Origin of the sequence: Gloeothece verrucosa PCC 7822 (genome assembly GCF_000147335.1) — a bacterium.
GTDB classification, from domain to species: Bacteria; Cyanobacteriota; Cyanobacteriia; order Cyanobacteriales; family Microcystaceae; genus Gloeothece; species Gloeothece verrucosa.
Map to the genome: position 1 here is coordinate 171,283 of NC_014534.1, position 115,343 is coordinate 286,625.

At 38.3% G+C, this 115,343-nt stretch carries 101 protein-coding genes, 2 pseudogenes and 2 CRISPR repeat arrays (1 of these 105 running past the window's edge); of the genes and pseudogenes, 54 read left to right on the forward strand and 49 right to left on the reverse strand.

What is annotated here, in order from left to right; all coding sequences use genetic code 11:
- Positions 1 to 33: 33 nt before the first annotated feature.
- The 10 genes from CYAN7822_RS38225 to CYAN7822_RS31115 form a co-directional block, all read right to left on the reverse strand.
- Positions 34 to 180, reverse strand: a complete 147-nt coding sequence (locus tag CYAN7822_RS38225; protein WP_157872030.1) for a hypothetical protein — start codon at positions 178 to 180, stop codon at positions 34 to 36.
- Between the two features lie 43 nt (positions 181 to 223).
- Positions 224 to 4,366, reverse strand: a complete 4,143-nt coding sequence (locus CYAN7822_RS35060; RefSeq protein WP_013334894.1) for a beta strand repeat-containing protein — start codon at positions 4,364 to 4,366, stop codon at positions 224 to 226.
- Positions 4,367 to 4,451: 85 nt separating this feature from the next.
- A complete protein-coding gene (locus tag CYAN7822_RS31080) occupies positions 4,452 to 4,751 on the reverse strand; it encodes a hypothetical protein (protein ID WP_013334895.1) in 300 nt (99 codons plus the stop codon).
- Positions 4,752 to 5,056: 305 nt separating this feature from the next.
- Positions 5,057 to 8,797: a WD40 repeat domain-containing protein gene (locus tag CYAN7822_RS31085; RefSeq protein WP_013334896.1), complete on the reverse strand. Its 3,741-nt coding sequence runs from the start codon at positions 8,795 to 8,797 to the stop codon at positions 5,057 to 5,059.
- 104 nt (positions 8,798 to 8,901) lie between these two features.
- Positions 8,902 to 9,447, reverse strand: coding sequence for a Mov34/MPN/PAD-1 family protein (locus tag CYAN7822_RS31090; protein ID WP_013334897.1), 546 nt, complete (start codon positions 9,445 to 9,447; stop codon positions 8,902 to 8,904).
- Between the two features lie 337 nt (positions 9,448 to 9,784).
- Positions 9,785 to 10,633 carry a hypothetical protein gene (locus tag CYAN7822_RS31095; RefSeq protein ID WP_013334898.1) on the reverse strand — a complete coding sequence of 283 codons (849 nt, stop codon included), beginning with the start codon at positions 10,631 to 10,633 and terminating at the stop codon, positions 9,785 to 9,787.
- 5 nt (positions 10,634 to 10,638) lie between these two features.
- Positions 10,639 to 11,307, reverse strand: a complete 669-nt coding sequence (locus CYAN7822_RS31100) for a hypothetical protein (protein ID WP_013334899.1) — start codon at positions 11,305 to 11,307, stop codon at positions 10,639 to 10,641.
- A 98-nt stretch (positions 11,308 to 11,405) separates the two neighbouring features.
- Entirely contained in the window at positions 11,406 to 11,636 is a 231-nt protein-coding gene (locus tag CYAN7822_RS31105; protein ID WP_013334900.1) for a hypothetical protein, read from the reverse strand.
- Between the two features lie 34 nt (positions 11,637 to 11,670).
- Positions 11,671 to 13,713: a type IV secretory system conjugative DNA transfer family protein gene (locus CYAN7822_RS31110; RefSeq protein WP_013334901.1), complete on the reverse strand. Its 2,043-nt coding sequence runs from the start codon at positions 13,711 to 13,713 to the stop codon at positions 11,671 to 11,673.
- A gap of 576 nt (positions 13,714 to 14,289) precedes the next feature.
- Positions 14,290 to 15,369: a hypothetical protein gene (locus CYAN7822_RS31115; RefSeq protein WP_013334902.1), complete on the reverse strand. Its 1,080-nt coding sequence runs from the start codon at positions 15,367 to 15,369 to the stop codon at positions 14,290 to 14,292.
- A gap of 297 nt (positions 15,370 to 15,666) precedes the next feature.
- Here CYAN7822_RS31115 and CYAN7822_RS31120 point away from each other — a divergent pair, with 297 nt between their 5' ends.
- The 20 genes from CYAN7822_RS31120 (at position 15,667) to CYAN7822_RS31215 (ending at position 40,814) form a co-directional block, all read left to right on the forward strand.
- Positions 15,667 to 17,169, forward strand: coding sequence for an ATP-binding protein (locus CYAN7822_RS31120; RefSeq protein WP_013334903.1), 1,503 nt, complete (start codon positions 15,667 to 15,669; stop codon positions 17,167 to 17,169).
- Positions 17,170 to 17,360: 191 nt separating this feature from the next.
- Complete coding sequence (locus tag CYAN7822_RS31125; protein ID WP_013334904.1) at positions 17,361 to 18,683, forward strand: tetratricopeptide repeat protein; 1,323 nt, start codon at positions 17,361 to 17,363, stop codon at positions 18,681 to 18,683.
- A 425-nt stretch (positions 18,684 to 19,108) separates the two neighbouring features.
- Entirely contained in the window at positions 19,109 to 19,876 is a 768-nt protein-coding gene (locus tag CYAN7822_RS31130) for a P-loop NTPase family protein (protein WP_013334905.1), read from the forward strand.
- A gap of 15 nt (positions 19,877 to 19,891) precedes the next feature.
- Positions 19,892 to 20,725, forward strand: coding sequence for a hypothetical protein (locus CYAN7822_RS31135; protein WP_013334906.1), 834 nt, complete (start codon positions 19,892 to 19,894; stop codon positions 20,723 to 20,725).
- Complete coding sequence (locus CYAN7822_RS31140) at positions 20,722 to 21,648, forward strand: hypothetical protein (RefSeq protein WP_013334907.1); 927 nt, start codon at positions 20,722 to 20,724, stop codon at positions 21,646 to 21,648. The genes CYAN7822_RS31135 and CYAN7822_RS31140 overlap by 4 nt, the downstream gene beginning before the upstream one ends.
- 4 nt (positions 21,649 to 21,652) lie before the next feature.
- A complete protein-coding gene (locus tag CYAN7822_RS31145; protein WP_013334908.1) occupies positions 21,653 to 23,899 on the forward strand; it encodes a hypothetical protein in 2,247 nt (748 codons plus the stop codon).
- Positions 23,900 to 23,926: 27 nt separating this feature from the next.
- A complete protein-coding gene (locus CYAN7822_RS31150) occupies positions 23,927 to 25,027 on the forward strand; it encodes a hypothetical protein (protein ID WP_013334909.1) in 1,101 nt (366 codons plus the stop codon).
- Positions 24,969 to 26,249: a vWA domain-containing protein gene (locus CYAN7822_RS31155; RefSeq protein ID WP_013334910.1), complete on the forward strand. Its 1,281-nt coding sequence runs from the start codon at positions 24,969 to 24,971 to the stop codon at positions 26,247 to 26,249. Before CYAN7822_RS31150 ends, CYAN7822_RS31155 begins: the two co-directional genes overlap by 59 nt.
- A 100-nt stretch (positions 26,250 to 26,349) precedes the next feature.
- The gene (locus tag CYAN7822_RS35065) at positions 26,350 to 27,222 is read left to right on the forward strand and encodes a hypothetical protein (RefSeq protein ID WP_013334911.1); all 873 of its coding nucleotides are present in this window, start codon (positions 26,350 to 26,352) and stop codon (positions 27,220 to 27,222) included.
- 118 nt (positions 27,223 to 27,340) lie between these two features.
- Positions 27,341 to 28,306 carry an ARC6/PARC6 family protein gene (locus tag CYAN7822_RS31165; RefSeq protein ID WP_013334912.1) on the forward strand — a complete coding sequence of 322 codons (966 nt, stop codon included), beginning with the start codon at positions 27,341 to 27,343 and terminating at the stop codon, positions 28,304 to 28,306.
- Positions 28,307 to 28,311: 5 nt separating this feature from the next.
- The gene (locus tag CYAN7822_RS35070; protein WP_013334913.1) at positions 28,312 to 29,835 is read left to right on the forward strand and encodes a serine hydrolase; all 1,524 of its coding nucleotides are present in this window, start codon (positions 28,312 to 28,314) and stop codon (positions 29,833 to 29,835) included.
- A 73-nt stretch (positions 29,836 to 29,908) separates the two neighbouring features.
- A complete protein-coding gene (locus tag CYAN7822_RS31175; RefSeq protein ID WP_245602838.1) occupies positions 29,909 to 31,363 on the forward strand; it encodes a vWA domain-containing protein in 1,455 nt (484 codons plus the stop codon).
- A 10-nt stretch (positions 31,364 to 31,373) separates the two neighbouring features.
- On the forward strand, positions 31,374 to 32,279 hold the full coding sequence (locus tag CYAN7822_RS31180; protein ID WP_013334915.1) for a hypothetical protein: 906 nt from the start codon (positions 31,374 to 31,376) through the stop codon (positions 32,277 to 32,279).
- 6 nt (positions 32,280 to 32,285) lie between these two features.
- Positions 32,286 to 32,678 carry a hypothetical protein gene (locus CYAN7822_RS31185; RefSeq protein WP_013334916.1) on the forward strand — a complete coding sequence of 131 codons (393 nt, stop codon included), beginning with the start codon at positions 32,286 to 32,288 and terminating at the stop codon, positions 32,676 to 32,678.
- A 50-nt stretch (positions 32,679 to 32,728) separates the two neighbouring features.
- Positions 32,729 to 34,054 carry a vWA domain-containing protein gene (locus tag CYAN7822_RS31190; protein WP_013334917.1) on the forward strand — a complete coding sequence of 442 codons (1,326 nt, stop codon included), beginning with the start codon at positions 32,729 to 32,731 and terminating at the stop codon, positions 34,052 to 34,054.
- 43 nt (positions 34,055 to 34,097) lie between these two features.
- The gene (locus CYAN7822_RS31195; RefSeq protein ID WP_013334918.1) at positions 34,098 to 34,631 is read left to right on the forward strand and encodes an FHA domain-containing protein; all 534 of its coding nucleotides are present in this window, start codon (positions 34,098 to 34,100) and stop codon (positions 34,629 to 34,631) included.
- A 75-nt stretch (positions 34,632 to 34,706) separates the two neighbouring features.
- On the forward strand, positions 34,707 to 36,452 hold the full coding sequence (locus CYAN7822_RS31200) for a PP2C family protein-serine/threonine phosphatase (protein ID WP_013334919.1): 1,746 nt from the start codon (positions 34,707 to 34,709) through the stop codon (positions 36,450 to 36,452).
- Between the two features lie 18 nt (positions 36,453 to 36,470).
- Positions 36,471 to 37,673: an FHA domain-containing serine/threonine-protein kinase gene (locus CYAN7822_RS31205; RefSeq protein WP_013334920.1), complete on the forward strand. Its 1,203-nt coding sequence runs from the start codon at positions 36,471 to 36,473 to the stop codon at positions 37,671 to 37,673.
- A 28-nt stretch (positions 37,674 to 37,701) separates the two neighbouring features.
- Entirely contained in the window at positions 37,702 to 38,631 is a 930-nt protein-coding gene (locus CYAN7822_RS31210) for a hypothetical protein (RefSeq protein ID WP_157872031.1), read from the forward strand.
- An 83-nt stretch (positions 38,632 to 38,714) separates the two neighbouring features.
- A complete protein-coding gene (locus tag CYAN7822_RS31215; RefSeq protein ID WP_013334922.1) occupies positions 38,715 to 40,814 on the forward strand; it encodes a serine/threonine-protein kinase in 2,100 nt (699 codons plus the stop codon).
- Between the two features lie 479 nt (positions 40,815 to 41,293).
- On the opposite strand, the gene CYAN7822_RS31220 is transcribed toward CYAN7822_RS31215, so the two are convergent.
- The 5 genes and pseudogenes from CYAN7822_RS31220 to CYAN7822_RS31240 form a co-directional block, all read right to left on the reverse strand.
- Positions 41,294 to 41,755, reverse strand: coding sequence for a hypothetical protein (locus tag CYAN7822_RS31220; RefSeq protein WP_041934322.1), 462 nt, complete (start codon positions 41,753 to 41,755; stop codon positions 41,294 to 41,296).
- Positions 41,756 to 42,971: 1,216 nt separating this feature from the next.
- Positions 42,972 to 44,078 carry an IS630 family transposase gene (locus CYAN7822_RS31225; RefSeq protein ID WP_013334924.1) on the reverse strand — a complete coding sequence of 369 codons (1,107 nt, stop codon included), beginning with the start codon at positions 44,076 to 44,078 and terminating at the stop codon, positions 42,972 to 42,974.
- Between the two features lie 65 nt (positions 44,079 to 44,143).
- On the reverse strand, positions 44,144 to 44,368 hold the full coding sequence (locus tag CYAN7822_RS31230) for a hypothetical protein (RefSeq protein WP_013334925.1): 225 nt from the start codon (positions 44,366 to 44,368) through the stop codon (positions 44,144 to 44,146).
- Between the two features lie 323 nt (positions 44,369 to 44,691).
- Positions 44,692 to 44,842, reverse strand: a pseudogene (locus CYAN7822_RS40280) (NF041680 family putative transposase); the annotation flags it as partial.
- A gap of 1,016 nt (positions 44,843 to 45,858) precedes the next feature.
- A complete protein-coding gene (locus CYAN7822_RS31240) occupies positions 45,859 to 46,260 on the reverse strand; it encodes a hypothetical protein (RefSeq protein ID WP_013334926.1) in 402 nt (133 codons plus the stop codon).
- Between the two features lie 65 nt (positions 46,261 to 46,325).
- Here CYAN7822_RS31240 and CYAN7822_RS39855 point away from each other — a divergent pair, with 65 nt between their 5' ends.
- The 8 genes and pseudogenes from CYAN7822_RS39855 to CYAN7822_RS31280 all read left to right on the forward strand — a co-directional run bounded on the left by CYAN7822_RS39855 (position 46,326) and on the right by CYAN7822_RS31280 (position 50,644).
- A complete protein-coding gene (locus CYAN7822_RS39855) occupies positions 46,326 to 46,601 on the forward strand; it encodes a hypothetical protein (RefSeq protein WP_063820761.1) in 276 nt (91 codons plus the stop codon).
- A gap of 3 nt (positions 46,602 to 46,604) precedes the next feature.
- Positions 46,605 to 46,979 (forward strand): hypothetical protein, encoded by a 375-nt coding sequence (locus tag CYAN7822_RS39860; RefSeq protein WP_041934254.1) that lies wholly within the window; start codon positions 46,605 to 46,607, stop codon positions 46,977 to 46,979.
- Between the two features lie 84 nt (positions 46,980 to 47,063).
- Positions 47,064 to 47,441 (forward strand): annotated as a pseudogene (locus tag CYAN7822_RS39865) (transposase); the annotation flags it as partial.
- Between the two features lie 51 nt (positions 47,442 to 47,492).
- Positions 47,493 to 47,936, forward strand: coding sequence for a hypothetical protein (locus tag CYAN7822_RS31260; protein ID WP_013334927.1), 444 nt, complete (start codon positions 47,493 to 47,495; stop codon positions 47,934 to 47,936).
- 167 nt (positions 47,937 to 48,103) lie between these two features.
- On the forward strand, positions 48,104 to 48,304 hold the full coding sequence (locus CYAN7822_RS31265; protein WP_013334928.1) for a hypothetical protein: 201 nt from the start codon (positions 48,104 to 48,106) through the stop codon (positions 48,302 to 48,304).
- Positions 48,305 to 48,855: 551 nt separating this feature from the next.
- Positions 48,856 to 49,197: a DUF6883 domain-containing protein gene (locus tag CYAN7822_RS31270; protein WP_013334929.1), complete on the forward strand. Its 342-nt coding sequence runs from the start codon at positions 48,856 to 48,858 to the stop codon at positions 49,195 to 49,197.
- Positions 49,198 to 49,211: 14 nt separating this feature from the next.
- Positions 49,212 to 49,454, forward strand: coding sequence for a DUF4926 domain-containing protein (locus tag CYAN7822_RS31275; protein WP_013334930.1), 243 nt, complete (start codon positions 49,212 to 49,214; stop codon positions 49,452 to 49,454).
- Between the two features lie 155 nt (positions 49,455 to 49,609).
- Positions 49,610 to 50,644 (forward strand): IS701 family transposase, encoded by a 1,035-nt coding sequence (locus CYAN7822_RS31280; RefSeq protein ID WP_013334931.1) that lies wholly within the window; start codon positions 49,610 to 49,612, stop codon positions 50,642 to 50,644.
- Between the two features lie 13 nt (positions 50,645 to 50,657).
- On the opposite strand, the gene CYAN7822_RS31285 is transcribed toward CYAN7822_RS31280, so the two are convergent.
- Positions 50,658 to 50,864, reverse strand: coding sequence for a hypothetical protein (locus CYAN7822_RS31285; protein WP_013334932.1), 207 nt, complete (start codon positions 50,862 to 50,864; stop codon positions 50,658 to 50,660).
- 35 nt (positions 50,865 to 50,899) lie between these two features.
- Here CYAN7822_RS31285 and CYAN7822_RS31290 point away from each other — a divergent pair, with 35 nt between their 5' ends.
- Together CYAN7822_RS31290 and CYAN7822_RS31295 are read left to right on the forward strand one after the other, a co-directional pair.
- Complete coding sequence (locus CYAN7822_RS31290) at positions 50,900 to 51,478, forward strand: hypothetical protein (RefSeq protein WP_013334933.1); 579 nt, start codon at positions 50,900 to 50,902, stop codon at positions 51,476 to 51,478.
- On the forward strand, positions 51,447 to 53,489 hold the full coding sequence (locus CYAN7822_RS31295; RefSeq protein WP_013334934.1) for a CHASE2 domain-containing protein: 2,043 nt from the start codon (positions 51,447 to 51,449) through the stop codon (positions 53,487 to 53,489). The genes CYAN7822_RS31290 and CYAN7822_RS31295 overlap by 32 nt, the downstream gene beginning before the upstream one ends.
- A gap of 325 nt (positions 53,490 to 53,814) precedes the next feature.
- Here CYAN7822_RS31295 and CYAN7822_RS37095 read toward each other — a convergent pair whose 3' ends face one another.
- Together CYAN7822_RS37095 and CYAN7822_RS31310 are read right to left on the reverse strand one after the other, a co-directional pair.
- Positions 53,815 to 54,585, reverse strand: coding sequence for a hypothetical protein (locus CYAN7822_RS37095; RefSeq protein WP_013334935.1), 771 nt, complete (start codon positions 54,583 to 54,585; stop codon positions 53,815 to 53,817).
- 436 nt (positions 54,586 to 55,021) lie between these two features.
- Entirely contained in the window at positions 55,022 to 55,255 is a 234-nt protein-coding gene (locus CYAN7822_RS31310) for a helix-turn-helix domain-containing protein (RefSeq protein ID WP_157871992.1), read from the reverse strand.
- 196 nt (positions 55,256 to 55,451) lie between these two features.
- Here CYAN7822_RS31310 and CYAN7822_RS31315 point away from each other — a divergent pair, with 196 nt between their 5' ends.
- Positions 55,452 to 55,694: a hypothetical protein gene (locus CYAN7822_RS31315; RefSeq protein WP_013334755.1), complete on the forward strand. Its 243-nt coding sequence runs from the start codon at positions 55,452 to 55,454 to the stop codon at positions 55,692 to 55,694.
- On the forward strand, positions 55,691 to 56,014 hold the full coding sequence (locus CYAN7822_RS31320; RefSeq protein WP_013334936.1) for a hypothetical protein: 324 nt from the start codon (positions 55,691 to 55,693) through the stop codon (positions 56,012 to 56,014). The genes CYAN7822_RS31315 and CYAN7822_RS31320 overlap by 4 nt, the downstream gene beginning before the upstream one ends.
- An 811-nt stretch (positions 56,015 to 56,825) precedes the next feature.
- On the opposite strand, the gene CYAN7822_RS31325 is transcribed toward CYAN7822_RS31320, so the two are convergent.
- Entirely contained in the window at positions 56,826 to 57,101 is a 276-nt protein-coding gene (locus CYAN7822_RS31325; RefSeq protein ID WP_013334937.1) for a hypothetical protein, read from the reverse strand.
- A gap of 29 nt (positions 57,102 to 57,130) precedes the next feature.
- Here CYAN7822_RS31325 and CYAN7822_RS39255 point away from each other — a divergent pair, with 29 nt between their 5' ends.
- From CYAN7822_RS39255 to CYAN7822_RS31365, 8 genes are all read left to right on the forward strand, one after another.
- The gene (locus CYAN7822_RS39255) at positions 57,131 to 61,957 is read left to right on the forward strand and encodes a hypothetical protein (RefSeq protein ID WP_013334938.1); all 4,827 of its coding nucleotides are present in this window, start codon (positions 57,131 to 57,133) and stop codon (positions 61,955 to 61,957) included.
- Between the two features lie 175 nt (positions 61,958 to 62,132).
- On the forward strand, positions 62,133 to 63,620 hold the full coding sequence (locus CYAN7822_RS31335; RefSeq protein ID WP_013334939.1) for a P-loop NTPase family protein: 1,488 nt from the start codon (positions 62,133 to 62,135) through the stop codon (positions 63,618 to 63,620).
- 88 nt (positions 63,621 to 63,708) lie between these two features.
- Complete coding sequence (locus CYAN7822_RS31340; protein WP_013334940.1) at positions 63,709 to 65,217, forward strand: tetratricopeptide repeat protein; 1,509 nt, start codon at positions 63,709 to 63,711, stop codon at positions 65,215 to 65,217.
- Positions 65,218 to 65,480: 263 nt separating this feature from the next.
- Positions 65,481 to 65,807: a CRISPR direct-repeat array (repeat unit 35 nt; unit sequence CTTTTCTCTTAGGAGAAAACTAACAGAATGGAAAC).
- 224 nt (positions 65,808 to 66,031) lie between these two features.
- Positions 66,032 to 68,047 (forward strand): CRISPR-associated endonuclease Cas1, encoded by a 2,016-nt coding sequence (gene cas1 / locus CYAN7822_RS31345; RefSeq protein ID WP_013334941.1) that lies wholly within the window; start codon positions 66,032 to 66,034, stop codon positions 68,045 to 68,047.
- A gap of 25 nt (positions 68,048 to 68,072) precedes the next feature.
- Complete coding sequence (cas2, locus tag CYAN7822_RS31350) at positions 68,073 to 68,363, forward strand: CRISPR-associated endonuclease Cas2 (protein ID WP_013334942.1); 291 nt, start codon at positions 68,073 to 68,075, stop codon at positions 68,361 to 68,363.
- A gap of 27 nt (positions 68,364 to 68,390) precedes the next feature.
- Positions 68,391 to 68,699 (forward strand): hypothetical protein, encoded by a 309-nt coding sequence (locus tag CYAN7822_RS31355; protein WP_013334943.1) that lies wholly within the window; start codon positions 68,391 to 68,393, stop codon positions 68,697 to 68,699.
- A 93-nt stretch (positions 68,700 to 68,792) separates the two neighbouring features.
- Positions 68,793 to 69,335 (forward strand): hypothetical protein, encoded by a 543-nt coding sequence (locus CYAN7822_RS31360; RefSeq protein WP_013334944.1) that lies wholly within the window; start codon positions 68,793 to 68,795, stop codon positions 69,333 to 69,335.
- The gene (locus tag CYAN7822_RS31365; RefSeq protein ID WP_013334945.1) at positions 69,328 to 69,624 is read left to right on the forward strand and encodes a hypothetical protein; all 297 of its coding nucleotides are present in this window, start codon (positions 69,328 to 69,330) and stop codon (positions 69,622 to 69,624) included. The genes CYAN7822_RS31360 and CYAN7822_RS31365 overlap by 8 nt, the downstream gene beginning before the upstream one ends.
- A 176-nt stretch (positions 69,625 to 69,800) precedes the next feature.
- On the opposite strand, the gene CYAN7822_RS31370 is transcribed toward CYAN7822_RS31365, so the two are convergent.
- Positions 69,801 to 70,310, reverse strand: a complete 510-nt coding sequence (locus CYAN7822_RS31370; protein ID WP_013334946.1) for a hypothetical protein — start codon at positions 70,308 to 70,310, stop codon at positions 69,801 to 69,803.
- Positions 70,311 to 70,586: 276 nt separating this feature from the next.
- Positions 70,587 to 71,067: a CRISPR direct-repeat array (repeat unit 36 nt; unit sequence CTTTTCCTCTTAGGAGGAAGCTAATAGAATGGAAAC).
- Positions 71,068 to 71,301: 234 nt separating this feature from the next.
- Between CYAN7822_RS31370 and CYAN7822_RS35085 the strand changes: the two genes are divergently transcribed.
- The 6 genes from CYAN7822_RS35085 to cmr6 all read left to right on the forward strand — a co-directional run bounded on the left by CYAN7822_RS35085 (position 71,302) and on the right by cmr6 (position 79,912).
- Complete coding sequence (locus CYAN7822_RS35085) at positions 71,302 to 72,144, forward strand: toll/interleukin-1 receptor domain-containing protein (protein ID WP_013334947.1); 843 nt, start codon at positions 71,302 to 71,304, stop codon at positions 72,142 to 72,144.
- 98 nt (positions 72,145 to 72,242) lie between these two features.
- Entirely contained in the window at positions 72,243 to 75,143 is a 2,901-nt protein-coding gene (gene cas10 / locus CYAN7822_RS31380) for a type III-B CRISPR-associated protein Cas10/Cmr2 (protein WP_013334948.1), read from the forward strand.
- Positions 75,136 to 76,299 (forward strand): type III-B CRISPR module-associated Cmr3 family protein, encoded by a 1,164-nt coding sequence (locus CYAN7822_RS31385; protein ID WP_013334949.1) that lies wholly within the window; start codon positions 75,136 to 75,138, stop codon positions 76,297 to 76,299. Before cas10 ends, CYAN7822_RS31385 begins: the two co-directional genes overlap by 8 nt.
- An 11-nt stretch (positions 76,300 to 76,310) precedes the next feature.
- A complete protein-coding gene (cmr4, locus tag CYAN7822_RS31390) occupies positions 76,311 to 77,336 on the forward strand; it encodes a type III-B CRISPR module RAMP protein Cmr4 (RefSeq protein WP_013334950.1) in 1,026 nt (341 codons plus the stop codon).
- Between the two features lie 6 nt (positions 77,337 to 77,342).
- Entirely contained in the window at positions 77,343 to 77,822 is a 480-nt protein-coding gene (locus tag CYAN7822_RS31395; RefSeq protein ID WP_013334951.1) for a hypothetical protein, read from the forward strand.
- Positions 77,823 to 77,824: 2 nt separating this feature from the next.
- Complete coding sequence (gene cmr6, locus CYAN7822_RS31400) at positions 77,825 to 79,912, forward strand: type III-B CRISPR module RAMP protein Cmr6 (RefSeq protein ID WP_013334952.1); 2,088 nt, start codon at positions 77,825 to 77,827, stop codon at positions 79,910 to 79,912.
- A 115-nt stretch (positions 79,913 to 80,027) separates the two neighbouring features.
- Here the strand turns inward: cmr6 and CYAN7822_RS31405 are convergent, their stop codons facing one another.
- Positions 80,028 to 80,699, reverse strand: a complete 672-nt coding sequence (locus CYAN7822_RS31405; RefSeq protein ID WP_013334953.1) for a nitrogen regulation protein NR(II) — start codon at positions 80,697 to 80,699, stop codon at positions 80,028 to 80,030.
- Between the two features lie 107 nt (positions 80,700 to 80,806).
- On the opposite strand from CYAN7822_RS31405, the gene CYAN7822_RS31410 reads away from it, so the two are divergent.
- The 3 genes from CYAN7822_RS31410 (at position 80,807) to CYAN7822_RS31425 (ending at position 83,084) form a co-directional block, all read left to right on the forward strand.
- On the forward strand, positions 80,807 to 81,430 hold the full coding sequence (locus tag CYAN7822_RS31410) for a response regulator (protein WP_013334954.1): 624 nt from the start codon (positions 80,807 to 80,809) through the stop codon (positions 81,428 to 81,430).
- Positions 81,431 to 82,093: 663 nt separating this feature from the next.
- Positions 82,094 to 82,522 carry a helix-turn-helix domain-containing protein gene (locus CYAN7822_RS31420; RefSeq protein ID WP_013334955.1) on the forward strand — a complete coding sequence of 143 codons (429 nt, stop codon included), beginning with the start codon at positions 82,094 to 82,096 and terminating at the stop codon, positions 82,520 to 82,522.
- Between the two features lie 286 nt (positions 82,523 to 82,808).
- Positions 82,809 to 83,084 (forward strand): UPF0175 family protein, encoded by a 276-nt coding sequence (locus CYAN7822_RS31425; RefSeq protein WP_013334956.1) that lies wholly within the window; start codon positions 82,809 to 82,811, stop codon positions 83,082 to 83,084.
- On the opposite strand, the gene CYAN7822_RS31430 is transcribed toward CYAN7822_RS31425, so the two are convergent.
- The 13 genes from CYAN7822_RS31430 to mobF all read right to left on the reverse strand — a co-directional run bounded on the left by CYAN7822_RS31430 (position 83,056) and on the right by mobF (position 98,612).
- Positions 83,056 to 84,162: a hypothetical protein gene (locus CYAN7822_RS31430; protein ID WP_013334957.1), complete on the reverse strand. Its 1,107-nt coding sequence runs from the start codon at positions 84,160 to 84,162 to the stop codon at positions 83,056 to 83,058. The two genes, CYAN7822_RS31425 and CYAN7822_RS31430, sit on opposite strands and share 29 nt — an antisense overlap.
- A gap of 28 nt (positions 84,163 to 84,190) precedes the next feature.
- Positions 84,191 to 84,556, reverse strand: a complete 366-nt coding sequence (locus tag CYAN7822_RS31435; RefSeq protein WP_013334958.1) for a hypothetical protein — start codon at positions 84,554 to 84,556, stop codon at positions 84,191 to 84,193.
- 17 nt (positions 84,557 to 84,573) lie between these two features.
- Positions 84,574 to 86,364, reverse strand: a complete 1,791-nt coding sequence (locus tag CYAN7822_RS31440) for a type IV secretory system conjugative DNA transfer family protein (RefSeq protein ID WP_013334959.1) — start codon at positions 86,362 to 86,364, stop codon at positions 84,574 to 84,576.
- Positions 86,365 to 86,381: 17 nt separating this feature from the next.
- Positions 86,382 to 87,575, reverse strand: a complete 1,194-nt coding sequence (locus CYAN7822_RS31445) for a hypothetical protein (protein WP_013334960.1) — start codon at positions 87,573 to 87,575, stop codon at positions 86,382 to 86,384.
- Positions 87,576 to 87,595: 20 nt separating this feature from the next.
- On the reverse strand, positions 87,596 to 88,114 hold the full coding sequence (locus tag CYAN7822_RS31450; RefSeq protein WP_013334961.1) for a hypothetical protein: 519 nt from the start codon (positions 88,112 to 88,114) through the stop codon (positions 87,596 to 87,598).
- A gap of 2 nt (positions 88,115 to 88,116) precedes the next feature.
- On the reverse strand, positions 88,117 to 89,694 hold the full coding sequence (locus CYAN7822_RS31455; protein WP_013334962.1) for a TrbI/VirB10 family protein: 1,578 nt from the start codon (positions 89,692 to 89,694) through the stop codon (positions 88,117 to 88,119).
- 8 nt (positions 89,695 to 89,702) lie between these two features.
- Positions 89,703 to 90,431 carry a hypothetical protein gene (locus tag CYAN7822_RS31460; protein ID WP_013334963.1) on the reverse strand — a complete coding sequence of 243 codons (729 nt, stop codon included), beginning with the start codon at positions 90,429 to 90,431 and terminating at the stop codon, positions 89,703 to 89,705.
- 21 nt (positions 90,432 to 90,452) lie between these two features.
- A complete protein-coding gene (locus CYAN7822_RS31465) occupies positions 90,453 to 91,550 on the reverse strand; it encodes a hypothetical protein (protein WP_013334964.1) in 1,098 nt (365 codons plus the stop codon).
- Entirely contained in the window at positions 91,550 to 92,329 is a 780-nt protein-coding gene (locus CYAN7822_RS31470; RefSeq protein ID WP_013334965.1) for a hypothetical protein, read from the reverse strand. The genes CYAN7822_RS31465 and CYAN7822_RS31470 overlap by 1 nt, the downstream gene beginning before the upstream one ends.
- A gap of 17 nt (positions 92,330 to 92,346) precedes the next feature.
- Positions 92,347 to 95,442 carry a VirB4 family type IV secretion/conjugal transfer ATPase gene (locus CYAN7822_RS31475; RefSeq protein WP_013334966.1) on the reverse strand — a complete coding sequence of 1,032 codons (3,096 nt, stop codon included), beginning with the start codon at positions 95,440 to 95,442 and terminating at the stop codon, positions 92,347 to 92,349.
- Between the two features lie 43 nt (positions 95,443 to 95,485).
- A complete protein-coding gene (locus CYAN7822_RS31480; RefSeq protein ID WP_013334967.1) occupies positions 95,486 to 95,932 on the reverse strand; it encodes a hypothetical protein in 447 nt (148 codons plus the stop codon).
- Between the two features lie 263 nt (positions 95,933 to 96,195).
- On the reverse strand, positions 96,196 to 97,113 hold the full coding sequence (locus CYAN7822_RS31485) for a hypothetical protein (RefSeq protein ID WP_013334968.1): 918 nt from the start codon (positions 97,111 to 97,113) through the stop codon (positions 96,196 to 96,198).
- Positions 97,114 to 97,316: 203 nt separating this feature from the next.
- Positions 97,317 to 98,612, reverse strand: coding sequence for a MobF family relaxase (gene mobF / locus CYAN7822_RS31490; RefSeq protein WP_013334969.1), 1,296 nt, complete (start codon positions 98,610 to 98,612; stop codon positions 97,317 to 97,319).
- 341 nt (positions 98,613 to 98,953) lie between these two features.
- Here mobF and CYAN7822_RS31495 point away from each other — a divergent pair, with 341 nt between their 5' ends.
- From CYAN7822_RS31495 to CYAN7822_RS31510, 4 genes are all read left to right on the forward strand, one after another.
- Positions 98,954 to 100,078, forward strand: a complete 1,125-nt coding sequence (locus CYAN7822_RS31495; protein WP_157872032.1) for a ParM/StbA family protein — start codon at positions 98,954 to 98,956, stop codon at positions 100,076 to 100,078.
- Between the two features lie 10 nt (positions 100,079 to 100,088).
- Entirely contained in the window at positions 100,089 to 100,499 is a 411-nt protein-coding gene (locus CYAN7822_RS31500; protein ID WP_157872033.1) for a hypothetical protein, read from the forward strand.
- A gap of 14 nt (positions 100,500 to 100,513) precedes the next feature.
- A complete protein-coding gene (locus tag CYAN7822_RS31505) occupies positions 100,514 to 101,332 on the forward strand; it encodes a hypothetical protein (RefSeq protein WP_013334972.1) in 819 nt (272 codons plus the stop codon).
- A 218-nt stretch (positions 101,333 to 101,550) separates the two neighbouring features.
- Positions 101,551 to 101,739, forward strand: coding sequence for a hypothetical protein (locus CYAN7822_RS31510; RefSeq protein ID WP_157872034.1), 189 nt, complete (start codon positions 101,551 to 101,553; stop codon positions 101,737 to 101,739).
- A gap of 12 nt (positions 101,740 to 101,751) precedes the next feature.
- Here the strand turns inward: CYAN7822_RS31510 and CYAN7822_RS38235 are convergent, their stop codons facing one another.
- The 3 genes from CYAN7822_RS38235 to CYAN7822_RS31520 form a co-directional block, all read right to left on the reverse strand.
- Complete coding sequence (locus CYAN7822_RS38235; protein ID WP_157872035.1) at positions 101,752 to 101,892, reverse strand: hypothetical protein; 141 nt, start codon at positions 101,890 to 101,892, stop codon at positions 101,752 to 101,754.
- Positions 101,893 to 101,960: 68 nt separating this feature from the next.
- Positions 101,961 to 103,589: a group II intron reverse transcriptase/maturase gene (gene ltrA, locus CYAN7822_RS31515; RefSeq protein ID WP_013334973.1), complete on the reverse strand. Its 1,629-nt coding sequence runs from the start codon at positions 103,587 to 103,589 to the stop codon at positions 101,961 to 101,963.
- Between the two features lie 562 nt (positions 103,590 to 104,151).
- On the reverse strand, positions 104,152 to 105,378 hold the full coding sequence (locus tag CYAN7822_RS31520; protein WP_049802805.1) for an RNA-guided endonuclease InsQ/TnpB family protein: 1,227 nt from the start codon (positions 105,376 to 105,378) through the stop codon (positions 104,152 to 104,154).
- Between the two features lie 238 nt (positions 105,379 to 105,616).
- Here CYAN7822_RS31520 and CYAN7822_RS31525 point away from each other — a divergent pair, with 238 nt between their 5' ends.
- A complete protein-coding gene (locus CYAN7822_RS31525) occupies positions 105,617 to 106,843 on the forward strand; it encodes a serine/threonine protein kinase (protein WP_013334974.1) in 1,227 nt (408 codons plus the stop codon).
- Positions 106,844 to 107,871: 1,028 nt separating this feature from the next.
- Here the strand turns inward: CYAN7822_RS31525 and CYAN7822_RS31530 are convergent.
- The 12 genes from CYAN7822_RS31530 to CYAN7822_RS31585 all read right to left on the reverse strand — a co-directional run.
- Positions 107,872 to 108,288 carry a hypothetical protein gene (locus tag CYAN7822_RS31530; protein WP_041934263.1) on the reverse strand — a complete coding sequence of 139 codons (417 nt, stop codon included), beginning with the start codon at positions 108,286 to 108,288 and terminating at the stop codon, positions 107,872 to 107,874.
- A gap of 229 nt (positions 108,289 to 108,517) precedes the next feature.
- Complete coding sequence (locus tag CYAN7822_RS31535; RefSeq protein ID WP_013334976.1) at positions 108,518 to 108,763, reverse strand: hypothetical protein; 246 nt, start codon at positions 108,761 to 108,763, stop codon at positions 108,518 to 108,520.
- A 108-nt stretch (positions 108,764 to 108,871) separates the two neighbouring features.
- Positions 108,872 to 109,411 (reverse strand): hypothetical protein, encoded by a 540-nt coding sequence (locus CYAN7822_RS35090; protein ID WP_013334977.1) that lies wholly within the window; start codon positions 109,409 to 109,411, stop codon positions 108,872 to 108,874.
- A gap of 124 nt (positions 109,412 to 109,535) precedes the next feature.
- Complete coding sequence (locus tag CYAN7822_RS31545) at positions 109,536 to 109,748, reverse strand: hypothetical protein (RefSeq protein WP_013334978.1); 213 nt, start codon at positions 109,746 to 109,748, stop codon at positions 109,536 to 109,538.
- A gap of 65 nt (positions 109,749 to 109,813) precedes the next feature.
- Entirely contained in the window at positions 109,814 to 110,278 is a 465-nt protein-coding gene (locus CYAN7822_RS31550; RefSeq protein WP_013334979.1) for a KTSC domain-containing protein, read from the reverse strand.
- A 459-nt stretch (positions 110,279 to 110,737) separates the two neighbouring features.
- Positions 110,738 to 111,136: a hypothetical protein gene (locus CYAN7822_RS31555; RefSeq protein ID WP_013334980.1), complete on the reverse strand. Its 399-nt coding sequence runs from the start codon at positions 111,134 to 111,136 to the stop codon at positions 110,738 to 110,740.
- A gap of 93 nt (positions 111,137 to 111,229) precedes the next feature.
- A complete protein-coding gene (locus CYAN7822_RS31560; RefSeq protein WP_013334981.1) occupies positions 111,230 to 111,418 on the reverse strand; it encodes a hypothetical protein in 189 nt (62 codons plus the stop codon).
- Positions 111,419 to 111,534: 116 nt separating this feature from the next.
- Complete coding sequence (locus CYAN7822_RS31565) at positions 111,535 to 112,056, reverse strand: single-stranded DNA-binding protein (protein ID WP_245602839.1); 522 nt, start codon at positions 112,054 to 112,056, stop codon at positions 111,535 to 111,537.
- A 78-nt stretch (positions 112,057 to 112,134) separates the two neighbouring features.
- Positions 112,135 to 112,617, reverse strand: a complete 483-nt coding sequence (locus tag CYAN7822_RS31570) for a DUF6876 family protein (protein ID WP_013334983.1) — start codon at positions 112,615 to 112,617, stop codon at positions 112,135 to 112,137.
- A gap of 75 nt (positions 112,618 to 112,692) precedes the next feature.
- The gene (locus CYAN7822_RS35095) at positions 112,693 to 114,540 is read right to left on the reverse strand and encodes a hypothetical protein (protein ID WP_013334984.1); all 1,848 of its coding nucleotides are present in this window, start codon (positions 114,538 to 114,540) and stop codon (positions 112,693 to 112,695) included.
- 53 nt (positions 114,541 to 114,593) lie between these two features.
- On the reverse strand, positions 114,594 to 115,076 hold the full coding sequence (locus CYAN7822_RS31580) for a hypothetical protein (RefSeq protein WP_013334985.1): 483 nt from the start codon (positions 115,074 to 115,076) through the stop codon (positions 114,594 to 114,596).
- Positions 115,077 to 115,166: 90 nt separating this feature from the next.
- On the reverse strand, positions 115,167 to 115,343 hold the 3' portion of the coding sequence (locus CYAN7822_RS31585) for a hypothetical protein (RefSeq protein ID WP_013334986.1). It continues 42 nt past the right edge of the window; the window shows 177 of its 219 coding nt (coding positions 43–219); its start codon lies off the right edge, out of view; it ends in the stop codon at positions 115,167 to 115,169.

Sequence of the window (115,343 nt, forward strand, 5' to 3'; positions counted from 1 at the left end):
TTCCTCTCATGTAACAAAACAAAAGTTTGACCTTTAAAAAACCAAGTAGATGTCATTCTTCAAATTAATGGCGACTGTTAAAAATGGAGTAATCAAAGTATTTTCTGAGTATTTAGAGGCTGTAAAGCCAGTAAAAACAGTACAAATAACGATTATTTCTCCATCTTCAACTGTTGCCACATCAATTATTACGTTACTGGTTACAAAAAACAGATTATTGAACTTAAACAACTAATCCAAATTCAGCATTTAAAGAAACTAATTCAGCTAAATTAATACGTCCATCTCCAGTAATATCAGCAGTAGGGTCATAGTTATTTTGTCCACTACTACTACCAAATAAACCAGGACGTTGTAAGGTATTTAAGTCCGTTAAATTGACTTTACCGTCGTAGGAAATATCGCTGTTAAAGGTAGATTTTCCGGCTAGTTGAATATTGAACGCTGGACTGTTTTGAGCATTACTATTGATGACTAATCCATTAAGTAAGTTAAAGTCTTCTCGCGCCGCTTTGGGGGCATAATTTAAAGCAATTCGGCGAGTTTCTCCAGGATTTAGTAAAAGATCACCATTGCTAAAGTTAGCATTAGTCGTAACATTTTGAGCATTGATAGTAATACTAGAAATAGCCAGAATATCATTGGTTCCTACGGCGGTATTAGTAATTTCAATGAATTGGGTTTTATCGGCAAAATTGGGACGAACAAAAAGGCTATCTGTTGCACCTTGTCGGTATTGAGAGAGGCGAGTCCCAAAAGTAATGGCAGTTTTATCGACAGAGATTCCTGCTTCATTAACGTTGGTAATATTGACGCTAAATAGGCGTTCTGTAGAAAGTTTAAATCCGTCGGTTGCTTTCACTCCTAATTGATAGGATGTAACTCCACTTTCGTAGTCAATGGTATTAAAACCGGCTTGAGTGAGAGTAATTTCTCCAGTGGTAGCATTGATAGCAAAAAGGCCATTTCCTGACGCATCTTTGGGGGAGGTACTGAGGCTAAATGTTACTGCTTGGCCGGTTAAATTATCATCGGTTGCTTCTACTAAGTTATCCGCTACTACAACGGTTCCGGCGGCACTTCTTTCTGCTAGGTTAACGTTGTTAATCTGGTTAACAATAGGAGCATCATTGATGATAATATTACGAGTTAGGGTAAGTGTGTCGTTGGGGTCGGCGAAGGTTCCATCGGCGAAACCAATTTGACTGGCATCAAAGGTAAGGGTTAGGTTTGAATTATCCCTGGTTCCGACGACATCAAATTGCAGTAAACCAAAGCGAGAGAGTTGATTAATACCAATAGCAGAACCTTGATTTCCTTGAGGAAGTGAACCGCCACTCAGGTTAGTAATTGTCCCATTAGTATTGTCTAATGTTCCCCCTCGGAATAGAGGAAAATTAGAGGTAACTAAGGGATTATTGACATTACTAATGTCTGAGAAGTTATTGAGGTTTTGGGCGACATCAGGAGCAAAATTAAAGTTAAGCGCATTGATGACTAATCCTGCCGCATTGGTACGAGTATCTCCCACTAAAATTTCGGCAAAGAATTTATTGCCTTTGATGGCAGTATTGCCGGTAATTTCACTGCCTACTGCGCCGTTATTGTCTTCATAGAGTTTCAGTTGGAAGGAAAGGGGGTTAACATTATTGAGGTTAATGGTAGCTATTCCGGTATCGGTTAAGTTGCCGTCACTTCCCTGAACGGTAAGATTAAAGGGGTTAGTTTGGGCTAGAATATCATCTTTGTCAGTAACAGTAATTACCCCCGTATTACTAATAGCAAATGCCTTGATATTATCCCCATCTGTGTCTGGATTACCCGCAATAATACTGTAGGTTAAGGGGTTATTATCGGGGTCTGTGGCGTTAATTGTGCCGACTACTGTACCGTTAGCAGTGTTTTTTGAAATGCTGAAAACACCATCATTAACGACTGGCGCACGGTTGACAGGACTGGTTAAATTAACGGTAATAGCGGCAGTATCGGTTAAGTTCCCATCGCTAACCGTAACTGTTAGGTTAAAGGGGTTTGTTTGACTGCTAATATCGTCAGGGTCAGTAATAGTAATTACCCCCGCATTACTAATACTAAATGCTTTGATATTATCCCCATCGCTGTCTAAATTTCCGGCGGTGATACTGTAGGTTAAGGGGTTATTATCGGGGTCAGTTGCGGTAACTGTACCGACTGCGGTATTAATGGGACTGGTTTTAACGAGGGTAAAAGTAGCATCGTTAGCGACGGGGGGACGGTTGGGGGTTTCGATGACATCGGTGAGGTTAACGGTAATGGTTGCGGTGTCGGTTAAGCTACCATCGCTGACGGTGACGGTTAAGGGGTTATTGGGGTTGCGTTCAAAGTCGATGTCATCGGGGTCAGCAACGCGAATTTGTCCGTTATTATTGATGGTAAAGGCGGGGGTTGCGTCACCATCAAGGTTGGGATTCCCTGCGGTGATACTGTAGGTTAAAGGGTTATTATCGGCATCGGTGGCGGTAATTGTGCCTACAAGGGTGTTTAAGGGACTATTTTCGGGGACGGTGAGGGTAGTATCGTTGAGGACGGGTGCGCTATTTGAGCTAACATAGCTAAAGTAAGGGTTTGTTAGACTCAATCCTGTTTGATTTTGAATAATCGCAATTAATTCATCGGGTTCGGTTCCAGGTTTGTTGATGTAGAGGTTAGTATTACTACCAGAAACCGTCAACAAATAATTATTACTTGAACCGTTAAGCTGAATAATATCCTCGGTGGGGTTAAAGTCATTGATTTGGGCGTAGTCGTTACTGCCTGCAAGGGTGCTATTACCATCATCATAAAAGATTTTTGTCGTATCTCCAAGGATAAAGCGATCGCTTTCTGTTCCTCCTTCTAGGGGATCTCGTTCACCGACACCGTTATTTGTTCCTTGTAGGGTATCATTTCCATTACCACCAGATAGATAGTCATTTCCAGCATCCCCATTGAGGATATCATTACCTATACCTCCAAAAAGAGCGTCACCATCATTGCCACCATTGAGGACATCATTTCCATCTTCCCCATAAATTTCGTCACCCCCAGCATTACCTGAAATGGTGTCGTTTCCACTCCCTCCGTTGATACGGAAGTCGTTAGCAGAACCACCAAAAATGACATCATTAAAGTTAGTTCCCTGGAAGTAATTAAATAGTTCAATGGAAGTAAAGGTATCAGTTTCACTACCTACAACAATAGTACCATTTCCAGTAGCACTGTCGTAAGTCATGATTAATCCACTGCTGGCATTACTGTAGTCTGCATTGTAATTATCTGTCCCACTGCCACCATTAATAGTATCATTTCCAGCATCACTGAAAAGACCATCATTTCCAGCATCTCCATTGAGAATATCATTACCTATACCTCCACGAAGAGCGTCACCATCATTGCCACCATTGAGGACATCATCTCCATCATCTCCATAAATTTCGTCACCCCCAGCATTACCCGAAATGGTGTCGTTTCCACTCCCTCCGTTGATACGGAAGTCGTTAGCAGAACCACCAAAAATGACATCATTAAAGTTAGTTCCCTGGAAGTAATTAAATAGTTCAATGGAAGTAAAGGTATCAGTTTCACTACCTACAACAATAGTACCATTTCCAGTAGCACTGTCGTAAGTCATGATTAATCCACTGCTGGCATTACTGTAGTCTGCATTGTAATTATCTGTCCCACTGCCACCATTAATAGTATCATTTCCAGCATCACTGAAAAGACCATCATTTCCAGCATCTCCATTGAGAATATCATTACCTATACCTCCACGAAGAGCGTCACCATCATTGCCACCATTGAGGACATCATCTCCATCATCTCCATAAATTTCGTCACCCCCAGCATTACCTGAAATGGTGTCGTTTCCACTCCCTCCGTTGATACGGAAGTCGTTAGCAGAACCACCAAAAATGACATCATTAAAGTTAGTTCCCTGGAAGTAATTAAATAGTTCAATGGAAGTAAAGGTATCAATTTCACTACCTACAACAATAGTACCATTTCCAGTAGCACTGTCGTAAGTCATGATTAATCCACTGCTGGCATTACTGTAGTCTGCATTGTAATTATCTGTCCCACTGCCACCATTAATAGTATCATTTCCAGCATCACTGAAAAGATTATCATTTCCAGCATCTCCATTGAGAATATCATTACCTATACCTCCAAGAAGAGCGTCACCATCATTGCCACCATTGAGGACATCATCTCCATCTTCCCCATAAATTTCGTCACCCCCAGCATTACCCGAAATGGTGTCGTTTCCACTCCCTCCGTTGATATTGTCCCCACTATCGGTTCCAGCTAAATTATCATTCCCTGTGGTACCAGTAATAGTCGCCATAATTGTAAAAACCTCGTAAATGAATGTTGTCTCCTATTGGGGTTTGTGCAAAATCACTGGGATTTTATACAAACTTTCCCATTTGTTACAATTTGTTAATTCCCGCCGCGCCAATTTCACCACTTAAAATCGTAACATTATTAGTAATATTACGCTGATTTCGGGCAGTTTCTGTGTCGGTGAATCCTCCATAAATAGCTACATTATTTTTCAGAGTAAAGCTTGCAGTTCTATCCGTTCCCGTAGTGGGTTTATAAATACCTGCCGCTACCCAAATCTCATCCCCTGATTGTGTGGCAGTGATAGCACTTGTTAAATTGCCATAGGCATTATTCCATACAGAACCATTTCCTGTGGAACCGGTTTTAACGTAAATAGTTGCCATGATTTTTTCCTTAGTTTAAATGAACTGTAATGAGAAACTATTAAATTTAGGAGTCACCTATTGACAAAAAAATAGGCTTATGAAAGTAGCATTTTTACTTCTTGCAAACAGGCTCACGTACTGACGCAGCGCGTTCGCTTAATAATGTGTCCCCATCATAAATTGGCTACTTTGCCCAAAGCATTAACAACTTTTTGAAGTGGAAAACCCTTGTCAGCTAAGGACTTTGAAGCATTAAGGCTTTATTAACTTTGGGAAACCTCACATCTTGCACCCCGTGAAAAATGAACAATAAACGAATCTTGTTAATCGACAATAAACGCTCCTAAAATTTTCATTGTGTTGATCGTTTCACAATTCAACCCTTCTACTCCCGTAATATTTGTTTGTTCATAAAGTCTAGGATAATATAAAGTATTTTGACATTCTCCTGTTTTTACATTCCAAAGTTTAATGGTCTCGTCTTCACTTGCGCTGGCCAATGTTTGACCGTTGGGACTAAAACACACTGACCTCACACTTTTAGTATGTTCACACGGGAGTTGACGACGTTGACCTGTCTCAACATCCCAAATTAGGATTGTTGCGTCATCACCCCCGCTTGCTAGTAACTTTCCCTCGGGACTAAAATCCACTGACCATACCCAAGATTTATGACCTTCAAAACTATTAATTAATGTACCATCTTCGACTTTCCAAAGTTTGACCGTTTGATCATCACTTGAACTGGCTAATAGCTGACCGTCAGGGCTAAAGGCAACAGACCAGATTCTTCCTTGATGACCTTTAAAAGTCTGCAAAGATTGAGTCAGATCATCTTCAATAGACCAGAGTTTAATAGTTCGATCTTCACTACCAGTTGCTATTAATGTTCCGTCAGGACTAAAAGCTACTGATAATACCCAAGCCTGATGTTCCTGAAAAGTTTTGAGACAAAATCTTCTCGGAACTGACCAAAGCTTAACAGAATTGTCTCCACTACCACTCACCAGCATTTGACTATTGGGACTAAAAGCAAGTGCCCACACTCGCTTTTGATGTTCTGGGGCAAAAGTGTACTTTTCACCTGTCTTGAGATCCCAGAGTTTGATGGTGTTATCGTGACTGGTACTAGCAATCAATTGAGCATTCGGACTAACCGCGACTTGATATAATAAAACCCAATCATCTTTTTCTTGTAAAATTTTAATCACTTCGCCACTTTCAACTGACCATAATCTAATCGTTTGATCTCCACTCCCACTTACCAATGTTTTTCCATCGGGGCTAAAAGCTACTGAACAGATCCAGTCAGTATGACCATTAATCTGTCGAAGACATTTATGGTTTTTAATAGACCATAATCTGATAGAACGATCTATAGAACCACTCAAGATATATTGACTATCGGGGCTGAAAGCAATTGATGATAATCGATTGCCATATCCCCTAAAACACTGAAGACATTCTCTGGTTTTAACTGACCATAATCGCAGTGTAAAATCTTCACTACCACTGGCTATATATTGACCATCTGGGCTAAAAGCAATTGACCAGATCCAGTTTTCATGTCCTTTTAAAGTATCAATATTTTGGTATTTTTCTTCTATAATAGACCATATTTTGATGGTTTTATCTCCACTGCCACTTGCTAGAAGTTGACCATCTGAACTAAAGGCAACTTGCCAAACCCAATCTTGGTGTCCTTTAAGAGTATGGAGACATTTTCCAGTTTCAACTAACCATATTTTGATAGTTTTATCAGCACTCCCACTTGCTAAAAGTTGACCATTTGGACTAAAGGTAACACCACCTACTCGTTCTTGATGCCCTTCAAGGGTGTGGAGACATTCTCCTGTGTCAACTGACCATATTTTGATAGTTTTGTCCTCACTTCCTGTCGCTAGAAACTTACTATCAGGACTAAAAGTAACTGATCTAATAGGAGCATGATGTTTTTGAGAAGGATGGGGCAAAGAATGACAATTTAGAGATGGATCTGTTGTAATAGACCAAATTTTTAAAATTCCGTCTTGTCCTCCACTTGCTAGTAACTGTCCCTCAGCATTTAGGGCTACTGACCACACCCAGCTTCCATGGGCAGGAAAACTTTTGCTTAATTCTAATTTTCCGTCTTGTTTGACTTTCCAGAGGTAAATCATTCCATGACTGTCACCAGTTGCTAAAAGATATTCTCTTTGAAGAGAGCGATTGAACTGACTACAAGAAATTGATAAAATACTGCCACAAGTTTGAGGAAAAATACAGTCAAAAAACTGCGAATATGAAAAATCTACTTGGTTGAGTTTAATGTTTGAGAAATCGACTTGTCGAATAGGGATATGGGAAAAATCATAGTGTCTTAAATGACCTTTTTTCAGTATATTAAGTAAGTTTATAATATTGCCAGCAATGCCACCAATTTGTCCAGAAGGCTTATGTTTTAATGTATTTAAACACTCAATTAGTTTGCTTTCTACATTATTTTCTTGAAAATTATGAATTAAATTCTTAATTATTGGGTGTAAAATAACATTAACTTGAATCTTCTTTATATAATCCGAAACAGTAGCTTTAGTCAAGGCGTTACTTCTTAATAATTGGAAATTTTTAGTTTTAATTTCTTCTGTTGCTATTGTAATGATTTTTTGAGTGAAATATTCAATCATTAGAGGATGTGTTGTAAAGTAGTCATCTTTTTTATCTAACAGAATTTTTGTAGATAATGATCTAATCCCTTCTTCTATACTTTTGCTGTCAGGTTCAATTATAATATTCTGTTTTAATTCTGACAAACAAACTGGATTTCGATTAATCGCTAACTCAAAAATAATCGCTTTTTCTAAATCAGATAGTTGCTCAAAGTAAGAATTTAAAATAGACTCTATTTTTTCTATAAGAAGATTACCTTTCAAAAGAAAATCCGAGAGGTTATTATGATGAAGTCGTTGAATATGATGAGCGATAGATTTGATGAATAAAGGATTGCCATGACAGACTTGTTGAATTAAAAATCGCCATTCATCGTCTGAGCCATGAAAGGTGTCAATATCTCTAAAAATTTGCTGTCCAGTTTGATAGTCAAGTCCTTGTAACTCTAGGAAATAGGTTGAAGTCTTATTTCCTGCTAACGATTCAAGTTCTTGAGGAATTTTTCGACTGGTTATAATTAAACAGCTTTTGTGCTTTGACTGACCAATTGCTTGTAAAATTTCGCTATATTCTCGATAGTTTTCATCCTCAATAATTGCATCAATATTATCTAAAAATAATAAACAACGAGATTTTGCTAGTATCTTGATAAATTTTATCAGTTTTATTTTAAATTTATCTTCTGCATTGAAACTGATATGTTGTGAAATAATATTACTTGTATTTTCAAGAAATTCTAGGGGTAAAGGGGGATTCAAAAAAGACCAATAAATAACATGGCGAAATTCTTCGTGAATTTGTTCAATAAGTTTACAGATAAGGGATGTTTTTCCGATTCCTGCTATTCCTAAAATTCCGATAATTTTACAGGGAGTAGTATTTTGAAAAAACTTTTCTTTTAATAATGCTAGTTCTTTCTCTCTACCATAAATCTGAGAAATATCAGGAATCAATCCGAAATTATCATAATTTATTTCTGTTTGATTAGCTAAGTTTGGGCTGCCACCAGATTTACGCTTATCCCACTCTTCCTCAAATTTTCTCAAATTTTCTTCTGTCGATGAATGCCAAAGATTTAGAGTAAAGTGCAATTTTGCTGTGCCTTGAGTTTTGACTCTATTATCTATTAGTATTTCCCATTCTTGTAAAACCTTAAGGTCATTTCTCATCTGTTCCACAGTAATGGTAGCCTTTAACTTTTGCTTAGTAATTCCGTGACAAAAATCTGTTAATATTTTTAAAGTTGTATTGACAATCAGCTTAGGATGTGATTCACTATCTTTCAGCCACTGATAGGATAGTTGATTCGACCAAAAACCTTTATCTGGTGATTCGTTATTAACATGAGTTAATAGTCTTTCTAAGAAGAGCAAAATTCGTTTTTTGACGGTAGGACTGGTATTGAGATTGGGCATAGTCTGAAAGTTTACTTTTGAAAATTATAGCCTGATAATTCACTCATCGTCAATTAAGTTAAGGGACAAAAAAGCTAATAGTTATGGAATTAAATTGAATAAGATTAATCATTAAATATTGATAAATAATCGGATAAAGATTTGATAATTAGTAATTTTTTGGGAATTAATTGATCTCCAATTTGTATAGAAAGCTTAGTATATTGGGGTCGTAACTGAGGTTGAGAAGGGAGGGAAACATGATACATAGTTAATCGAAAAAATGGGTCAAAATTAACTAAGGCAGAAATAGCTCCCTCAGAATGTTGAGAAGCATATTTTTTATTAATTCTATCATCAGTTAAGGAAAAGTAATCAAAACTGCCCGGATGTCTATGCCATAGCCCAAGAACTTCTATAGGTTCTCGGTAAAATCTGGCAATTTTGTTAGACAGGTGGTTAATATAAGCATTATCATACTCAAAATAGCCGGGGCGAAAGATAGGATTTAGACCCGGATCTAAGGTTTCTAAAATATACCATTTATTGGGGGTTCTAATTCCTAAAAAAATGCCGCCTGTTTCTGTTTTATAGCTTTCATAAGTTTCAGCCGCAATGGCTAAAAATGATTTCTGAGAAAAAATAGTTTTGATACTCTGGTCACTTGACATTGTTTTTATTCTCTTAGTTATTCATCTTTTTTCTTATCTAAGATAGATATTGATTGGACATTTATTTTAATAAAATTTCGTAATATAAATATATGTTTAGTTATAACTGCGATTAGCTTGTTAAATTAATCTGTGAATATTAGGTGATTCTGCCTGAGTTAAGCCATAATATTCGATGGTTCCTTCTGTCAAAAATATTATTTACTCTGTTGACTTACCTGCGGAATGTGGGTTGTTAATAAGAACCTACCCAAAACCGATAAAAGAGCGTTAGCTTTTTCTATTGTCAATCTATGTCAAGGCTTCCAGACACAGCCACTTGTGTCTGACACTCAGGTTAACGACTACGTTTTGGTGATTGCTGAGGCGGAGGTGTTTGAGAGCGCGTTTCCGTCTTTGGTTTTGTGCTTGGCGATGGGGTCTTGGTCAGAGATTGGCTTGAAGAAGGATTAGTGGAACTATTGCCGATACTTCTGGATGTTTTCGGTTGCTGAGATTGAGCAACAGGAGTGCGAGCATTGTTAGTCAGTTTTGCTGACCGATCATTTGAAAGAACAGGAGATTTATTTTTCCCAAATTCACTTCTGTATAAATTTTGTCTATTCTTGACATCTGCAAGCAGCTTTTTATCTCCTGTTTTTTGAGCTAAACGACGATCCTGACGTAATTCACTTAAACAAGCCATACGATAAGCTTTTTTCCCACTAGGGTCTTGCTTAAACGCTTTTTCAAAATGCTTTCGATCAACACCGTTTATTGATGTAACTTTTTTATTTCTAATCAGGGTTGGCAATTCTATTTTACGAAAAACTGAATCCGACCTTGCTCCACATACAAAAGTTTTTACATCGCCAGAAGCACTCTTTGCAAAACGCCAAGATGAAACTCTGCCTAACCGATCTGCAAAATTATTATCTTTGAGTGGATCACCTGGTCGTGGCGGCTTATATTCGGAGGGTTTAGGATGACGTGTAAAAACATTATTTGTCTGCTTATTTAGTGGTTTGAGAGTAAACAAAGCACGACCAGTATCAGTTCGTTCAAGGGTTGCTGCTTTACCTTTACTGGAATTGGCATAATAATAGGCTCTGTAATAATTAGCTCCTCCCGAATAAAATACAGCTTGTCCATTGGAATTTACTGAATATTGACTTGCTGCACGAAAGTCTTCTTGCCGAGTGTTCATAAAAATTACTCCACCACTATTTCAACATTTTCTAATAAGGATTGACTAACAAAATAATTCTTCAAATCATCAGCATCGGATGAAGTAAGAAGAAAATTGTCATCTTGATAAGTAGCCTGTGAAACAACAAACACACTTATTACGTGATGTTTATCATTAATAAGTGTTTCTTTTGGCAAATAGATTATCTTTTTATTTCGTTCTAAAAGGACGTAAAATTGATCAAGATGAATCCATTTAAATTGTGCCTCAAGATTAGTTGTTAGTTCGGAATTAAATTTAGTTTTTGTATCTATTTGTAAATAATTAATACGACGTTCTTCTGACTGCTTTTCTTGAACAACACCTTTAAAAGCCCGTGCTTTTTGAGCAATACTTTTTGCATACAATTGACGTTGTTGTTCAGTAGGTTTTACAGCCATTGGACTATAATTTTCAATGACTTCTTTGATTTCTCTTAGATCATAGCCCGCCGCTTTTAGTTTACCCGCAATACGCTGATCCGTAGAGACATTAGCCGCCTTATTCCCATCCTTTTGGAGAATGCGAGCTAACTCCTTTTGATACTCTCTTTCAGCAGTACCCTTATAGTCATCAGGATCAGGCGATTTTAGAGAAGCTATTGCGCTCTGAAACCGCTCCTTAATTTCCTGATCAAGTTTATGAATTGACATAATTTCTATGATCCTCGTGAATTAAGTAGAATATCTCAAAAAAATCAAGAAAGACAGTCGCCTAATGAAACTAGACCGGCTTACTTTTAAAAAGTGATTTAGTCCCTAAAATTTTGATTTTTTGGACGGGATGTGGCAGCACTGACAATACTCCAAACCCACATAGCTAGAACTAGGGGAATACCAATGAAGGAGAATATTACAGTCGCACATAAAATCATTCCTATAATAACCAAAATAAATTGAGCTACTCCTTCTCCAATTTTGCCAACAATTAAAGTACCAATTCCAGGGAAAAAGATGTTGATAATAATAGCCAATGCTTTCATTGTAAACCTCTGAAATAGTTGATAAATGATTAGATTAATAGTCCTCATCCGAACTGTCGTCCAAATCCCCAGGAAGGGAAAGAGCATTATGAGGAGCAGGCAACTCAATCCAATCCTCCACAGGTAAATTCTTGAGTTGCTCGCTATCAAGTTCAGCGAGAACCTGATGAATCCCTAAACGGTAAACATCCTCCTCATCCCATAACCTCAAATCCTCAGCAAGTTGGGGAACTTCAATTAACCGTCGGACTCCCTTTGATTCAGACATCAGATATTGACTTAAAAAGGATGAAGTAATTTCATGGTGATAAACATGGTTATCAACTCGATACCATCCATTAATTCCCTGTCTTGTGTCTTTATCAGGTTTAGGCATATTCATAAAGTCATCTGGACGGGCTACTGGGTTAGAATCTCTTTGCTCTCCCCAACCTTCGGTTTGGCTGCCACTGAAGAGCATTTGGCCTTGAGTATGACTTTGGTTTACACCCTTCCAGACCACTTTCATATCTCCTATTTGCTCAGAAGCCCATTTAGCAGTTGGTTGGTCTTTTGTTCTTAAATAGGCAGATTTATCAAACTGAGCAATTAGAGCATTAGCGACTTTATCTCCATAAACCTGTTCTAGCTGGCTATAAGTTTGAAAGGCAATTGTGAGAGAAACCCCAAAAGAACGCCCCATCTCAGCTATTTGATCAAGTTTGTTGATTTTCCCCAATGTTTTTAGCTCATCAAGAATGATGTAGGATGTTCCCCAAGATTGCTCTGCTCCCTTGCGACTGAGCAACATTTGAGATGCACGGGTAAATAACAGTTGGTTAAGGGGTTGTAAGGTCGATTCTGATTCAGGATCGGCTCCCAAAATTAGAATTGAACTTCCTTCTAACCACTCAGAAAGGGTAAAAGTTCGACCCTCACGAATATGGTAGTCACAGTGCGCTGCTACCGTTTCCAGTCCATCCCCAATGCGAGCCGCTACTGTACTCATTACATTGCCGATAGTATCGCCAGATCCAAGTACCAGTAAACTACGTTTAAGTTTTTTATCCTGACTTAAAAGCAGAGTGATCAGTTCAAGGTGTTGGGCGGCTAGAACTAAATCCCGTAACGTCCAAGCGCCAGGGGCTGAACGCATAAAAAAACGGGTAATACTAGAGAGAATTCTTCGGGATGCTTGGTCAAAGAAATCAGAATTTCCCTGGCTGTTAGGTTTTTCTGGTATGAGAATATTGGCTAACTCATTAGCATCTCGATCACGGGTTAAATCCTTAGCTAAATCCCAAGCATAAGCCCTATCATCAAACGGGTTGAGGATTCTCACTATATTCTGCGATACCCCCATTCCCACAATAACAGGCAGAAATTCACTTTTCGGATCGTAAATTAAAGCTCTGTTGTGACTACCAGGCTGTATTTGAGGGAGAAACGATTGCATAAAGAGTCTTAGGAGATTCGTCTTACCACTTCCTGCCGCACCAGTAATGCGAAAGTGAGTGTGAGCTTCGCTAGAAGGGATAGTCAGACCACCAAAGAATATCCCTCGATCCCTAGAGGACAACTTCCGGCGATAATCACTTTCTAACCATCGAAATAGCATTGGACGGCTACCAGCAAAGTATTCTTGACGTAATGGCCCTGTCAGTTTTTTCATGGCGATACCTCCCACAATCAAAGAGGCAATCGTACCAAACCAGACAGAAAAGTACAGGAATAAGAGACCAGTCAAACCAAACAGGAACCAACGCCAGTAATCCCTCAACCACTCTGTAAAAACAACTAATCTGGTTGTTTTTGACAAAACATAGCCAAAAATGTGGCGTATAACATAAAAACCCCAGCCAAAATGATACAGTGCGACTAAAAAGATCATGCCAATTGCGCTTCCTGAACCACCCAATACAGCGACAATACTGGCAAGCACAAACCATGCCCCTGCGCTCGCCCCAGTCAACTGAATATTCAGGGTTTTATCGCGCTCCAGACGTTCCCAAAGCTCTTGAAAACCCTTTGGATTGTTCGCTAGCTCTGTTACAAAATTTAATGGCTGCTTAACCGAGTTACTCTGATTTACTTCCATTTTTAAAAAATGCCCTTGAAAAAGAAGCAGTAATTTTGACTCTGTTTATTGAACCCACATTCTGCAACCATCACCTATAGCAGCACACTACATATGAATGCGCTCCTTAAAAGTATAGTTGCTCTGTACTTTGCACGATTACTCGTTTAGTAGAATGGAATTACTCTGGCATTGGCGACAGTCTGCGGAATGTCGGCTCAAGGATTTCCCAAAAGTTGAATTTGTTGTTGATACATAACACACCAAAACTATACAATTGATTCAGGTAAAGTGCGAATTCTACCCTATCGGTTACTCGACAAAAGCCAGTCATCCCCTTATTTCTAACTTTCGGCTGAACAGACCGCACCTAGTATGCCAGTATAGCTTGGGAATAATTTGGGAATTTCCCCAAACATGGTATCTATTTAAAATAGCCTCAAACCCTTATAGAGCAAGGAATATGACATCTAAAGCTGAGATTGACTTCGGGACACTTAAGGATATATCTAATTTTCAAGATAATTTACCTTAAGTTCCCAAAATCTAATATTTATATGAAACCTATTAAGCTAGACTTCACACTGCAAACGCCTCCTATAGTTTCTGAAAAATCTGGTCAGGATTGTGGTACTGATGCTTAATCATCGGCTGCTCCAGTTCAATGAGATACCATTGACCAGCAAATGTTCCATATTTTAAGCAAACCTTTTCATTATCCTGAAGAGTATGCTTAAATCCAAAACGTTCTTTATACAGTGCTTCAATCGTTTCGTCCCCTTTCGGATAAGTCGTGTATGAAATTTCAGTGTGGGCAATATCATGTTTGTAAGTCAAGATAGCCCGAATCAATTGCTGATAAACAAGATAACTTGTTCCTATTTTGCCAGTTCCCTGTTTATCATATAGAGCGAGACTTTCTCCGATACTTGTTACATTTTCGGGTAATATTAGTTGCTTTCCTGTGTGTTTTCCTTCACAAAGTGTTGCCAGTTGACAAGGCAAATAGTATCCATATTCAGCAATAGAATAGGTATAACGTGCAACACCGATTACCTGAGACGGATTTTGTTCAGGATAGGCTAAAAAAATAACCGATTGGTGAGTAAATAAATCGTCGATTTCTCGGCGATAATTTTGCGATTGAGGATAGCGTTTCTTGAGAAATAAGAAATAAGATTCCATTTCTGCCTGTGTTTCTGCTTCCTTGACCAGATAACCTTTGACCTTGGGCACATCAAAACAAAGTAACGCTCTTTTGCGAAGAATCCAACAGTTGCCAATGTTACTTAACAAACTAAATCCAGTACAAGAAAACAGAATCTTCACACATTGCTCAATATTAGGGGTTTGGGATATATCATAGACAAAGAGAAGACCGTTATCCTGTAACATTCTTCGTACAGTCCTTAAAGTGAATAGGGGATCTTTTTGTGTGTAATTTTTGGTCTCTAGTGTTTCAAAGGTTTGTACCGTTGAATCGTTTTCCTCATTTGGTTTTAAATCAAGCCAACAAGAAAGTTGCTCATAGTGATGCTCTCGTATTTGACCACTAAATGAGTGATTGACATCGACTCCATCCGACGACAGTACCCGGACAGATGTAGACGATAATACAGATGATAATGAGGTAAACTGTTTATCATTGGTTTGGTTGATTATGTGAGAAATAGCCATTTTGCTACCCTTATGAAGAGGACAACGAGCAATGAGGCACTCTTCATCAGGAGCGAAGGCATAGAAACCCTTCGTTTTTCTTGAGCTAAGAAATCAAAACCATTGAGCAGTCAAAAGCTCAAAAAGGCTTGTACTAGCGAGTTTTAGGAGGATTTAAAAATTTCCTAAATAAATTATCAGAGAAACAATTAGTTTCTGATTAGTCAGTTCAAAAGCGTTATTTTCAAAAAATGGAAATTTAATAGCTAAAGTGATCAATAGTAGAAACTGAAGTTTTTGTAGATTCAATAAAGAGCAATGAAGGTAAAACTCTCTGAAACGGGACATGAGCAAATCAAAACACGATGGACGCAAAAGCAAAAAGAAGGCTGGACTAGAGAGCATCTATGTACAGAAGCTAGTCAATTTGCTGAACCTGATACTCCCTGGAAAGAATTTTTTAATGTCCGAAGATACGCTTTGAACTGCACACCAGAGACTTTAGATCGGTTTTTAAGAGGCGAAGTCATTCAATGGCAAGGTTTTCTCGCATTTTGCCAAGCTTTGAATATCGAGCCTTCAAGAGTCGCTGAACTTGATAATCTCTTAGAAAAACTGACGCAAAACATTGCCCCCATCTGGGTTGGACGAGAGTCTGTTCAAAGTGAATTACTCAACAAGCTAAAAGGGGACTGTCGCATTATGGTAATTACGGGAATAACAGGTATTGGAAAAACAGCCCTAGCTTACAAATTAGCGGAAGTTTTATGCCAAGACGGTTTTCCTCCTGAAGTCCCCATCGATTTTGATGGATTTAATCAACCCGATAATCAACAATCCCAACCCACAGCACAAAACTTTACCAGTGTGGCTATTGAGTTGTTACATCGCGTCGATGAACCTGTGACGGGAACACAAGCAAAGAACCCACAACAATTATTAAATAAATTGGTTGATAATCTTGTAGCCCATCGTCGGTTGATTTGGCTTGATTCAGTAGAAAATCTCTTAGAAGGAAAAACTGAAGATGGCAGTAATCGATTTAAAGATCCTCTCTGGCGACACTTTTTTCAAAAGATAGTAGAAGCCGAAGCTTTTCCGAGTAGAATTGTGATTACTTCTCAAGACAAACCGGCAGATTTTAAAACATTTGGTCAGACAAATTATTGGCATATTGAGGCAATAACTGGATTAAATGCAGAGGAAAGAATTCAACTATTTCAACGCTTGTTTGAACAAGCAGAAGTCGATTTGATTCTCGATGGAACTAACCGCGCTCATCTTAAATACATTGGAGAAATTTATGAAGGACATCCTCTTGCTTTACGCTTAATTGCCGGTGATATTATTAATAGATTAAATGGAAATATAGTGAGATATTGGGAGGAAAATAAAGATCGATTTAGACGAGTAAAAAGAATGATTGATGAAGCTGAACAGGCAGACATCAATGATTATTATAAAACCAATATATTAAGTAATAAATCGGAGAAAGAAAACTTAATCAAAAAAATTTTAGAAGAGGAGATTCAAGGGACAATAGATAGACTTGAATCTTTTTTTGAAACGGCTTATTTGTTGCTAATTTATGGCTCAGTTTATCCCTATTTTGAATTAAAACAAGCCTGGTTTTTTCAACTTCAGTTATATTTAGAATATGAAGAAGAAGCTTTAGAACTAGCTCTTCTTACTTTGTTCAACCGTTATTTAGTAGAAATTCAACAACACCCAGGAAATGAAATACATATCAAACAGCATAATTTAATTCGCAATGTTGCTTTTAAGAATTTAAAAACACCCAAAAATAAGCGTGATAAATAAGGTAAGTATTTTTCCAAATATTTCCTGATATATAACGCTTCTTACTCTAATGATGCAGACCAAATTTATCCTCTATTACCTGTTGCCTAAAACCAACAAACTTTGTACCTCACCATTATGGGAACTGCTATATAACAGGTTATATTGATTCAGTTCATTACTTTTAGAAGACTACCAACAAGGATAAGAAAATGATAAATAATTTTGACTTTGCTGAATTACGAGTTAAAGAAAAACTGAAAAATGTCAATTTTACTGCTTTTGGAGAACTCGTTCAAGTTAAACAAAAAGGAGAAAATTTAGCCGCCACGGGAAGTCATTTTGAAAAAGCTCATTTTGGAGCATTTATTTGGCATTTAATCGGTTATGAACGCTATATAAAAGACAAGACAGGACAAGATTTATCTGTTCAAGAACGGGCGAAACGTTATGTAGATGCCTTCCTCTGCTTATGTCAATTAGATTGGTATAAAGAGGCAAAACATTTGTTTGATTTGCCCTTAAAAATAGATGAGCAAACTTCTTTTCCCCTATATAAACAATTACGTATCTGGGGACGTTACGAAGATGAAATAAAATTGTGTAAAGGATTATTAGGGCATCTTGATGATGCAACGAATTTTATCTGTTTAAATGAACTAGGTTATATTTATCGAGAACTGGGACAATTTCCTAAAGCACTCAAGTACGCTGAGCAACTCTTGTCCTTAGCTGAGGAATTAAATAATTCTTTTTGGAAAGCAAGAGGAGAAGGAAACATAGCAACAATCTATGGGATACTAGGTGAGTATGAAAAAGCCAAAAAGAGTCTTGAGCAAACTTTGAATTTAGCTCAACTTCTTCCCGAATCTCCAGAAAAAAACGAGATTGTGAATGTTGCTTATTTAAACCTTGGGAATTTTTATGGCTATCAGGGACAAATTGATCAAGCTATCTCTTGTTTTAATCAGCATTTAAAATGGACTGAAGACACTCAAAATTATATTGATCAAGCAACTGCATTCAGGAATTTAGGAGAGGCTTTTCACCGCATTAATGATTTAAAAAACGCTTTTAGTTATACTCAGAAAAGTCTCGAATTATCCCAGGAATTTCATGATGAAGCAGGAATAATTTTTTCCTTGGGAAACTTGGGAGCAATTTATGGTCAACAGGGTAATTTCGCTCAAGCTCAAAAATGTTTTGAGGAAGAAAAGAAAAAAGCTTCAGATATTTCAGATCTAGCTAGTCTTGCCCATGCTTGCATTGGGTTAGGAGAAATTTATAGTATCACTCAAAAAGATGATTTAGCTTATCAACATCTTCAGCAAGGTTTAGACATAGCTCAAAAGATTGGAGAGCAATATCTAGAATTAGAAACTCTGATTAGATTAGCAGAATTTGAAGAAAAAACCCATGATATAGAGTCGGGTATTAATTACTGGAAACAAGCCTTAATACTAGCTCAAGAATTGAATAATCTTTCCCTCAACGAAAAATGTGAACAAAATTTGAAAAGGTTGTTAGATACATAGGACTCGCGCAGAAATAATTAGTTCTGCATTATTTAAGAGTCCGTTCGGAACAAGTTCCGACCATAGCAAGAGCGACAGTGCCGAACGAGTTCCGCACCCCAATCCGCGTCCTCAAGTTTTGAGCCGCGCTCCCTTCCCACCAGAGAGAATTTTGAATCTATATGAAAATTTTTCCCCACAATGCCGAAAGAACCTGTTTTCCGATTTCACCGTTAACGTGATTTCCGTCTCCTGACTCATTTTCAGTTGCTCTTTAACTCTCCCTTAACTATTATGAAGGTTTTACAGGATGTAAAATTTAATTTTTCTTACAAAAAACTTAAATTTTATGTAAAATCATAGAAATAAGCGGCAGAATAAAATATAACGCTCAAAAAAAGCTATAGTCTAATCCAATGAAGCGTTACCCATAGGAGGTGAAGCGTTTGGGGGTGATTTATATTGGAGATCGTGCCACAGGCAAAACCCATTTATTGATGGAGTTGGCTAACCCGAAGAATAATTATGTACAAGTGACTCATCCTGATTATCAGTTTTTAACTAGCTTTTTTTATGATCAAGAACGAATGGACATGAAACCAACTGGTTCCCTCACGACGGAAGCAATTTATGATAAAAATATCGAAATTGAGGTAGAGCTTCCCGCCGGAAAAAAAAAGATTTCTTTGGATTGGGTAGACACCCCTGGAGAAATTTGGAGGGAAAGTTGGCAAAAAAACAAACAAACCGAATGGAAAGCATTTTTAGATACTATTAGAGGAGCAGAAGGAATTCTTTTAATTATCCCACCCCATAGAGATCTGATCATTCCCACCCTAGCTAACCCCGATAATTTTATTACTAAAAAACAATGGTGTAATCGCTTTGAACGTTGGGTTCAATTTTTTCGCCAAGATTGTCCTAAAGTTCGCCATCTTTTGCTATGTTTAAATAAAGCAGATTTATTTGCTTCTGATCTCCAAGTAGAGGCTCAGAAATTGGCTTATAAGCCTTACCGTTCTCCCCTAACTTGGCAACAAAGAGATCAATATGTTTTACAGCGTTATTTTCGCCCCCTCTATCCTCAAATTAATGAACTCAATCGTCATATTCAAGGGCTATCAGTTCGTTGTTTTATGACAACTATTAAAAATAGAGACTTACTAGAGTTACCTTGGATTTATCTAGGTAGTTTCTTACAAAAATCAACATGATATTAAGAAATAATAATGGGAAATATTTGTATTATCGGTCCCAGGAGTTCAGGAAAAACAACTTATTTAGCCGCTTTAGCTTATTGGCAAAATGAGGGTATACAAGGAGTAAAAGGAGAAAGAATTAAAATAAAACCACAAAACCCTGAATCTAGAGAATTAGCTGAACAAGCAGAAAACATTTTGCTTCAAGGAGCAGATTTTGAGCCGACAGGACAGAGTGTTACTACTGTCGATGAGCTATCTTATTATTCTTTTGGAATTGAAGTTAAAAAAAATTTACTCAGTCAACCTGAAATCATTTATTTAACAGCTAAAGATTATCCCGGAGAAGTATTTGAAAATATTGTCAATGGGAGTAGTTCTGACCCAATTCATGAAGAATTTATGAATGATTGTTTTACTGATGTTAATGGTTGTTTAATTCTCTTAACGGGATGGGAGCCAGAAACAGATCATTTTTACAACCGAGTGATGAGTCGCTTTATTGATCTTATGGATACCTATGGCCGTTCTCAAAATTTAAAATTAGCTGTGGCGATGAGTAAATGTGAACGTGGAGAAATTTGGTCAGGAAGAATTGATCCGGAAACAGATTTATTTGGAGTGCATCTTCGCCGAACTAGGCAAACCTTAAGAGACAGAATTATTCAGAAAAATCTTAAATTTTTTGCTATTTCTACCTTTGGAGTTTTAGGTAGAAACGATCCCAGACCTAATCGAGAAGACCGAATAGTAAAAGGAGAACCAGCTTCTGTCTTGAGAAATCCCTCTAAATGGCAACCTTATAACCTGATTCAACCCTTGTACTGGTTAAGTCAAAAACCTAAAACGAAAAAATCATCATGATTATGCTTAATTGGCTAAAAAAGAAACAATTGACAGGTTCAACGAATTCTGAAACCTTTGAATCCGGTGCAAATCTTCGTCTTATTGGCGATCGCAGTGCTGGCAAAACCGCTTACATGGCATCTCTGGCTTACTGGCCTAATGCTAATTCTAACAGCCCTGTGCAATCTGTTACACCTTTTGGGGATGCAGGAGCCTCTTTAATAACCATGTCCCAAGAGATTCTCGAACAAGGGTTAGAACTGCCGCCAACAGATTTAAGTGCCAATATTGATGATGTCAAAGACTATGGCATCAGCATTATGCTTAAAAAAGAATTCTCTCTTGCAAATCCCCAAAAAGGAATTAGTTCTAAGCTATTGCGGTTGAATATTAACTGCAAAGACTATGCGGGTGAATTTTTGGCCGACCTCATTCATAAAGCAGGAGATACCAAATTAAAAGATTATTTAGAAGATTGTGTAGCCGCTACCGGAATTCTGCTGCTGATAGATGGCACAACTGAACGCAAAGATAAGCAATATGCCAATGGACTTGACAAATTTTTAGCCGCATTGGATCAAAACGATCTAGCCGGACAATCTCGTCGTATTGCCTTTGTCATGAGTAAATGCGAACAACCCCATCTATGGGTAAATCGCCACCAACCGAAACAGTTAGCCCAAAATCGTTTTCCACAAGTTTTCCAACGTCTGGAAACATGGTCATTAACTGGAGGGGGAAAGGTGGATTATTTTAATACTTCCGCTTTCGGGATGCTGGGAAGCCGCTTTCCCGAACCCAATGCTGTCAAATTAAAGCGAGATCGGGATGGAACAACCTCAGTGATCAAAGATACCAAACATTGGCGGCCCTTCGGGTTAGTCGCCCCTATCTATTGGTTATGTACTGGTCAACGTCATAAGGAGCTAGACAAGGATTAAAACAATGGCTAATTTATACATCCATGAGTTCAGTACCGGAATCCAAGTGGACGGCGATGGCAGAGATTGGGTGTCCCGAGGGTTTACTGGAGATTATATGAACAAAACCCTTAATCCTATACCTACAGCCATTCATAGCGCTATTACAAACCGAGAATTTGCCGTTGCGGAGGGCGCATCAAGAGAAGATCCTGCCATAATCGGGCGGGAAATTGAAGGAACGACAGAACGATGGTCAGTAGTGGCGGTAGTAACAAGAGGCAGAGATGATCGAGGTCGCAGTGTTTCTTTATACCGCTACTTTTTAGCTGAAGGGTTAGGGCATTTGACCGATATTCTCTGCTGGCTACGAACTCAGGGAGGGTTGCTGATCTTTGATCCATTTGATATCCAGACCATTAGACAACCTCATCAATATGACACAGTTCAAACCTCAAATGTTCCTATAAAATCTGAACTGCAAAATTTACTCCATAACGAAGCACCGATTATTATTCCTTATAATCAACCCTGTACTCCTTTAATTATTGATGCGATGGCAAAGGAGAAAAGCAGAGGTATTGAGGCGATCGCATGGGCTTACAAAGTAGAAGCTTTAGAAACTCCTACCCGCTTTCAAGTTATTCAAGCCGTTAGCGAAAAAGCAGAACAACTTCTGCAAAAAGCTAAAACAACTACCCCAAAACTTTCAACGGTTGTAGCCGAAGAAGGACAAATTAAGACAGCGATAAAGGGTTTAATGAGTCGAGAAAAACCTAAGTTAGATCAACTAAAAATTTTTGACAGTGCCCTAAAAAATTCTAAAATTGATGATAACTACTGGAAGATTATTTTTGATAGTCAAGGGGCAAAGGATGCTTTATCTCAGGGAATTTATAGCGCCTCAATGGTGCGGCTGATGACTTTACAAGCGATCGCACGTCCTACTCATTTATTTCTGTTTCTGGGGTGGATGCAAAAACGGGAAAACCAAAGCGCTCATTATGAAGTATCTGAAAGGTTTCAGCAAGAAGTTTTAAATACAGTAAGGGGGCAATGCTCAGAAATTGACAATCGAATAACAGAGGGGGTTAGATGGCTAATTGCCAATTTAATTAATTATCCGGATCAGGTAGAACCTGCTGTCTGGTTATTCAAGTTAAATACAGGACTGTGGGGGAATGCTTATCAAACTCAACTTAAACAAAAACTTAAGGATGATTTTAATTTCAAAAAAGCTTATCCTAGAGAATATTTCAGTTCATTAGCTACCAATAATCATCTCAAATTTTTTAATAATAAAGCCTGGGAACCAATTCTTGATGATTTAGATAAAGCTTGGAATTCCAATAATATTATTTTTAATAAAGAGTATTTACCGATCGCTCAGTTGTTTGAAAATTTAGAAGACTATAGCATTTCAATCTTTTTTTACTATCTAGCTCAAGAACTTGTCCCAAAAGAGGTATTTGATAAAGCAGAAATATCATCTTTTCGCGTTTATATTTATGGAATTCATATTTCTAGGGAAGTAACCGACTGGGAAGAAGCTTTAATTTTTATTCAAAAAATAGGAGGTCAAATCGTGCCTGTTTATTTTGTTTTAACTCTGCTAATTCTATTTACTGGTTTAGGCTTTGGAGGTGGCTATTTAATTGGAAATAAGACTGCTCAAAATGCTTCTAACTTTCATAATGATAATATTGGTCAAATTCCCGAAAAAATCCCAAATGCTCAAGCATCAAACAGTTCTCCAAAACCTACTTCATCAGCAAACCCTAGTCAACAAACTTTTCCATCACCAAAAGTTACTCAAAAACCTTCTTCATCAAAAACAACTGCCTCAAATCAATCACCGCAACCTGTTCAAAATGAATTAACAGTTAAAATAAAAACAGCCGTTAATCAATTTGAAAGTAAAGATAAGACAAAAGAGTCTTTAGAAGGTTTAGCAAAGGAATTTATAACTGTCCATAATATAAAAAAAGAAGATGTTGAAAATGCCATTGCACAAGCTCTTGCAAAGAATCTAAATTTTCAAAAAAAGAATACAAACCCAGAAAAAGAAGAATGGGTTAAAGCAATTATTAATTATCAAGCCTACTTTATGCAAGCAAAAGAAGAACACAGAGATGGGATTATTCAAAAAAACGGTAATACTTACAATACTTTAAAATGTGATATAGCTCAAAATTATTTAAAAATAAAACTTTTAAGTAAACCTGATATATGTACAAAAAATACTCGCTTAAATCCACCAAAAACTATTTAATTTTAAAGTATTAAAATTGAAAAGAATATGAGGATATATCTCTATCTACTCGCCGGCATAACTTCAGCATTAATCGGCTGGAATATAGGACAATTTTTTTTAACAGACTTTGGACTTTTAAAAGAGTTTCCCGAAGTAATCCTTTTTCCCTGTATTGCCATATCTCTAGCAATCGGTATGGTTATGAACGAAATTTTCATTAGTAATCCTACGCGGCTAAAACTTAACATTCGTATTGCCAAAATTCCTTTAGTCATTGCGATTTTACTAGGCATTTTATCCGGGTTAGCTTCTGGCGGAATCTCGCAAATTTTATTCTTACCTCAAATTCGAGTTCCTACCCCTATTGTAAGAATGTTAGGATGGTTATTAATTGGCGCATCCGTCGGGTTAGCCGAAGGCTTAACATGGCAATTTTATAGTTTAGAAGCCGGAGATAAAAAACGCTTTCAAGAACGATTTTTAAAGAGTTTAATCTTTGCTAGTGCCGCTAGTTTAATTGCAGCAGGATTATTTGAATTAATCCGTATGGGATTACAAACTATGCCTCCAGAATTTAGAAATATAGAAGATCCTATAGGCTTTAGTCTGTTAGGATTGCTTTTAGGATTAGCTTTTAGTATAACCAGTTCTCCTAGTTATATTGCCGCCTTAAGAGCCGGAAAAGGATTTGAATATACAGGTCCCATTTATGAAGATATTGACCCCCATAAAACCGTTGAAAGTTCTCTTTACCCTTCTATTCAAAAAACTCTCAAATTTGTGAGTAAATCTTTTAGTAATGAAGAAGAAGTAGAAGACACTAGAATTGAAGAAGGATTATCTATTCAATTACCTCCAACAGGAAAAATTAAAATAGGTTCCGCCGAAAAGGCTGATATTTGTATTCCATCACTCCCTTTACATTCGGCTGATATCGAAATCAAAATTCGTGAAGCTATTCTTTATCCTAATGCTAAATTTTATCACACCATTGCCATTAATGGTGATCGCTTAGGAACTCGTGATCCAGTTCCCTTAAAACATAATTATCTTTTAGCCTTTTATCCGAAAGAACAAGATAACCCCTATGATGAAAAAGTTTATCGTTTTGTCTACTATAATCGATTCCTCGATCCCCAAGCTTAGTCTATCTTTATTAATGTTAGGAACTCTGAGTCTGCCGAGTTGGGGACAAGTCAAAACGGTTGAGGTTGTACGTGACCCCATTGTAGAAAAAGAAGAAGTAACCCTTCGCGTCAAAGTCACAGATACGGCAGATAAACCGATGATACAACTACAAGATACAGACTTCAATCTTGAAGTAGTCGATATAGAAAATAACAAAACTTATAATGACGTAACATTTAATTGGAAATCCCCAGAAGAAACCATACCGCCTCCAGCTTGGATTATTGTTTTATTAGATATGAGCGGCAGTATGGCAAAAGAAGACAGTCGAGGAACCACTAAAATTGAAGGAGCAATTAAAGCCATTCGAGAATTTACAGAAATAGCTAAAGACCGAGGAGGCAATACTCAAGTTTCTATTGTACCTTTCGGCGACCCAGGAAAAAATTGTGCTGGATACCCTATTGACAGTAATACCTTAGATAATTTTTCTCGTGTTGATGATGCAAAATTACAAATTTTCTTAGATAATTTAGCTAGTCTTTCCCCTTGTGCTTCTACTAATCTTTATGAACCTCTCAGTAAAGCAGTTAGATTTTTAGGTAAAAAAAATGATTCCCGTTTTTATCCGCTTGATTCATCAGGGAACCCGATAGAACCTCAACCTAGGCTGTCTATTATTCTTCTCTCAGATGGCTATCATAATAAACCTAATGAAGCCCAAGATTTTCAATCCTTAAATCAGCTTTTGAAAAAAAATAATCAAATCATTGTACATACTTTAGGCTATGGATTGACGGCTCAACAACTAGGTCAAAAATACCAGCTTGGAGAACCAGCAAACCGTAGTCATGTCAATCTTAAAAAAGTCCCTGAAGATGAATTTGTCGATGAAAAAAGATTACAAGAGATTGCAAAAGTTACAGGAGGAATTTCGGAATTTTCTGGAGATGCTGATGCTATTGCCGAAAACCTTCAACTGTTTCTTAATGCTTTATTGGGAGAGTATGAAATTTCCTATCTTCAACCTAATCCTGACCGAGGAAGACCTTATCAGGTTAGTGTGTTAGTCCAAAATATTAAATCACAACCGAAAAAATATCGGATCACTATTTTTGGTCGCTCACTGCCTTTAAAAGTCCGTTTAATAATGTTATTAATAATTATTTTTATTTTGGGAGTTGGCGGAGTTATTCCCTTTTATATTTGGGGACAACAGCTAAAACGTCAAGTGACATAATTATAAAATCAAGAAAAATTATTAATTTAACGTTTTTCTTTAAATTAATTAATCAATTGTATATTAGGTCGAATTTAGCTTAAAAAATCATAATTTTCTCATGAAATGGCTAATTATTGGTATAATGTTAATAACTTGTAGTTGCCAATCTCTCCCTAACCAATTATCTGGCTTTCAAAATCAACAAACAACTTTTTCTCCTAGTTCTAGGGAAGAAGAAGACTTATGTTCTGAATCCCCAAAAGTTGTTCTCAAATCAGAAAATGTAAAATCTATCAATCTTTCTGAGCAGCCTATCATTGAATCAGGAATAGCTAAACAAGACCAAGCGATTGGCTATACCTTTAAAGCTGAAAAAGGTCAACGATTTAGTTATCAAACTGACGATAATCTTTGTGTGTGGATTTACACCCCAGAGCAACAACTTCTTAACAGTACCACTTTACCTAAAAAGGGGATTTACACTGTTGAAATTTTAACACCCATTGGTTCTAGAACGTTTGAAATAGAGATGAGTTTAAACACAGTACAAGCTAACAATTCTAACCCGACTATAAACAAAAATAACAGTGCTTCCTTTTCCCCCTCTGTTAGGCAAAAGCAACAGTTCAATCCTACCCAGGCTTCAACTATTCAACAAGCTTCTCTTGAAAATACTATACAAAATTACTACTCAGCAATTAATCAATCGCAATATCAAACAGCATGGAATCAATTATCTGAAGAATTACGGAATAATTCTCAATTACATCCCAAGGGTTATAACTCCTACATAGAATGGTGGACAAAAGTAAATTATGTTAATCTTAACCGTGTAAATTTAGTGAGTATTTATCCTCAAGAAGCAATCGTTAATGTAGATTTAACCTATAGAATGAAAACTGGAAGACAAGTGTTTCAATCTTTACAATTTTTTTTAGTATGGAATCAGCAAAATAGCCAATGGAATATTAATAAAGTTAAATCTAATTAGTTAATTTAGCTAGATTTCAAAAATTTTTATTACCAACTCAGAGCGATATTTAAATCCTGTAACAATTAAGCAGTAACCAGTTCATTAAATTCTTCAATCAATTTAACAGGCTAAAATAATGAACAAAATACCTCTGATTGTAACTTGTGTTTCTCTGTGTGGCTGTGGAACAATTTCTCAAGCTGTACAAAATTTAAAACCTACATCTAATCAATCAACATCAACTTCTCAGGTAACTTGTCCAAACAAACCAATAGGAGTTTTACCGAATACTAAAATGATTACTCTTTCCAATCAACCTATTACTGTATCGGATAACGCAAGTACAACAAATGCAGTAGGGTTTGTTTTTCAAGGAAAAGCCGGAGAAAACCTAAGTTACAATACAAAAAATAATGATATTTGTATTTGGGTTATTCAACCCAATAATCAAATCTTAAATGGCACAACATTACCAACAGATGGAAAATATATCATTCAAGTTAGCACTAAACAAGGCTCAGGAACTTTTAGTTTAGAGATGAGTTTAGGACCATTACAAAGCTCTCAACCCTCTCAACCCTCTCAACCCTCTCAACCCTCTCAACCCTCTCAACCCTCTCAACCTTCTCAACCCTCTCAACCTCAAAATCAACAACCAATTACGATTAATCATCCTTCCACTTCATCTTCAACTAATTCATCTTCTATCACTCAACAAGAAGCTGTTCAACTTGTAGCTAATTGGTACACCGCTAAACCTCAGATATTTGGCCAGTCTTTTAATGAAAGTTTAGTTAGCCAATATGCTACAGGAAATCTTTACTACGAAACTTTACAAAAAGATGGAGGCGGTTCTGTCGGATGGTTAAGAAGTAATGGATGTTACTACACTTATGATTTTTCCAACATTCAACAAGTTCTCTCATTTGATCCATCTAGTTCTCAACCTTCTATAAATATTCAAGTCACTGAGAGACTGCAATTACAGGGACCATCAAGCGCTGGATGTAGTCAACCTCCTAAAACTTATACCGCAAATGCTACTTATTGGTTTGCACAAGACAATGGAGTTTGGAAAATTGAACGTTATAAAGTAAGGTGATAAAAATGGATAAATTACCTCGAAAAAAACCGAAAAAAAAGCCCAAAAAAACACCAAAAATCAATCTAATCAGAATTTCATTTAAATATCCTTTAGTTTGGGCTACTTTAATAACAGCTAGTTTTGCTTTTTATTTAAACTTTATGGTTCAACAAAATACAACTTGTGAAGATATAGTAACTGATCATAATAGTTCTATTTATAAACCCGTTAAATTACATAAAAATCAACAGATTTGTTATAATATTCACGTCAAAAAAGGTCAACAATTTCGTCTTTTAACTAATTATCCTGCTAACTTAGAAACGCCTGATAAACTCAAAGAAATATTTTTAGGCATTAATCCAAAATCTTTCCAGACTCCAGGCATTTATAAATTAACCTCAAATAAAGTTGAACAAGACGTTACTTATCAGACAATATTAAAATTTATTCCTCAATATACTACATCCAATCTTCCTAATTTACCTGAACTACCCCCATCTCAATCTCAAGTTACACCGCCAACAAACTCAGCAAAAAAAACAGAGCAATCTTCTCCTTTAACCCCCCCAGCGAGCAATGAGCAAGCACAATTTGTCTATAATGTCAACCAAGAGCCGAATTTTCATCCTGACCCTAAACTCGAAAAAATTGTGGACAATATTGTCAATTTAGCTCAATCAAGAGGCTTACCCATCAATCAATTATCAATTAGTTTATTAAATCTTAATCCATATCAATGTTGTAGTTATGCTGGATATGAAGAAAACACGCTAAGGTATCCGGCTAGTATTGTTAAATTATTTTGGTTGGTGGCTTTTTATGCACAAAAGAATCAGCAAAATTATTTTCCTCAAGAAATCTCTTTACAAGAACAAAAACTTTTATCTAAAATGATTAGAGACTCAGACAATGAATCAGCAAGTGTTATTCTGGATCAGATTACTCAAACCAAATCAAGCCTTAAGAAACTTTCTGAAAATAAATTTGAATTATGGAAAAATAAACGTTATCAAATAAACAATTTTTTTAGGAATGCTGGTTATGATAATATTAATATTACTCAAAAAACCTTTCCTATTCCCAATTTATTAAATAGTCCCGAAGGACCCGACCTACAAATTCGCCAACTCAATGGGCAACAATCTCCCCCCATTAGAAATAAAATTACAACTCATCATGTTGCTCGTTTGCTCTATGAAATTTATGCAGGACAAGCTATTTCGCAAGACTACAGTCTTGCCACGATGGACTTATTAAAACGTGATTTATTTCCTAGCGCATGGAAAGAAAAACTTTATGATGCAATTGAAGAATTTTTAGGTCAGGGAATTTATACCCTTTTTTCCAATAATCCTAATTCTGTTCAATTTTATTCCAAAATGGGCTGGACATTTGGGACTCGTAATGATGGAGCCATTATTCTCTCAAATAAAGCTAATTATATTTTAGTTATTTTTGGGGATGATCCTAAATATTATGAAGATAAACAATTTTTTCCTCTAGTTTCCCAAGAAGTTTATCAAGAAATTTCCAAACTTCCTTGAAGACAACAAACTTTTTTAATCGGCAAAATTATGATTAACAAAAAGGAGTAATATGAGACAAATGTTTAAACAAATGAGAAGAACTATTAGTAAGCCTCTGCTGTTTGGGTTTTATGGAGCGATCGGTTGCCTCATTGCCGCTTTACTTTTTGGAGAAACTTTACTCTATTTCACCCGCTTACCTCCTACTCTAGAAAAAACTCCTCAAGAAATAGTTTTACTCATAGACTGCTCTGGCAGCATGGATGGCAACAAACTGAGCGAAGTCAAAACCGCCGCTACTAGCTTTGTGCAGCGCCAAGACTTAATCACTAATCGCATTGCGGTCATGGGATTTGGCAGTGGTGTACAGTTAGGAACTCCTCTGACCTCTGATGTCAATGTTCTACAAACAGCGATCGCTAATTTATACGACGGAGGGGGGACAATGATGGATCAGGCACTTACGGCTGCCACAGACCAACTACATAACGCCTCTGCATCCCTTGAAAGTGCTATTCCATCTGGAGAAAACCAGCATATTCTCCTCTTTACCGATGGAGTAGCAGCAGATCCCTACAATACCCTGGTTGCCGGACAAACAGCGCAAAATGCTCAAATTAATATAGTTGCAGTGGCAACCGGCGACGCTGACACCAATTTTTTGAGCCAACTCACAGGCGATCCTAATTTAGTTTTCTATGCCAACACAGGAAATTTTGATGCCGCTTTTCAAGCCGCCGAAAAAGCCATCTACAGTAAACAATTGGTAGAATCAAACGCTTCTGGTAACTACGGCCTTGTTTTAGGAAGCTTACGCATAGGAGGATGGACAGGACTTTTAGCCTTGGGGACTTCTTTAGCTTTAATTATCGGCCAAAATCACTACCTACACCGTCGCTTGCTTTCCTTCAGTGAGTTAAGTTTAGGGATAACAGGAGGTTTCCTAGCTGGATTAATCGCTGGTTCAAGTGGTCAAGTGATCTATACGCCAGTCTCAGAAATCCCTCTTTTGAGTTTAGTTGGTAGAGTTGTAGGATGGACAATCTTAGGCTTATTAGTGGGGAGCGGGATGTCTTTATTTGTTCCCAATCTTAAGCTTAATCGAGCCTTAATCGGTGGCGGAATGGGAGGAATAGCAGGTGCTGGTGGTTTTTTAGTCGCTACCGATTATTTTGGCGAAATCCCCGCTCGTCTCATCGGAGCCGCAATTCTCGGTTTTTTCATTGGTTTGATGATTGCTTTAATTGAACAGATTAGCAGTCAAGCTCGATTAATTGTACATTGGAGTCCGAAAGAACAAACCAGCATAACTCTAGGAGAGCAACCTGTAATTCTCGGTAGTTCTAACAAAGCTCATGTGCATCTTTCTCAAGCACAAGGATTTTATCCAACGACTGCCAAAATTTATCAAGAAGGAGCCAGTATTATCATGCAATATGACAACGAATATGGACAAGCTAAAGGAATGAAAAAACTTAGACATGAATTAAAAAATGGAGATCGTCGCCAATTTGGTCAACTCACTTTGGAAATTCAAATAAAGTAAAATTATATTTATGCTAATTATACAACAACAAATTTGGAATCATCTCAGTCAACAATTCTTAGCTAATAAAAATAAAGCTCTCCTCTTTGCAGCTTCGGGTGCAGCAGGAGGAGGAATAGGCAGCATTTTAGGCGAAGCGATCATGGCTGATGTTCAGCGCAATCTTTTTTCATCATGGGTAACTTTGGTGATCCGAGTAGGTATTTGGTTTGGTTTAGTAGGAGCCAGTATTTCTACTACTCTATTATTGGGCTATTTTTGGTATCTTAATCGACAAATTCGGCTTAAAAAAGCGGTGCTACTAGGAATTTTACCAGGCTTTATAGCCGGGATTATTTCAGGCGCGATCGCCCAAGGAATTTATAGCCTAATTGGTCCAACAGAATTATTACGAGTAATTTGTTGGGGAATTGCTGGCGGATTATTAGGATTAGGTTTAAGTTTTAAAATTCCTAATTTGGGAAAATGGCTAGGTTTTTTTGGTGGATTAATAGGAGGAATTCTTGGAGGATGTTTATTTATTTTATTTACATATTTAATTGGTGAAGTTGTTGGGCGTTTTTGGGGATTAATAGCCATTGGCTTTTTTATCGGCTTAATGATTATTTTAGTGGAAGCCGCTTTTCGAGAAGCTTGGGTAATTATTCACTGGAGTCCAACAGAAAAGAAAACCCTCTCTCTGGGTCAAGAACCGATTATTTTAGGAAGTGACAATCATGCTGAAATTTATTTATCTAAAAACCAAGGCTATTTTCCCATTACCGCTAAATTATATACTCAAAATAAAGAAATTATTCTCCAGTTTAACCCAGAATATGCTAACGTTAAACAAATGTCAAAAACTAGCCAAGTTTTAAAAAATGGAGACAAGCGACAATTTGGAAACCTAATCATTGAAGTCAAAACTTCTCCTTAAAATAATATGGTAGTTTATAAATTTTTTCTGCAAATTGAAGGAGCAACAGAAGAGTATAGTTATGTTCTTGATTTAAATCCCAATCAAGAAGATAATCCCGAAATAATTTTTACTCAAGAAATTAAGGTTGGTTTACAAAAAAAACTACAGAAAGAAAGCCAATGTGCTATTTCCGAGAAATCTGTTGAAAAAATTATACAAACCTGGATAGAAGACATTAAAAAAGGTTACAGAGAAAGTAGTATTATGCTCAATATACCTTTACTGAATGAAGCCAACGTTAACCAAATTAAAGACCAAGGAGAACAAACAATTCCTAATTTTCTTGAACCTGACTTATCAACCATAGAACCCACAATGGGAATGTTACCTCCTCTAGAATCTATTTTTAAATTATGAGCCAAATTTTGTTAATTGCAATTCTAAAATTTAAAAAAGGATAATTTACTATGCTCAACGTCTCTATCACCCCGCATCGAGAATTTTTCCCCGCCGATACTGCCGATCAAAGACTTTTTATTATGCTGAAACTACGACCCACTAAAGAAGTTTCTAACAGTCGTCCTTCCACCAGTTTTGCTTTTGTAATTGATACCAGTGGCTCAATGGATGAAGTCGTTACTGGAGGAAAATCTAAAAAAAGTATTGTCATTGAATCTTTATATCAATTAGTCAGATCGGGACGTTTAACCCAAGACGATCACATAGCGATCATTGAATTTCATGACCAAGCTTCTACCCTCATCGGATTGACACCAGCTACCCAAGTTTTTCAATTAGAAAATGCTATAGCTAGACTCAACGACTTTAGCGGTGGAACCTGTATGGGAAAAGGAATGAATGAAGCCTTAGTTTTACTGACTAACCAAAGCATGACCAGCCGTCGAGTTTTAATCTTTACCGATGGGGAAACCTTTGATGAAGAAGACTGTGAAATTATCGCCCAACAGTTTAGTAATCAAGGAATTTCTATCACAGCAATGGGAGTAGGAGATGAATTCAATGAAGACTTACTCATTCATAAAATTAGTGATCCAACTGGCGGTCGTCTTTATCCTCTGGTGATCGGAAATGCAACAGGACTTCAAGTTTCAATTACTGAGCTACCAAAAATTCTTTTTGAAGAACATCAACAAGCCAAAGATGAAGTCATTAATAATTTAACTTTGAGCGTCAAAACGGTTAAAGGGGTAGAACTGATTCGTGTTACTCGTGTTTATCCTGATCAAGCTGAATTTCCCTTAATTCAACAACCTTATTTTATTGGTGCAGCAAAAGCCAATGATGAAACGATTTTTATTTTAGAATTTAGTGTAGATAGTCGTGCTACCTCTAGAGTTCGCATCGCCCAATTAGGGCTAACTTATGATATTCCAGGACTCAACAAACGGGGAGAATTTCCCCCTCAAAATGTAGTTGCTCAATTTGTTGGCGGACAAGGAGGAGCCGCTCAAGTTAACCAAGAAGTTATGGGATATGTCCAACAACGTAATATTTCCCAATTAGTTAACGATGCCACCAGAGTCGCTGAAAACAACCCTGAACAAGCAGAAAAACTTCTAGAAACTGCACGGCGAATGACGGTAAAAATTGGCAATAAAGCAATGGAAGAATCCCTTAATGAAGGAATTGACGAACTGCGTAAAACTAAAAAAATTTCGGCAGGAACTCGTAAAACCGTCAAAATGGGTTCAAAAGGTAAAACTGTCAAAATGGGGGCTGATATTAATGATGAATTATCAGATGAACAAATTCGCCAAATTTCGGGAACTTAATCCTTATATATTGATGATTTATTAAATTTAAGGAGCAAAATCAATGACTATTGTTTGTAATGTTTGTGGCTACGATCAAAATACCGATGATGCAGAATTTTGTGATGCTTGCGGCGCAGAATTAACCGCAGTAGTAACCACACCCTCATTCACTCCTTCTTCTCCTCCAGTAGAAGAAGATTTTGAGATTCCCACTCCTAGTTTTAACTCCTTTACTCCTAGCCCTTCCCCTATGGTTGCCTCAACGGCGCGACTGGTCGCCAAACAACCTAATGCCCCTATCCCCGAATTTCTCATCGAAAGTTCAGCCATTATCGGTATTTTTGATCCTGATACTGGACCGGTAGATATTGATTTAGAAAACTTTCTCGGCAATGAAACTGTTTCTCGCAATCATGCTGAAATTTACACCGAAGGAGACGTTTGGAAAATTAAAGATTTGGGGTCAACCAATGGTGTATTTATCAAACCGATCAACCAAACTCGCTACGGGGCAAGAATTACAGCCCCAGAAAGCTTAAAATCTGGAGATGAAATTGCGATCGCTAAAATTCGCTTTCTTTTCCAAAGTCCTTAATAATTACTAAAGCCAACAGGGTGGGAGAATGCCCACCTAACCCCCTTTTTACTCACTTTCAACCTAAAAATCATTATGACACCATCAGAAATAACTCCAGAATTAATTCTTGAAGAAAATCAACAGTTACAACTAGGAAACTATGAAATTAAGATTGTATCCAATCTCGGTTTATTCATTGATATTCATTACTTTAAAGTTGAAATTAAGCCTCTTAATGACGAAAATTTACAATTAGGATTACTGCGTATTGGTTCCTTACAAAGTGGCTTAAAGCGAGAATTAGCTCTTAGAGATAAGCTAAATGATTATGGAATGATAGTAAAAATTTTAGCCAAAGAACAGAAAAATAATATTTTGATTAATTCGGATAGATTCTGCTTAGACCTAAATTCAAATTCAGTAATTAATTCTAATGATGAATTTAAGGATTCTTCAGAAGCGGTTGAGGAAGAATCTGACTATTTAGAAGAAGAGTTTTATCCTGAAACACATTTTGATAACAATATTACTGAAGAAAAAATTTTAATTTTAAGTGATTATCCTCATGAATACTTAACTTTAGCTAATTGGCTTAAGGAAGAACATACGCCTGAAGAAATACTGTCTTTAATCATTCAAATTTGTCAATGTTTATCTTATATTTGTCAAAAAAAATGGTGTATTATTAATTTTAATCCTCATTTAATAGAAGTTAATCAAGGGGGAAAACCCTTACAATTTTTTGACTTAACTAATGCTTATCCATTTGATTATAAACCAGAGTTGGGGTTATCAGGAGATTATTATGCTCCTGAATTGGCTTTAGCCCATCCCATTAATGAGTTAATGAGCAGTTATACTATTAATTTATTGCTTTATCAAGCTTTTCATCAAAAACTTATTCATGATCAAGCCTTAATTAATTATGAAATAAAGCCGATTCCTCGAATTTACCAAATTCTGAAAATCGGATTATCTCATATACCAGAAGAGAGATTTTATTTGGCTCAACTGAGAGATTTATTAGTCGAAACTCGTAAAGGGTTTAGGCAAATAAAAATTCATTGGAATGTCGCCAGTAATTCAACAATTGGACTGTCAACTCAAAGGCTTCAAAACGAAGACAACTATGGAATTAGACAGCAAAAAATTAGTAATTATGATACATTAATTTTAGGAGTTGTTGCAGATGGTATGGGAGGAATGGCGCAAGGAGAAGTAGCTAGTCAAATAGCAGTTAACACATTTTTAAAAGAACCTATACCCGAATATTTTTCAACAATAGAGCAGCGAAACACTTGGTTACTTGATTTATGTCAGAAAGCCAATCAATTAATTAGTGAACAAGTTAACGATGGGGGAACAACTTTAAGTGTTGTTTTAGCAATTAATGATGATTTAATGATTGCTCATATCGGAGATAGCCGTATCTACCACTTAAGAAAAGGAGAAATTCAACAAATCAGTGAAGATCATTCTCTGGTTGCAATGTTAGTGGCTAATGGAGAAATTACTGAAGAAGAAAGTTTAGAACATCCTGATAGAAATGTTTTATTAAAATCTCTAGGTTCAAAACGCCATTTAAGCAATGGTTATGTTCAAACCTTAAACCGTACCCTAAACAATTTATCAATAAAACTTGAAAATGAAGACATTTTACTTCTCTGTTCTGACGGAGTTTGGGATTTAGTTCCAAAAGGAGAATTACTAGAACTATTTAACTCTTGTAATCCTTTACAAATGGCCGTAGATAAGACGATTGAGAAAGTCATAGAAAAAGGAGCTTCAGATAATGCTACTCTTCTAGCTTTGCAATGTCAAATTACATCAGCTTATTGAAATAATGGAGCTAATCAAATGACTTTTAATTATTGTTTACCACCAGGAACTATACTAGGTCAAGGTAAATATCAGATAGAATCTGTTCTCGGTCAAGGAGGTTTTGGCATCACTTATCAAGGAATAAATTTAGTTAACTTGAGAAAAGTAGCTATCAAAGAAAACTGGCCAGAAAATGCTACTCGACAAGGAACAACCATCATTTGGTCAAATAATATTTCTCCTAAAAATAGAATAATACAATTAAAAAAAGTAGCAACAGAAGCAGAATATATTCATCGCTGTGTTCATCCTAACATTGTGGGAGTCTATGATTGGTTTGAAGAAAATAACACAGCTTATGTTGTTATGTCTCTTATTCCAGGAAAAACATTATTTAATATTTTTACAGAAAAAGGAATTTTTGAGCAATCTTTAGTCAAACGTTATTTTATTCAAATAACTGAGGCTCTTAAAGTTATTCATCAAGCTAATCTTTTACATCGGGATATTAAACCAGAAAATATTATTATTACTCCTCAAGATATTCCTATTTTAATTGACTTTGGTGCGACGAAAGAATTTATTGCCGGACAAACTCGACAAATGAGTGCTACTTTAACGCCGGGTTATGCGCCTCTTGAACAGTATAGCTACCGTACTAAACGTTATCCGGCGACTGATATATATGCTCTATGTGCATCTATGTATGAATTATTAACTGGACAATTACCCACTACTGCCGCAGAAAGAGCATTATCTGATACTTTAATTTTCCCTAGACTATTAAATTCAAAAATTGACCCAGATTTAGAAAAAATTATTATTAAAGGAATGAAACTACGGGTAGAAGAACGGTTTCAAAATGCTGAAGAATTACTCAAAGAACTCAAAAAAATTACTCAAACTGCTCAACTAATGCCTAAAGAATTAATACAAAAAAGTGAGGCATTTTTTTTAGAGCCAAAATATTATATTATTGGACGTTTTACAGACGGAGAGTTACCCGTTGATATTAATTTAGAAGGATATCTTGGTTGTGAAACAGTCTCTCGTAAACATGGTGTTATTTATCCAGAAGAAGAAAAATGGAAAATTAAAGATTTAGGGTCAGCTAATGGAATTTTTATTAAAAGAGTAGGTCAAGCTCGTTTTAGTAGTAGAATTACCCAACCTGAAAACTTAAATTCAGGCGATGAAATAGCAATAGGAAAAGTTAAGTTTTGTTTTTATTGTTGTTAAAGTTACATAGTTGAATTTAAAGAGGTTAATGATGATACAAAAAAACAAAAATAAAAAAAATTCTGGAATTTTAACTACTTTAGGGATTAAAGTTCGTAATTTAGTTTTGTTATTACTTTTTTTTACTATATTACTTTTTATCATTGATATTCAATTTATGAAAAATGAATGTAAAAGAAAAGAAGCAGGATATCCAGAAACCAGTCAAATTTATAAGCTTAAAAGCCCTGTAATTTGGCATTGTATTGTATCTAATATTTTGTCAAATCTATACAATTCTTTTTTAACATCTTGTATCACTATAATTTGTATAGAGTTGGCTTTACGAGATGACACAATACAAAAAATTCAAGAAATCTTTAATGCAACACAAGCAACTCGATATATTAAAGCTTTTTACCCTAACAAAGGAGCCTACAGTAATCTAGTTATTGATCATATTAGAAATCTTCAGCCTCACAATAAAATAAAATTACTTGGCTTATCAGAAGAGATACGTATTCTTCAAGAAGTTGGCAATAGAATAATCATTGATAAACTTGAAAATAATTGTCATTTCCAAATTTTGCTTTTACATTCTGAATCGAGTTTATTAAAATGTTTAGGTGTAGATTTAGAAGAGGCAATATTAAATAACAAAAAAACATCACTAGAGGCAGGTGTAAATTATTTTTTAAATGATTTAAAAACTAGATTAAATAATCAAACCGAAATAAAAGGAACAATAGAAGTTCGCCTTAATATAGATTATTTTTCTCCTATTTGTTATTTTTCAGGGAATGATATAAAATTAATCTGGATGTATTTTATGAATTTTCAAGGTTCAGAATATCCTGCTTTTGATATTTTAGATCAAGAGTTTATCCAAGAAACTGATTACCATTTTGATTATTTATGGAAAAAAAATGAAAATCGAGTCTGCTTTAAGTTTGAAAATGGAAAAATAGAAAAAATTTAAAATAAGAGGTTTTCAACAACCATAATTCAGTTCATGTTAGCAAACTTAAAATATATATAACTACAATTATTGGAGTTAACATAATGCCTATATCATGTACTGTTTGTTTAACAGATAATTTTGATAATACTACATTTTGTCAATTTTGTGGCTCTCCTTTAAGCTTAGAGGAAAATAATTCTAATTCTACCATATCTGGACTATATTTACCTCCTAAAACCCTGCTTAAACAAGGTAATTATCAAATTGAAAAAACCCTCGGTCAAGGTGGGTTTGGCATCACCTACAAAGCCATTCAAATGGCTACTTTAAAAGAATTAGCAATAAAAGAACTCTTCCCTGATGGTTCATATCGCCAAGGAACATCAATTATTTGGTCTAGTAATATTACCCCTAAAGAACAACAAAAAGAAATTGATAATTTTAAAAAAGAAGCTGCCTATTTATCAAAATGTATTCATCCTAATATTGCTAGAGTTTATGATTGGTTTGTAGAAAATAATACTGCTTATATGGTAATGGATTTTATTAAGGGAGAATCTTTATTAGATATTCTGAAGCAAAAAGGGGTTTTACCAGTAGATCAAATAAAACGTTATTTTTTACAATTAGCTGATGCTTTAAAATTAATTCATGCCTATAGTATTTTACACCGAGATATTAAACCAGAAAATTTGTTAATTGATTCTCACGATAATGTAATTCTAATTGATTTCGGTGCGGCTAGAGATTTTTTAGCCGAAAAAAGCGTAGAACATACCAAAATTATTACTGAAGGCTATGCTCCTTTAGAACAATATAGTAGTCGAGCAAAACGAGGGCCGAGTACCGATATTTATGCTTTATGTGCTTCAATGTATGAACTACTTACAGGCAAACTTCCACCATCTGCAACTGATAGAATTCAACAAGAAACTTTAATTACTCCTAGTCAATATAATCCTCAAATAGATAGTTTAACAGAGCAAGTTATCTTAACTGGAATGAGACTTTATGCCAAAGATAGATTTCAATCTGCTGAAGAATTAATTGATGCTTTAAAAGGAAAACTTATTTCTCCTATTCAGAAACGGGCTAAAGAATTAGTTAAACAAGGAAATTTAACAGAAGCAATTAAAATCTATGAAAAATGCTTAAGCAGTGAACCAAATAATGGAGATGCTGCTGTTGAATTAGCTATTGTTCAAATACATTATAATGATTCTCAAGCAGAAATAGCGGCTCAAAAAGCCATCCAATTAAAATCCAATGATGGAAGAGGATATGGTGTTTTAGGATTAATCTATTGTCGTAACTCTCGTTGGACAGAAGCTGTTAAAATTTTACAGCAAGCTTCTAATTTATCTCCTCATGAAATCTGGATACAAGCTAATTTAGCTTGGGCATTAGGTAAAATTGGTAACTGGCAACAAGCAGAAATCGCGATAAATCAAGCAATTCAAATTGACCATACCTCCCCTTTTGCTTTGGGAATAAAAGCTTGGATTCATTTTCATCAGCAGCAACCTAAAAAAACTATGCAGAGTGCTACCCAGGCCGTTTTTCAAGCTAATCAGAAAACTTCCCAAAATAATAAGGACATTAAACGTTGGGTTTATCCTTATCTTCTTATCTCGTTAGATAAAGTTAGTCAACAACAAACAACTGTAGAAAGACGAATAGAAGAATTTATCACCCAAGTTCCTGATAGTAGTTTTGCTTGGGGATATAAAGGATGGAAACAAGCAGTGGGAAGATTATGGAATAATGCTCTCTCTTGCTTTCAACAGATAAACTATCAATTTAATACTCACAGTTGGGTATTATTTAACTATGGAGTCACTCAAGAACTTTTAAATGATCTTGAAGGAGCAATAAAAGCTTACTTAATCTACTCTCAAAACTTTCCTCCTAATCCATTTGTTGCTTTTCGTCTAGGAACTTTATTGGGAAAAATTGGACGGTGGCAAGAGGCAAAAACTTATTTAGAACAAGCTGTTCAATTAAAATCAGACTATGCTGAAGCTTATCATAATTTGGGCTGGGTTTTATTAAATATTAAAACTCCAGATGGACAAATTCAATATTTTCGTCAATTATTGGCAGCTTATCGCCAAGCAAATATTTTATATACAGGGCAGAATAAATTGCATCAAGCACAACACATTAAACAAATATTTAAGATAGCTGATGTTGAACTTTAAAATAGCTATCCTTTAGTCACATATATCTTAAGTGGGATTCGTTTCGACGCTAATCCATAAGCTAGACAGGACAGTATCCTAGAACCCCTGAACTGTTAGTTTGATGAAGGTGAAAGCCCTTCCCTCCAAGGTTCGGAGTGACTCAAGACCTGGCCTGTTGAAAATTGGATTCAATAAAGAAAGAAACTCCACGCCAATTTTGTGTAAAAGGCGGAAGAGGATAAAAAGTAGTAATTAACTTGAAAAAAGAATTTTACGTTTGGAGAGCATAGATTGTCCAAAGGTGCTATTAACTCCCAATCGATAAATCTGAACAATGAACAGTAGTTAAAGCATCTTTGACGAACTGATTATTAAAATCAATAGTGCTTAAAGGAATAGTTAAAAGCCGAGAACTAGGCTGGTAACAATCCTTTTAACTCAAGAAAAAATTTGTAGGCAAATTTTATGTTATCACAAGCCGCTAACTTTTTGAAGATTCAGGCAGAAGGATTTTGCGTTTTTTTCAGTTTTCGCTCCAGTTGCTCAAACCTCCCGATCAACTCAGTTAATTGCTGCTGTAACTGAACCAATAACATCCTGTCAAAACAGGTTAGTGGAGTATTAACCCCAGAACTTCCTCTGTTACGTCGCTTCAGTTGAGGCTGCTCTTGCTCCATCAACCGCTTCAGTTGGCGTTGTAGAGCCTGTATGCGGTTGCGTCGCTTAATGGCGGCCACCATCTTCAGAGTGGCTTTGCTATCCTCGGCTCCAAGGTATTTGAGCATCTTCTTCTTCAATTTCCCTTCTTTATCCCGCTTATTCGTCATGAGGCGGTAGTATCTGTAGGATTTACCGCTTTTTTTCGTTACGACGTAGCTGCTTATCCAGGTGTTGGGAGGAGCAACAACGCCTGAGCGTTCAATTCTGTCTATTTGTTGTTCTAGTATCTGGGCGTTCATGGCTAGTTGCTTATAGTCGATGAGAAAGTCACCTTTCTTCACCTCTAGTTCAGAACCGAGCGTGAGAGTTTCCACCTCACTCGGCTCCTAGTCCGTGCCCTTTACGCCTTGCGGCATCAGTAGCTTTTTAGGGTTGCCCTTTATCAAAGCCTTGGTCTGTGTAACGCTTTTGTTTCCCTATATCCCACTCTTGCGTAGTGTCTTAGGTTTCTACTTGAGTATTAGGCATTATAGGACTACTCAGTCGTGACCTACACGGTACTTATCCTACGTGGGCATATCCTCGGACTTTCTCCTACACCTGTCAATTCAGGTTGAGGCATTGGCTTTTTAGGATATCGTTCTCCTTAATTTCATACGGCTGGTTAACCTTATCTTGTAAAATTTATGTACCATGTACCACCTACATCGCACTATTTAATTGTCTTTGAAATTATACAAGATAGAAAATTAAGGTTTTCCCTGTTTCTTGCTATCTTTTCCCGTTACTTTTAGGCTCTAACACTACGCCGGGGGGTATCAACTCCACGACATATTCTCCACCAACGAAGAATACAGACCACCCTCCCTTATTTTACCTGCTAGGTGTATCCGATATCAGTGGCTCAGTTGCTCAGTTATAAAATCTGTTGTGACCACCACCGCTCTAAGGAACCTATTGTTTTGTATAGGACTTTCCAGTTACTTTCCTTCGCAGTCACGTATCGACGAGGTTTAGTTAGTTAACTGTACGTTAGCCATGAGTAACTCCGCTCTTAAGGGATTCGTTAGTAACTTCACGTTACCCCCATTTAACCCATGCACCGCAAGTCCAGGTTAACCAGTATCCTGAAAATGTGGGCTACGCATTCACTCCTGTGGTTTGGAGGAGAGGAATTCAACCTCTAAGATAAACAAAATTGGTTAATAATAACCACACCATCCGTCATTAGATTTCGGTGTAACAGGTCGCACTTGGTGGTCGTATAGCTCCATAATACAACCACCAACGAGTGGAGTCAAGGGCGAACAAGGGCGGGAGTGCTGCGCGTTCGCAGAGAGCGCGTAAAAACGATTTGATACTACAACCCCCGATTGTATTTAGCGGGGATTGTGGGATTAAAAGCCAGTAAAATCGTTTGTAGTATAAAAAAGATAAAAGGAATTCGTACTACAATCGCGGCGTTTTTTAGCTGTTTTCGTTTGACAGTTAAGATAAGCTGCTACGCAGCTAAATTTAATAAATAGCATTGCCTTTATTTTTTAATTTACGTTCCCACTTAATAATTAATTCTCCCTCATTTAATAATTTATTTAATAAGTTTTCTAACTGCTCAACAGATTCAAAAGTTTTGTGAGCAATATATTCTTTGGCTGAATGCCAAACCAATTCAATTAAATTATAATCTGGGCTATAAGCCGGCAGGAATTCTAGTCTAATATTAGGTAATTCAGCTTCTATTTTACCTAAAATATCTTTTCTTTTATGAAAAGAAGCATTATCTAAAATAATTAATATTTTCTGCCCTCGTTTCTCGAACTCTTCAACTTTATTTCCTTGCTCGACCCATTCTTGCTTAATCAATTCATTCAGCATTTTTAAAGATTCATAAAAAGTATCAGCATTGCCTTTCTTAATAAAGTAGTTAACTCTTTTTTTGTCTGTATAACGTAATCCACCCATTACATTTACTCGTCCTCTACTTCTTTGTCCAGTTACTTTTTTACGAGTTCCTTTTTTTCCCCAACCTTTTCTTCTTATTACTCGTAAACTAAAACCGCTCTCATCCCAAAACCATAACTGAAGCTTCTCAGGTGACGTTTTTGCTATTGTTATATATTCTCTTAATTTTTCTTTAAAGGCTTTTCTTTTTTCAGGATTTTGTTTATCCTCTAGGCTGTATTTTGCCCAAATATAAACGTAATTTTTTTTTTGAAAAATTCGACTCACTTGTGAGCCACTCAGTTTTAACCCTGTCTCTTTCTCAAGATGTTCTGCTAATCGACGCGCTGTCCATCGACCAAATTCGTACCCATATTCCCAAGGCTCTTTTTCAACTACTTTTAATAATAATTCTTCATATATCTTAGTAGCTTTCCGAAAATTCCCTTCGGCTCTCCCATCTTTTAAACTGTCTAAATTATCTGGGTCTCCATGAACTGCCCAATAAGCTACTGTTGGATATGCTATTCCCAAAAATTTACTAATTTCTAGATATGTTTTTCCATCATTCATTAATAATAATATCAAAATCCTTTCTCTTGTATAAGGATTTTCACTTTCTTTTAAAGTTTTAAGCAGTTTTTCTTTTTGCTCTGGAGAAAGGTGATTTTTAGCCGGCATATCTTGAGGGTGATCGCTTATTAGTCTTATCTAAATATTATACAATATAGCTGCGTAGCAGCTTATTACAGGCGATCAATTAACCTTAAATAAATGAAATTTAAAGCCCAAAAGATCGAAGTCGGCCCTAATAGCCAACTAAAAAATATAAGCCAGTAGCTCGGATCGCCATTAGATTCTTGGGTATCTTCGGCAGCTAATAAGCCGATCCCTATCGAACTTGCAACCCACAAGAAAACCGCTATAACTTTCAACCCTAAATAAATTGATTCTAAGATTGAATTCATCATGGCTCTCGCTCAGAAACTAGAAGTTTTTTAGACAAAATCTTGATGGCTTTATCAGTAACCAGACTATTAGCCCAATCCTTTAAAATTGAGGTCGCTATTAACTTATTTTAATCTGTTTTTTTTAATTCAATAAGCTTTGACTGTACCGTACAAAAATTTACCATTATCCTGAATATATTTAGGTAATATTTAAGGATTAAAAGGGTGTAAAATTCTGTGTAGTATAAAAGGATAAAAGGAGTTTTGTACTAGATAAAAAAGTGTCAAAACCGGCGATAATCTCTTTATAATGAACAATTACGTGCCGTTTTTAGAGTATTTTTATTTGCCGTTTGATTGAGCCAATAGCTATTGCCGTATTCACTATCTAATAATACGTGCAAATTTCTGATTACAAGTTTTTGCTACTTGTTTTATTTGCCAATCCGCCTTGCTAATCGGAGTTTCAAAGCTTGTAATTCTTTCATGTCTTATTAGGGAGGAACTTCAATGTTTTACTTTTTAAATTTTCTCCCTTTTTATACTTTTTTTTTAATGAATAAATGTAAACATTCATACCGCGCCTAAGTGAGGTAGCGCGTTTAGGGAGCCGCAAAGATTGGGGGACCGAACGAGTTCCGCACTGCCGTCTAGCCTCAAAATTTAATCGTCTCCCCAATCATACTGAACTGTACAGTTTGATTTTTGGCTGTCCATTGGTCATGGTACATTGGTTCTGGTTTAAGTTTCGCATTGAGATCTAGTCTAAACTCCAGTAAATACCCATCCCACTTCCTAGGAACAGCCTAAAAGAATTCTCAAAAATAGCCGCCCCGTTTCTCTACAAACAACGCGACAACCAGTGCCCATAACTTCCCTAGCACCCAGTTATATAGCGTTTGAGATCTAATGGTACTGTCGCGTAATAGCCCAATTGTAGTAAACTTAAATAATTCACATTAGTAAATTTATGTGTAGCGCGAGAACGAATGTAAATCCTCTTAGATCGACGAATCGCTGTCAAAGCCTCAGAAACTTAAGAACAGCGATTCTAAACGAGGATTTTCATGTGGACTCCGTTCGACTCCAAAGGAGGTCCAGGGCAAACGCATCTAAATTTCAGATCCGTGAGCCAGTCAAGATCGTAGATTTTTAGTACAAATGTTGATCAATCCCTTAACTCCTTATGCCGAGGGTATTTAAAAAATTAGATGCGTTTGCCCTGATGAGCCTCCTCTATCGTGTTGATTTTGGCTTAATACAATAGTAGAGGAATGTGGGTGAAAAAATAATAGTAATTTCAAGAGGTTTAGTTAAAAGTCTGAAAAAGGAAACTCGAAAAAAATGGGTTGAGTCGTCACAAAAGACCTTTAACTCACATCTTGCACCAAGAAAATTTGATGAGAAAACGATAAGCAGCAAGTGTAGGAAGGATAAGGGGTTGAGCGTGTTCTCTATTTAAAGGCGAGAACAGATATCTAAATTTAAAAAAAATTAAAAGTGTCTCCCTCTCACTCAACTCGATTTCCTACTTTTTCTTCATCGGAAAACAAGTCTAATAAACTTTCTTCCAAACTAGAAATCGCCTTAGTTAATTCTTCAATTTGTCCTCGTCTAACCACTGCCATAACTCCATCAATGTGACCTTGACTCCCAGAAACACCTAAATGCTTAAATCGAGATAATTCTGACTTTTTGGTACTTTTAGGAAAAATCGGTTGACTAGCTTTGAGTTGATAGTACCAATAACGATATTTCTGACCTCTGGCTTGATAACGAGCCACATAGCAATCTGTGGGAGCGACTTGACCTGAGTTCTTAATGGCTGATATTTGTTGTTTCAGTTCAGAAATAGCTGATTGAATGCGCTCGGCTCTATCTGAAACATCTAATCGTATATTTTTCTTGTTCATCTTGGATTTACACAAATAAACAATCAAGATAAAATAGTTCTCTGTTTTACTTAGAGAACTAACCGATGACTTCTACTTTACCTCAAACTGAAGAACTTATCTCTTCTCTATCTCAATTGATGCCCACTATCTATCAACAAGAGACTTTTGAATCTCTCATCGCTTTATTTCTCGAAAGTCAAAGCAAAGTTCCCCATCATTGTACCACCAAGTCAGAGAGTGCTATCAGTCGTTTTCTTAACCACTATAACTGGCCAACTCGTTCTTTGATTCGCCGTTGTCGTTCCTCTATTCTTCAATTGATACTTACTCAAAGAGGTCAAGGGCGCAAACCCATTTAACAGGTGATTGTTGACTTAACAACCCTTGAAAAAGTTGGGAAGTTTTCTAATTTTAAAGACTTAATTCGGGTCTATAATCATAAACGAGGGCTGCATCTAGTTGTCCTCTATCTAGTCTGGGGTAATTGGCGAATTCCTTGGACTTTCCGAGTTTATCGAGGTAAAGGGACTCTTTCTCCCTCTAAGTTGGCTTCTAAGTTATTGAAAAACCTTCCTTCTATATTAATCGAGAATTTTGAGATTTATGTGTTAGGTGATACCGCTTTTGGGACAGTAGATTTACTTTCTCAGATTCGCACGCTTATGGGTAAATCTTATGCCATTATGGGCATCAGTAAAACTCGGACTTTACAAGATGGAAGAAAAGTCTCTGATTGAAAAACTAAGGGGCAACAAGTCTATTTAAACAAGTTAGATTTTCCCGTTTTTGTCTCATGGGTTTGGTTAAAGAGAGATGGGAAACGAATTAAACGGTTTGTGATTTCTACTAAACCAATGAAAGGGAAAACAATTACTCGATGGGGTAAACGACGGTGGCAGATTGAGGGATTTTTTAAGACCGTTAAGTATCAGTTTAGCATCGCTCGTTTTGGACAAAAGACCTTGTTGGGTGTTTATCGTTGGATTATTCTTTCTTTGATTTCTTATTTCTTAGCTTATTGGATTTATTTACATTTAAGCAAGTCGGAAGATTTACACTGGTCTTACTATGCAAAACAGGCTTTAATTTTATTGCTTCCTCATATTTTTTGTCTATCTCTTTTAAAAGAATTAGAGTTACTTATTCCTTGGTTAGAAAAGCAAGGTTTTGAACTTTGTCTGCTCAGGTGCAAGATGTGAGTTTAAAATTAGAACAGAGGAACTCGATTTCTTCGGATGGGAGTAACGATTATGAAGGTAACACCAGTGGGCAATACTTATGTGGATTGGCTGATTGAATTGACGGCTTCTGAAAAAAAATGGGTAGAAGGAGCTTTAAAAAAAGCTCTCAAAGAATTTCCCAACATTAACCATGACGGTCTAGAAAACTGGAAATTTCGGGGCGAATTGTTTGATCTAGAACTGCCGCTAACAATGGCAAGAATTTTGTACTGTAAGGAATTTATCGAGCAATGCGGAATTATTAAAACTCCTACCCTCAGCAGTTATCAATTAAAGCATGATTGCGAAAAGTGGGCCTCAATGTATATTACCAATGGGTCAATGTGTGTAGCGGCCATAGGATTAGGTGCGCCAATGCGTCCAGTCGTCATGGGGAGTACCAACGGACTGATCGCCATATCTAGAGCCGGATTGAAAAAATTTAAACAGAAAATGGCAAGCTCTATAGCTTGAGCCAAAATATGACCAAGTGCTGGGTCGTTTACCTAGAAGCGGCGATCCCTTCGTGGCGCTGCGCGTTCGCGCACGGGAATCACTACTATCCGAGTAGGGAAGACCTATTCGAATTGTGCGTCATAAATCGGGAATAATAATAGTATCGAGCGATGAGACAGATATTGATGACAACTTCTGGGTTCAAAATTTGTGAAGTATTAGGTTTTGAGCGACAAGTGCTAATGGTGTTCTACACACCGGCACTTGGTTATCAATTTAGGGTTTTAAGAGAAGATGGGTCAGTCGAAGGTACTCAAGAACTTTATCCCTCGTTTGAGATGGCCATGAAAGTAGCTAGGCAATCTCTGACATCTAGGCTAGTGTAACCAGGGTAGTTGTGCCAAGGGGTAAGCTATCAACTTCCCCTGGCAACCCGCTAAAATATCCTCGAATCGGAATAAAACAGGAATTTGCCCAGTTTTTAGTCCGATTTTTCGCTCTTTATGGGCAGGAGGAGGAAAAGTTTACCTTACCAACCAACTCCCGCACTGATTAACTCTGCCACCCAATAACGCTTTGAGGCAATAGCTATTGTCAAAGCTTCTATTGCCATTGTGCAGCGAACATCGTGTGGCGCGTCGCCAATCACGTAAAATCGATCATCAAATTCAAGATTTGAATTATTCTAAATACAGAAGCCGTTTTAGCCAATAATCATCATGAGAGCGCTTTTAAGCAATGAATATCAGGGTAATGTAAATTAATCAAAGAAGTTGGGAATACTAAGAGACCAATACTTAATGAGGGGCGTAGTACGCCATCAAATTGTTTAGCCATTTGCCCGCAGCAACTAGATAGAGCCTAATCTAAAACTCATTGAGTAAAACTTTAATTTTTATTGTTAATATTATACATAGAACAATCGTTTTTTAATTCGATGAAGCTACCTTATGGGAATCTAGTTGACCGGCAACAAATAATCGATAAGCTAACAACTTATTCTTTGAACTTTGAGCATAAAGAGGGAAAACATAAAGCTCGTCTTTTTAGGGACCAATTGGGAATCGTTTTAGAAAATCAAGAAATTCTTCTTACGGCTCTGCTCCAAGCAGCAATAAATAAAGAATTAATGTACCAAACAACCAGCGAGTATGGGAATAAATACGTGATTGATTTTAATTTAACAACGGAGGTAGGAACATCTATAATTAGAAGTTGTTGGATTATTCGCATTGGTGAAGTTTATCCAAGGCTGATAACGGTTTATCCAATCGATTAAGGAGAATGATGAAGATGGTTCAAATTCAACTACATGATACAGTTGCCCTGGTTGAAGATACAAAAACTCAACGATTCATGACGGAACAAGAAATTATCTTACGTCGGGGACAAGTAGGAACGGTTGTGGAAAAATATAAAGATGGAGAAGCATTTGAAGTTGAGTTTTCTGATGATAAGGGACAAACGTATGCTCTGTTAACTGTTAAATCGGAAAAGCTAATGCCTCTTTTTTATAATTTATCGGTAGTGGGTTAAATCTGTGGATCACTAAAAAATTCGGTAGTGTTATAGATCTATAATAGTGGCTTCTTCTTTTTGCCTATACCGTTCCTGCTAGGAGATACGCATTGACAGAATGACACAGTTATGGGTAATATTACTTTTCCCCTAGCGCTCACTGGAGAAACCCCATAAGACAGCAAACTAAGCCAAGCACGGCCAAATGTGACCTAGATATTTACACGAATTATTTAATTGCCGAGCCTAAATGGAGCGGTTGTTCTCGTTTAGGGCAAATTATGGATATATCTCATGACAGTGCTAATCGTTTTTTACTTAGAGAAAATTATGAACCCAAAGATTTATTTGATGAAGTCAAAAAATTTATTAATTTAACAGGAGGAACATTAAGTGCTGATGATACAATTATTGAAAAGCTGTACAGTAATCCATCGTCATGTAAATTAATAGGCTATTATTGGTCAGGCAAACATAAAAAAGTAATTAAAGGTATTAATTTAATTACTGTATATTATACGGATTTAAATGGAAATTCAGTTCCAATTAATTATCGTCTTTATGATAAAGAGGAGGGAAAAACGAAAAATGAATATTTAAAAGAAATGATAGAAGAAGTGCTTGAGTGGGGAATTGTGCCTAAAACAATCACGACAGATAGTTGGTATTCTTCTAAAAATAATTTAAAGTTTTTTAAAGACAAGAAACTAGATTTTTTAGTAGGAATAGCTAAAAATAGACAAGTAAAAGTTTTGGGTGGCAAATTCTGTAAAGTAGAGCAGTTAGAGATTCCAGAAGATGGACTTAAAGTTTATTTAAAAGAATTTGGTTGGGTAAAAGTATTTCAAAGGGTTTTCAAAAACGAAAAGCCTCGGTATTACTTAATCTATCAAACTGAAGAGTCAGAGTCAGATAATAAACTTTTAACAAGAAATCAATTGCGCTATTTATGTTCAATTCATTGGGGAATTGAATGTTATCATAGAGCTTTAAAACAATTATGCGGCTTAAATAAATTTTTAGTCAGAACTTCCCAATCTATAGCTACTCATATTTTCTGTTCTTTAAGAGCTTTTTGCCAACTAGAATTAATGAGGATTCAAGAAACAATCTTTACTTGGTATGAAGTTCAACGAGAGCTTTATCTTAAAGTTGCTAGAGAGTTTATTCTTAAGCGCTTAGAAGAAAAAAATACTTTAGCCGCATAAGTTTATTTTTCTGTCAATGCGTAACTCCTATAAGTAAGGCAGCCCCTGTCATAGAAGAACCGCTATCAATTTCTTGTTGCCAGAATTCAATAGCTTGAATGAGATTACCGCGTTCATAAGACTCTTGCCCTTTCTGCCAATAAGCTTGAGCTATTCCTTTTAGCGGAAAACAAGCGAGAAATAAGAATGATATAATAACCCGAATAATTACTTTTGGCATAAGTTTTTTAGATGAAATTGTTGAGGTTAAGATTTTTGGGAAATTTTTTTTGGGCGATTTTTATCGGATTTTTGTTGATGAGTTGGGAATTACCTCTTTGTCCAGTTAATCCTCCTAACCGAGAGCAGCGCAATAGAAGCCAAAGAAGAAATACGCAATCACAACAGACGCTCGAAAGTGGGAAAAAGTGGGGGCAGGGAATGCGAGGTTGTCCGTATATTGTGGGAAAGCTTGCTATTTTAGGAGCAGAAGGAGAAAGCACCTATTTTTTAAATACTGGAAAAGAAAACCCTATAGTAGTGTACCAAATAATTTCAGATAACCCCGAAAATTTTGTCATCACACTTACTGAAGTGAGGGGGAAATTTGAACGTTTATTAATTTATGAAAAAAAATTAGTGGTTCAAGGAAATAAATATTTGTTAATACAGCTTCCTAGTTTGAAACAACAACAACAGTATGAGTTATCGGCGGCAATTTTATGTGAAGGTAAAGCCGCTTATGGAACAACACTTGATGTTTGGGTGAACCGAGTTGAGGAAATTACCTCTTTTGATCAATTAGTGGAAAAAATAACTAAAGATGAGAAATTTGAAGCCCTTCAAATTAACTAAAGCTAATTTAAGTATTTTAATCGGCCTAGGACTAAGCTTGGTAATTATTGGTTTAAGAATGTTGGGAATTTTCCAGGGATGGGAATTACATCTAATCGATTTTTACTTTAATCTAAAGCCCATTGAAAAGGTGGATGAACGCATTATATTAGTGGGTGTAACTGAAAAAGATATCGACAAACTACAAGCTAACCGGCTTTCTGATCTGTATCTGACAAAATTAATTAAAAAAATTGAATCAGGCAAACCAGTAGCTATAGGTTTAGACATTTACCGAGATCATCCAGTAGCTCCAAGTTATCAAGAATTATTTGAATTATCTAAACAAGGTATTGATATATTTAAAACTTATCCAATCCCCCCAGGGCATGAAGATTTTATTAATTTATTTAAAGAAAATGCAAATTTATTTTCTATTGGCAAATTTTTGGGAATAAAAGATGACCCGGATTTTGATAAGATTAAGCCTCCTCCTATTCCACAAACTCAACAAACCGGAAGCGAGGCAAGCATTGACTCTGATGGGTTTCAAAGACTGGCTTATTTGTGGCCTGTAACAAACCCTCCCTACGTAAAATCATTAGCCTGGGCTTTGGCAGAATTTTATTTGAAGCAAAAAGGAATACTAATAAAATTAGATGAGCAAGGAGAAAATTTAAGAATTCAGGATAAAACTTTTTATGTTTTTAATAATTATTCAGGTCCTTATACTAAAGCTGACGATGCTGGCTACCAAATTTTAGTCAACTGGCGTAAAGCCAAGTTTAAAGTCGTTTCTATAACTGATGTGATAGAGGGAAAAGTTGCAGAACAAAATTTCCGTGATCGCCTTGTTTTCGTGGGTGCTTACGCTCCTAGTTTGAAAGATCAGTTTTTAACACCTCTAAGTCGAACAAGCGAAAGCGGTTCCCCTCGACGACTGCATGGTATTGAGATCCAGGCACAGGTATCCAGCCAAATTCTCAGTACCGTTTTTGATAATAATCCTTCAATAACAGTATGGACAGAACCTTGGATTTCAGCTTGGATTTGTCTATGGGGATTGGCAGGAGTAATTTGTGTTCTTCGCTTTGGTGCAGAGAAATTAATTCAAATATCAAGTTATCTTTTAGGAGCTACTATTTTGCTGTTTATAGTTGGTTTTGCCACCTTTTTACAAGGTCATTGGATTTCAGTAGTTCCTGCGGTCTTGGCAATTCTTTTAAGCGGAGCAAGTACCTTGGCGCTAGACAGTTACTGGCAAATTATCGCGTTGAATCAAAGATTGGAAAACCAATTAGATAAACAGAGAGCTTACCGAATATTGGCTATATTGGGAAATGATTTAGCTCAAAATTTAGTTACTCCTTTTTGTTATTTGCAAAATTCCTTTAGTAGCCTCAAAAATCTTGAAGAAAATATAAGCAAAATCTTTTTTAGGCTACCTGATCCAGAATTAAAACAAAAAGCCATTAGCCAGTCAGCTAAGTTATTGTTCATAACTCAACAACAAAAAGAACAATTAGATAAAATTAGATTTAATTTAGGAATGTCGATTCCCCATTTGGAAGGGTTACTTCAAAATGATTTTTTAGAGCTAGGGCAGTATTCTCTTTCTATCGCTGAATTATTAGAACGATTGATTAATAATTCAGCTTCAGTTTTTTATGAGTGTTATCAGCTAGATTTAAAATCAATACTGAAAATCCAAGTTTCTTTAACTGGGTTTAAAATTTATGATCCGATGAATTTTTTAGTCAGTATTTATGTAATTCTAGACGAAATTTTTAAAGCCGGGCGAGTTATTCAAAACCGAAAAAATTTTTCAATAACAATTCTTGATAAAGCGGAAAAGGAGAATTACATAATTTTTATTATCACTGACTGTATTTATGATTACAAAAGCCTCGCTTTATTGTTGGCTGTAGAAGACAGATTAAATCAATATCAGGGATTAATCAGCCAAATGTTGTCTCAAAATGTATATTGCTGGAAAATACAATTACCCCTTTCAGACGGGCTAATGTTTTAGCTAATTGAATTAATTCTGCTTCATCTTTTTTTCCTTTACTGGCACGATAAAACCATGATAGCGTAAGGACAAAAGAGCCAAACTGAATTAAGAGTTCCTTTTTTCGATACCTTAACCTAAAAAAATCTAGACAGGAAACCGCTCACTATTAAAAATTCACTGGCCGCGATGCTAGATAAAGCCACAACCGTTGAGAATGAGAAATTTTTTGTCTTGCTGTATTTTAAACGGTTTATATTTAGGGTTGGGTTAAGGAAACTTTCTCAGAACATTGTATTTTAGCGTCAATCCCTCTATTTTCTAAAAAAGTTTGGGTTTTGTGATTTCATTCTCCTAAAAGCGTTTGTCTCGTTCCTTTCTTATTGGCATACTGCTTATCGAGCCAAGGAAGAAGATCTCGCGGTAGTTTCTTGGCTTTAACTAAAGCTGGCTCGGTCAACCATTGCTCCTCGCTAACGCCAATGGTTGAAAGCCAGTGATGACAAGCTTTTGTGTTCTTACCAAAGCCGTATCGACGGGCTAAGTAGCTGATGCCGATGCCATCGTACTTCTCAATTGCCCGGCCAAACTGATCTACAGTAACTAACGTTTCGGCCTTCTCTGTCTTAGTAACGATCGCTTCGGGTTTGCCCAGGATTAAAGCGACCATTTCAGTTCCGTGTAAAGTAGCAATAGCCTGAGTGGTTATGAGTAGTCGCTCTTGTGTTTTAGCCAGTTCGACCTCTAGTTTAAGCTTTTCTATTTCTTGCGCTTGGGCGGGAATAATTTCGATGGCCTGTTTGGCAATCCGTTCACACTCAAGGAAATAACGACGGATTTCTTTACCTTTTTGGGTTCCTGCCATCATCCCCAAGGATTTTAAGCAATCGACTGTAAGTCTTATCTGTTCTCGGTTATAGCCACCTCGCCCTGATTGCTTAACCGTTTGGTTAAGCAAAACTTGGTAGTCAATTTCTGGTTCAAAATTATTGAGTAACTTGTTTTTTGCTTTTTGCTTAGTGCTGTAACCGATCCAGTTCCAAGCTTCCTCAAAATCAACGGGAAATTCGTCCTTTGATTCGATTAAAGTTATAGCTAACTGTTGAGAAAATTCCATAGTAAGTGTTATGCTCCTATCTTATTAAAGGTGAAGGTACTCACGTTACACTTTGGTGACAACCTCAATTTGCGCGTAAACTAGCCTCATATTTTTTTAGGTGCAAAACTTAAGATTCCCCCTATAGATAAAATCTTGAGCGAAAATGAAGAGCAGGGTATATATGTAGCTCGGGTTGTATCTCAAGGATGATGCTTAAAATTTCTTAGCCCTGGGGTACCAGCCATTTTTTGTTAGTTGGCTAAGAAGTCATTTTTGGGGCAGAAACTGCGAGATATAAAGTAATTAAAGTTCGGTTATTTAATCACTATTTTGTACAGTCTCGCAGAACAAGTAAATTATTTATATCGCAACTGAAATAGTTCGATTTTTTGAAAAAGCTTAACAAATGCTTAAATCTAGTCACCAAAATTGATAGAGATTAATTAATTAAAAATTAATCTTCAATTTCAAGCCATTCAATTTTATACAATTGGTCAAAGCTACAATCTAAAGCTTCAAGCAATTTGGCGGTACTTCCCCTATCAATTCGCTCTAAAATAGCACCACTTGTTAAATTACGGATTGTAGTCATGGAAACACCACTTTTTCTATGTAACTCGGATTGATTTAAGTTTTTTTCCTCCAATATTTGTTTTAAATTACAGATAAAACGTAAATCTTTTGTCATTATTGGCAGTAGCACTCTACAACACTCCTTATTTAACTACTTGCCTAGAACAATATCAATATAGCACTATTCACAGGTATTTGTCTATACATATTGACAGCTACCTGTAAAGGTGTTAAATTAAGGGACAAGGAAAGACGATTGCTTATTAAAGCTAACCGCCTTTCCAACTACAAATATCTAATTAATTACCATAATGACACAAAATACCGAGGCTGTCACTACTCTTCATGCTGACGAGTTAACCGTTGGCGACGTAATACGTCATTTTACAGGCGATTTATGGCAAGTTGCCACCGAGCCTATATATACTCGTGCTGGTATGACGTTCAAAGTTTATGACCTATCGGTCAACACCATTGAAACTCAAACCGTTAGTTTTCATCCTCAGTGGCGTTTTGAGTTAGTTAAGTACGTTTCTGTGGAGGTAGCGGCATGACTAGACTAACCCAATACGAAGACTTTGATATTCTTGAACTGGAAAACTCGATTGAAAAAGCTTACAACGCCCAAAACACGGCTTACTGCGACAGAGAGATTCAACTCGACAAGTCCGAAAATGACTACGGACTCTATCACGTCTGGTATGGTCGCCAGTGTTTGGGGGCATTCTGCCGTTCCTTTGATGATGACTGCTGGTTGGCAACGCCATTTTATCGCAATGGGTGCTTTGGCGATTCCAGTAGCCCGTCTGCTTTTGAGACTCATGAACAAGCGCAAGAGTATATAGTGCAAGCTTACTTGGGTTGGGACAACTAGCAGGCAGAGCAACTTCCTGCTTAATTCTCGGTGCGGAGATCTCTTTTAGCACCCCAAGCCGTTGTAGAAATATGAGTTCGATTAATTTACTTTAGAGTAGAATAAAATTATTATCGAAAAAGTGTATGATGAATGGTTGGGAAAATATAAGGCAAAAATTCGGAGCAAAATCTTGATTAGGTATAATTATTAATGGCTTTTAATTGGGAAGATTATTTAACTCTGGCTAATAAAATATCTGAAGAAACTTTAACGTCACCGTGTGTTGATTTTCGCTCAGACTCTAACAAAGAGAGCGCAAAATCATTTATATTTTTTGCATTCCTTTTCAGAAGCTTCTCTTACAATCTTGGCATTTTCCACTAATTCATCAGTGTTTAAATTTCTAAATTAAACCTTACGATTATATTTTTTGCTCATTTTTTTGAGAAATTTATTATCTTCTCGTAATAAAATTTTTTGATAACATTGTTCATATTTCAGTTATAGTATTTAACTATCTTTTCTAAAGTTTACTTTTCTAAGACTGAGTATTCCTGAAATATAAATCCTAAAAGCTTATCGCTGCTCGATTTTCGCTCTCAAAGACTAAAGACGGGCTGAATTTTCCAAAATATTAACGAAAGAAAAATACGTTTTTTTCCCTTAAGTAGTATTAAATTTTTTTTAATCTTAACTTTCTTGAAATTAATATTGTTGAGCAAAAGGGCAAACCAATTTTGTAAAGATTATTCAACAGTTGCCAAGCAGAAACGGGATTGCTAACATTGGATAATCTCCACAAACTAACTAACCTCTAGCAGAAGGCTGTTTATTTCTTAGCCTTCTTGGCCTGCTCTGCTTGATATAACTCTATTACTTCATCCAAATCAATATAAACAATTTGATCCTCTGTGGCCATGTTAGCTTCCCACTCATCTTGATCAAGCCCACCCCATTCGGGTCTGGTAATCACTGGGTCGGGTTCACGCTCAAGCTTAGGTTGATAGAGGTCGATCGGATCAACTAACCCTTCTGAAATCGCTTCCTCGTCGGAGAGTCCGTAGCGCATAGATTCTAATACATCTTCTGGCAAATTTTGCTTCATCTTTTTTACCTTATCCGCACGATAAAACCATGATAGCGCAAGTACAAAAGTTCCAATCAGAATTAGAAGTTCCTTTTTTCGACACTTTAACCCAACAAGATTTAGACACGAAGCCCATCACCATTAAAAATTCAGTAGCCGGCTATTTATTTGAGGGGGTCAACTTTAGCCTCGGTAGGATTTATAATAAAACGAAACCAGAGCAATTGCGTTCTTTTGAGGGTAAAACCCTCGAATTCGCCAATGGAGATAAATTTTACTTTGCTGATAGGCAGGTGAGAAACGAAATTTACCCCGTTGACTCCGATGGGGCAGCCTATGGCTCAATTCCCTTCACAGGTTGTCAGAATTTTCATGAAGTTAAAGGGGCAAAAATTTTAATCATCGACGATCAAACCGGAGACAACACTATCGGACTCGGTAAAGAAGCGGCTAAAAAGTTAGTAGGGGACTGCTTTGGAAAAATCGATTACAAGCTTCACGCCCTTATAGACGGAAAATCCTACACACCATTTCAATTTAGGCTAGGTTCACGCGCCCAAGACAACAATCCCGCCGCCCGTATTGCCAAGGGAACGCTTGCGCCAGCTAATTTAAAGAAAATCGGCAATGGCTATGATCTAATTATACCGACGAGCGCATTTAAGGGGCGAAAGGGAGATGATAACCAAGCCATCAAACCGGGGGAGTATGAAATTACTTTAGGACTGGGACTGAAAACACACGCCTATTACGGCGAACACAGTCTGGGTCCGCAGGTTTTGGTCAATTATCCTTTGGCTTGTGCTGCCTTTGTCGAACAAGCCGAACAAAGACTCAAAGAATTAACTCAAATCGTCTCAGATCCCATAAAACTAGCCCACGATTATTTAGAGGTAACTGAGCGCAGATATCGCTATCAAATCGAAAATCAGACGAATTTTACTGAAGAATTCGACGGCGAGGAATTATCAAGTGATGAAATCGATACGATGTTAGATAAAGCCGCAGCCGAAGAAAATGACGAGATTGTTTATAACCTGCTCAAAGCCGATGTTGAGGGACACTATCAACTACTCGACCATCCTAAAATAGTGGATGCGCTCAATAAACATCTTCAAAATCAATATAAAGAAATTGCAACCGGTAGGTTTATTAAATTCAAGGGCGCACTTCTACAACCGAGCCTGGAACTTAAGGACAATGAGTTCTGTGACCCCAATTTACCAAATGGGGCAGAGGTTATTGTCACTCGTTCCCCATTTCTTAACTCCAATAATTTTATAGCACTCACCAATCGCTATATCCCCGAATTGATGCCCTACAAGGGCGTTGCTTGGATGAATCCGGTGGCGGCGGCTAATTATCTCCAGGGGGACTTTGATGGTGATCGCATAGCTTATGCCCTCAGTAATCAAGATCCGCAGATAGCTATCTTAGCAGAAGAAGTAAAAGAAAAACAGCTTCCTTCCAACCGTTATGCGGATGTTATAAAAAAAGCTAAAGTTCCCTATCAAGGCAGCTTTGAGGAGATCGCTCTATCCGCTAAAGATAACCAGATAGGACTAATTGCCAATCAAGTGATGAAGGTTATAGCTTTAGAAATAGAGACAACGATGCTCCCCCTAAACGACCAAGAAAAATACCTAAAAACCGTTAACTCCCATTTTAACGAATTGATCGCAACGGATTACTCTCTACCTTCAGAGTTAGAAACATTAAAGCCGCAAATAGAAGCGAACACGAAGTGGCGCTCCGCGCTCGCCTCCTTTAACTCAAATTCCGACTTAAGTGAAGCAAAGCTAACAACGCTGAGGAAATTTCTTCATGAAATAGTTGGGCTTTTAGGTAATGAGTTACAAGTGGCTGTCGACGGCCCCAAATCAGCCCTACGACCAGACCAAGGAATTTTAAAAGCCATTAAAGAATTAACGGATTATCGCACTGTCGGTTGGTTGGAAGACCGCAAATCGGAAGAGGTGTATCGTGAGCGTCCCATGAATAGCAACACCTATTCTCCAATAGACCTATTGGTCGGCCCGGTTAACGAACAATTCTGTAAAAATAGCTTAGAAGCTCGGCCAGCCCATCAGTTCCGTAATCTATTTGAAGATATATCTTACAGCGAAGCGCAAAAAAAATTTATTGATCGGGTTCGAGTCGAATATAATAAACGCCAAAGCCAAGCCCATCAATTGAAAGCCGAGCTATCCAAATCACTCGGTCCAAAAATTAATCTTCATACACGCAAAGGTAATATTCTCGAAGTTATCGATCTGCTCAACGGCTCCAACCATCCCCAAACATACAGTTTGGATAAAATGACCATTTGGGTTCGGGAAAATAATAATAAAAAACATCCCGAAAAATATATGGTATTAGCTCAAGTTCCCGGTCAATTAAATAATTACGGTAAGCCCTTGTATAAACGAATTGGGTATTTATCGATCGACTCAGAACGACAATATGGTCACTTTATCGAAGATTTAATCAAAAAAAACAAAGGCTCTCATGCAGACTTGGGCACTTTGCCGGTAGAGATCTTACACAGTATAACCCCTGAGCAAGTCAGCGCCGCTTTTAAGGAACTAAAGCAGTACGCAGAGCAAATTCGTTTCTCAATTCCCGACTCCGAAAAGGTGTCTTACGCGGCGGCGATGTGGGATTTGTGTAATGCACGAACTAATAAAGAAAATTCATTTAAAAAGGCGAGTGCCGCGTTTGCTATATTTGCCCCCGAAATCCAATCGAGACTAAGCAGCCTTCAATTTAAGTCTTTAGAAGTTTCGGGTATAAAATCGCCATCAAACCAGCATCAAGGACGCATTTTTAATCAAGAAAAACTACCTATAGAAATTGGGTTTGAAGCTAATCCAGATGACCCCAATCATAACCAGCGAATAATCCTAGTGGATGGGAAAAGATTGGGGCGTTTCGCCGGGGAATCCCCCCAATTGCCCGTAGGCACGAAAGCGCAGGGATGGGTAAGCACTCCTCCAGGGGCGGGAGTTAGCGCCACGTTAGCGGATGGGGCAACAATTCGGATAGGAGTTTTAAAAAATTATAACCATGCCATGACCAGCTTCGGGCACGACTCAAGAACATTAGAAATTGACTTTGTGAAAAATCCTAGAGGAGAAGTTGAGCCGGCAGTTAAATTAGACGGAGAAATTTTAGGACGTATTACAGACAAACAGTCACAGCAAATTTTAAGGCGTAAAGGATTGCTACAAAAGGGAACTCAACTAACAGCGACATTAGACCGAGATCCCCCATCAATAGCCAAAATTGAAATCGATGCAAGTACAGTTGAGTATCCGCAGGTAATTACGCCCAATAAGGCACTTGTTACGCCGCCTAAATCTTTGCCTACCCTCCTCTCAAGAGGGATTTATCAATGGGAGGACATTGACGGGAAGGTGCTTGATAAAGATACATTATTGTTAGCGGTGGATAGCCGCAAAACCGAGCCAACTGAGGGATGGTTTTTAAAACAGGGGGTTCCCTTAACCCTTGATGTCTCAGAAAGCGAAAAATCGAGGATTAGTAACTATGCCATCTATAAAGCCCAGATTGAGCTTATTCCAGAAAGAACCCTTTCCAAGTTAGTAAGTAAATTCGGGCAGCCAAGGGATGCGGAAAGATTTTTTGAAGCACTTCTTGGCAAGGATATTGACAACAATAATACTAAATATAGCTGGTCACGCTACCCACAAGCCGGACAAGCCACCTATGAAGTTTCAACCCAAGGGGATAAACGATTGAGCGCCCTGGTTGCGCGGCTTGATGACGGGCGAACCATTGAAGAGGCATACCAGTTAGATGTTAAAGGCTACCGTTCTTCCCCAACTGATAAAGACTGGCAAAAGGGCAAAGGTAAGCCGCCACTCCTCGAAAAATCAACAGACCAACTCTGGAGTGAATATAAAGCGTTGTGGCAGCAGTGGGTTTATGAAAATCCCCATTTGATGATTGAACTGGCTAATACAGCCAAAGGAAAGACCCTTACCGATAAATTTGCTACGAGCGATATTTCCCAAGCCCGTGCCTTAGCCGAAATTCTCAATGAAAATCCGCAATATACTAATACTTGCCCTGGCATTAAACCCAATGATGTTAATTTGCTAATTCCCCCTTCTTCAAAAGCATCTGTTGAACAAAATCGAGTAAAAGATCGGGCAATGGCGGCGAGTGCCACTCAATTTATTGGCCATAGTGCCCAGTCCGACAAAGATGTTCTCTCTTCTACGGCTAAATATCAACAGTGTTGGGAAGCGTTTGGATTAGCTAATACGGGAGAGTACACCAAGGATGATGTAATCATGATCAGTGGTTCTGGCCAAGAGCGCGGCGTGACTGATGAACAAATTAAAACGACATTTGAGCAGCATTATAAGCCGCTACTTGAAAAAGCGATCGCAGCCGAGGCAAGCTTTGTGGTTGGAAATGCGGCGGGAACTGACAAATTGGTTCAAGGTTATTTAAGCGAAAAAGGGTATAAGTTTGAGCAGACAGCGCAGGGATATTTAAAAGCTAACTCACAACAGTTAAACCCGCAGCAGGCCGAGTATACAAAAGCGATCGCGCCGGTTGTGTACGCTTTTCTTGCCGTTCACGACAAAACTGAAATTAAAGGCAATCATAATGACATTAAAATCGAAGAAGACCGATTGACAATGCAAAATAAAAACGGTAAATATAAAATGATTGCTTCCTACTACGGTAAGGATGCTCAAGGAAAAGCCATTTGGCAGAGCGAATCACTTCCCGCTAATAGCCCAGGTTTAACTCAAGATGATGTCGATCTTTGGAAAGATCCGGTTATTCTTGAGATAATTTCTCAAAAAATTCATGTTAGGCAGTCGAGGGGACGATAATTTTGATAAAATTATCCTTCGAGGCATATACTTGACAAAAATTAATGAGTTTCGCGCTCAAATTTAATGATACAATCAAACAAAACCCTTAAATAAAGGAAAATATCATCTTAGTAAAACTGATATCGGTTAAGTCTCTTAAGCCAATCTCTGTATCGTTAGCTTTTTTTTAATTATGCCCCGTTCTGCTAGACTTCATAAAGAACGCAAAGCCCAAGTGCTTGAGGCTCTCAAACGTAAAGGATTTTTAACTCAGGGTGACTTAGCGGCACATTTAGAGGTTGCTTTATCGACAATTAATAATTTTATTAATAGTAAACCTGTTTATATCACTAAATTTGAAGAAATTTGTCATGCTCTAAATTTGGATAAACAGGCAATGTTAAAACCTTTAAATGAAGAAGTTAATAGCAATTTAGCCAGTCAAGAAGAGATAGAAAAAACGTCTTTATTTTCTTTTATTGCTTATGATGATTATTGGGTAGGGCGAAAAGATTTAATTACATCTTTGACGGAAAAATTACAAGGAGCATTTCGTTTTTTATTTATTCTAGGCTTGACGGGGATTGGAAAAACCGCACTAGCGGAACGTATTATTTTAGAAAGACAAAAGACATCTTCTTTAACAAAAAGCTATGATTTGAAGCGGGTAAATTTTGAGGCTTTAGGGAATGCTACAGATTTTATGACAGTGGCAATTCAATGGCTAGAATCCTGGAATATTCCAGTAGCTTCACAACAGCGAAACCCAGAACAAGTGATCTGGCATTTAACACAATATTTACAACATAATACCGTTCTTTTACTCTTTGATTCTTTTGAAAATTTGTTAGTAGGAAATGAAGAGGAGGGATGGGGAAATTTAGCGGATAATTGGTGGGAAAAGTTTTTTTTAAGTTTATTGTCGGCACAGTCTTGTCAAAGTCGGATTATAATTACATCTCAAGATTTACCTTTATCTTTAGTTGAACAACGCTATAATCAATACTGGTATTGTCATCTTTTAACAGGATTAGATGAAAATGAGCAAGAAAATTTATGGGAAATAACAGGTTTTAATATTGATGATAATTTAGAAGAAAAGGTGTTGTTAATGCGTTTAGGAAAAGCTTATCAAGGACATCCATTAGTTTTACGAGTAATTAGCGGAGAGATTTGGGAATCGTTTGGAGGAAATGTTAAAGCTTATTGGGAAGATGTTAAGAGTAAAATAGAAACAGTAGAAACTGCACTAGCTGAAGCCGAAAATGAAGCACAGAAACAAATGGGAAGTGAAGATAATTGGAAATTACATAAGTTAACGAGAAAAGTCCGTTTAGAAGTGAATAAACAAAGATTAACTTCTGTATTTAAGCGGTTAGAATCTCAGTCAACCGATGCTTATTATTTAATTTGTGCCGCGTCGGTTTATCGTATTCCCGTACAGGTACAGGGATGGTTGATGCAGTTAGCGGTATTAATTAAGCGAATTGAAAATCAGCCTTGTAATGAAGAAAGACAAGAAATGGCATTGGAAGAGTTATGTTATCGATTTTTAGTTGAAGAGTCAGTTAATCCAAATAATCAACGAGTATTAGGATTGCATCATTTAATTCGGAGTGTAGCATTGGAACATTATCAACAGTTAATAACTAAGTTAAAACAGCGATCAAAAACGGCTTAAACTAGAAAGCATAAAGCAGATTGTTAAGTTGATTAAGTTTAAAAATTTGGGCTTTATTACTAAATTTTTTAATTATTTTAAATCAAAAATGAGTATAACCACCTTAAATACAAGTCAAGAATTATTTCAAGAACTAAATATTAATTTAGATGAAGTGCCTCTTGAGTATCTTGCTGATTATACGGCTATTACTTATTTCCTTACCATTGAAGGATCATTACCTAGTCATGTATCTAATTTAGAAAAGGTACGAAGATACTTAGAATCATTTTATCATTTATGTCAGATAAAAGACTGGCAAAGAAGTTTAATTGTATTACAAATCGAACCAGAGGCAAAAATTCAAGAAGAATTACACAATCTTTTAGGTATCTGGGGTTACCACGAGCAACAAAAATTGATTTATCAGAATTTGCTTTATAAAGTTAACCCTCAATGCGATGCTACTTGTTTAACTGGATTAGGAAACGTATACGATACTCAAGGTAATTATTCTTTGGCGATAGAGTACCACACCAAGCAACTAGAATTAGCTCAGGAAATAGGTGATGATTCAGGAGAATGGATAGCTTTAGTTGGTTTAGGAAATGTACAGAAAGCTTTAGGAAATTTTCAAGACTCCTTAACTTATTTTCATCAGGTGTTAGATATTGCTAGACAAATTAAAGATATTCGAGGAGAAGTCATCGCTTTAGGAAGTTTAGGAAATATTTACATGGGTTTAAATAATAATGATGAATCAAAAGAGTATGCCGAAAAATGTTTAACTTTAGCACAACAACATCAATTCTCGCTCTTTGAAGCTAGAGCGGCAATAATTTTAGGAAATATTAGTCGAGATGAAAATAATGTACAAGCGGCTTTAAACTGGTATCATCATGGGTTAGAAATAGCTCAAGAATTAGACGATATAGCTGTGATTATCGATGCAATGCGAGCGCTCGGTGATAGTTACGAAGAGCTTGGTAATTCTCTAGAAGCTTTAGATTGGTTACATAAAAGCTTGGAAATAGCTCAGGAGTTTGGGGATAAGGCAATAGAAGCAGAAAGTTGGCGGGGTTTGGGTAATGCTTATGCAACGTTGGGAAATCTAGAGCAAGCTATTTTTTATTACCAAAAACGCCTTAATTTTTTAGAATTAACTGAAGATAAGGCTAATATTGCTAGTAATCTTCAGGGATTAGCTTTAGCTTATGATAAATTAAATCGATTAGCTGAAGCCATTAAATATGAGGAAAAACGGTTAAAAGTTTTGAAAGAATTAGAAGATTGGCAAAAAGTGGCTGATTGTTATGCTTATCTCGGTTATGCTCATCTAGGCTTAAATAATTATTATGAAGCTTTAGAAAATTTGATGGCTGCTTTAGCTTTGCAAAAAGAACAAGGTAATCAAAGAGTAAAAGCTAATACTTTGTATAATTTGGCGGAATTAATGGCACATTTAGACCAAATTACTCCTGCATTGCAATTATGTCAAGAGGGTTTAACGGTAGCACAAGAATGTGATTTAGAATTGGTAGAAGAGTTCAAAGAACTACAAGAGTTGATAGAAGCTTATTCTCGGCAACTTATTGAAGAGAAAGATGATGAAGTTTGATTTTAGTCTTTGAAAGTTGCTTTTAGGTGATTTTTGAGCATTAACTTATTTATACTTGTTTTTATTGGTATTTTCGTTGGAAGTTGTTGATCGCTGAAACTCTTATTTTTTGGTTGTATCCCACGTAATGCTTTATCTGACTGGTTTTGAGGAGTGTGCTTTAAGGGCTTGTTGAGAATTAATAGCGATAATTTTCTCGTTTTTTTCTATCCTACGAATTTTTGCTGTAGAATGAAGTCAGAGCAAGCCTTTTAGAAGGTAGCCTTTTCTCTTAGGAGAAAACTAACAGAATGGAAACACTGTTTTTACGTGGCGCTCAGAGTACGCAGATCTTTTCTCTTAGGAGAAAACTAACAGAATGGAAACTTGCCATTCCTGGCAGTGTGTGAACATATTCCTGCAAACTTTTCTCTTAGGAGAAAACTAACAGAATGGAAACAGCATTAAGTGCCTCTATTTGAGAGGCTTCTAGAAACACTTTTCTCTTAGGAGAAAACTAACAGAATGGAAACTGTGCAGACTGCATAGCCACATATAACACCCTATTATTTAATTCTTTTCTCTTAGGAGAAAACTAACAGAATGGAGAGGATAAGTAAAAAACTTATCCTTTTTTTAATTGAAAAAATAATTACTAAAACCTAGATAAAAATAAGCCCACTTAACTCAGTTACGAACTCAGTTACCAACTCAGGTCAAAAAATTTCAACTCAGGGATGAACTCAAATATACCTTTGCGATGATGGAATCAACGTAAAGCAAAGGAGTGCAAAAACTTGATTTCGAGTATTAACCCTAAATTTTCCTTAAAACTATGCAATTTCCTCTAAACGAACTCTATTACGCTTGGGAACAAGTACGTCGAGGAAGTCCATCCCCTGGAATTGATGGGATAACAACCGACTTATTTGCTGGAGTCAAAAAAGACGAATTAATTCGACTGCAACAGGAACTAATCGAAGAAATCTATCAACCTTATCCCGCTAGAGGCTTTTATCTGCCCAAAAATAACGGAGATAAACGCTTACTCGGAATTCCCACAGTGCGAGATCGCGTAGTGCAACGGTGGTTACTCGAAGAGATGTATTTACCCCTAGAGGAAGTCTTTACCGACTGTAGTTATGCTTACCGTCCAGGACGCGGCATCCAAATGGCAGTAAAACATCTCTATTACTACTACCAAATTCAGCCCAAATGGATTATTAAATCTGATATTCGCTCATTTTTTGATAGTCTCAATTGGTCGATACTTCTAAGCACCCTAGAACACCTAAAACTAGACCCAATTATCCAACAACTGGTAGAACAACAACTCAAATCCGGTATTGTTCTCAACGGTCGTTATTTTCCCCGAAACCAAGGGGTACTACAAGGTGCAGTGTTATCGGGAGCATTAGCCAACCTGTATCTGAGTGAATTTGACCGAAAATGCTTAGAAAAAGGCATTAATCTTGTCCGTTACGGAGATGACTTTGTAGCCGCTTGTCATAGTCTTGGGGAAGCTGAACGAACCCTGAATTTAATCACCCAATGGTTAGATCGGATTTATCTGCAACTTCACCCAAAAAAGACAGAAATCTACGCCCCAGACCAAGAATTTACCTTTCTCGGTTATCTATTCAAAAAAGGACAGGTTTATGCGCCCCTACCGCCAGAACCTCGTAAAAAAGGCTATCCTCTAGACCCTTCGGGAATGCCGCGACGACCTCGGCCAATTTACATCCATTCATTCCTCTCCCAACCCCCAAAAATCTGTTCCCTCAAACCCAAAACCTCAACTCAACCCAAGATTTTAACCAACCCAAAACATTACTTTGTTGACACCATGACTACTTTATATATTACCGACCAAGGTTCCTATCTCAAAGCACAAGGCTATCAATTCCATATTTTCTATCAGCGTGAGTTACGCTGTAAAATTCCCGTCAATCAAGTCAGCCATATTGTACTATTTGGTTGCTGCAATATTACTCATGGTGCGGTGCGATTAGCTCTTACTCGTCGAATTCCCCTATTATATCTGTCCCAACGGGGTCGCTATTTCGGGCGCTTGGAAACCGAAGGACAAGCCAAGGTCGAGTATCTTTCCCAACAGGTAAAGCGGGCAGAAAATTCTGAATTTACCCGTTTACAGGCAGAAAACATTGTCCGAGCCAAGCTCAATAACTCAAGAGTTTTATTGATGCGTTTAAACCGTCGTCGCTCTAATTCTTCAGTTAAACAAGCCATTGCCAACCTAGAGAAATTAAGAGATAATCTACCCTTAGCAAACACAATGGATGAATTACGGGGTTATGAAGGAAAAGCGGCTACAGTATACTTTCAAGCCTTGGGTTCTCTATTCCAAGCTCCTTTTACCTTTGAAAAACGCAGCAAGCGGCCTCCTACTGACCCTGTAAACAGCTTACTGAGTCTAGGATACACCCTTCTGAGTCAAAATATGCACTCCTTTGTAGAAGCGATGGGATTGCATACCCATTTCGGCAACCTTCATGTTCCTCGAAATAACCATCCTGCCTTAGTTTCTGACTTAATTGAGGAATTTCGCGCCCCATTAGTCGATTCTTTGGTGGTTTATTTGGTTAATAAAAAGATTTTTACCCCAGAAGATTTTACGCCGCCTGATGGACGTAACGGAGTCTATTTACATCCAGATTCCTTGAAAAAGTTCCTTAAGCATTGGGAAGAAAAGCTACACAGTGAAATAACTCATCCTTACACCCAATATAAGGTCAGTATGCGCCGTTGCTTAGAACTACAAGTAAGAGAATACATCGCCTGTTTGATGGGAGATACAGACGGATATCGGCCTATGCTTTGGGCCAAGTAATTTAAAGGCAATACCTCAGAGTTAGATGACGAACAAAACACTTTACCTAGTTTGTTACGACATTGTACAGGATAGCCGTCGGAATCGGGTGTCTAAGTTATTGGAAGCTTATGGTTGTCGTGTCCAAAAATCTGTTTTCGAGATTTTAGCCGCTAAATCCCAATACGACAAGTTAAAACACAAGCTGGAAAAAATGCTCAATTTAGACGAGGATCAACTACGTTTTTATATTATTCCTGAGCATTCCCGAAGCAAGACTCTTATTTTAGGCATTCAACCCGATTTTTACGTTGATGACACTGCCTTTATTATTTAATTTTTTCCTCCAAACAACAACAACATAATGGGAGTCTCCACAAAAAAACAAATGAAACAGGAAAGAGCGCCGCCTTCAATTCCGTTATTTAGCCTACAATTCACCCATAAAGCTCAAAAACAACTCAAATCTTTATCTCCTCAAGTCCGTCAGCAATACCAGAAGGCATTTCATCTGCTTTCAACTCAAGGAACTCATTACCGAAGTTTAAGAACTCACCGTTATCAACAAAAAAAAAGCACAATTTGGGGATCTTCTGCTTCTATGTTCCTTCGTTTTTACTGGAAATATCAAGACTCTTCTGTTATTCTCATTATTTTTTTGGGTTCTCATTAATAATTAGTTAGACATAGTTAAGCCTGAAAAAACCGGCACAGGAAACAGAGAAAAGCTGACGGGTTGAGGAATTTCGTCACCAATTGAAAGACAATGATCATGTATCAACAAAAAGCCTCATCCATAGACCTATATTCTAGCGATTACCGCGAAGCTTTATCAGATTTCGGCGTTGTGTCTCTGATAGAAAAATTAGAGCAATTAACTGAAAATCAGTTGCAAAAGCCAGAAATTGAGCAATTAACTAGACTATTAATTCAGCAACTCATCAATACACTATCTTATGATTGGATAGATTCTTATCTCAATGTTATTGAAAAAGGACAAGGGGACATAATCTCTCATCTTCTTTCCTGCAACCAACACTTACCTATACCTTGGGATAGCCCATCTTTTTTCCTCAATGCGGCTAAACCCATGTATGCAGTAGGAACAGTAGTCAGATGGCGAACATTCGATGAACCAGAATTAACGGATTGGGGCATTGTAATGGGTCGCTTTTATGGCTATGCTCCAGAAAATGGGCGTTGGATGTGGTGCTATTTAATTTTACTTGATATTGATGCTCCTTCTGCCCTATGGTGTGTGGTAGATACAGCTTGGGAACAAGATTTAGAGAGATTTGAGGATGAGTAAACAAAAACCTTTGCGTTATCGAGAACGAAAGTTGCTGAGGGTTTATGCTCACTGTGAATTATCCATGACTCCTCAAGCATTTTATGGCAAATGGGACGTAAATTACGAACAAATAGCGGAAATTTGTCATCGTTCCTTGTCTACTGTTCGAGGATGGTTTCAACAAGGAGAATATTATCGCTCTCCTAATTCTAGCGATTTACGGCATTTAGCCATGATGGATTTTATCTGGCAAGAGTTTGAGGCAATTCCTGATGAATTATGGCAAAAATTATGCAATTCAGATTAAAGCATTTTTGTCAATATCACCCTGATATTTTTTTGAGGAATGAATTTGCCTAAAGTGTGAGTATTCCTAATCTTTAGGAAACTAATAGAATGGAAACATAACCCATTTGAACAGGAAAACATGGAGGAGAAAGCTAATTACCTGTTTTCTCCTCTTAATTATAAGTAAATGTTTGATTATTTTTCGTAGCTTCCGGTTATTAGTGAAATCATAATATCATTAAGTAATCTACCTCTAAAGTTAGTCACAATTGTATTACGTTTTTCGTTCAGTAAACGCATTTTATCGTCGGGGATTCTTCCTAAGTTGGGAGGAGAATAAATAATAAGTGGTACTCGATCTTTTTTCTGACTTAAAATATCATCAATATCATTCTCCCAATCATGCCAAAACACTAAATACAAAGAGACATTTTCCGAACGTCCAATATCACTTTTATCGCTAATATAAATAATATTGATCCGTGTAAACAAACCAGAATCTTTCAATAAATTTGTTAAGATAGATAAATGCTCCCCTTTAGCAAAAATGGCAATGCGACTTTTGGCTAATCCATTTCCAAGTCTCAACAGTACAGGTAAAATACCTCTAACCCATAAAATTATTCCTTTCACAGTAATAATAATTACTATGATGGTGCTGATATAACCAAAAATATCTAAAATATGTTTGATTTTGTTTATCATAATAGTAAACAGGGCAGGAATTTATTTATAAATTAATATAATTTTTCATTGTAACATAAGTTACATAAGAATAACTTGCGGCATTAAAGCTGTTTTTGCGAAGGATACTGAAAATCGCTGAAACCATCATTCTTTCGTTCTATCCGTCGATGGCTTACCCGGACTGGGTTTGGAGGTTTTTGAGCATCAATTTTTCGCTATGAATCGGGTTATTTTTTTTATCCGTCGCAAATGGGCGGTAGAATGTAGGTAGGGAGAGCGTTCTAGAAGGTAGCCCTTTTCCTCTTAGGAGGAAGCTAATAGAATGGAAACTTCATCTTCTGGTATCTCCTCTATCCTTAGCATCTGCTTTTCCTCTTAGGAGGAAGCTAATAGAATGGAAACTTATAGTTCCCTCCACTTATTAATGCCATCTCTCCTGTCAACTTTTCCTCTTAGGAGGAAGCTAATAGAATGGAAACCCTGACAAGCAAGCAACGATATCTCCTTTGATTGTTTGCTTTTCCTCTTAGGAGGAAGCTAATAGAATGGAAACTCCACAGAAGAAGGTAAAGTCTTCCTGCGCCCTCTTATCTTTTCCTCTTAGGAGGAAGCTAATAGAATGGAAACCCAGTATTCAAATTGGAGGTTCTCTAGCTCCAAAATAACTTTTCCTCTTAGGAGGAAGCTAATAGAATGGAAACTCCTTGGCAGAATCTTGGCGGCTTATAGAATCAAAAGTTTTTTCCTCTTAGGAGAAAGCTAATAGAATGGAAACGATAATTCTATATTTGTGAATGCAGTAAATAAATAAATTCTCAAAAAATAGAGTATTATTCTAGTGCCAATAATCCCGTTAACTTGATGGGAGCTATCGTTGATGCCGCTTATGTCCTTAAAAGTTTGCATAGATAAAGAAAAATAAAGATGACTAGACAAGACAAACTGTTTTATTTATCATCATAAAAACGCAATAACGTAATGTTCAGATTTTAGTTGAGGAGATTTGTCAATGAAAGTCTTTATTAGTTGGTCAGGAAAAACCAGTCGTCAAATTGCTGAAAGTTTCAGAGAATTACTTCCTTATATGTTTGAAAGAATACAACCCTTTGCTTCATTTGAAGATATAAAAAAAGGAGAACAAGGAATTCAAAAAATTCTGCAAGAATTGGAAAATAGCAAATTTGGTATTATTTGCCTTACCCAAGAAAGTCTTAATTCTCCTTGGTTGAACTTTGAAGCAGGTGCATTAGCAAAAACCCGTGATAGTCAACTTTATACCTTTCTTTTTGGTATTACTCGCCAAGACTTAAATTTTAGTCCTCTGAGAGATTTTCAATCGACTTATTATGATAAAGCCGATGTTAAACAACTCATGAAAACCATGAATGAGAATTATGATTCTCCTCTTAATGAAACCATATTTAATAATAAATTTGATGATTTTTGGATAAAACTTTCAACTAAACTTGACCCAATTTATGAAAGCTTAAAGAAAAATGTCACCTTAATTCTTGAAGAACAAGAATTAGTTATTACCCAAGAAATTAATGACATAAAATCCATATTTTCTAATTTAAACTTACAAACTTATTTAATTGAAGATATTAAAAATATTTCCCTTTCTTCTGACTTAATTATCTATGTTTATAGTAAATCACATCAATCAAAAGATAAACTACAGCAAATAGTTGATTATATTAAAACTCAAACTCAACAAGTCAAACCCTCCTTAATTATTTATACTTTAGATAACAAAAGATTAGAAGGAGATGAATGGACAATGGCTAAAGATTACATATTTGCTAACTTTCCCCAAACTTTGATTGAGAGATGTAAAGAAGTATTAAAATAAAAAACAAATACAAAAAAAATAAGATATTTCTTAACATAATCCGCGAAAAAAACAAATTATAATGGATGAGTGGTGAACTTTCATAAATAAATTAAAAGGTGTGTCAGTCTTATTGGGAAGCAAAAATTAGGGGAATTATTCACCCTTTTAATCTAACAAAAATCGAAAACTTAATAGGTCAAAATAATGAAAATAAAGGTTATTGGGAAACATTAAAAGTCCTTTTAGCTCAATCGACTCTTGACCTTAATATAATTACTTTAGCGGCAGAAATTGCTAATGCTAGTGACCGAACCGTTCTTAATTCTTTATCGATTTCCCTAGAAAACAATAATGATTTTAAGGTTTCTCATTTGCTTTCTGGAGACTCTCTAAACTTATCTTTATCTTATTCTAACTATCAAAAACTTTTAACCTCTGCTGCCTCTCAACAACCCTTGTCTCACTCTTCTTCGGAAAATACCAACACTATTGAACTTGAAGAAATAAAAGAACTCTATTGGTGGTTATGGCGTTGTTTACCAGAAATAATATGTCAAAAATTAAGTAATCAAGACAACTTTCTCCTTCCGGCTTCTCTAATTCTTCCTGATGCCTCCATTTGGAGTTATGCAAGTATTACCTCTGCAATCGCCGGTGCATTAGTTGGATATTCTCCCTCACAGCAGCAAGAAAAAACCTCAAATCAACCTCAAACTCCTTATCTTGCTACCTTTAGTTTTACTCCTATTCAAGAGATTATCAAAGCCAGCCGTAAAATGAGAGATTTTTGGGCTGGTTCATGGGTTTTACACTATTTATCTGCCAAAGTCTGCTGGAAATTGGCGCAAATCTACGGTGCAGACTGCCTAATTTATCCCAGTTTATTTCAACAACCTTTAATAGACCATTGGTTAAGGAATAAATGGCCAAATTTCAGCCATTGGATTGATAAACCGACAGAAAAAGCCATTTTAACCGCAGGATTTCCCAATGTTATAGTTATCTTATTGCCCTCCGATAAAGTGCCAAGTGCCATGCAAACGGCGCGAGAAACAGTGATTCAAGAATGGTTAGTATTAGGTAAAAAAGTCTTTAAAGAATTAGAAAATAGACGTTGGACGAGAGAATTAAGCGAAAACAGTCCAACATGGCAAGAATGGTTAAGATATCAATGGCAAACCTACTGGACTGCCTTACCCATTAATAATAAAGTTGACCCGCTTACTTGGCAAATTAAAGAAAATTCCGAGGCATTTCAACAGTGGCAGGATGAATTAAACAGAATTTGTCAGTTAAATGAGGAAAATAAACTATTTAATCTGAAAGAACATCAATTTATCCAAGCTGTTGCCCAAGAAAAGCCAGATTTAAGAGTTAATATAGGGTCATGGTGGTGTTATCTCTTTGACCAATTACGCTTAACCGCAGGAAGCGTTAAAAATAGCCGTAATTGGTGTATTCCTAGCTCATTTTATCCCCGTTCGACCATTTCGGGCCTAGGTTCTGTTGTTTATCCTCAACCGCAAGATTATCGCCAACGAGTAACGGAAGGGGATACCCGTCAATATTGGCAAGAACAAGGGGGATTATTCGATGGAAATGAGCAACTTAACGCAACTGAAGTATTAAAGCGAGGATTACACCGAATTTTACCAGAATTATTATTTAATGACCCTAATAAAAAAATTCCTTATTATTATCCTGATTTAAGTTCAGGGGTTGCAGGTTGGTTAAAATTTTATCCTGATAGAGAATCTAACTTTATTAAAGCGTGTGAGGCAGTTAAAGCAAAATTTGATTGGACTTATCGTAAAAGACATAGTAACGATAAACGAAAACCATTAGAATTTCCGGCTATATTACCTTGGGGTATCCCTTGGATAGATGAAGATAGCAGGCGAAAAGACTGGCCAAATCCGCGCTTACTCAATGCAGGATGGTTAATTGATGATTTTCCCTTAGATACAGACGAAAGCTTACAAATCCAAAAAGATGAAGCGGCAAAACTGCGAAACTGCATCAGTAAATATTTTAATCAAGGGAATAATCCCACTGATTGGTATGTTATCGCCACAGGAGACGGAGATGGCATGAGTAAATGGCTAAAAGGAGATAAACTTAACAATTATGCGGATTATATGTTGTTAAATCAGCCAATTTCAAATAATGAATCCATTAATAGGGCTATTCAAGGAATTTCTGGAATAAAGAAGCGTATGGGGCCATCTACCCATAATGCCCTGAGTCGTGCGCTATTAGACTTCTCCAATCGTCTTGTTCCCTATCTTACAGAAGAACGCTATGCAGGGCGCTTAATCTACAGTGGAGGAGATGACGTTCTTGCTTATACCAATCTTTGGGAATGGGATAACTGGTTATGGGATATAAGAGAGTGTTTTCGGGGAAAAGAAGACCCTAGAGGCGAATTTAATCATGAGGGTAACTACTGGAAGCGCAAAAGCGATAATTCTCGTCCTCTCTTTACAATGGGAAAAAATGCCACCGTTAGCTTTGGAGTCGTTATTGCTCATCATTCTGTTCCCCTTGCGATTGCTTTAGAAAACCTTTGGGATGCTGAGAAAAAAGCGAAAAATTACCAACATCAAGATAAGAAAAAAGATGCGGTGCAAGTACGAGTTTTATTCGGTAATGGGAATAAATTACAAGCACTCGCTCAATTTGATCTATTTTATCATTGGAAACAACTGATTGAACTTAAATTAACTAAATCCATAGAACCCAGTTTATTTGAAATAGCGGCGCAACTATGGGAACAACATCCCGCACCTTGTATTAACGCCATCAAACCTTGGACAATTGCTTTTTGTGAGCGTAGAGAAGGGTTACAAGGGGAAGATAAAGAACGTTTTCAAAATCAATTAGAAGATACCCTAACAGCAATTTATAATAACACTCCTGAACCTCCCGATAGTGAAATAAAAAACTGGTTAAAACTGGCTGCTTTTGTCTTACGAAATCGTAATATTAAACCAATACAAGGGGAAAATAATGAATAATTTAAAGTGGTATCGGATAACCCCCTCAGATGTTTTCTTATTTCGTGATGCAAAACCCTTTTCCCCTGGTGCAAGAGCATGGGCCGGTAGTATCTTCCCCCCTCCGGGACAGGCCATTGCAGGAGCAATTAGAGACTTAATTCAATCGAATATCACCATAAAGCTAACTGGAGCATTTCTTACTTACGAAGACGAGCTTTATTTTCCATTTCCCTTTAGTTATAACCAAGAACACCTCTGTAAGAGGGAAAATAATACTGCTGTTCCTATTCCTGTAGTTCCCCTCAATTGGGATAACCATCATCCCTTGTATAATCTCCTAAAAACTGACCCAAATCTGCCTCAACCGCTAGTTTTTGAGAGTAAACATCCCTTTAATGACAAGTTAGAAGGTCAATATTGTGCTTATTTAGATTATGAAACGATTTTAGAATATTTAAAAACAAGTCAAATTTCAGTCGAAAAATGGCAAAAAAATCGAATTAAAGACAATGAATCCCCTCAACCTTGGAAAATAGAAACCCGTCCCCATAACACCATAACCCAAGGTACTCGTCAAGTGTTAGAGGAAGATGGTTACTTTGTGGAAAATACTATTCGCCTACAGGATGGATGGAGTTTAGCAGTAGGAATTAAAGCAAAAAATGAAGGCGAAAATTTAAAATTAACGGATAATTCTCAAATTATACGCTTAGGTGGTGAAGGACATCGTGCGATTCTTGAAAGTTGTCCCCAGTTAGGAGAACAATGGCAAGAATTAGAAAAAATATCCGAAGGAAATCAGAAAAAAGCCGGTAAAAAAATTGCTTATTTAGTCACACCTGGGGTTTTTGAACGGAGACAACGCAATAATCATCCTCATTGTAAACCGTCCCCTTGGGAATGGACGACTGCTTATCCCAACAATCCTAATCAAGAGAAAGGATGCTTAGTCAGTTTCGCCACCGATAAACCGTTAGTTATTAGTAATCGAATGCGTTTTGGAGATAATATTAGCACTCCTGCGCCACAAGTTTATGCCGCACCTGCTGGTAGTGTTTATTACTTGGAATCTGACTCAGAGATTACCCTATATCAAGATAGTAACGCCTCTAAACAAATTCAACGTTGGCGAGATTTAGGTTACAGCGAATTACTGTGGATTTCTTATCAATAGAAAGGAGGATTATGACTCAGTTAAATTGTGTTTACTTATATCTTTATTCTCCCCTTCATACAGGAGGAACAACTCAAGAAGGTAACTTAGTAGGAATTGCACGAGAATCCCATACTAATTTACCTTATATTCCCTCTAGCACTATTAGAGGACGTTTAAGAGCAAGTATTGAAGATAAAGACTTACGAGTTCAATTATTTGGGCCAGAATTAAAAGATATAGCGCCGCCATCTAACGAAAATTTATCTAATGCTTCCGAAGAAGTAAGTAACAATTCTGAAGCTGACCAAACATCAAATAGTAATAATTTAGAACAAGGAGATATTTGGATAGGAGATGGTTCACTATTATGGTTTCCTCTTGCTTCTTTAAGTCATGGTGTGGTTTGGATTACTTGTCCTCGATTATTGCAACGCTGGAAGCGCTATTATCCCTCACTTGCTGATATTCCTCAAGCTGGTTATTATACAAATTTGGATACAAAAAATCCTATTTATTTACGGGATGCCGTAGTCAAAAATGGTTTAAATAAGTGGGATAAGTGGGACAAGTTTATTCCCAAAGGTAACGTTAATACAGAGATTGATTCTGTTTTGCTTTTACCAAATCAGCATTGTGCTACTTTAATACAAATGGGATTATGGAGACAAGTAAAAATCAAATTAGATGAACATAAATCAGTAGAAGGCGGATTTCGTTACGAAGAAGCGATTCCTTCAGATACTTTGATGTATTTTCCTTGGGGATTAACAGCAAAAGTGAGAGATATTGACGAAATCGAACTTGAAAATGAAAATGGCAAGAAACAAAAAGAATTACACGCAAAACGAATTAAACTTGCTCAAAAATCTCAAATAGAGTCTCCAAAAGATATCGAGATTGTTAACAAACTTTTCACTAAACATCTAGAAAATAAAAATCAACAAATTCTACAAATAGGAGGCCAAGAAAGCTTAGGTAGAGGATTTGTTGAACAATGGATATGGAATCATAAAAATACTTCTGAGAAAACCCACTCGCAACCTATGGAGGTATAATAAATCATGACTGTTCAAGTATTTGACCCTAGAGCATTAGCTGAACCCGTTTATGATACTTTATCAAAACTTAGACAAGAATATGATAAAGCCTTAGCTAATAATATTATTAATAAAGAGCAACGGGATAGCCATCTCAAAGAACAAAAAAATCAAGCAGTTGAACTTTATACTTATCTCGCCACATGGGGTTTAATGCGGCTAAAAGCAGAAGAATTAGCTTTAAATAAGAAAAACCTTAATAGCAATTCATCTATTAAAGAACGAGTAGAAACCTCCCAATATGGAAAACTAGAGGTTGTGCGAGAATTTTTTGAGTGTCTGAAAAAGTTAATTCCCGATTCTGAGAATAAATTAGAATTACGAAACTTATCAAAAATGGATGTTGATGAATACTTAGGAATTATGGGATTAGGGTTAGCGATAGCTCAAGAATTTAGTTTTTGGGCAACGGCTATTTATTATGATATTAAAGGAGATGAATAGCCATGAAAAATGATCACAAATCTACTTCAAAAGCTTTTGAAAGACCTCCTAATCCAAAATCAGCCAAATCTTCCCAATCTTCAATCCCTAAAAAAATGAATTTTTCTCCAATATTAAAAGACGAAAATTTATTTCCTTTTCTGATAGATTTTCAAAATTTACCAGACTTGCCAGTTGATGCTAGTTTTGTAGAATATTTGCGCTGGATGAGAGAATTAAAAACCGAAGATTCAGAACAGAATAAAGCAGAGAATAATGCTACTAAATTACACTTGTTACAACTAGCACAAGACGAAAAATATGTCAATTATTGTAAATATTTAAAAAGAGCTAATCAGAGAATAAAAAATATTGTATCTCTTAAAGAAGGTAAAAAAATTATAGTAACTTGTCCTTGGCGAATTAGAGTAGGTGGACATCGAGGACCTGAAAGTATTTTATTACCTGCTTTTGATGCGTTGGGAATTCCTTTTATTCCATCTTCAACTTTGCGAGGAATTGCTAGAAATCAAGCGATTCGAGAGGTGATGAAAAATAATCCTGACTTATCATATCAAAAAGCAGAACAACATGAAACTATTATTGACCATTTTGGTTCTTTAGAGACTAAAGATAAAAGTAAACGTGAGGGAAAAGTTACGTTTTTAGATGCTTATCCTGTTGATGATAAGTCGCCATCGGGCGGATTAAGCTTAGATATTGCTAATAATGTTTGGAAATGGGGAGAAAATAATTTGCCAGAGTATCAACCAAATCCAAATTTATTCTTATCTTTAAAACAACCAACCTTTTTGATTGGAATAATCCCTAATCATTATTGTGAAAAAAAGCAACTAAATAAGGTTGAACAATGGTTACTAAAAGGATTAGCAAGTGGTGTAGGTTCTCAGATAAATTCTGGTTATGGATGTTTAACTAAAAGTGGTAAGTATGAAAATGATGAAAACAAACAAAACATTTTAGTCGAGGTTGAATTTACGTTAAAAGGTCAGCTTATTAATAGTTATAAATATTATAATAATTTATCAAGACCTTATAAAAGCGAAAAAAATTGCATTAAAAGAGATAAAAAAAAACGTCCTCAAACTTTAGATACCTCACAACCAGAAGTCAGACCAATTGCTTTTAAATCAATGTTACGTTATTGGTTTCGAGTCATTGCATTAGGAGTTTTGCCTAAAATACGAGTCAAAGAACTAGAAGCTTTTATTTTCGGAGGAATTGAACCTAAACATCGAGGATTAATTCAAGTGCAAATACATAATTCTGATGACGGAAATTTACTAACTCAGAAGAATTTTGGAACACAAAGCGGTAAACTGATTATCTTAGCATCTTATGAATTATCACAAGATAACTATCAATTATTAACTGATTTTATTGAAGCACTAACTTGGCTAATGTTTCATCTAGGAGGAGTTGGATTAGGTGCAAGAAGACCATTATATGAAAGAAAGCGTTATAATGATCAAGGAAACCGAGTTCCTCCTTATTGGCGTGGGACAGACTTAAAAGCTGAAAATCAAGATGAATTTTGGAAGATACCTGAAACTATTGAAGAATTTAAAAAACGATTTCATGCTCGTCTTAATGATTTTTATAATAATTTAAGTAAAATTCAAAATAGTTACATTCAATTCATGCAAAAGCTCCAACCATCAGTTAATCATGAGAATTACAAAATTAACAGTCAATGCCCTCTAAAAGTTGAAAAAATAAAACCGAGATCTTGGGACGAGGCTCTTGATCAAAATTGTCGAGTTATAGTCTGTCAAGGAATAAGTAATAACTCGAAAAATTTTGCTTTATCTTTATTGCACAGCGAAAACTTAAATAAAAAATATCTTAATTCTTCTGGAAAAAATAAATATTTATGTGGCGATGATGGTTGTCCATCTCCTGTGTTAGTTACTCATCTAAAAAACTATGAAGTTGTAGTAATTTTTGGAGCTTCTAAAATTTTAGAAAAACCTAAAAATGAAGGAGAAAAAGCCAAACAAATTAATCCTAGATATCAATATTTTACTGAGATTAAGCGACAATGTGAGCAGGTAAAAATACTTTGGGATGGTTTAGAATTCCCATCTTAAAGATGATGTATTTATAGCCTAGTAAGATGAGAAACTTAACAAAAATTCTTAACAACGTTCATTTTGAGTCACATTTGTATCTACATCTACACATAAGATTAAAGAACACCAAACCTTAATCAAAAACAGAAGTAATAGGAAAGCTTAAAATAAATTGAGGTTTTTCGGTAAAAGAGAAAAAGTTAATTTCTCCTCCAGCTTGGACTAAAAATTGTTCAATAGCTAGTGAATGTAGTCTTTTTGACCGACTATTATCCTCAATAATCAAAAGCCATTTGTCTTGACCAAACTGAGTAGAAATATGAACAAAAGGTTCAAAATTAAAATCAGATTGTAAATCAATACTGAGAGATTCCAGAGAGCTAGATAAAAGATGAAAAGATAAGGCTTCTAATAGATAAACGGGAATGGACAGGGGCTTATCAAGGCACTCATCGAAATCCGAGCAAATTTTCAAGTTACTAGGCCAACAACCGTTTAAAATTTGTAAAACTTCACGAATGATTTGATTAGGAGAAGCATTACTCAATTGCTCCCATTGGGGGGGTTGATCAATAAAGAGCAAAAACCGCTTAACTACCAAATCAATTTCTTTAACTTGCTGCTTAATACGCTCAGTTAATTGTTGAGTTTCTGCATCAGAACATTTACTCAATAGCAAATCAGCATAATGAGTAAGAGCAAAAGTCGGATTAATTAGCGGCGTGTAACATTGAGCGATAAAAATATGTTTTAACGGATTGTCAGGACTGATAGACGAGTAAGGGAATGGTGAGTATTGCAGCATAAACCGAAAAAATCAAATGTTATTAAAAACCAGCAAAGACTGAAAAAAATAGCTTGCAAGACATGAACAGCTACAATATATAGCTAGACAAAACTCGTTTGTGAAAAATGCCCTCAGCCACCTGCTCAATTTTAATTGTCGATCCTCATGCCCCCAGTCGAGAGGTAATGAAATTGTACCTATCAAGCGTGATGAAGGAGAGGCAGCAAAGGGAACTGACATTTTTTGAAGCAGCAGACGGACGAGAAGCGATCGCTCTTTTAATAACCCATAAAGAAATCAAGGTAATGATTAGCGAACTGAACTTGACACAATTGGGCAGCCTGGAGATGATCGACATAGTATTGGGAAAGTGGGGATTACAAGTAGGGATATTCATCGTTACCGGAGTGTCCAATCATTTAATAGCAGAAGTAGCCGGTGATTTATATGTTTACGGTGTCAGGGGGATATTTAACAAGCTGCAATTGGATTATTATGAACTTTCCCGGCGCATCGAAAAATATTTAGAGATCAGCAGCACACCCCCGGCTAGGGAACGAGGGTTTTATTGCGAACATCGGCAATACGAAAAGGAAGACGGAACCAGCAGCACATATACCTATATCAAGTGGATGGACGATAGCGGAAAACAATCAAACTTATGTGTGGGAGATTTGGGTAATGAACGCGATCGAATCTACGACAACTTACCCGGAATACGCAGTAAGAAAAAAGAGGAAAAGAGATAGTGGAGCTTCTTTTCCTCTATAAGGGGGAGCAAAGAGGATGTTATTATCGAGAAATTCCCGATAGCGAAAGAGGCATCCCGAAATCAACCTTAAAGGCAAAAAATCGACTTAGTAAAATAACGAAGATCACAAATGCTGTCAGGCATGATTGTTCCTCACCAAAGAAAAAATTCGGTTAGGGTGGGGAATGCCCACCCTAAAAAACGATCTCCACAAAACTTTGCGCGTTTTTAACCAAACTACGACTTCTCTTATTGCTCGATACAATCACCTCCTTGCTCGTTAGCACCTCTAAACTCTGAGGGGTTTGATCGCCAACAAAACGCATCTCTTTTGATAAGATTCCAATAAGTTTATAAGAACGATCGCGGTCAATTTCAACCCCAAGCCTAAATTTTTTTTATTTACCTAAATAAGTTTGAGTCGAACATCAATTACAAAAAAGCTGGTGGGGAGTTAAATTCAAAGGATACTGAATATTCATTAAGCTTTTAATACGCCAAAATTAAAAGCGTAAAAAATTCTAGGATCATGTAAAAAATTGTTACCGATTTGTGAAAAAGCGTTTTGAGTATTAAACTTTAATATTAGTCGCCTTTGTGTAGTTCATAAGCTCTGATAAGATTCCCCCTTTCCCTATTTGATGAGCTTCCTGTTGCCAAAATGTTAACTGATGCACAAATTCGAGAAATTTATCAAAAAACGGAAGAAACTAGCGTAATTAAAAAAACTTTCGTGGTGCTGCTCAAAAAATCTGGGGTAGCTACCGGCCAAATAGCCGAAGCCCTTGGCTGTTCTTCCCAAACCATCAGAAATTGGGTGTTACCATTTGATAATGGGATAGATGCAGAGGAGCTACCCAAAAAATTAAGAGATGGCAGAAAAGGGGGCAATCATCGTAAAGTCGACGATTTGTACATCAAACGCCTCAAAGAACTTCTCTCAACTGATCCAAGAACATTGGGCTATAGTTTCAATCGCTGGACTCAAACGGCATTGGCCAAACATCTAGCCTTAGAAACGGGGATTGAAGTCAAGCAGCAGTGCATTAGCCGGCTGATCAAAAAATACTATCAGAACTCTGCCAAATAAAAAACATAAATCAAATGCCAAGAAAGTTCAACAAAATCTAACAATCCCAATTTATTTGTAGGTTCATGTCGATTAACATGAACAAGTAAGCGAATTTTCAAAGAGGCAAATAAATGAGATGATCAAAAATCACTTTTTATGGCTATTTACATTAATGTCATTCTTTTTATTCGGCTCACTAGCGCTCTCGTTGGGTGGCGAAGTAACCTAAAAAAAATAAACATAAATATAAATTATGGTATAATAAAAAAAACTTAAGTGAATTTTTAATTAAACTCTCTTAAAAATGGCTGTTAAATCTATTCATATTAAAGTTTCATCAGAATCCGTCAGCCAAGGTGAGCAAGCGATTCGCCTTGAAATTGCACTACAACTGTATGAGCAAAATATTTTCACCTTTGGGCAAGCTCGTCGTCTAGCTAATCTCTCAATTTGGGAATTCCAGCAACTTCTGGGGCAAAAAAACATTTCTCGGCATTATGATGAGGAAGATTTAGCTCAAGATCTTACTACTAAGAATAAAGATTGCGTAGTTAACGGCGATGAGAGCCTCTTCCGTTAGTAAGGTTTAGGGCTTGAGTTTGAGTTTGAGACTGAGCTTCAACAGTTTGCGAAAGCTCATTTAAAGCTTTCAAATCCCCTAAAGAGGCTTGGGGGGTTAATTGATTTTGCTCGATTACCTTATTTTGATTCTGTTGGCTAATTAAATCAATTTTGCCCGTATTTTTATCCCGAATAATTTGATAATTGTTGCCGGTAAGCGTTAAATTGCCTCCCTCATCCTCCTTTCCATATTTAGTAAGAATTGAGTCAAGGGTTTTAATAGCACGTTCCTGACGGAAATCATTAAACTTTTGTTGTAGGTTGGCAAGTGCCTGTCCGAAGAACTGCTTAAGTTGCTCGATACCCGATTTTAAAAAATTTCTTGCCCCTGTCGTCTGCTCTCGTAAATGTTTGGCCAATTGAGGATGTTGAATGGTTTTAATATGTTCCCCGTAAGCCTGTAAAGTTTGATCCATCTTATCGATTTTTTCGACAAGCTTGCTATTAGTCTGTTGAAGCTGCTCAATGGTTTGCTGCTGTTTGGTTAGGGCTTCTAACAACTTGTCTAAAGACCTCTCTTGTCCGTTAGCCGGTGCATGAGAGAGTGCATTTTCGGGTTGAATTTCAAGAGTTTTGTTCGGTTGTTGAAAGATTTCCGATAGTTTTAGATCGTCCTTGATCACCTGTCCTCTAACAACTTGATAAACGGGTTCATCGTTAACGTTGATCGTCAATCTGCCCTCGAATTGTTCGGGATTTTTGAGGGCTTGCTCAACCAAAACCGCCTGTCGGGGAGTAATTTTCACTTCGGGATCTGAGGAATCATAAATTTTATTCATGCCTAAGTGCATGGTAACTCGATCTCCCGGTTGAGATTGCCTCCTTTGCTCAAGGTGTTCTTGTTTTTCCTCTTTATTCTGCTCGAAAGAGCGTTTAGCAAGCAAATCGTAGATGGTTTTAAGAAGAAATTGAAAGCTGTTAAGAGCCGCTTTAGAAGTGGCAAAAGTCGTTTCTAAGGCTTTTCCCTCAACTTTTAGCAAGTTCTCTTGCCCTTCTTTAGTTTCACCGGGATTGACAGAAAGGGGATGTTGTGGCATCGGGGATATCTCCTATAAATGATAGAAATTAACTTTTAGCAAGCCAGTTGTAGAACTCGAAAGGTCGAGTTACAGAATCGGGAAAATCCAAGCCTTGCATCTTATCCAGTAAAACCGTATCGGAAATTTGAACAAAGGACGTATAACCGTCGACAATGACCACGACGAGCCGTTCATCATTGTCCGGAAGTGCCATTGGATTAAAAAACGGCTTACCCCGTACCAATCCGTAATCGGGAACTTCCCTTTCGTCGGCAAAAAAGACCTCAATGGTACTGTCCGGGGAAATAGCTTCAATCGGCAAACGTTCCCAAGCATCGGCCACCAATGAGATCGTATTAGGAAATCTATCTCGATAATCTTGTATCCAAGTCGGTAATTGTGAGATGAGCATGAATTTTCTCCAATAAATTAAATTTTGCCTAAAACTTCTTTCTTGTGTTGGGTTCCGGCAGCATCGGGTAACAGTTCCGCCGCCACGCGCTCGCGCCGCTTGAGTTCCGCAGCCGGAAAACCCGCATCGGGATTTTTATTGTGCTGTATTAGCCGATCGCGGATCGGGGGCCAAAGAGCGGTACTGCGCTTGAGGATACGGCGATCTCGCCCTGGAATAACGATCTTAAGCTTGACGGGAATACGGGACCCGAAGAAATCCCCAGGACGTTGATAACCCGAATTGAAGAGGATGGCACTACCGCGATTAAGTTGAGTCAGTTGGGGAACTTCCACCAGGGAGCGTGTTTGTCGGTGATCGCTGACGGATGTACTAGATCCACCCTTTTCCCCATGATTGCGAGAGCGAGATTTCTGCTTGTAATTGACCTCTTCTGGACCTAAAAGAGCCGAGTAATATTCTGCCGTCTCTCTGTCATTAAGCTGGAAGATAAAGTGAGTGGTGCAGCCGCCAATAATCCCAGTGGTCTGAGACTTACCGTAGACCGAAGCGGTCAGATCGATAGTCTGCGCTCCCAAAATAGCACAGAACTTGCTGCTACGGTTTTGGTTGAGCCAATGCAATAACATGGGCAATTTAATAGAAGGAAGCTCATCAAGAACAACCACTAAAGGAACACGACGCGGCTTAAAAATATTGCGGTTGACCATTAAGTTAAGAATACTGGCCAGTAGAGGAATGGTTACAGTCCGTTTATTGGGGTCAGCTTTAAAAACGATAAAATTACGCCCGTTAACATCAAGGGGGAGAGTCGTAGTCGTCGCAAAAGTATTTAAGATTAAAGGATCACTGACAAAGCGGCTAAACATTAAACTCGCGGTGGCGGCAATGCTTGAGGCGGTTTCGGGTGCGTGTTCCGAAGAGAGAAATTGGTCAAAAGCATTTTTAATGTAGGGGTCAATATCATCACCCTTAGCTTTAATGCGGCCAATCAAATTAGGCAAAGCTAAAATCTTATGACAGGTAGCGATATCCGGACAAAGAGAGCTTTTGGCCAGCATTAAAATAGCCTGAATCAACTGATTGGCAGATTGGTCGAAGAAATCGCTATTACCCGCTTCAGAATCATGAAGCCTGAAATTTTCTCTTAAAATATTGGCAATCTCATAAGCGGTTTGCGCCCTAGTGCGGGGGTCATTAAGAAAATCAAGCAGGTTACAAGTACCTGATTCGGGAAATCCCGGTGCCAACATCGAAATCTTATGCCCGTGTTCTTCGGCAAAGCCCAGTAGTTTTGAACTGGGGGCGGGGTCTTCATGACCCTTGAAGTCGTAGAAGAAAACGTCACAGCCCTGTATGATGGCGGCCATCACCATTGGGTTGATGGCGGAGAAAGTTTTGCCCGAACCTGATCGGCCCATGACCCAAACATTCTCTTGAGCGTTGGGAATGTAGATGGTTTGGGGATCGGCGGGAAGATACAGGTATCGCTGTTGCCCCTTGGGAGTGCTTTCGGAAACGAAGCGAGTACCATTGGGAGTGCGGATGAATAGAGCAAGCTCCTCGGTTTGTCCTAGGGACTCAATCTGAGAGAGTGCCATTTTCCGAGCTTCAGCTTTCTCTTTCTCACTAGCCCAAACGGAGCGCCCTAACAAACCCTTCGGGGAAGAATTTTTGTTCTTAAGGTTCATCCACAGCAAAGCCAAGGTAGCACCGATGAGAACCCACCCGTTCGGTGTCAGTAACATTTGGGGAACAGGATAAGGGAGTTGTTCTATAGAGGCTTTTAGAGAGACTTGTTGTGACATAATGTGCAATAAGACTGTTAAAACCCAACAAAAATTGGCTGCCCCGTCCGATAAGAAGCAAACTTGATCGGACCGATAAAATAGGGAGTACAACCACAAAAATCACAGGACCGAAAAAAAAGACTGAGCGTCGCCGTATCGGTTGATTCATTCGTGTCCCATAAGACGACTTTGAAACCACTACCGTAAGGATGCCTACCGGTTGGTTCCTTGCCACCGTTAACCGCTTTAAGACAACCACTACCCCCATCCACCTTCTGGTATTTGCCACTGATCCACTGCTTACCGGCAACGAGGAAATTCCCCGCCAGTTCAATATGGGCGCAATTATGGGTACAGGGCACAGCAAAACCGACATTATATCCCCCAGACATCGTTCGAGTGGCGGGACGTTCTGCTGTTCCCAAAACCAGATCGACTGTGGCGAAACCCGGAAGAGTATTAGCTATTTTTAAAGTTGCCGGCTCGGTAAAATTAGCGAGTTTTAAAGCTTTACCGACTACCTCATCGGGAGTTTTTAAACTAATCTGATTATTTTTGGCTATTAAAGTCGAAAGAGGGATTTTAACTAATCCTGGGACTTCCTTTAAAGAGAGGTTTTCCCAACCTGTTAACCTCTCTAGAGGTAAATTTATTAATCGGGGAATTGAAGTTAAATTGTACCGATTTAAAGGGATTAACGTCAGAGATAATTGACCTCCTTTAGGGTAAGATTTTAATAAATTAAGAAAAGTCAAATTACGGGTTTGAGCGAGATTAAAATTTTGCGTGGTTAATAAGTCTTGTAACCAGGGCAATTGCGCTACTCGGTAATCGGGCAAACCCGGAACATCAGTTAATAACTGATTTAGATTGATTTTCTTTAAGTAACCAAAATCATTAAGAGTATAAGGTTGATTGGTGCGGCGATATGAGAGCAATTGAGCTAAAGTCAATTTTTGAAATTGATAAGAAGACCGAAAATCTCCTAAAGTTAAAATTTCGGTAATTGGCTGTCCGGCAGACCATTTTTTGGAGATAGCACCATTGGGGAATTTAACTGAACCGGCTTGAGGGAGAGGAGGTAATTTCTCAAAGGTTAAATTATTTAAGTCATTTGCCCAGACCGGAGGAAAATTAACCCATAAAAAGAAATTGATTAACCCGAAAATCGTAATCCGACGCGGGAAAAAAGAAGAAAATTTAATCTTAAAAATTTTTGAAGTGAGCATAAAGATTGTAACCCTCACGTTTAAGGAGTAGGAGTAAAATGTGATTGTTGAAAAACCTGTGGAGTAGGACGATAAGAATCGGGCAAAATTGTAAAAGTGGTGCAGGGAGGAATATTTGAGGTTTTTCGAGTGGGAATCAAACGAAATTGATAAAGGTTGCGTCCACCCCCTCCAGATACGATCACCGTAAGCATCGTCGAACCGTCAGCACTTCGGATTATATTAGGAAACTCGATAGCTTTAATTTGCCGCAAATGAACTACCGTTGCGCCCTCCTGCTGCGAGCAGTTGGAATTTTCCGACACAGAGCAAAGATTCCCATCAAAACTTAAAACGATCCTCGACGGGTCATCTAACCAGATTTTCTGTACAGTACCAATGGGAATAAAGTTGAGAGCAACACCCAAGCCGGGATAGATGTTAACTTGGGCGGGACGATCTTGTAACTCTCCGATGAAGACGGGACAATTACCCGCAATGACATTGGGAGAAAAGCTAATTAAAGAAACGCTGAGTAAAGTTACCCAAGAATATTTCATAATTAAAAAGAAAAAGTTTGATTAACGAAAACTTGAACATCAGTTCCTTGCTTAACAACAAAAACATCAGGATTCGACTCAAGGGAGGAACGGGCCTGCTCATTCCTTCGCTGTAAAGAATTAACCATCGAGTTAGTTGCCCCTTCAACGAATCCGGCTGTCATATCAGTATCGCCATATTGAATAGAACTACCAAACTGAGAATAAGACGCACCACTGGGACGGTTGAGCAAACCAGCCGCATTACCTACACCCCCTAAAACGGCTCCCATGATGTCTTGGCTGATGGTATTGGGACGTTGGGCTTTCGCTTGCAAAATACCTCCCCCCTTCCCTAAGATTAAAATCGCACCGTTCGGAATATTGTGCTGTTGTTGCTGTCCGTTGTTATTGATAATGATCGCAGTGGCCGTTAATTGAACGATGCCGGTACTGCCTGCGTCAACCAACTGAACGGATAAATAGGAACCAGCCGGAATAACGATTTCTCCCTTGCTATCAAATAGAGGGTTTTTTAAACGAACTAAATAATTTTGAGAAAAATTGTCTTTATCCTGCCCTCTTGCCCAGACGATGGGAGTTTCAAGCTCTGCTCCTACCCTCGTGCCCATCATAATCTCATAACCGGAAGCCTCCCCTTGAGCTTGTGGGGTGGGTGAATAAGAGGTTTGTAGAAGCTCATTACCAGTCCCCTCCGGCGAAGGGGAAGTCGAAGAGAGTGGCTCGTTTGATGAAGAAACGACAGGCACACTCCCATAACTACCGAATGAAGCAGCAGTTTCCCATTGTTTAAGAGGATCTAGTTCCGGTTGTCTGTTGACAACAGAAGGGGAAGATTGGGGAACATTCCTGACTGGGGGAACGGTTGAAGACGAAGAGACGGGTATTAGGGGCGAATAACGAGGAATTGAGCTAGAACGTCTGACCGGTACCGGGGGAGGGGGAACATAAGTAGGAGTAGGAGTAGAGGTAGAAGTACGAGTAGGATAGACGACGGTAGAACGAGGAGGAGAACTAACGGTTGGTTGCGTCCTAACTGGCTCGGTTTCCTCACTTTTTGACGGGGAGGAATGACCTTTTTTCGGGGAGCCAGAAGAATTGATCTGCCTGAGTTCGGCTACCTGCTGTCTCATGGCATTTTGGGTTTGCAACTGTTCGACTTGTTCGGGTGATTGTCGATCGCTTGGAGAATTATCGTCAAACACGGAAGCCGGAGAAGGAGGAGGTTGTACTTTGGCAACCCTATTGGGAGCAAAACCCCCAGTGACTAATCGCAAAAGAGTGATAGCAACGATCGCACCAGCACCGACAATTGCCAACACTAATGTTCCTTTGCTATAGGGGTGATTGGCAAAGGTTCTCTTTGTCCTGACCTGATAGGGATCGGGCAGTTCTTCCTCTTCTTGGGGAAGAACGGATTGAGAATTATTATCGGTCTGATTTTGAGTATTATTGGCGTTTTTATCGTCAAGAGGGGGACAGAACTTTTCCCAATCTTCTTCAAAGTCAAAATCATCAGCAACAATTTTAATGGTGGGTTGGGCCGTTGCGGGTTCAGTCGTTGTAGATTCAGTAGCCATAAATCACCTTAAATTAATTCTTTAATCAATTCAATTTCTAATCCCGATGAGCGAAGTTCAAAGAAACGTTCCTCTAAGGGGGTTTTGGGCATTAAATTAAAAGGAGGGTCGATAGCCTTCAGGAATACCTTCTTATTAAAGGTTATTCCCGCTCCGATTTGATGATTTTCGTCAAAAGTCAAGAGATTGGCTAACATTTCGACAACCCATTTTCCCTCCCCTACCTTTTGGGCATCCGTCAGGTGTTTTATGTCGAGAAAAATCTGGGTTTTGCCCAAAAAAACATCTCCCGGAATCTGTCCGGCAATCTCTCTTAAGAGAATGGGGCGATAATTATCCGCCAAGGCGAAACTGGCTATTAAAGCGGGTTCGGTGATCGTTAAACCCTTGGCAAACTCGACTCCTTTATCGGGAATCAACTGACCCTGCGAGTTGAGCGTTTTCCCAGACCAAGAGAACAGCCCCGTCATCGCAGAGCGCACGAAACGGTCAATCGCATCAGCCGAGCGATCTCGACTAGCGATGGCGCGAACTGAAATTGCTCGACCGTCCGCAAGTTCGACGAGGGTGGGAGCGGGTTTATTGCTCACTGCCACCACCGCAGCCCCTTGAAACATCAAGAGTAAAATAGCAATAAGTTGAAGGAATAAGGAGGCTAAAGAAAAGATCGGAGTCCATTTAATTCCACCTCCGGCTAATCGGGAGAAAATTGTCCGTTTACGACTAATATTGTTCATCTTTTCAAAATTACCTGTAATTTATTTAGATTTACCAAAATTAAGAGGCAGAGGTGCCGTCAAAAAACTTCCGAGGCGGGTAAACAGGCCAAACAAGGATAGTCCGCTCCAGCTTCCCATCGCTAAAGCCATCAACGGACCGAACAAACCGGCGATGAGCGGAAAAATGAAAGAAGCTGAGCTAGGGGCCCTGACAACGATGATAGCCGCCAAACCCACGATGATGTTATACATCAGGCGCACGATCCCCAATCCCGTAAATCCGGCAAACCAAAGCTCGATAGGACGACCAGGAACAGGTAACAGAGACATTCCCAGGGCTAACGGACCCAAAACCGCCACACAGATGCCAGAAATTTCTATAATCCAGTAGAAGGCGGCTCCAATTAGATAAAATAGCCAGGTCGCTATTTTTTCGGCTGAAGGGCTAACGGTTCCCCCAAGATCGGCAAACAAACGTTGAAACCATTGAGAGGTAGCGTAATCTCCTCCCTGAGCATCCTGAATTTTTTTGATCTGTTCAACGGCCACCCCAGTCACGGAATCTTGTCCATAAACGATGGCTATCCCCCCATATTGAACCTGCAAGTCTTTAATTCGCTGTGCTGCTGTGTTAAAGCACTCGTTGCGCTTTTGTTCATCTTGTTTGGCCGAACAAGTCTGGAGGGCATCGCTGGTAATACTCTTCATGAGATTGATAACACCTGCGGCATTGAGGGTATCTTTGCCAATAGCATCATTAAGTTGATGTAGAAGCTCATCACTAAAATAATTTTGGGTATCGCGCAACAAGAGAGTCATTTTGCCCATTAAAACGCCTTTATTGGTAGGATTACTCAATAAAAGGACGAAAAATATCGGCATTAATAATCGATGCCAATGTTTAACGGGATCGCCCTCATTTAAAAAGGTCGATTGCATCCAGCTAACCGCCCACAGTCCGATCATGAAAACGCCGATCAACGCCCCGATTTTAGCAATTTCCTGATAGAGCGCCCCCTCGATGGTGGTCTTCCAAATATCATCAAAAGCTTGACGCACAAGGCCGGATACTTCGGCGTTGTTCTCCAAAATATCCTTGGCGGTATTATTCTCTGCTGCAAAAATTAAAACTTGCATCACTTTTCCTGACTATAAGCAGTCGCTAATGAAGTGAACTGAGTTACCGTATCGAACAACCCCACATCGCTGGACGTACTTTCAATACTTTGTTGCCACTCTTTTTCCTGTTCTTGCTTGTTAAGGTTTACAAGCTCAAAGGCACTCGAGGCGGCAACGACGCGATTATTGTAAAGCTCGTCGTGTTGGGCTTTGAGGAGAATGGCGGTTTGAGCATTTTGTACCGACATAAGCTTGAGAATATCCTGGGTAACGTAAGTGTCTTGAGCCGACTGCGCGGCTTCAATAGTTGTGGTTAAAGCTTCATTTGTTTGTTGAGTGACCTGTTTCTGTTGCTCTTGAGCTTCTTCACTCAATGTCAAGTCGATGATGGCTTGATTTGAGGCGATTGATGCACTGTTGACGATAGTTTCCGCTTCTAGGAGAGGAGTGAAAACCCCCTCGTCATCTTCGTTCAAATCAGGGATTTCTGCCCAGATCAGATCATCCATCTTTTGGGGATTGGGGAACCCCATCGACCCCATAATTTTTTGTAAGGCTTTTTCGCTGTCTTCCTTCAACTGGACTGGCAAACTCGCCGTAAGCCCCTCAAAATACGACCAAATTTGCTCGGCCACAAATTCTTGCAAGGCAGAAAAATAAGGATCGAGATCGCTCCCTAATGAAGTCGAACTTGGCAAAAACGAAGCAACTGCCCCCCATGAGGGTATTAAAGCAATAACAATAATGCTAGGGGCAACGAGAGTTTTAATTGATTTGTGTTTAAATGTAGTAAACATACTTTACTCCTTTTAACTTAAGCGGCAACTTGATTAATGGGCGGGAACTCACCATGTCGTTTGTAGTGTTTGAGGTCGCGGGTGAATCGGGTGAGAACCTCGTAAGGACTGCTACAAGTCCCTTTGTAGTATTTGCGCCGCCCGATCAGTTCCTTCTGGTTCTCTAAAGCGGCGACCTGTTCGTAGGAGGGATAATAAGACGCTTCGATAAGCCCTATGCGGGTTTTGACTATCCAGGGTGAAGAAAAATCCTCCCGCCCTCCCCAGAGCATCTCGGCTTCAAGCCCATCAGTGGCGTACTTGCGTAAAATTTCACGAGGAATATTTAATTCTGACGCGAAAGTCTCAACTGCCTTGTCGACAACTTTCCCGATCAAATAGTTTTGAGTGTTATCTAGGATCTGGCTGGCATTGTCGGTTTTAAGTATGCTGTTAAGGTCCTGTCCAGAATAGGCAATACTTATCCCACTCTTACGGGCTTTGGCGCACAAACTCCCCAGGATTTGTGCAAAGATGTTGAAATTTCCCGCTAAATAACTAGACTCATCCATGAATAGGAAGGATTTATCGCAGCGCAGAGAACGCAGTATAGCGGCTGAGTAGGCCGATAAGGCGTGTACGAGCATGGTGAAATCATCCTCGACCCCTCCAATCCCATAGACGACTAAAGGTGCATCACCCTTGAAAGTGGAGGGACGAGCGATCGCGTTTCCCACCGAAGAATTGAGAACAGAGTTCAACTCCCATCGAATTTGTGCTAGGGTTTCCTCCAGATTAAAGCTGCCTTCGCCTTCAATTAGACGATCGAGGGAAAGGAATGGCAAAAAATCCTTTAAGGTGGGGATATCCTGCCAGGGGCTAGTTCCTATACCCGCATCGTAAGCGGCATGATATCGGTTGATGATTGCGGGGTCTTCAAAAAATTTAGCCAGTGCTATCGTCAGAGTTGTGCGATAGTTGCGTCGCTTATCACGAGGCGAATCCGCATCTAATGTCAAGGTCATCAGGGAAGTTAAGAGAAAATCCCTGATGATGGTTTCCTTGGCCGTCTTCTCTTCGGGATCTCTAAAGAAGCGCAGATCGGCTCCCTCAAAGATGTTGTTGGATTCGGTAACGGAATTATAATACGCACCGCCAAGAAACTCAGTATAAAAGTCAAACGTTCCACTTCCATCACCTCTAGTCGAGTCAATAATCGTTGTTTCCATCCCGTTAGCCAACGCCAAGGTGATAAATTCCCCGGCGATGAGAGATTTGCCCGTTCCCGTCGTCCCAAAGATGGCGGTATGGCTCGGTCTGCTAAAAGGGTCTATATAGATAGGGGTCGAGCCTTTATGAGCAATTAAACTTACCCCCTTCTGTGTGGGGGTTAAATCAAAACTGAGGGGCAGGATGGGAACAGTTTCGTGGTTCCAATAAATTTTGCGCCGCTCATAAGGTTTGTGTAAGAGCCATTTAAGCGTGTAAGGCAACGTTTCTAGCCAGATTTCGTCAAAATATTCCCTCTCACGCTCGACGATAGCGGGTTGACGGAATAGGGCACAGAAACGGGTAATGGCCCGATTGAGTAATTGCAAGTCCGGGCGATAGATGAGGGCGACCCAAGCCACGCGCACCCCCACACCGCCTCCTAGAAACGTTTCCTCAGCCTCGATATTCTGCTGAATGTTATAATTAGCACCCACATTAATGCGACTTCGTTTAGAAGAGTATTGAAGGCTAGAGTTACTATCTTTGGTGCGCTGTTGGGCAACGAATTGTAAACGCTCCTGGGACGGCCTCGAAACCTGGACGACGATCTCAGCATCGAAGATGTTGGGCGTGTTGAGGAAGGACGACCCCCAAACTAATTGATCCAAAAAAGTTTTCCATCCGCCGGGCTTGGCGGCGAACACGCACCCACCAACATATTGCCCACGTCCAGGAAGATATACCCATTGTTTATCGGCAATCGGGCTATTAGCTCCAAACAAACAGGTGGTGATGTGAGTATCGGGATCATTGATCTCCCATGATAGGCGATCGCCTTCGAGAATAATTAACTGAGGAATTGCGGGGATGAAGGATTGCTCTTTTAGCCGGTTAAAACGACACCAATCCTCGATAAAAATTTCCTTAGCTGACAAGGGACGGACGTAAAGCCCCAATTTGACTCTAAGGTATTCAATATAGAGGATGTAGCCCTCCTCATAAGCCTTGGCCAATAAAGAACCCACTTCTGCCCGTTCAGTGATGGGGGCACTACCCGAGAGACTCTCACTGATTTTTTGCATCCTGACCAGCCATTTTTCAAGGTTGTCGGAAGCTACCAAATCCTCCTTATTGAAGGAATAGCTGATCTCTATGCGTAGGCTTTTCGGGTTGTGTTTGCCTTTTAATACCAACTCGCGCACCCTTAACTGTAGATGGTGGAGTAAAAACTTAACACCTTTATTAGTTGTTTTCGTTTTGAGGGAGCTTAGGTAAGCTTGCCGTATCTCATCGTTAGCTCTTGAGAGTGCCCGAATGGTGATTCGCTCCTCTTCAAAAATATCCTTGAGTCCTTCTCTTAGTTTGAAGATAATTTCTTCGATCATCTCACTAGGGAGGGAACTAGAAAAACCCCAACAGTCGAAGACCCAGATAATTTGATTTTTCTTCCCTTTTTGCAACCAGTAGCCGCCAACCGGCACCGAAGAACGTCCGCGTATCTCGATCAGGCATCCGAGATCGAGTTGATCCTCAAAAGCTTTAACGGTGCGTCGGTTGGAACCCAAGCCCACTTTCTTATTCCCCACTTTCGGTTTAAAAAGATTTTGTCCTGGCGCGGCGGCATTCGGATGACCGAGAACCCAGTGAGAAGCCAGATGAAACCGTCCACCAAACTTCCAAGGTTCCTTTCCGAATAAAATCCAATGGGAAGTCGTGAGACTCGGGCAGGCAAACATCAACCAGTAGGGGCTTATAGGATGGAATTGATTAACAATCCAGTATCCCATTAACGTTGTCGAGAAAATCGCCAACCAGGGAACGATGAACTCTCCGGGAATGATCCACAAACTGGTGGGTTTGTCTAGTACCCGACTCACTCGGATGGATTGATCGTCATTAGGAGTCTTAACAGTGGAAGTCATGTTATGAATGCCATTTCTACCTTATTTGACCAGAGTTGAATACCTAAGAGGCTATTCCCATAACCCAATTAGCGAGATAATTAAAGCCAAACAGCGCGATGATCGACATAATTGTTCCCTGGGCTAATGTGCCGTATTCTTCACCATCATTTCTGGCTTTGATGATTCTGTACGCCTGATATCCCAACACGGAGACGATCAGGATATTCAAGCCCACAAATACCATACTGATCATGTCTGAGTAATTATTGAAGGGGGGAGTCGACGATAAAGTCGCCCTCGGACCGCACAAGAATCCCAAGCAGCCACCACCGGTACCACCCGTCGTCTGAGCGTGAGCGGGAAGTCCGCTTAGGTAAATGCTAACCGCCGTTGTCCAGAAATACAGAAACCATTTGTTGGAAGGGCGACCTCTTCTATTCGTTTGATGTTTGAACTTGGGTTTGATCGATAGTTGTAATGGCCCTAAACTGACTGATGCCTTATTCATCGTTTTCGCTTTTCACAAAAATCTAACCTACAAAAAAAGTTATAAGCCCAAGGTTAGAGGAATTCAACTCGTCCCAACCGCGAGATCGTTCCTCACTCATTCAAATTAGTGAAAAAACTTTACCTACCTAAACATTTAGAGACGGACTGAGTAAATCGAGCCAAACTCGAAACTCAAGACCGACAACAAATTTAAAAGCGTAAAAAATTTTGGGGAGAAAGTTAAGTTTTATTAAGCTACCGAGTCCCGCTACTCGATAAGGGCTAAATTTGATTGAGTAGCTGAAGGATCGTTTTTTCTTCTTCTAGCTTTTCTAATTCTGAGTATTTGGTGAAAATTAAATCTTGATTCTCCAGGCGTTCGGATAACTTGAAAGATTGCGACTCGATCTGCCAAACTTTAATGAGATAATCGTAATTTAATAGCAACTTTTCACTGAGGGCTATTTGCTCGTAGTAGATTTTAATTCCTCGGTCAATTACGCTGATTTTAGGTTCATATAACTTGGGGTCTGCCTCCACCATTGACGCTCGAAGGTTTTTAAACATTGACAGGGTTTCCCTCTCCAAGTTAATCTGCTTTATCTGTTTTCGTTTACGAGTTTGTAGCTGATGAATATTCGCCAAGATATTCTGTTCTTGGGTTATTAAAGCTAAAGCATTTTTATTGTCCTTCTTGTCTCGATTGAGGAGAACACCCGTCATTAGAGTGCCTGCTCCAAGGCAGGGGGGAAGTCCGGTTAACAGAAGGAATTTAGGAGTTGCCTTGGACCATCCAAGTACGAAAGGAATAATAATGGCAAAAACTCCCGTTAATATCCCCACCTCTATTCCTTTTTGGTAAGCCAAGCTCCTAGGAGCCTTAAATCGATGATGCTGGTTCGTAGCAAGGTTGAAGACAATAATCGGTTTTTTGGTGGTTTCGCTCACAACAAGCAGCATCCAATCCCCTCTCCCTCTCGTAATGGACAGATTCACTGCTGGTAAAGTTAGTTTTACCGCACCCCGATTGCCGGCAATTTGGTAGGATTTTAGTGAACCTGTTTCAAGTAAATAAACGGAATCGGTCACGAAGAATATAGATTGATAATAACGGGAACATTTCGGGCAATGTAGAGCTTTCTGCTCGGACTGACAAAATAATGATTCAGAACAAGCCGGACAAAAAATTTGATAGACCATAATGTTATGACTCAATTAACGCTATCTATTGTACTGGGGCATTTAACCTACGTATCCCTTTTGAAGTCAAAAGTAACACCCTCATCAAAAGGGTTAAGAAGAACTCAATGGCTCCTAACCGTAATGATTTGGCTTTGGCTGATTAACAGTATCTTTCTCCCCATTATTGAATTCGCCCATCAAGAGATCCCTTTTCCTCATTTTTAACGGGAGCGTCTTCTTCTTGGTTGCGAAGGTTCACTCTTTCTTTCTCTATGCTCATCAATAGTCGTTTGTTCGGTCTGAGTTGCTAATGGCTTAGAACTTGATTGTGAAAAATGAGTCCGTCCTACAGCCTCTTCTTCCTCAACTTGTTGCTGTAATTTTTGCCTCAATGAGAGGATATTTGCCCTCTGAGGGGTGAAATTGGGGTGATCGTGATCGGTTTCCCCTTGATGGCCATACACTTGACGATCGCTATAGAGAAGAAGATCTGATATGGCGATCGCGTTGCTGATTGCCTTAAAAGGGTAAGCACCGAGGGGTAGGTTATTGAGGACGATACGCTCAAGCTCCTCTATGGATAAACTCTTTGAGGATTTATTGCGATCTAGCGCGATCGCTTTTCGGTCTTCTAACTGATTATCGAATTGTGGACGGGGGTAGGCTATTTCTAGCTCAGTTGCCCGTTTACTCCATCCGTTGAGCAATTGGTGTAGGGGAACGATTTCCTTATAGGGACGGGTTAAGAGAGCCGCCTGCTGTCGCCTGTGCCAGCTATTGGAGAGGAGGGGACCCTCTTTTAGGGACTCGATAATTTGCGATCGCCTCCTGGAAAAGCCTTGCAGTTGCTCAGGCTCGAATCCTGCAATCTCAAATTGACCACAAGGGGAAGGAACAATTTCATAACCCAAGGTTTTAACCCAATAAGCCAGTTCATTTTGATAAACCCTTCCCAATAAACCCAAGTTACGGAAAATCTCATCATCGCGTAAAGCATACCATTTTTTGTTGGTTTGGGTGGCGTTTAACAGCAAGCAATGGGTATGTAATTGGGGATCGAGTTGACGGCTGTAGAAATGATGGAACTGCGCGATCGCTAAATTGCCGGTATTTTCTACCCTCACTATACCTTCGACTCTGCGCCGGGTTTGGGCGTAACGCGATTCTATAAGGTTTAGAACGGTTGCGATCGCCGACTGATGGGCTTCAATTAAATCTTGCTCCTTTTTAACCAAAGCGAGGATGCTGACACTCTTGGGGGCACTGAAGGTACAGTCTAGCCCCGCCCTTTCTTGGTAATGGCGACGGGGGGGTTGGCGTTGACGGAATTTTTCACCGGTTGGAAGATGACCGGTTAACAGCAGGGAGAATTCTTCTTGCCCGACTTCCCCGGATAAATTTAAAGTTTTAGCCGCTTGCCCCGTCCAATTAGAATTAGCCCTCAACAGTTCGGGTTCACTCTCCTTGGTGTAATAGCTAATTCCCTGTTGGGGTCCGATCGTTTTTGCCGTTAACATAGTTTATTAATAATTCAAAAAGACTACATACTTCGGTTTAACTACACTTTGCAACACAGAACTTAACAAAAATTAACAAACGGGGGAAGGAAATAATTGTAACGAAATTTTCACAAAGCCAAAAAAGATATAACCCAAGTATAGCCAGAATTAGAGGACATTTGGGAGAAAAAATTTTGTGCGCTCTGTGTGAGATTTGTGGTGACGGAATGGGTTAACCTGCATGGGCTGTAGGCTTTGGCAGTTAGTCGCAACCCTTCGCGGTCGTTCGTAACTTTGGGAAGGCGAAAAAAATGACCCGATCCGATCGGTCCCGAATAATTTATAAAATAAAATGAATTGTGAAAAAACTTTTGACGAAAAAAATGAGCGTACCTGAATTGATCGTCAGTTTAGATTTTGGTGCATCTTTAATAAAGGGGGTCTATACGTTGGGGAAAAAGTTTGAACCCAAACTGCTGACGCTTTCCCCTCACCTGTTGCCCATCCCGCCGACGACGGATCTCGAACCCTATAATGCGGCCTCGCTTTCACTTACTGCATCGGCCTGGATTGAATGTAAGGGCAAGCGCTACGCAGTTGGAACCCTAGCCAAAAACCGGTTTAATGCGCCGGTGCTGTTGGAACTACCTAAAATTGAGAGCATCATCCCGCGTACCCTGGCCGCCATTGGCTGTATAGCATCTGCGGAGGGGCTAGAGGAATTTACCCTGTCGCTATGGATATCGATCCCGTCCAATGAATACAAGGAGGGACTAAATATTAGTCAGAAAATCAAGCAGAGTTTATTGGACTTTATCTTTCGAGGTAAGAGGATAGTGGCGAATCTGATGGACTTTAGCTGTAAACCTGAAGGGGCTGGTATATTCCTGCGAATAATCGGGCAAGCCAATTTTAATGCCAGAAAAGCCGCCGTTCTGATGCTTGGATATCGGAACGCCACGATTTTATTTTATAAGGAGGGGCTGATCGAGAAGATCACCGAGAATTATGGATTTGCCAGTATAGTTGAGGGCATACAGAGCCTAGCCCTCCTGCCGGGCGATCTTGATGAAGTGGTGGGGAAAATTTTCGAGGCGGGGGATAAGCTCGATAAGAAAATTTTGAAAACCCTGTGCTTCGGTGACTCTGCTGACACAAGTAGAATTAATGCGATCGAATCCGCCATTCAAAAATCGAGGGAAGAGTATTTTACCCTCCTCAATTACTGGCTCGGTGGCAAGCTCATCGACGGGCCCGAGGTGATCGTGGTTGTCGGGGGAACGTCCCACTACCCCTACGTCAAGAACAAGTTGACCCAACTGTTCAAGAAAACTCAAATCAAGCTGGACTGGGGGGAAGAACTCGCCGATAAGATCGGTTTCGTCTTTAAATCTCAGGTGGCCTCTAATCCAAGTTTAAAATACCGATTGCTGGATGTTTATTCACTCTTTCTGGAACAGGATACCCATCAAAGAAGAATTTGACGCTATGGCCATGAAAAACGGTAAATTTTCCTCCTCGGTTAGCGTGTCCCTGAGATATCAAGCCGAACCCGATACCGAGGACGGGGTGATCATCAATTACATCCAACAGATGAGTCAAAAGGTTTCCACCCCCTATAAGAGAACCACGATTCTAGAATGTTGGAAAAATCATTGGCTTCCCTACGCTTATGAGGAGAACGGCTCGAAAACCCCCGAACAGTTGAGGCAGTTGGCGATCGATTGCGCCGAACAGTTGAGGGCCCATGCACAAAAGCTCGAACAACGGTATGGATGCTCTTTACCCTCTCCTTCCCCGATAACCCCTTCAACTCCTTCAACCAATAGGGTAAGCCAGCCCGAACAAGTGAGTTTACCTTCTGAAGTTAAACCCTTAATTAATAGCCTTGACTTTAACCTTTAAAAGGAGATTCGATCATGACTGATACGTTGATGAGTAGAAAGCAGCTTAAAGAGATTTATAATTGTCCGGATACTAAAGAAATTAATGTCATCTACAAACTGTTAAACTGGAAGCTCTCTAAAAAACTTTCAGAGGGGGAAAAAAATGACATCTTCGACCCCGCCTTTAATTTAAAACGATCGGGTAAAAGCGATGAGGAGATACGCCAAGAATTATCCGATAAGATCGAAAACGAGCCTGATAGTAAACAGAGTTACTCGCTTGAGGATTTACTCAACATAACTAAAGAAGATGGTTTATTGATTAAAGCCTCTGAATTGGTCAACCTGCTCCAGTGTTGCGGTTTGCCGGAAAAGGATGAATATGCTCAAGATGAGTTTGAAACTTTTTTAAGCGCTTGCCAATTGTATAAGAAAGAGGGAAAGACTTATGCTGAGATTGCCGCTCATTTTAAGATCGAACCGGAGAGCGATAAGGTTACAACTAATCTAGCCGATAATTTGCTGGTAGTCACTCAAGAGATTTCTGACATCAATGCCAAGGAAATTGGCGTTCAAGCGGGAAAAGACCTTGTTGAGGTTAATCGAGCCATCAGCGCGGGAATCGTTTATGGAACCCTTGCGAGGCTGCAAAACATGACAAGAACGGGTGAACTCGATGCTTTGGTCAAACAGCAGTTCCGGCAGGGGGCAACGGACAGCCTGGGAAAACAGTTGACTCAAAGGGTGCAGCAGCACTTACTGGAGAGGGGGGAGACTCAGACACCCCACCTGCTGACGGAGGCGAGGGAAATCAAACAATTACCCCAAGCCGAGGAGAACCCCTCACCCTAAACGAGCAGATCGGTTGGCTGATCGAAGATTACGTCAACCGCCACTTAATTGAGGAGATTCAATCGCAAATAGGCAAGCTTCTGGCTAAAGAGGAGAAATACCTCACGATCAAATACAAGCAGGCCAAATTAAAGCAGATCGGCTTGGTGCAGTGGAAGCAGTGCCAAGAGAATCTCTTTACCCTCTGGGGGGTTACTTGGAAATGGAAGTTTTGGATCATGTGGGCCAACATTCTATTGATGATTGGTGTTAGCAGTGGGATAGTTATCGGCCTGCACTTACCAAGCGGCGTGGTTTGTCGTTCCTCCCAAAGTGCTTGTTACTTGCTCAGGTTTTGGGGGAAGAAAACTGCGATCGATCTTAATGTCAAACCTAAACCCAAAGCCAATAACTCAAAAAAACAGTGACATCCTCCCCAACTAACCGCGAGCGGTCGAGTTGGGGCTTCCCAAGTCGCCTTGAGATATTCCTGTCCACAGGGATTCCCTACGCCAGTTAGCTAGGCTCATCGCCCCCGCTACCTCGACTTGACAGGCGGTTTCCGTTGTTAAACTAAGCATAAATGTCACCATTTACACTCGTCTTCAGAACCGTACATGAGACTTTCGTTCATACGGCTCCTCAATAACTAGGCACTTGTCTTGTGTACCTCATCATGACAATGACGATGTAATAAAGTTAAATTTTCCCATTTATTGTTATTGTGATTTCTGTCGATGTGATGGATTTCCATTAGGTCGTCCATATTAAATCTCAATCCACAGTGGGAGCATTTTCCTTTTTGCTGGTTTAACAAGTAAGCGACTTTCTTTTTAGCTTCGGGATGTCTTCCCATGCGTGTTGACCAGTAAACCCAGTCTCCATCGTAAGGGCTTCTATCCCCTGCTACTTTGACCCATCTTTCGATTTGGGTTTCGGAGTGTCTTATTACTCTGGATTGCTCCTTCGTAAATGTCCATTGATACCCTTCATGGATTCCGAAATATTTGCGATATATCCAATGGAGAGTTTTCTTAGGATGCCTCCTTCTTGCCCATTTCATGAGTGATTGGACGGTAAAATGGGTCAGGTATTTAAAGGCTTCTGAACTTACTTTTGTTGAATAGTAGTTACACCATCCTCTTATAATTGGGTTCAGTTCCTTGATAATCGCTAATTGAGTTTTAGCTTTGCCTTCTTTGACTACTCTTTTGATTTGGTCTTTATGTCTTTGTATGCTGTTTTTACTGGGTTTAATTAAGGTTTTAAAGCCTTTTTGTCGTTTCCCAGAGTTGTATTTGCTGACTTTGTACTGACGTACATTGAAGCTTAAAAAATCGAAACCGGGATCTTTACCATCGTGTGATTTTAGGGTATTAATGACCTTGGTTTTTGAGGGTTTAAGTTCCAGTCCGATTTCAGTTAACCATTCCTCAATAGCCTTTTTGCACTTCTCAATAACTTTGAGTTCATTGTGAAGCACCACAAAATCATCTGCATATCTCACTATGTAGGCGTGTTTGTTAATGCTTTTGATTAAGTTTTCTAACCCGTGTAGGGCTATATTGGCTAATAACGGCGAAATTGTTCCGCCTTGAGGTGTTCCTTTTTCGTTTCGTTGAAATGCCCCGTTATCGAAAATTCCAGCTTTTAGCCATTGTCTGACCATTCGGCTTAGGTGAGGGCTTACATTCATTTTTTTGATAAGGGTTTCATGGTTTATGTTGTCGAAGCATCCTGCTATGTCGGCATCTAGCACATATTTATCGTGATGCCTGAGCATATCGTGCAGTGCTTGTATAGCATCATGACATGACCTTCCAGGTCGAAAACCAAAGGAGTTGGGTTCAAAAACGGCTTCCCATTGAGGCTCTACAGCCATTTTGACTAGGGTTTGAGTTGCCCTATCGTGCATGACTGGTATTCCTAGGGGTCGTTTCTCGGTCTTTCCAGGTTTGGGTATCCAGACTCGTCTAATCGGTTTTGCCTTTTTGTTTAAGTCTAGATTTCTGACAAGTTCCAGTCTTTGTGATGGGGTTAATGATTTGATTCCATCAACTCCTGCTGTTTTCTTGCCAGTGTTATCCTGTGTTACTCGTCGAACCGCTAATGTTTTGGCTGACCAGGATTTGATTAGTAGTCTCTGTAATCGCCTTACTTGCTTAATATCGCCACGTCTTGAGGCTTGATAGATTCGCTTTTGGAGCTTAAACACATTTTTCTCTAGCTTATGCCAGGGGATTGTGTTCCATTCATACATCGGTTGTCCCGTGTTCATAACGTTTCCACTCTACTTGGTAATTCTATCTTCCTAATTATCGTGTCTCTGTCTGCATATCCTCTGGCTTTCCCAGGGGCGTTGGCTTTTGAGACAATCCCTACCTTACACCACTTGCGGATGACTTCCTGCTTGGGTATCGACCACACCAAGAGTAGGTGTAAGGGTTACTTCGTTCTCGGTATCCGTTATTTCGTTAGACTTAGGTTCTTACTATGAGCCGGGTTACTTTTAGGAACTTGTTCCTCACTGAGAGGACGGTGGGAACCATTTCACCATGTCCTTTTGGACGTAGCTTAACAGCCTTATTTAGCTACTTTCGGAATCACGACACTTAAAATGTAAGTTTCTTTCGTAACCTTATCTAACTATGCTAGAAGGGGTTCCAGTTTAGGCTACCAGTTACCTCCATTTATCCCATGCGCTGCAAGATATAGTTTGTCACGCTATACCTTGTGGGCTATGCTGTCCTCTGAAGCCCTCAGAGGGAGAGAATTGGATTATTCCTCACTCTCACGGATAACCAAGTTGTCAAGGTTCAGATTTGGTAGGATTAAGCTACTTACCTTGAATCCTTGCCTCTATTCCCCCAAGTGTACATTTCTTGGTTTCTAGAGAACGAGTCGCACCCTCTCAGTCCGAGAGTACAATATTTCTCTATTCCACGATTGCAAATTTCTTGAGCGGAGGCTGTATCTCTATCCTGAACATATCCGCACGCCTTACAATCGTGTATTCTATCCGATAAAGTTTTCCTAACTTCAGTTCTACAATTAGGACAAGTTTGTGATGTTCCTCGATGGTCAACAGTGGCAAAGAATTTGCCTCGTTTCCAGCAGACAAACTTGAGAATATCTCTAAGCTGTCCGAAACCGGCATCTAAAGTATGCTTTCCTAGCATTCCTTTAGCCATGATTCTAAAATCAATGTCTTCAACAAAGATAGAATCACCCATGTCACAAAGCTTATGAGCCAACTTGAACTGGTGATCTTTCCTTTTGAACGCTATATGATTATGTTGTTTTTCTACTTTCAATCTGGCTTTCTCGTAATTTTTGGAACGCTTATTTTTTCTTGACAAACGACGTTGTAGCAATTTCAGCTTACTTTGCTCAGTTCCATAGAATTTTGGGCGTTTTGAGCTATAGCCATCAGATGTAGCAACATAAGCCCCAAGATTCAAATCTACCCCAATAAAATGCCCTGAAGGAGTTTCTGTTGATGGTAGTGATTCGGGACTTGAAATGGTGATAACAGCAAACCACCCCTTAGCTTTACGAATCACTCTAACTTGTTTGACAGTAAAGCTTTCTGGGATAGGACGATGTAAATTTATCTGAACTTTTCCTAGTTTTGGTAATGCTATTTGCCAACCCGTAATTGGGTTAGTTTTGAATTGAGGAAAAAGTAAAGACTTCATCTGCCCATATTTTTTATAGCGCGGGAAGCCGAACCCACGTGCTTTGAAAAAATCCCAAGCATCATGCAGTCTTCTAATAGTACATTGAAGCACTTGAGATGGAGCATTTGCTAACCTAGGAAATATTTTCTTAGCTTTTGGTAATGTGTTTTGCTGTTTAGAATAACTAGGAAAAGGATAGTCAGCAAGCATTATATACTCAAATTCAAGACTACATCTGTCAACGGGTGACTTCCTTGAAGCTATCCAGTCTTTTATTTCTCTGAGAGCATAGTTATAGCAAGCGCGAGAAGTTTCTAACCATTCTAATAGCCGAGTTTCTTGAGTTGCATCTGGATAGATTCTATATGTGTAGTTGAATGTAAGCATAAACACTTCTAAACATCGACCATCAATATTCTACCACAAAAATATATTATAGTAAATATCGTGCTTCGCTGTTATTTACTTGTCAAAATTCATGAGGTCGCGCATTTGGAGGTTTCCTCCAAATGATTTGAGCGACCGTCCCCACCTAAAATGTGGGTATTTTTCTAGAATTTATAGGTGGGGACTTCTTTTGACATTTTTGTTAAAAATGTGGAAGAAAAACACACATCAAAATAAAATGTGGAAGAAATCACCGTCTAAAAAACGGATAAAACCTCAAATAACGCCCCAATTCCCGTATTTTTCCTCTCAGGGGTATCAAGTTGTCGAGCAATTGGGACAAAATTGGAATGCGGGCCGATCGACTTATAAAGCGTTAATGTTAAAAGACGAAACCCCAGTTGTAATTAAAGAGTTCCGCTTTCACCAAGGTAATTGGGATTCTTACAAAGAGATAGAAAGAGAAATTCAAACTTTAGCCAAGTTAAAACATCCTGCTATTCCCAATTATTTAGGAAACTTTGAAACTGAAAATAGTGTTTGCCTAGTCCAAGAATATATTGATGCTTCTCCCCTATCTTTATCCCATTTAACCCCTGATGAAGTTAAAAGGGTTGCTATTCAAATCCTAGAAATTCTCGTCTATTTACAGAGTCGCCCAGTTCTTATATTTCACCGAGATATTAAGCCGGATAATATTTTGCTGGATTACAAGAATTTTCAAGCCTACCTCGTGGATTTTGGCTTGGCTAGAGAGGGAAGTGGAACATTGGGAGCAAGTACCATGTTTGGCGGTACACCAGGGTTTTGCCCTCCCGAACAACTGTTAGCTCGTCGCTTGACTTGTGCCTCAGATCTCTATAGTTTAGGCGCTACCTTAATTTATTTATTGTCGGGAAATAAACCCATTGCCGAATTGATTAACCCTAATTTTGAGATAGATTTCCATTCCAGCGTCCCTAAAAATATATCATTTGCCATGCGGGAATGGTTGTCTAAAATGACTCAACCTGACCCCAAAAAACGCTTTAGTAATGCAGCCGTTGCACTTCAATCTCTACGTCCTATTGAGCCAATTCTTGTGGATTCATTAGTTAGTAAGGATAGTGTTAAACAAGATCGATTGGCTGAAATTGGGGTTGCTCCTACTGTGATCGCATTGGCGATCGCTGCGGGGAGTGTTTTTCTTATCCTTCCTCCTATTATTGGAAAGTTTAAACAATTACTACAATGGCTTCTGCTAACCAATTCACGAGTGGGTGATAATCCATTAAGGGGAAAGGCGGGATTTCAAATTTTTTTACTGGCTTTTGGGCTAATAAAAACCATGCTTTTTATTTATTTAATTGTTGAAATAGTTTTTGTTCTAGGAGCGGCTCAAGAGGGAGATGATATTAAACCCCATGCTGTCAGAGTCTTCGGCATTATTTTTGTTTTAATAAGTGCCCAAATACTAACTCATTAGATGATGGGCGGTTAAACCCGAAAAATTGTTATTAACCTGAGTTCTCTTGTGAAAGATTACCACTCCAACGCCTACTCTAAATACATCTGCTCAAATCATTGGCGCAAAAAATCTCAATTTGTCCGCAGCTTAACCCGCCCCTGGTGGCAAAAAAAGAAGGCTCCCAGTAGATGTGTTTTGTTCCCTTTTTTAGCCGCTAAAGAAACCCACCATCTAACGTATCACTATTTTTTCAACTTTGGTTGGAATCATTTCGGTTGGGAACTCCCCGTTCTACATTTAGTTCCACTCTCAAAAATGGCCCATAGAATTGTCAGCTATCATCTACTATGGAAACAGCCTATCCGTTTAGTTGTTAAGGTTCTACCGACTGAAGTATGCTAACTAACACAACCTAATCAATATAGAATAAAGATTTCGGCTAGTTACTAATAGTTTCTAACTAAAATCATTCGTTTACATGGCTTACAGAGATGAATTAGCATACTTGAGTCTGAAGAACCGTTGTTAATTGTTATTTAAGGCTTTCTTTTCTGATTGTTTGGACAATTTGTAAACCGCAATGGGCTTTACCCTGCTGGAGTGTTTTTGCCCTATTAGCCTACTTTTTTTCCAAAAGCTGGTTAATCCATTTTCACTTCTTAATAACTGAGATTAGCCAAAAAATCCCAGAAATTAGGGACTCATCTTTTTAAATAAAAAGTGACTAGCTAAAGGCAGAAATCGACTAACTTAAAAAATCAGTAGGTTTAAGGAGTAAAAAAAAATAATGCTACCTTGAGCAGCATTATTTTTCCTTTTTAGATCAAATGAATAGTAATAACAACAACATAAAAGCCACCCAATAAAAAGTGTCGCTACGGCTTCTATCTAGTAAGGGTAGTCGGGGCATAAGATTCTCCTTTTGGGATTTTTAATAAACATCAATACCTAACTGTGCGCCAAGCACACAAAGTTGAGATTTATAAGGATTTTTCTCCTTAAAAAAAAGACTGCGCCTCCTCCGAGACGCAGCCCTTAAATGAGGTTTAACTCGGCTCATCAATTTGTATTGAGTTTGCTGAATCTTGCGATCGCACAAATAACTCAACGAAACCTGAAAGAGGAGTTTTCGGCTGGTGGAGTTCTCGCTCTTGGTCGTCAAGGAGTTGTTGTTTCATGTCGGGTGTAATTTGAGCATAAGGAGCTAATAGTTGTTCTAGTTGAGCGATACTGCGGATGGGATGGCGATAATCACTCCCAACCCATAAAACTACCAGTTTTTCCTCTAATTCCTCGGCTTCTTCAATGGGGACATCGGGTGGCAAATTATCAAGTTGAGATTCGATTTCCAGGTCAAGAACCTGCCCGAAGAATGTCCAGAAGGATGATCCTCCAGCGAGATCGAACCCAATATAAACATCGTATTTTTGAGGGTTAAGTGCTTCGATTTGATAACGACTCATGATTGATGTCCTTAATAATGTATTCACGGCTGATGGCGGCGTAGCCGTTGAAAAAAAGTTAATTGAGAAAAAAGTTTCGTGGAGATTATTTTCTATTTTAAAATAATTTAACTCGCCCATCAAAGAAAAAAAAGCCTCCTATTTGGAGGCAGCCTAATTGGTGTTTTTTGATTCGACAAGAACGAAAGAGCTAGAGCCTCTCTGGAGCGTCGGTTAACCGAGTTTTAGCTCAACCTCTTCTAGAATCTAGATCGATATCTTTCAAAATAGAAAGTTCATTTTTGAGGAAGACATAAAGCATTTTTCGGGTATCTGTCCATCGGTAATGATCGATTAAAGACTCTTCCCAAATAGATTGTAAAATCTCAGCAACTTCGGGCTGATGCCTGAGTTTTAGCAAAAAGTTTACGGCTAAGTCAATATTCCAATGGTTATGATAAACGTTCTTTAGAAAATTTTGTAAATTAATGTTCATCGTATGCACCTCAAAGTAATTTCAACATATTGGTGAAGGGCTTATGTAACTTTTTAAGTAATATGCTATCAGTTGTTAATGAAACCAACTGATAGCATATTAAGTTGATCAAGCTTCTAAAACAGAGAGCAGTTCTTGCTGATTGCACTTAGAGTAAGTCTTTCCTACTTTCTCTTTAACTACAGCTTGCAAATTATGCTCCTTAATGAATTTTCTTAACTGAGTCACCGTGCGCTTCTCTGGTAGGGGAGGAATGTTGGGTTGTGCGGGAATTTCAGGTTGTGTGGGAACTGGGGTTATGATTGTTGCATTAGCGATCGCTTCAACCTCATTATGGCGACGTACAGAAGCAGCAGGGAGGTATAACTCCTGACGTGCAATAGGGATAATAACATCATTAGCGATTGGCTGAACCTGATTATGGCGACGTACAGCAGCAGCAGGTAGGCACAGTTGTTGAGAGGGTAAGGGCATTTCTACTGCAACTTCAGGTTCACGATCGTATTCGGGACTGAAAGCATCTTCATAAGAGAAGGTTTGTTGACATTCAGGCTCGACAGCATCTTGCTCTTTATAAAGCAAAACACTAATAAAACAGAAGTAAACAACGAATAGAATAACTGATAAAATCGATGTAGTGAAGTCCATGATTAATTTCCTTTTTGTCTTGTAGAGTAAGGGTTTTAGAGAAAAGTTTTGTAGCGATTCTTTTCTCATTTCTCATTAAAAAAAAATGCGTTGCATTAGCTCCGCTCTAATCTAAAATTTTCCGTTAACGAATTTCAATGATTTTGAACTCTTCACATTCGTGGTGGTTATACCATTCTAACCAATTGTCCCACTCAATCTCAACACCTTCATCGCAACTAACTGAAACTGAGCGTTGTTTAATGCTGTGCCAAACGGGATCGGGTTCAGTTTCGAGAGATATTAAATAATTTCGTTCTTGTACGGATTCGCACAAAGTTGTCTGCGCTAAAATCATAATTATATCCTTAAAAAAAGTTCAATCTTTATTGCTGCGGTTAGCAGCAACAGAGATCGGATTAATTAATTAACTTTTTCAGAAGAATATTGGGATTTAATTTCGGCATTAAAATATCTGCCAGCCGAATTAGCAGCAATAAAATCCGCGAATTTTTGAAAAGAAACATTGAAATAACGGTAGGTTGAGCCTGAGATGAATTCAATTTGCAATACTTTTAAAGATGATTCATAGCCAATAGCGGCAATATTTGAGCTACCTTGACATCTTAAAGATGTGGTGGAAATCATCGTAATATTATCTAATAATTCATCTCGGCTCGGCGGCAAAGTGGGTTGAATATTAATTTCTTCTCCTGCGGCAAGCGAAGCGATAGCTCTAATACCTTCTAAAGCTTGCAAGGGTGCAGGAACGGTTTTAACCTCCAATGTTCCTTCCTCTTGAATTAAAATACTTAATTGTCCGAGCGGGACAGCACCATCATGAGCGATCGCACGAATTTTAGATAGATCGATTTGATAAAACTTCATTAAAGTATCGTCCTAATTTTTATTAGTTCATCAGGAAAAAAAAATGCGGAGCATAAGCCCCGCTTAAGGTTTGATTGCACAAAAAACTCTTAAAAGATATAGCCGATTTTTGGCTGAAAGGGTTGGCTTGTCTTTAGCCAAAAATGCTCAAATTTCGTAACCTTTAATCTTTTCAATTACCGACGAGTTGGAAGCGATCTTAAACAAACTAACTCCGTCATTTTCCTCGTTTATAGTATCAAGTAAGGATGCGTATTTTTGCTCTCCCTCGGTCAATGATATGTATCCTGAATACTTGGGGATGGGACTAGAGTGTTGAACATACTTCACGACCCAATAGTCCACCGACAGGCGAGGTTCCGTAAACTCTATGTCGATCAAGTCGTCGTAGTAAGGGTTAATTCGACTGATCTGTCGAACGATCGCACGGAAGAAAGTATTAATTTCCTTTTCACCCTCTTATTCGGGTTCTATTACTTCATCATCAACTAGACGGCAGATGGACCGATCGAGAGATGTTAAACTTGGGAAGCTACTTGCAACTACACTGTCTCCATCTTTAAAGCCACATACCCAATTGGAAGGTGCGATCCATTGGCAATACATATCATAGTTATCAAGACGGCCAACAATGTCTTGATATTCTGGATACTGATCTTTATTTATATAATGAGTTAACGGTAGTGCCAATCCCCAATTTTCTTGCGCTTGTTTTAAATGGTTTTGGAGATTATTCTCTAATTCTATTAGATTGGTGTAATCCCATTTAAATTGTTGTCCCTCGGATTCAACGATCAAAACATGAAAATTAGGTAAGCCTGATATTTCCTGTCTTCTACCGTAAATCAAGATTAGCATGATTTTTCCTCCAATAATTGCCCTGGTTAGCTCGTTTTTTTTTAATTTTGCTGGCTAGGTGAGGGTTTTGTACCGACCTCACCTAGACGATCATTAAATAATTTCAACTAATTCAAACTTTTCGGATTCAAACTGGTTATATGCTTCTAACCAATCAACCCAATCAATTTCTACTCCTTCGTCCCAAGTAACTGACACTCTACGTTGTGAAGATGAAGAAGAAAGAACCACTAAATAATCGCGCTCGGAATTGATCGATGTTGGGCTTAATACTGTTAGCATGGGTTTACACTCGTAAAGTTCATCCTTCAGCACTGCGCCAGCAGCTTGAGGCGTTGTGCTGAGGAAAAAAAAACAAGCGATCGCATTGGTTAGATAGCGATCGCTTGTTTATTGAGTTAAGATAAATGCTCTTTAATTTCACCATGCAAAGAGCGAATTTTAAGTTGCTCCTTGAAAGTGATTAATCTCAAATATGTAAGCTGATCTTTATTGTCCTTTTGGGAACAAGAAAACCAAATAGCTGCTCCTTTAACATCATCAATTGAAGAACGTCTGCGCTTAAAGGCTAAACCTTCATATTCGACTACAGTAGGCCCATCTGAGTCAGTTGAGATGACCGTCGCACCGATCTTAGCCCAGTCAAAAGTCGGATAATCTGACAGCCCCGCCTGAAAATTGGGATTAACTTCTACTTGGTTGCTCGAATTTTCCTTATCGAGGAGATTTTGCAACAACTCGTTATTCTGTTTTAACAACTCATTTTGCTGCGCCAACAAGTTCTTGACTTCTCGTACTAGAACGAAAAGTTCGCGCAGCCCTTGAAGGATTGATACAACTGGATTTAGTAATGAGTCAAAACGTCCGTTGTTGCTTTTGCTTTGTTCAATCATGGTGTTTGTTCCTTCTAATTCTTTCACTGCTCATTGCTGCGGCAAGCAGTTCCGCGCACCAAAAATTTAAGGGGGAAATAGCTTTTGCTACTTCCCCCAAAAATTCTAGTATTCACCTGGAAGCATAAGTAACGGTAGTTCTTCATCCCCAACAACAGTGGGACAGACATATAAAGAAATCTCTGCCAGAGGAAAATTGGTAGAGTAAATGTCCTGAGCTAAGATAAATCTTGTTGATTGCTTCCACGATTGCTCCTGTGACGGCGTTTCGGGCGTATCGTGCCAACAGGTTAACACAGCCTTGTAGTGAGAGTTACTAGGAACGATGAAAGGATATTTGATCCCTTCAGGAGGCTGATGGGGTGCATTAAGGATCGACAATATCCAGAGTTGAAAATCGGCTAAGTACGGCTCTTTTGGGTTTTTGGGTTGGTAAGATCCGATCGCGTCCAGAAGCCAGTATGCGCCTCCTTTTTGAGCGATCGATCTTACGCCTTCGGTGTAGGCCATTCTGAATATATGACGGTACACCATATCCGAGCCGGAAAAACAAGATAGCTCGCTGTAAGTTAATGTGGGTGCAGTCATGGGTTTTCGCCCTAGATTAATGTTCACTTCCTAATAGCTGCGTAAGCAGTAGATTCTTGCTGTAAACCTAACCATCTATAAGGAAAGATAGCGGCGCTCGACGAAAGAAAGATATTCTTCCTCAGCAGGAGTTAAGGCAACGCAGCGATCGAAAAGAGCTAGAAAATCTCGTTCAAACGGATCTAAGTTATATTGCCTTAGCTTCTCTAGGCGATCGTTTAAAGCTTGAACGTGAGGCTTGTCGGACATGGGGACGAACTCAACCTGATCGAGATCGAGGTTATACTTAATCATCTCCATAGTTGTGTCTATTTTCCTGTGCCAAACCTGAACTCGTTTAGCCGTGACACAAGCAACTCGAACTGTGCGCTCATGAAGATCACGATGATCAGGAGAATTAACCTGCACTAAACACCCAGGAGTTAAGCGCAAATGTTTGGCTATCTCCGGCTTTTGTCCGCTAGTCCAAGACTCTAAGACTTCCTTTGCTCTTTGAGGATCGACCGAAGCTATTTGGGCTAAATCGATCGCCGCTTTCTTGTTAAGACGGATTTGGCGGCTTAAAATATCTTGCTTAATTTCCTGACCCAACACCTCGCCAATGAGATCGACTGCTGTGGCAAATTGAGCGTCACGTCGGATTGTTTTCTCTCCAACATTATAAACATTAGCTAAACGTTCGGCAGTTTTAACAAGGTGGTCACTTTGACCACTAGGTTGTTGAGTCATCAGGTGGTCAAAGTGACCACTAGATTCTTGATTGATCAGGTGGTCAAAGTGACCACTAGGTTCTTGATTGATCAGGTGGTCAAAGTGACCACTAGGTTCTTCTAAATCATTATTTTGATCATTCGAGTGATTTTTGCTTCCAGTATCATTTTGACTTCCTCTATTTGTACGGTCAATCTGTGAAGCTTTTAAATCTTCAAGTTTAGCTCCTTGTCCCTTCTCTAAGTTATAGCGTTGTCCTCTCAAATAACTTATCTGTTCGGGTGACAGATTTCGTCTCCCTAGCTGATTATTAATTAGCCAAAGACGGGCAGCATCTCGGTCTTCTAACTCGATAGCAACAGTCTTAAAAGGTAAATTATATTTCTGTGCTATTGGCGATCGGTTATGACCGTCTAACAGGATGTTTTTATCCTTCCAAAGAACAAGGGGATCTCTAATTCCCTCAGCTAAAATATTAGCTTCTAATTGCTCTTTCTCTTCTAGAGATAATGAAGGAATCAGAGCTTTGAATTCTTCATCTATAATGATATCAGATGGATTAAAATCCTGAATGACTGGGTTATCCGATCGCTCAGTAATCAAAGCTTCTGACTTTTCACCAATGGCGAAAATCTCATCGGGAATTGAGGTCTGTTCCGGTTCTAATTGGTTATTTGATGGTTCGGATTCTTCATTGATGACAAGGGTCCGATCGTGTCTTACCTCGTTAATTGATGATTCTTTGGGTTCTAATTCTTCGGGACTAGATTCAACATTAGGGGTTGGTATTTCTTCAGGAATGGTGTTACCATTATTCAAGGCTGGTAAAGATAACAAATCCTGCTTATCATTCTCGGAATTAGAATTAAGCAATAGTTCCCTTGCCTCATCAACTATTTGCAACTTGGCTGGTTGTTCGGGGATTGGTGCAGAACCGATTGTCCATGATACCCATGCTTCGGGCATACCACCGGGGGATAAAACTAAAGCTCCAATCTCTCCTATCTGTCCATCCTTCGTAACTTTCTGTCCAACTGCAAAGCTTAAAAAACTTTCTAAATTAGCAATTTTTTGGCGACAGTAGTTAAGGTCTTGGTTATATTTCTTAATCTGCTTAGAATCCCCCTCAATTGGAGATTTTTCTAAAGTTTCTAACTGGTCTTTTAATTGATTGAGTTTGGTTTGAGCTAGAAATTGAATCTTCTCATCCATTTTGAAAACTCCTTGATAGTAATAGCCCTCCCCGAAATGGGAGAGCTTTTTTCTTATTTGTAAATCCTTAAAAGTCGTAAGGTTTGTCCAAAATTATTTCGGATTTCGAGGTAATAAAAGCTGTGGGAAAAACGTTGAGTTTCAATTAGAGGAAGAGATGCCCAATCCTTGACTGAAAGAGTAGGAAAAAGTTCTCCCTGTTCCCCGGTAGGATATTGTACTACCTGAGAAACATGAGCATATATAGGCTGCTTTTCAAGTAGAGTAAATCCAGAAGAATCGACTAAATAAGATTCTCCCGATTCGGTTTGAATGATATCCCCCACATCCGTTGAGCGTTGAGGGGCGAGGCGGGCAACAGCATTTTCAGCTTGCGGCCAACAATTTTGGGTCCAGTTCCAAGCTTCGTCTAAAATATTAGTTTCTGCGACAGCAACTAAATCTAGTTGATCTTCTTTAATTGATAACGGATTATAATTAAATCCTAAAAGCAACCTCTCAATTAACCCTAACTTGTTATGAAGAATTAAGAGCATTAAACATTCTCCTTAAAAGATTTCCCCGTTACATTCGACAGAAATCTTGAGTTATCAGTCATTAATAATAACAACTGATAACTCAAGATATTATGAACTTGTAAACCCCAAGTATTTTTCTTTGATCGCTTGAGGATATTGCTCAGGATTTTTCTCTAGTTCCTCAATAATGTTCTGGAATTGATTTAAGAAATTCCAGGCTTCTTCTGTAGTGTCGAAAGGTCCAAACAGTGCTTCAGATTTCTGGGTAGTCAATCCCCAGTATAG

Excerpts from the sequence above, each read along its gene's own strand:
- CYAN7822_RS31225 (WP_013334924.1), bottom strand. The coding sequence starts at position 44,078 with ATGCCGGCTAAAAATCACCTTTCTCCAGAGCAAAAAGAAAAACTGCTT.
- CYAN7822_RS31270 (WP_013334929.1), top strand. The coding sequence starts at position 48,856 with ATGAAGCTACCTTATGGGAATCTAGTTGACCGGCAACAAATAATCGAT.
- CYAN7822_RS31440 (WP_013334959.1), bottom strand. The coding sequence starts at position 86,364 with ATGTCACAACAAGTCTCTCTAAAAGCCTCTATAGAACAACTCCCTTAT.
- CYAN7822_RS31095 (WP_013334898.1), bottom strand. The coding sequence starts at position 10,633 with ATGAACACTCGGCAAGAAGACTTTCGTGCAGCAAGTCAATATTCAGTA.
- CYAN7822_RS31455 (WP_013334962.1), bottom strand. The coding sequence starts at position 89,694 with ATGGCTACTGAATCTACAACGACTGAACCCGCAACGGCCCAACCCACC.
- cas1 (WP_013334941.1), top strand. The coding sequence starts at position 66,032 with ATGCAATTTCCTCTAAACGAACTCTATTACGCTTGGGAACAAGTACGT.
- CYAN7822_RS31525 (WP_013334974.1), top strand. The coding sequence starts at position 105,617 with ATGTGGAAGAAATCACCGTCTAAAAAACGGATAAAACCTCAAATAACG.
- CYAN7822_RS31185 (WP_013334916.1), top strand. The coding sequence starts at position 32,286 with ATGGTAGTTTATAAATTTTTTCTGCAAATTGAAGGAGCAACAGAAGAG.
- CYAN7822_RS31450 (WP_013334961.1), bottom strand. The coding sequence starts at position 88,114 with ATGAAATATTCTTGGGTAACTTTACTCAGCGTTTCTTTAATTAGCTTT.
- CYAN7822_RS31355 (WP_013334943.1), top strand. The coding sequence starts at position 68,391 with ATGGGAGTCTCCACAAAAAAACAAATGAAACAGGAAAGAGCGCCGCCT.
- CYAN7822_RS31420 (WP_013334955.1), top strand. The coding sequence starts at position 82,094 with ATGTTAACTGATGCACAAATTCGAGAAATTTATCAAAAAACGGAAGAA.
- CYAN7822_RS31480 (WP_013334967.1), bottom strand. The coding sequence starts at position 95,932 with ATGAATAAGGCATCAGTCAGTTTAGGGCCATTACAACTATCGATCAAA.
- mobF (WP_013334969.1), bottom strand. The coding sequence starts at position 98,612 with ATGTTAACGGCAAAAACGATCGGACCCCAACAGGGAATTAGCTATTAC.
- CYAN7822_RS31335 (WP_013334939.1), top strand. The coding sequence starts at position 62,133 with ATGCCCCGTTCTGCTAGACTTCATAAAGAACGCAAAGCCCAAGTGCTT.
- CYAN7822_RS31295 (WP_013334934.1), top strand. The coding sequence starts at position 51,447 with ATGAGAAATTTGAAGCCCTTCAAATTAACTAAAGCTAATTTAAGTATT.
- cmr6 (WP_013334952.1), top strand. The coding sequence starts at position 77,825 with ATGAAAAATGATCACAAATCTACTTCAAAAGCTTTTGAAAGACCTCCT.
- CYAN7822_RS31340 (WP_013334940.1), top strand. The coding sequence starts at position 63,709 with ATGAGTATAACCACCTTAAATACAAGTCAAGAATTATTTCAAGAACTA.
- CYAN7822_RS31275 (WP_013334930.1), top strand. The coding sequence starts at position 49,212 with ATGGTTCAAATTCAACTACATGATACAGTTGCCCTGGTTGAAGATACA.
- CYAN7822_RS31145 (WP_013334908.1), top strand. The coding sequence starts at position 21,653 with ATGGCTAATTTATACATCCATGAGTTCAGTACCGGAATCCAAGTGGAC.
- CYAN7822_RS31470 (WP_013334965.1), bottom strand. The coding sequence starts at position 92,329 with ATGTTTACTACATTTAAACACAAATCAATTAAAACTCTCGTTGCCCCT.
- CYAN7822_RS31410 (WP_013334954.1), top strand. The coding sequence starts at position 80,807 with ATGCCCTCAGCCACCTGCTCAATTTTAATTGTCGATCCTCATGCCCCC.
- CYAN7822_RS31210 (WP_157872031.1), top strand. The coding sequence starts at position 37,702 with ATGATGATACAAAAAAACAAAAATAAAAAAAATTCTGGAATTTTAACT.
- CYAN7822_RS35065 (WP_013334911.1), top strand. The coding sequence starts at position 26,350 with ATGAAATGGCTAATTATTGGTATAATGTTAATAACTTGTAGTTGCCAA.
- CYAN7822_RS31315 (WP_013334755.1), top strand. The coding sequence starts at position 55,452 with ATGACACAAAATACCGAGGCTGTCACTACTCTTCATGCTGACGAGTTA.
- CYAN7822_RS31560 (WP_013334981.1), bottom strand. The coding sequence starts at position 111,418 with ATGCTAACAGTATTAAGCCCAACATCGATCAATTCCGAGCGCGATTAT.
- CYAN7822_RS35095 (WP_013334984.1), bottom strand. The coding sequence starts at position 114,540 with ATGGATGAGAAGATTCAATTTCTAGCTCAAACCAAACTCAATCAATTA.
- CYAN7822_RS31485 (WP_013334968.1), bottom strand. The coding sequence starts at position 97,113 with ATGGTCTATCAAATTTTTTGTCCGGCTTGTTCTGAATCATTATTTTGT.
- CYAN7822_RS31125 (WP_013334904.1), top strand. The coding sequence starts at position 17,361 with ATGATAAATAATTTTGACTTTGCTGAATTACGAGTTAAAGAAAAACTG.
- CYAN7822_RS37095 (WP_013334935.1), bottom strand. The coding sequence starts at position 54,585 with ATGGAATTTTCTCAACAGTTAGCTATAACTTTAATCGAATCAAAGGAC.
- CYAN7822_RS35085 (WP_013334947.1), top strand. The coding sequence starts at position 71,302 with ATGAAAGTCTTTATTAGTTGGTCAGGAAAAACCAGTCGTCAAATTGCT.
- CYAN7822_RS31535 (WP_013334976.1), bottom strand. The coding sequence starts at position 108,763 with ATGAACATTAATTTACAAAATTTTCTAAAGAACGTTTATCATAACCAT.
- CYAN7822_RS35090 (WP_013334977.1), bottom strand. The coding sequence starts at position 109,411 with ATGGACTTCACTACATCGATTTTATCAGTTATTCTATTCGTTGTTTAC.
- CYAN7822_RS31215 (WP_013334922.1), top strand. The coding sequence starts at position 38,715 with ATGCCTATATCATGTACTGTTTGTTTAACAGATAATTTTGATAATACT.
- CYAN7822_RS31445 (WP_013334960.1), bottom strand. The coding sequence starts at position 87,575 with ATGCTCACTTCAAAAATTTTTAAGATTAAATTTTCTTCTTTTTTCCCG.
- CYAN7822_RS39255 (WP_013334938.1), top strand. The coding sequence starts at position 57,131 with ATGATAGCGCAAGTACAAAAGTTCCAATCAGAATTAGAAGTTCCTTTT.
- CYAN7822_RS31285 (WP_013334932.1), bottom strand. The coding sequence starts at position 50,864 with ATGCCAAAAGTAATTATTCGGGTTATTATATCATTCTTATTTCTCGCT.
- CYAN7822_RS31265 (WP_013334928.1), top strand. The coding sequence starts at position 48,104 with ATGACAACTTCTGGGTTCAAAATTTGTGAAGTATTAGGTTTTGAGCGA.
- CYAN7822_RS35070 (WP_013334913.1), top strand. The coding sequence starts at position 28,312 with ATGGATAAATTACCTCGAAAAAAACCGAAAAAAAAGCCCAAAAAAACA.
- CYAN7822_RS31475 (WP_013334966.1), bottom strand. The coding sequence starts at position 95,442 with ATGACTTCCACTGTTAAGACTCCTAATGACGATCAATCCATCCGAGTG.
- CYAN7822_RS31195 (WP_013334918.1), top strand. The coding sequence starts at position 34,098 with ATGACTATTGTTTGTAATGTTTGTGGCTACGATCAAAATACCGATGAT.
- CYAN7822_RS31320 (WP_013334936.1), top strand. The coding sequence starts at position 55,691 with ATGACTAGACTAACCCAATACGAAGACTTTGATATTCTTGAACTGGAA.
- CYAN7822_RS31570 (WP_013334983.1), bottom strand. The coding sequence starts at position 112,617 with ATGACTGCACCCACATTAACTTACAGCGAGCTATCTTGTTTTTCCGGC.
- CYAN7822_RS31135 (WP_013334906.1), top strand. The coding sequence starts at position 19,892 with ATGGGAAATATTTGTATTATCGGTCCCAGGAGTTCAGGAAAAACAACT.
- CYAN7822_RS31530 (WP_041934263.1), bottom strand. The coding sequence starts at position 108,288 with ATGAGTCGTTATCAAATCGAAGCACTTAACCCTCAAAAATACGATGTT.
- CYAN7822_RS31220 (WP_041934322.1), bottom strand. The coding sequence starts at position 41,755 with ATGAACGCCCAGATACTAGAACAACAAATAGACAGAATTGAACGCTCA.
- CYAN7822_RS31200 (WP_013334919.1), top strand. The coding sequence starts at position 34,707 with ATGACACCATCAGAAATAACTCCAGAATTAATTCTTGAAGAAAATCAA.
- ltrA (WP_013334973.1), bottom strand. The coding sequence starts at position 103,589 with ATGAACACGGGACAACCGATGTATGAATGGAACACAATCCCCTGGCAT.
- CYAN7822_RS31180 (WP_013334915.1), top strand. The coding sequence starts at position 31,374 with ATGCTAATTATACAACAACAAATTTGGAATCATCTCAGTCAACAATTC.
- cmr4 (WP_013334950.1), top strand. The coding sequence starts at position 76,311 with ATGACTCAGTTAAATTGTGTTTACTTATATCTTTATTCTCCCCTTCAT.
- CYAN7822_RS31205 (WP_013334920.1), top strand. The coding sequence starts at position 36,471 with ATGACTTTTAATTATTGTTTACCACCAGGAACTATACTAGGTCAAGGT.
- CYAN7822_RS31545 (WP_013334978.1), bottom strand. The coding sequence starts at position 109,748 with ATGATTTTAGCGCAGACAACTTTGTGCGAATCCGTACAAGAACGAAAT.
- CYAN7822_RS39855 (WP_063820761.1), top strand. The coding sequence starts at position 46,326 with ATGACTTCTACTTTACCTCAAACTGAAGAACTTATCTCTTCTCTATCT.
- CYAN7822_RS31430 (WP_013334957.1), bottom strand. The coding sequence starts at position 84,162 with ATGCCACAACATCCCCTTTCTGTCAATCCCGGTGAAACTAAAGAAGGG.
- CYAN7822_RS31240 (WP_013334926.1), bottom strand. The coding sequence starts at position 46,260 with ATGAACAAGAAAAATATACGATTAGATGTTTCAGATAGAGCCGAGCGC.
- CYAN7822_RS31465 (WP_013334964.1), bottom strand. The coding sequence starts at position 91,550 with ATGCAAGTTTTAATTTTTGCAGCAGAGAATAATACCGCCAAGGATATT.
- CYAN7822_RS35060 (WP_013334894.1), bottom strand. The coding sequence starts at position 4,366 with ATGGCGACTATTACTGGTACCACAGGGAATGATAATTTAGCTGGAACC.
- CYAN7822_RS31405 (WP_013334953.1), bottom strand. The coding sequence starts at position 80,699 with ATGCTGCAATACTCACCATTCCCTTACTCGTCTATCAGTCCTGACAAT.
- CYAN7822_RS31520 (WP_049802805.1), bottom strand. The coding sequence starts at position 105,378 with ATGCTTACATTCAACTACACATATAGAATCTATCCAGATGCAACTCAA.
- cas2 (WP_013334942.1), top strand. The coding sequence starts at position 68,073 with ATGACGAACAAAACACTTTACCTAGTTTGTTACGACATTGTACAGGAT.
- CYAN7822_RS31370 (WP_013334946.1), bottom strand. The coding sequence starts at position 70,310 with ATGATAAACAAAATCAAACATATTTTAGATATTTTTGGTTATATCAGC.
- CYAN7822_RS31385 (WP_013334949.1), top strand. The coding sequence starts at position 75,136 with ATGAATAATTTAAAGTGGTATCGGATAACCCCCTCAGATGTTTTCTTA.
- CYAN7822_RS31325 (WP_013334937.1), bottom strand. The coding sequence starts at position 57,101 with ATGAAGCAAAATTTGCCAGAAGATGTATTAGAATCTATGCGCTACGGA.
- CYAN7822_RS31080 (WP_013334895.1), bottom strand. The coding sequence starts at position 4,751 with ATGGCAACTATTTACGTTAAAACCGGTTCCACAGGAAATGGTTCTGTA.
- CYAN7822_RS31105 (WP_013334900.1), bottom strand. The coding sequence starts at position 11,636 with ATGAAAGCATTGGCTATTATTATCAACATCTTTTTCCCTGGAATTGGT.
- CYAN7822_RS31505 (WP_013334972.1), top strand. The coding sequence starts at position 100,514 with ATGACTGATACGTTGATGAGTAGAAAGCAGCTTAAAGAGATTTATAAT.
- CYAN7822_RS31460 (WP_013334963.1), bottom strand. The coding sequence starts at position 90,431 with ATGAACAATATTAGTCGTAAACGGACAATTTTCTCCCGATTAGCCGGA.
- CYAN7822_RS31155 (WP_013334910.1), top strand. The coding sequence starts at position 24,969 with ATGATGAAAAAGTTTATCGTTTTGTCTACTATAATCGATTCCTCGATC.
- CYAN7822_RS31115 (WP_013334902.1), bottom strand. The coding sequence starts at position 15,369 with ATGGCTATTTCTCACATAATCAACCAAACCAATGATAAACAGTTTACC.
- CYAN7822_RS31165 (WP_013334912.1), top strand. The coding sequence starts at position 27,341 with ATGAACAAAATACCTCTGATTGTAACTTGTGTTTCTCTGTGTGGCTGT.
- CYAN7822_RS31085 (WP_013334896.1), bottom strand. The coding sequence starts at position 8,797 with ATGCCCAATCTCAATACCAGTCCTACCGTCAAAAAACGAATTTTGCTC.
- CYAN7822_RS31365 (WP_013334945.1), top strand. The coding sequence starts at position 69,328 with ATGAGTAAACAAAAACCTTTGCGTTATCGAGAACGAAAGTTGCTGAGG.
- CYAN7822_RS31140 (WP_013334907.1), top strand. The coding sequence starts at position 20,722 with ATGATTATGCTTAATTGGCTAAAAAAGAAACAATTGACAGGTTCAACG.
- CYAN7822_RS31100 (WP_013334899.1), bottom strand. The coding sequence starts at position 11,307 with ATGTCAATTCATAAACTTGATCAGGAAATTAAGGAGCGGTTTCAGAGC.
- CYAN7822_RS31550 (WP_013334979.1), bottom strand. The coding sequence starts at position 110,278 with ATGAAGTTTTATCAAATCGATCTATCTAAAATTCGTGCGATCGCTCAT.
- CYAN7822_RS31190 (WP_013334917.1), top strand. The coding sequence starts at position 32,729 with ATGCTCAACGTCTCTATCACCCCGCATCGAGAATTTTTCCCCGCCGAT.
- CYAN7822_RS31580 (WP_013334985.1), bottom strand. The coding sequence starts at position 115,076 with ATGCTCTTAATTCTTCATAACAAGTTAGGGTTAATTGAGAGGTTGCTT.
- CYAN7822_RS31510 (WP_157872034.1), top strand. The coding sequence starts at position 101,551 with ATGTGGGCCAACATTCTATTGATGATTGGTGTTAGCAGTGGGATAGTT.
- CYAN7822_RS31260 (WP_013334927.1), top strand. The coding sequence starts at position 47,493 with ATGAAGGTAACACCAGTGGGCAATACTTATGTGGATTGGCTGATTGAA.
- CYAN7822_RS31120 (WP_013334903.1), top strand. The coding sequence starts at position 15,667 with ATGAAGGTAAAACTCTCTGAAACGGGACATGAGCAAATCAAAACACGA.
- CYAN7822_RS31090 (WP_013334897.1), bottom strand. The coding sequence starts at position 9,447 with ATGTCAAGTGACCAGAGTATCAAAACTATTTTTTCTCAGAAATCATTT.
- CYAN7822_RS31230 (WP_013334925.1), bottom strand. The coding sequence starts at position 44,368 with ATGATGAATTCAATCTTAGAATCAATTTATTTAGGGTTGAAAGTTATA.
- CYAN7822_RS31395 (WP_013334951.1), top strand. The coding sequence starts at position 77,343 with ATGACTGTTCAAGTATTTGACCCTAGAGCATTAGCTGAACCCGTTTAT.
- CYAN7822_RS31360 (WP_013334944.1), top strand. The coding sequence starts at position 68,793 with ATGATCATGTATCAACAAAAAGCCTCATCCATAGACCTATATTCTAGC.
- CYAN7822_RS31555 (WP_013334980.1), bottom strand. The coding sequence starts at position 111,136 with ATGCTAATCTTGATTTACGGTAGAAGACAGGAAATATCAGGCTTACCT.
- CYAN7822_RS31110 (WP_013334901.1), bottom strand. The coding sequence starts at position 13,713 with ATGGAAGTAAATCAGAGTAACTCGGTTAAGCAGCCATTAAATTTTGTA.
- CYAN7822_RS38235 (WP_157872035.1), bottom strand. The coding sequence starts at position 101,892 with ATGCTTAGTTTAACAACGGAAACCGCCTGTCAAGTCGAGGTAGCGGGG.
- CYAN7822_RS31500 (WP_157872033.1), top strand. The coding sequence starts at position 100,089 with ATGAAAAACGGTAAATTTTCCTCCTCGGTTAGCGTGTCCCTGAGATAT.
- CYAN7822_RS31435 (WP_013334958.1), bottom strand. The coding sequence starts at position 84,556 with ATGCTCATCTCACAATTACCGACTTGGATACAAGATTATCGAGATAGA.
- CYAN7822_RS31150 (WP_013334909.1), top strand. The coding sequence starts at position 23,927 with ATGAGGATATATCTCTATCTACTCGCCGGCATAACTTCAGCATTAATC.
- CYAN7822_RS31175 (WP_245602838.1), top strand. The coding sequence starts at position 29,909 with ATGAGAAGAACTATTAGTAAGCCTCTGCTGTTTGGGTTTTATGGAGCG.
- CYAN7822_RS31425 (WP_013334956.1), top strand. The coding sequence starts at position 82,809 with ATGGCTGTTAAATCTATTCATATTAAAGTTTCATCAGAATCCGTCAGC.
- CYAN7822_RS31310 (WP_157871992.1), bottom strand. The coding sequence starts at position 55,255 with ATGACAAAAGATTTACGTTTTATCTGTAATTTAAAACAAATATTGGAG.